This is a genomic window from Mycolicibacterium sichuanense, from assembly GCF_033741125.1.
Classification (GTDB): Bacteria; Actinomycetota; Actinomycetes; order Mycobacteriales; family Mycobacteriaceae; genus Mycobacterium.
Window position 1 is genome coordinate 1 of record NZ_JAWQPU010000001.1, and the last position, 115,343, is coordinate 115,343.

Below are 115,343 nucleotides of genomic sequence, written 5' to 3' on the forward strand. Positions count from 1 at the left end.
GCGGCGCGCACGCCGGTGCCCGAGAGCAGGTCATCGGGCAGGGAGTAGCCGAAGAAGCCTTCGAACATGGCCAGGATCAGCAGCAGCGAGCCGATGACCCAGTTGGCTTCGCGGGGGCGGCGGAAGGCGCCGGTGAAGAAGATGCGGGCCAGGTGGACCATGATCGAGGCGGCGAACAGCAGGGCGGCCCAGTGGTGGACCTGGCGGACGAACAGTCCGCCGCGGACTTCGAAGGAGATGTCCAGGGCGGTTTCGTAGGCCCGTGACATTTGCACGCCGTTGAGGGGTTGGTAGACCCCGTGGTAGACGACTTCGGACATCGAGGGGTCGAAGAACAGGGTCAAGTAGACCCCGGTCAGCAGCAGGACCACGAAGCTGTAGAGGGCGATCTCACCCAGCAGGAACGACCAATGCGTCGGGAACACCTTGTTGAGCTGACGACGCACCGCCGCCGAGGGGTGATACCGCGAATCGATCGCATCACCCTGATGGGCAGCTAGGTCGGCCAATCGTGGACTCATGATGACGGACTCATCGTGCATGGGCTCCTTCGCGCGCGAGCGGGGGCTATCACCAGCATGCGCTGAAAAGGGCCCTACTCTGCGCTGCCGAGCAATCGTCATGGCTCGGTAATGACTATTACGGATGCGACCGACGCAGGATGGACACCGTGAGTCGCGATGACCTCTGAGGACGCGGAAGTCCTGGTGATCGGTGCCGGGCTGGCGGCCGCCGCGTCGCCGAGGCCGTCATGGCGTCCTAGGTGCACCATGGAGCCGTGACGCCCCCACTCGACGAACTGCTGGACGGTTTGCACGTCGTTGCCCTGCCCATGCGAGTTCGCTTCCGCGGCATCGACGTTCGCGAGGTCGCGCTGATCGAGGGGCCCGCGGGTTGGGGCGAGTTCGGGGCCTTCACCGAGTACGGGCCCGACGAGGCCGCCCACTGGCTGGCGTCGGCCGTCGAGGCGGCCTACCTCGCACCACCGCCGCCGCTGCGGCAGTGGATTCCCATCAACGCCACGGTTCCCGCGGTCCCGGCGGAGCGGGTGCCCGAGGTGCTCGCCCGCTTCCCCGGCGCGGGCACGGCCAAGGTCAAGGTGGCCGAGCCGGGGCAGTCCCTGGCCGACGACCTCGCCAGGGTCGACGCGGTGCGCGAGCACGTGGCCCGGGTCCGCGTCGACGCCAACGGCGGCTGGACCATCGCCGAGGCGGTGGCGGCCTGTGCGGCGCTGACCGCCGGTGGACCGCTGGAGTACGTCGAGCAGCCGTGTGCGACCGTCGCCGAACTCGCGGAGCTGAGGCGCCTGGTCGCGGTGCCGGTCGCGGCCGACGAGAGCATCCGCAAGGCCGACGATCCGCTGCTCGTGGTCCGGTCCAACGCGGCCGACGTGGCGGTCGTCAAGGTCGCACCGCTGGGCGGGGTGGCGCGGCTGTTGGGCATCGCCGACCAGATCGACGTGCCGATCGTGGTGTCCAGTGCGCTTGACTCGGCGGTGGGCATGGCGCGGGGGCTGCTGGCCGCGGCCTGCCTGCCCCAGTTGCCGTACGCGTGCGGGCTCGGCACGGGAGGGCTGTTCGTCGATGACGTCGTCGAACCCGTCGCGCCGGTCGACGGCCGGTTGCCGGTCGGTCCCGTCGGCCCGGACCCTGGCCGGCTGGCCGCCCTGGCCGCCGCACCGGATCGGCGGCAGTGGTGGATCGACCGGGTCAGGGCCTGCCATCCGTTGATCGGGTAGCCGAGCGGCGCCGAAGAGCCCATGGCCTAATCCGTGGGATGCATGGCGTAGACGTCAGACGGGTCGTCGCCAACACTGTGGGAGTGAAGCGCTGCGTGGTCGTCGTCGGGTTCGACGGGGTGCAGGCCCTCGACCTGGTGGGGCCCTTCGACGTGTTCACCGGAGCCACCGTGGCGCTCGCCGCGGCCGGGCGTGCCGACGATGGCTACGACGTGTCGGTGGCCTCCGTCGGCGGCCGACCCATCAGCACCGGAACGGGTCTGGACCTGGTCGCCGAGCCGCTGCCCGATCCGGACGGCCCGTACGACACCGTGGTCCTGCCCGGCGGTTTCGGCAGCACGGCGGCCCGCGACGATGCGGTCCTGATCGACTGGATCCGGGACGTGGCGCCGCATGCGCGGCGGGTGGTGAGCGTCTGCAGCGGCGCGGTGCTCGCCGCCGAGGCGGGCCTGCTCGACGGGTGCGCCGCCACCACGCACTGGGCGTTCGCCGCACGATTGGCCGCCGAGTACCCGGCCGTCGCCGTCGACCCCGAACCCATCTTCGTGCGCAGCTCGGAGAAGGTGTGGACGGCAGCGGGGGTGACCTCGGGCATCGATCTGGCACTCTCGCTCGTCGAGGACGACTACGGCACCGACGTCGCGCAGACCGTCGCCCGCTACCTGGTGCTCTACCTGCGCCGGCCGGGCGGGCAGACGCAGTTCGCCGCACCGGTGTGGATGCCGCGGGCCAAGCGTGCCCCGATCCGGGAGGTGCAGGAGACCATCGAAGCCGAACCTGCAGGCGCGCATGGCATCTCGGAGCTCGCCCGCCGCGCGTCGATGAGCCCGCGCCACTTCACCAGGGTGTTCACCGACGAGGTCGGTGAGTCGCCGGGCGCCTACGTGGAGCGGGTGCGCACCGAAGCCGCGCGCCGCCAGCTCACCGAGACCGACGACACCGTCACGGTGATCGCCGGCCGGTGTGGCTTCGGTACCGCAGAAACCATGCGGCGCAACTTCGTTCGACGCCTGGGCGTCTCGCCCGATCAGTACCGCAAGACCTTCGGCTAGAGGAGTGGACATGCAGATCGCCATCGTGCTGTACCCCGGCTTCACCGCCCTGGACTTCATCGGGCCGTACGAGGTGTTGCGCTGGTTGCCCGACGCGGAGGTGAGGTTCCTCTGGCATCAGCCGGGACCCATCGTCGCGGACTCGGCCGTTCTGGTCGTCGGCGCGACGCACTCGTTCGACGAAACTCCTTCGCCCGACGTCATCCTCGTGCCGGGCGGGTTCACGACGATGGAACACGCCCGCGACGAGAAGGTGCTCGAGTGGGTGCGCCGGGCCCACCGCACCGCGACGTGGACGGCGTCGGTGTGCTCGGGCTCGGTGATCCTGGCCGCCGCCGGACTGCTGGCGGGCAAGCGGGCGACGTCGCACTGGGCCGCGGTGCCGATGTTGAAGGCGTTCGGGGTGGAGCCGGTGGGCGACGAACGGATCGTCCATCAAGGTGATCTCGTGACCTGCGCGGGGGTGTCGGCGGGCATCGACCTCGGGCTGTGGCTGGCGGCCCGCATCGGCGGGGAGGACCGGGCGAAGGCCATCCAGCTGTCGATGGAGTACGACCCGCAGCCGCCGTTCGACTCCGGCCACCTGTCGAAGGCGTCGGCGACCACCAAGGCCGCGGCCGTCGCCCTGATGGGCCGGGATCTGATGAAACCCGTCCAGCTGAAGGCGACCACGTTGCTGCTGTGGGATCAGGCCATCCGCGCCGCCCGCGGACGCAGACGCGCGGCCTCGGCCCGCCCGTAGCGCGTCATCGCCGGCCCGGTCGGGGAGTCGCGCCTGACGCCCACCGTGCCAAGTAGGGTCGACCAAGTGAATTTGGCGTACGACGACCGCGGCTCTGGTGAGCCCGTCCTGTTCATTGCCGGCCGCGGCGGAGCGGGCCGGACGTGGCACCTGCATCAGGTTCCGGCGTTTCAGCGGGCCGGCTACCGCGTCATCACGTTCGACAACCGTGGCGTGGGTGCCACCGAGAACGCCCAGGGCTTCACCACCGAGCAGGTGGTGTTCGACACCGCCCGGCTGATCGAGAAGCTCGACGCCGGGCCGGTGCGCGTGGTGTCGGTGTCGATGGGGTCGTTCATTGCCCAGGAGCTGATGCTGGCCAGGCCGGATCTGGTCTCCGCTGCGGTGCTGATGGCGACCAGGGGCCGTGAGGACCGCACTCGGGAATTCTTCAACGCCGCCGAGTACGAGTTCTTGCAGATGGGCATCGAGTTGCCGCCGAAGTACGACGCGAAGGCGCGGCTGCTCGAGAGCTTCTCGCCCAAGACGCTGAACGACGAGAACGCGGTCCGCGACTGGATCGACATGTTCACCATGTGGCCGAGCAAACCCACCCCGGGGTTCCGTAGCCAGCTGCGGATCCGGCCGGAGGGCAACCGATTGCCGGCTTACCAGAACATTACGGCGCCCGTCCTGGTGATCGGTTTCGCCGATGACGTCGTGCTGCCGCCGCACCTGGGCCGAGAGGTCGCCGACGCCCTCCCCAACGGTCGCTACCTGCAGATACCCGACGCGGGCCACCTCGGTTTCATCGAGCGCCCCGACGTCGTGAACGCCGCGATCCTCGAATTCTTCGGCGCGGGGGTATGACAGGCTGTACGGGTGAACCCGTCGACGATCCAAGCGCGCGTCGTCGTCGATGAACTGATCCGCGGCGGCGTCCGCGACGTCGTGCTGTGCCCCGGTTCGCGCAATGCGCCGCTGGCGTTCGCCCTGCACGACGCGGATCGGGCCGGCCGGCTGCGGCTGCACGTCCGCATCGACGAACGCACCGCCGGTTACCTCGCGATCGGCCTGGCATTCGACTCGGACACCGGTGCTGGGTCGCCCGTCTGCGTCGCCATGACCTCCGGCACCGCGGTGGCCAATCTCGGGCCCGCGGTCGTCGAGGCCAACTACGCGCGCGTCCCGCTCGTCGTACTCAGCGCCAACCGGCCCTATGACCTGCTCGGCACGGGTGCCAACCAGACCATGGAGCAACTGGGGTACTTCGGCACCCAGGTCCGGGCCACCATCAGCCTCGGGCTCGCCGAAGGCGCCCCGGAGAAGATGGACGCGCTCAACGCGCAGTGGCGCTCGGCGACGTGCCGGGTGCTGGTGGCGGCCACCGGGGCCCGCAGCGCCAACGCAGGACCGGTGCAGTTCGACATCCCGCTGCGCGAACCGTTGATCCCGGACGCCGACGAGTCGGGGCCCTACGCCCCTGAGGGCAGGCCCGGCGGGCGGCCGTGGACCTACACGCCGCCGGTGACGTTCGACGAGCCGCTGGAGATCGACGTCACGCCGGACACGGTGGTGATCGCCGGGCACGGTGCCGGCGCGCACCCCAACCTGGCCGGTCTGCCCACGGTCGCCGAGCCGACCGCGCCCGCCGCGGCGAACCCCCTGCATCCGCTGGCGCTGCCGTCGCTGCACCCCAAGCAGGTCATCATGCTGGGTCGGCCGACGCTGCATCGCCCGGTCTCGCGCCTGCTTGCCGACCCATCGCTTCCGGTCTTCGCGCTCACCACCGGCCCGCGCTGGCCCGACGTGTCCGGCAACTCGCAGGCCACCGGTACCCGGGCGCTCACCACGGGCACGCCCGACGCGGGTTGGCTGCGCCGCTGCGCGGCGGCCAATGCCCGCGCCGTGCAGACGGTCCGCGAGCAGCTGCGGATCCACCCGCTGACCACCGGCCTGCACGTCGCGGCCGCCGTCGCCGATGCGCTGCGGCCGGGCGATCAGCTGGTGCTCGGTGCCTCCAACCCGGTCCGCGACGCCGCGCTGGTCGGGCTCGACGCCAAGGGCATCCGGGTGCGTTCCAATCGCGGCGTGGCGGGTATCGACGGGACGGTGTCGACGGCCATCGGGGCGGCGTTGGCGCACGAGCGTTCCGGTAATGATGGCGTGCCGCGCACGGTCGCGCTGATTGGTGATCTGACCTTCGTCCACGACAGCTCGGGTCTGTTGATCGGGCCCACCGAGCCGGTGCCCAAGAGCCTGTCCATCGTGGTGTCCAACGACAACGGCGGCGGCATCTTCGAATTGCTCGAGCAGGGCGATCCCCGATTCACCGACGTCTCCTCACGCGTGTTCGGCACCCCGCACGACGTCGACGTCGGCGCGCTGTGCCGCGCCTACCACGTCGACTGTCGCCAAGTGGAGCTCGACGATCTCGGCGACGCGCTCGGCGAATCCTTCGAGGGCATGCGCGTTCTGGAGGTGAAGGCCGACCGCTCGTCGCTGAGGGCGCTGCACGCATCGATCAGGGCGGCCTTGTGAGGACCCCGTGAAGGCGGTGCCAGCCGCGGCGCTGCACCGGTTGAAGGCGTTGTGGCAGAGCCTGATTCCGCATCTGTATGGCGAGCCCGGGGAGACGCGCCCGCAGCGCATCATCCGGCGGGTGCGCATCGGCGTGGTGATCGCCGCCTGCCTGGTGACGCTGCAGTCGGTCCTGCTGGTACTCGGCGCCTGGCGTGACGACCAGCAGATCGAAGCCGACATGGGCGTGGCGGCCGCGGAGGTGCTCGACGCCGGACCCCGTCGCTCGACCATCGAGTTCGTGACTCCCGACCGCGTCACCTACCGACCGGAGCTGGGTGTGCTGTACCCGTCGGAGCTCGACACCGGCATGCGGATCTACGTCGAATATGACAGGGCCAATCCGGATTTGGTGCGGGTGCAGCATCGCAACGCGTCATTGTCGATCATCCCCGCCGCGTCGATCGCGGTGCTGGGCTGGCTGGCTGCCGCCGCGATCCTCGGCGGGTTGGCGCTACTGCAGCGCCGGCTGGATCGTCAGGACGCCATCACCTTGGCCAGCCAGTCGTTGTCGTAGACGTCGAGTTTCTGGCCCGTGTTGAGGTCGAGCACCGTTGGCGTTCCGGTCTCCAATGGGTCCACCTCGTAGAGGTATTCGAAGTTCGACGACTCCATGTCCGCCAGATCCTTGGCGGTCTTGGCGTTGGCGCCCGTCTCGATCGCCTTGACCTGGAAGTCGGGAACGTGGGCTTGGCGGGCCAGGTCGGCGAGTTCGCCGTCCGACGGTCCGGGGCCGCCGCGTTCCTGATGCGCCCACAGCAGTTCGACGAAGTGCTGGAACTGGCGCGCGGTGGTGACACTCGTGTTGGGCGCCAGCCCGCCCGGCGTCGCGGCGACGAACATCGCGTTGGCGACCCGTGCCGAATGCCCGTTGGTGGCGGGGCCGTCCAGGAACGTCATCGGCCGGTAGGTGATCGCCAGCTGCCCGGTGCCCAGGTAGTAGGCGAACTGGTCGCCGAAGTCCTTCTGCAGGTCCGCGCAATGACTGCACTGAGGTTCGGTGAAGAGCTCGAGCTGGATCGGCGCGTCGGCCAGGCCGGCCCGGATGCCAAACTCGTCGTCGGTGATCGCGACGAGCGGGGGAGCGAGGTCACCGCGTGGCGTGCCGGCGAGGTTGCGGCTGCACCCGACCAGTGCGACGAGCAACGCCAGCGCGACGGCGATGCGGACAGGCGTGCTGCGCATTCTCGGCCCCGATCGTGGTGTTCCGACCAAGACCCCAGTATGCCGGGAACGTCGCGTCCGCGGTTGCGAGGCTTTGCGTGTCGTACTCCCTGACGCAACCTCTTGGACAGACGGCGGTGCCACGCTTCGGTGGTGCGCGTTGCGATCGTCGCAGAGTCCTTCCTGCCGAATGTCAACGGAGTCACCAACTCGGTGCTTCGGGTGATCGAGCATCTCCGTCGCACGGGTCACGAGGTCCTGGTGGTCGCACCGGACACGCCCCGCGGGGAGGCGCCCGCCGAGCGCGTGCACGACGGGGTCCGCGTGCACCGGGTGCCGTCGAAGATGTTCCCCAAGGTCACCTCGTTGCCGCTGGGTGTGCCGCGGCCGCGGATGGTCGGCGTGCTGCGCGGTTTCGACCCGGACATCGTGCACCTGGCATCGCCCGCACTGCTCGGCTACGGCGGTCTGCTGGCCGCCCGCCACATCGGGGTGCCGACGGTCGCGGTGTTCCAGACCGACGTGGCGGGGTTCGCGCAGAGCTACGGCGTCGGCGTGATGTCACGGGCGGCGTGGGCATGGACGCGGCATCTGCACGGCAAGGCCGACCGCACCCTGGCCCCGTCGACGTCGGCGATGGAAGACCTGATGGCACACCGGATTCCGCGAGTGCACCAGTGGGGCCGCGGCGTCGACGTGACGGGTTACGTCCCGTCTGCGCGTGATCAGGCGCTGCGCGAGCGCTGGTCTCCGGAGGGCCGGCCCGTGGTGGGCTTCGTCGGCAGGCTGGCCCCCGAGAAGCACGTCGAACGGCTGGCCGTCCTGGCGCGCCGCCGCGATCTGCAGGTGGTCGTCGTCGGTGACGGCGTGGACCGCCAGAAGCTAGAGCGGTTGATGCCGTCGGCGGTCTTCACCGGCGCGCTGTACGGGCCGGAATTGGCGACAGCGTACGCCAGCCTGGACGTATTCGTGCACACCGGTGAGCACGAGACGTTCTGCCAGACCGTGCAGGAGGCCAAGGCCTCGGGTGTTCCGGTGATCGCCCCGAACGCCGGCGGCCCGAGGGACCTGATCGCGCCGATGCAGACCGGAATGTTGTTGGACGTCAACGACTTCGAAGCCAAGCTGCCGGGGGCCGTCGATCACTTGCTTACGGAACGAACGCGCTATTCGCTGGCCGCCAGGCGCAGTGTTCTCAACCGCACCTGGCCGGCCGTCTGCGAGCAGCTGCTCGGCCACTACGACGCCGTGCTGGGCCGCCGCGGCGTCAAGGCCGCCTGACGCGCTCAGCCCTGGGCGAGTACGGCGACGGGCTGCCATTCCTCCCACGTCTTGAGCCGACTCTCGTAGTCCGCCTTGGCAATCTGCAGCGGGGCCTCCCCGAAGAACACTCGCAGCGGTGGGGTTTCGGCATCCACCACCTTCAGGATCGCCGCGGCCGAGGCCTTCGGATCGCCCTGCTTGGAGACCCGCTGTTCGCGGACCCGCTGTGCCTCGGCGTGCGCCTCCGCGTAGGCGGGAAGTTCGTCGGCCTTCTTCGACGACGAGCCGCCCCAGTCGGTCGAGAAGCCGCCCGGCTCGATCAGCGTGACGTGGATGCCGAATGACGAGACTTCCGTCGCCAGCGCCTGCGAGAAGCCCTCGAGTGCCCACTTCGATGCGTGGTAGATGCCGACGTTCGCGAACGCGCTGATGCCGCCGATCGATGACACCTGAATGATGTGCCCGCTGCGCTGTTCGCGCAGGAACGGCAACGCGGCCTGGGTGATCCACAGTGCGCCGAACACATTGGTCTCGATCTGGTCCCTGGCCTCCTTCTCGGAGAGCTCCTCGACGAAGCCGAACTGGCCGTAACCGGCGTTGTTGACCACGACGTCGAGGCGGCCGAAGTGATCGTGGGCCTGCTCGACCGCGGCGAAGTCGGCCTCGCGGTCGGTGACGTCGAGCTGGATCGGCAACAGCGCGTCGCCGTACTTGGCGGCCAGGTCGTTCAGCGTCGCGGTGTCACGGGCCGTCGCGGCCACCTTGTCGCCGCGCTCCAGCGCCGCGATCGTCCACTCCCGCCCGAACCCGCGCGACGTGCCGGTGATGAACCACACCTTCTGTGCCATGTCAGTCTCCTCGTGGTCGTTGCTGCCCCGTTGCAACACTGACGAGGTTCAGCCATTCCCGGAAGGGACGTGTTCACAGGTAGCTTTGATGACGTGAGCCGTGCGACGTTGGAGAAGAACCCCCGCGAGGTCGCGTCGATGTTCGACGGCGTCGCCCGTCGCTACGACATCACCAACACCGTGCTCTCCCTGGGGCAGGACCGGTACTGGCGGCGCGCGACGCGGGCGGCCCTACGGATCGGCCCCGGCGACGCCGTGCTGGATCTGGCGGCAGGCACCGCGGTGTCCACCGTCGAGCTCGCGCAGTCGGGCGCGTGGTGCGTGGCGGCGGACTTCTCGGTCGGCATGCTGGCCGCTGGCGCAGCCCGCGACGTACCGAAGGTCGCCGGTGACGCGACGCGTCTGCCGTTCGCCGACGAGTCCTTCGACGCGGTGACCATCAGCTTCGGCATTCGCAACGTCGTCGACCATGCGGCGGGGCTGCGGGAGATGGCGCGGGTGACCCGGCCCGGCGGCCGGCTGGTGGTGTGCGAGTTCTCCACGCCGACGAACGGCCTGTTCGGAACGGTCTACAAGGAATACCTGATGAAGGCGCTCCCGTCGGTGGCCCGCGCCGTCTCGAGCAACCCGGACGCCTACGTGTACCTCGCCGAGTCCATCCGCGCCTGGCCCGACCAGGCCGAGCTGGCCCGCCGCATCGCCGATGCGGGCTGGGGCGCGGTGCGGTGGCGCAACCTCACCGGCGGCATCGTCGCGCTGCATGCCGCCACCAAGCCGTAGCGGCTCAGAACCTACTGGGTGATCCGCGCGTCCACGTCGAGGCTCATCCGGTCGGGTTGGGCGCCGGCCCGTGCGCACGCCGTCTGCACCAGCTCGGGCGAGTTGGCCGCGAAGACGGCGTAGAGGACTTCGTCGCTCGGGACGGCGAGCGTCATCAGCAACCGGACGGGAGTGCCCTCGGCGCACATGCCGGCGGTCGCCAGGTCGAGGCGGGCCACCACGGTGTCGATCACCTGCGGCTCCAAGCTCGGCCGGTACCACTCGACCAGGTAGCGGGCGGTGGCCTCGGCGGCGCTCATCATCACGAGGGTATGCGCCGGCCGCCGCTGCCGAATCGGGTGAAACCCTACGATCGACCCGACGCCAGCCTGGCGGCGAGCTGGGCCCGGGACCGAATGCCCAGCTTGCGATAGATCTGGGTGAGATTCGCCTCGACCGTCTTGAGGCTGACGAAGAGGGTCGCCGCCACCTCGCGATTGGTCATGCCGGCCGTGGCCAACTCCGCGATGCGCTGCTCGGTGGCAGTCAGGACGGTCTTCTGCGCCGTGCCCGCATTGGTGCGGTTCAGTTCCTGGCGGGCACGTTCGGCCCACAGCGCCGCGCCCATCCGTTCGAATTCGCGCAGCGCTTCGGTCAGCGTCTCCGCTGCGGCCGGCTTCGCGCGTTGGCGGCGCTGGAGCTGGCCGAGCAAGACCAGGGTGCGCGCGCGTTCGAACGGCATGGGCACCCTGTCGAGTTCGGCCACCGCCGCGGTGACGGCGCTCATCGCGGCGTCGAGGTCACCCCGGGCGGCCCACCACATGGCTCGGCATCGGGCTCCGGTAGCCAGCAGCCAGGCCCGATCGAGGCGTTGGCCGTCGGTCTCCAGCTTCTCGATGAGCGGGTTGGCGGCGTCGGCCTGGCCGACGGTGATCATCGCCTCGACGGCATCGGGGATGTGCTCGAGGCTGCGGATCTCGGAGCCGGGCAGGTACCCGAAGGCGTCGATGAGTGGTTGCAGAGCGGTCAGCGCGTCGGCGTACCGGCCCATCGACACCTCGAGGAAGCCGAGGATCGTCCTGGCTCTGATGGCGAGCTGGGGAGTGTTGCAGTCCTGGGCGATCTGCAGTGCGGCCCCGGCATCACGGCGGGCGTCCTCGTGACGGCCCATGTGTGCCGACACCATCGCCCGGATCGCCACCGCGACGCCCCGAAGGTGTTGGGTGTCGATGTGTTCGGCCCGTTCCACGGCCTCCTCGGCGACGGCCATGGCCGCGGCGAAGTCACCCCGCCACACATCGGCCATCGCCATGTGCGCGGCCACCGTCATGACGTCGCTCTCGGCTCCTCGGTCCAGGCACAGCTGGCGGACCGCAATGGATTCGCGCCGAGCCTCCTCGAGCTGCCCGGTGAACGCGTGAGTGATGGCCCGGACCGCACAGGCGCGAAACTGGATCGGGCAGTCGGCGTCGAGATCCTCGAGCTCCAGGGCGCGCTGCAGGCTCTCCTCGTCGACCCCGTCACCGCGGATGCACTTCGCCAGGACGGCGATGGCCAGGGCCTGGCTGGTCTGCACAAGCAGGGCGAGTGCGCGAGCGCGCGTCAACGCCTCCTCGGCCTGGCGCACCGAGTCGTCCAGTCCGCCCGTGTAGAGATAGGCGAACGACGACAGCAACAGGCCCCACACCGTCGGGGCGTGGTCCCCGTCGCCGTCGCGCACCGCACGGTCGAGCAGCTCGATGGCTTCGGTCAGGCTGTCGTCGTAGATCTGCATGGCACCGAGCACGTTGAGCCCGTTCGCCAGCAGCGGCCCAGGCGGCAACTCCTCGACGGTGGGCTCCAACAGCCGGCGGGCGCGTTCGAAGGCGCCGGCTCGAAAGTGGTGCTCCGCGCACCGGATTCGGCGGGCCGGGGTGTCCCCGCCGAGACCGATCGCCAGGTCCAACAGCTCCGCCGCGGCGGCGGGCGCCCCCCGCGCCCTGGCGGCTTCGGCGGCGGTGTCGAGGGCCAGCAGGGTCGCGGGATCGGCGCTCGAAGACGCGAGCGCGAGGTGGCGGGCCCGCAGCTCCGGTTGCTCCACCACCTCGGCCAGGGTGCGGTGCATCTGCCGGCGCCGAGCGGGCTCGACGAGGCTGTACACGCCGCGCGCCAGCAGCGGGTGGGTGAAGCGGACGCGGTTTCCGGTGATCTGCACGATGCCGTCGGTCTCGGGCGGTTCGAGGAGCTCGACCACCCGTTCGGGCGCGGTCTCGGTGACGCGGGCCAGCAGGTCGACCGTGGTCGTGCCGAGACTCGCGGCGGCGAGCAGGGTCGTCTGGGTGTCCTCGCTGAACTGGTCGAGGCGTGAACGCACCAGGTCGGCCAGCGACCCCGGCAGTGTGACGTCGGCGATGCTCGATTGGCCGTCGATCGCCCGCGCCAGTTCGAGCGCGTAGAAGGGGTTGCCGCCGGAGAGCTCGGCGATCCGCACGATCGTCGGCCGCGAGAACGACCGACCCAGTCTGCTGGCGATCGCCTTGCGCAACCCGCCCAAGCTGAGCGGCGAAACCCGGATCCGTTCGGTCCCGTCGAGCCGGTTCAGCTTGAGCCACTCGGCGCCGGGCCTGCCGTCGTCCTCGGTGCGCTCGGTGACGAGGACGCCGACCCGTCCCTTCAGCCGGCGGGCGGCGAAGGCCACCACGGCCTGGCTCGAGGAGTCCAGCCATTGCACGTCGTCGATCGCGATGATCACCGGCACGTCGGTCGCGAGCCGGTCGACGAGGGTCAGGAAGGCCGACGCGACGACCCGCTCGTCGGTCACCGGGCCCGTCCCGTCACCCTGGAGCAGGACCCTGTCGATCGCCACGCGCTGCAGGTGGGGCAGGGTAGCGGTGACCTCGGCGTCCACCCCGTCGAGCAGGTCGCCGAGCACCGCATAGGTCAGCCCGGACTCGGCCTGGCCGGCGCGCGCCGAGAGCACGCGATAGCCGCGCTCGCGCGCCTGCTCCAGCGCCTCCAGCCACAGGGTGGTCTTGCCGATCCCCGCTTCACCCTCGATGACGAGAGCCGACGGATCGACGGCGGTGGCGTCGATGAACGCCGCCACGGCGCGCGACTCCGGTGATCGGCCCGTCCCCGTCTGCAGCATCCCCGGTCCCCCTACGGCCCCATTTTTGGCCGTCGATGTTCCCCACGTCGTACGCAGGCAAACATGTTTCCCGCGTAACTGCCTGCGCGACGCGACCTCACGTTTGCCAGCGCGCAACGAATACCGCAGTCTAAGGTCAGCCGGGGGGTGTGGGACAGGAAATACCGGGTCTGCCTGCCCGGGACGGGTGCCGAGGCCACCGCGGGCCAGTCAGCGTCAGCCGAAGGGGGTGCGCTCGTCGAGCCGTCGCGACCCCGCCCCGGCGAACCGCCACGCTCTGGCCACCCAGTCGGCGTCCTCGTCGGTGACGAGATTGCCCATCATGCGCACCGCGACCTCCATCAGGAAGTGCGAGCGCATGGCGATGGGACCGACCGCCGGCAGGAAGCGCGGCATGGTCAGGAGCAGCGCCAACCGCCGGGCCACCGAGAATCCCTGGGCGTAGTGCGTGCGCAGCTCGGCGGGCCAGGCCTGGGAGAGGTCCGCGACACCGGCCTCGAGCAATTCGGCCGCCAGTCGCCCCGTCTCGAGCCCGTAGTCGATGCCCTCCCCGTTGAGCGGGTTCACACAGGCCGCGGCATCGCCGATCAACATCCAGTTGGGTCCCGCGACACCGGACACCGCACCGCCCATCGGCAGCAGCGCCGACAATGCGGCCCTTGGTTCGCCGTCGAAGCCCCACTCCTCGCGCCGCTGCGCCGTGTAGTGCGACAGCAGTGGCCGCAGCGCAGTCTCGGCAGGGCGCTTGGCCGTGGCGAGCGCGCCGACTCCGATGTTCACCTCGCCGTTGCCGAGCGGGAAGATCCACCCGTAACCGGGCAGCACCTCACCGGCCGGTGAGCGAAGTTCCAGGTGCGAGCTGATCCACGGTTCCGCAGAACGCGGGCTGGTGAGGTAACCGCGGATCGCCACCCCGTAGACGGTCTCCCGGTGCCACTCGCGGCCAAGGACGCGCCCGAAGGTCGAGCGCGCACCGTCGGCGACGACGAGGTGCTCGCACCGCACGACGGCACCGTCGCCGAGCGTCACCGACGTCACGCGTCCTCGTGAATCCCGGTTTGCATCAACGGCTTTGGACCCCAGGAGCATCTCGGCGCCGGCGTCGACGGCGACGGATCTGATTCGGTCGTCGAGTTCGGTGCGCGGCACCGCGCTACCGGTCGACGGGAAGGATGGACCCGGCCACTCGATCTCGACGTCCGCCCCGAAGCCCGACATCCGCAGTCCGCGGTTGACGACCTTGTCGGCCAGCCACGGTCCCAGGCCCAGCAACCGGAGTTCGGCCACGGCGCGGGGCGTGAGGCCGTCACCGCAGGCCTTGTCCCGCGGGAACTGCTGGCCGTCGATCACCAGTACCTCGCGGCCGCTGCGCGCAGCCCACGCGGCGGCCGCGGAACCGGCTGGCCCGGCTCCGACGACCACCACGTCGGCTTTTCGGCCGTCGCGGGTCGCTACGCTGCTGCCCTCCGTTACGCGGTCCACGATGCCCAGTATGTTGGACCAATGAAGACACCGGCGACCGTGGTCGCGGGCGTGGATTTCGGTGACGCCACCTTCGCGGCGAACGTTCGCGACGCGGTGGCACGCATCGAAGACCTCATGGCCACAGAGTTGGGCAGAGCCGACGAGTTGATGGCCGAGGCGGTCCAGCACCTCTTCCAGGCGGGCGGCAAGCGGTTCCGGCCGTTGTTCACGGTGCTCTCGGCACAGTTGGGGCCCGAGCCCGACGCGTGGCAGGTATCCGTCGCCGGCGCCGTGATCGAGCTGGTGCACCTCGCGACGCTCTATCACGACGACGTGATGGACGAGGCGCAGGTGCGGCGCGGTGCCGACAGTGCCAATGCCCGCTGGGGCAACAACATCGCCATCCTGGCAGGTGACTACCTGTTCGCCACGGCGTCCCGGCTGGTCTCCCAGCTCGGTCCCGACGCGGTGCGCGTCATCGCCGACACGTTCGCACAGCTCGTCACGGGGCAGATGCGCGAGACCCGCGGCGCGGTCGACAACGTCGACTCGGTGGATCACTACCTGAAGGTGGTCTACGAGAAGACGGCCTGCTTGATCGAGGCGTCGGGCACCTTCGGGGCGACCTTTTCCGGCGCGGACGACGAGCAGATCGCCCGGCTCGGCCGCCTCGGCGGCATCGTCGGGATGGCGTTCCAGATCTCCGACGACGTCATCGACATCGACAGCGATCCCGACGAGTCCGGCAAGCTGCCAGGCACCGATCTGCGCGAGGGCGTACACACCCTGCCCGTGCTGTATGCGCTCCGCGAGACCGGGCCGGACGCCGACCGGTTGCGCCAGCTGCTCAAGGGTCCCGTGGAGGACGACGCCGACGTCGCCGAGGCGCTGGCGCTCCTTCGCGCCTCACGCGGCATCGCCGCGGCCAAGGAGACGGTGGCCGGCTACGCCGCGCAGGCCCGCGACGAGCTGGCCAAACTCCCCGATCTGCCGGGCCGGGTCGCGTTGGCCAACCTCGTCGACTACACCGTCAATCGGCACGGCTGAGCGGAACCACGAACGCGGTCCCGCGCGTTGATCCGTAGGACTCCGACGGCACCGGTCGTCGATGGGGTGAAGAGGAGGAGCGCGGTGACCTGGCATCCGCACGCGAACCGATTGAAGACGTTCCTGTTGCTGGTCGTCTTCTCCGCGCTGATCGTGTTCGTGGGCGCGCTGTTCGGCCGGTCCATCATGTACCTGGCTGTGCTGTTCGCGGTCGGCATGAACGTGTGGGTGTACTTCAACAGCGACAAGTTGGCGTTGCGTGCCATGCACGCCCAGCCGGTCAACGAGGTGCAGGCCCCGGCGATGTACCGGATCGTGCGCGAGTTGGCGACCACGGCGCACCAGCCGATGCCGCGCCTGTACATCAGCGACACCGCGGCGCCGAATGCCTTCGCCACGGGGCGCAACCCGCGCAACGCCGCGGTCTGCTGCACCACCGGAATCCTGGACATCCTCGACGAGCGTGAGCTGCGTGCCGTGCTGGGCCACGAACTCTCCCACGTCTACAACCGCGACATCCTGATCTCCTGCGTCGCCGGCGCCATGGCCTCGGTGATCACCGCCCTGGCGAACCTGGCGTTCTTCGCGAGCATGTTTGGCGGCAACCGCGACGGTGGCTCCAATCCCTTTGCCATCCTTCTGGTTTCGCTGCTTGGCCCAATCGCGGCGACCGTCATCAAGCTGGCGGTGTCGCGCTCCCGGGAGTATCAGGCCGACCAGTCCGGTGCCGAGCTGACCGGGGACCCGCTGGCGTTGGCCAGCGCGCTGCGCAAGATCAGCCGCGGCGTCGAGCTGGCACCCTTGCCGCCGGAGACCCAGCTGGCCGACCAGGCCCACCTGATGATCGCCAACCCGTTCCGGGCCGGCGAGAAGATCGGCAAGCTGTTCTCGACGCACCCGCCCATCGAGGATCGCATCGCGCGCCTGGAGATGATGGCGGGACGGGGTCCCGGACAGTACTGAGTTGCGGCGGCATCCTGCGGTACGTGTGCAGGGGAGATGCGCAGCATCTATGGTGAGCCTGTGCTGAGCAGAATTCTGATCGGCCTGGTGGCTGCGGGGGCAGCCGTGATGGGCGTGGCCGGTGTGGCCCACGCTGATCCGGAACCAGCGCCGCCCCCGCCACCGCCCCCACTCAATCTCGGCGCGCTTGCGCCCGCCAAGCCCTCGGACTTCGCCATGCAGGATGGCGCCGTCTACGGCTTCGCCGTGCCCGGCGACATCGCGTGCGTCATCAGCCGCGGGTCGGGCAACTATGGCTGCAGCGGTCCGATTCCCGCCGCGCCCGACGGGGCCAACGTGGTCACCGGCGCCCAGCAGGGCTCACCGGGCTTCAGTAGCTCGGACCGGCCGCTCTACGTCTTCGACAAGCTGCCCAACCGGTTGCTGCCCGGCACCCGCCTGAGCTTCCGCAATGTCACCTGCGGTACCGACGGCACCACCACCCAGTGCACCAACTCGTTCGACGGCGGCGGCTTCGTCATCAGCCCGACGGGCAGCTTCGTCCTCGGCCCGAGCAACCCCCTGCTGCTGAACACGGGCGAGGGCAAGAACCCGTACTTCAACTGATCGGCTAGAAGCCCGACCCGTGCACCTCGTGGCCGGGCTTCTCGGCGGCCAGCCCCCGGTAGGCGTCCTCGACCGTGGAGCCGTGGTTGATCACACCGTCGACCTCCCTGGCGATGGGCATGTTCAGTCCGTACTTCTCGGCGAACTCCATCACCACGCTGGCGGCCTTGACCCCCTCGGCGACCTGGTTCATCGCTGCGATGATCTCTTCGACGGACTTGCCCGAGCCCAGCTGCTCGCCGACGTGCCGGTTGCGGCTGCGCTGGCTGGTGCAGGTGACGATGAGGTCGCCCATGCCGGCCAGCCCGGCGAACGTCTCGCGCTTGCCACCCATGGCCTCGCCGAGCTTGGACATCTCGTTGACCGCGCGCGCCATGACGAGCGCCCGGGTGTTCTCGCCGATGCCCAGCGCGTAGCCCATGCCGACGGCGATGGCGTACACGTTCTTGAGCGCACCGGCCATCTCGACGCCGACCACGTCGTCGGTGGTGTAGGTGCGAAAACGCTTGGTACGGAACAACCCTGCCAGGTTGGCGGCCAGATGCTGATCGGGCATGGCGAGCACCGCCGCGGCGGCATATCCGTCGGCGACCTCGCGGGCGATGTTGGGGCCGGCGAGGATGCCCGCCGGGTGGCCTGGCAGCACCTCGTCGACGATCTCGCTCATCCGATAGTTGGTGCCCTGCTCGAGCCCCTTGACCAAGGACACCACCGGCACCCATGGCCGCAGCTCCTTGGCCAGTTCGGTGAGCACGCCGCGGAACCCGTGCGACGGCACGCCCATCACGATGACGTCGGCGCATTCGGCGGCCTCGACGAAGTCGGTGGTGGCCTTCAGTGAGTGGGCGAGCTCGACCTCGTCGCCGAGATAGCGGCTGTTGCGGTGGTTGTCGTTGATGTCGTCGGCGGTCTCCTGGGAGCGCACCCACTGCAGTGTCGGCCCGCGCCTGGCACAAATCGACGCCACCGTCGTTCCCCAGGAGCCTCCACCGAGGACGACGACGTTCGGTTCGCGTTGCGCTGGTGCCATGGCGATCAGGGTATGGCCGGCGCCGGGCTCTGGAGGCGACTTTGCGAAGGCACGGTTCAGGTTGCCAGAGACGCCGGGATTCCCCGTCGGTCAAGATCAATCAGCACGTCCGTCAATCTCTTTGCTCAAGAGCTTGTCTACCGGGAATTTCGCTAGCTAGGATAGGTCGCTGGGAACGCGTACAGGGGGCTATGCTACGGGGCATCGCACACGCGCCTGCCTCACGTTTAGGAGAATCCGTGAAAACCAAGTTCCTCGCCGCGCTGGTCATCGCCTGCGCCGGCCTCTTTGCCGGCCTGTTCGCGGGCGTGGCGGCTCCCGCGTCGGCGAGCTGTGCCCCCGGGTTCACCTCGATCCCGTGCACCATCGTGACCAACGTGGCCCAGGCGCCGGCGACCACGGTGGGCAGTCTGCAGGCGGCGCCCGGTCAGTTTCTTGGTCAGACCTGCGACCAACCCACAAACGGCAACCCCTCCGCTAACGCCAGCAGCTGCGGTCTGCTGAGCATCACCAACCTGAACGGCACCGGGTGCCCGCCCAACAGTGACGGATCCTCCAGCGAACCGTGTGGCCTGACCGCAGCGCCGGGGCAGCTCGGTAGCGCGATCGTGGCAGCGCCCGGTCAGCTCGCGGGAAGTCTGGCGGCGGCGCCGGCCCAGCTCGCCGGCGGCCTGCTCTCTGCACCCGGGACACTCTTCAACTCTCTGACGCACGGCGGTACCTACACGCCGGATCCCGCCCCGACGGCCCCTTAGGGTTTCGACAGTTTCAGCCTGAGTTCAACACACCGGCGAGCCCGGAGACGTCTGACGTCTCCGGGCTCGCTGCATTCTGGTGCACGGATCCGCGCCGGCGCGGCCGATAATGGCAGGAGCACAACCGAGGGGGCTCCGTGTCGGTGTCGGTGTCGAGGGTGGAGAAGTCTCATCCCGAAACGCTGATGGCTGCTGCCGATCGATTGTCCGCCAACCTGACTCGGCTCGACGGCGCCATTGCCGAGCAGAGGCGGGCACTCGACGAGCTGGGCGCGGCGTGGCAGGGTCGGGCGGCGTCGGCGGCAACGGCCCGGGCCGAGGCCGACCTGCGCCGGCAGGTGGCCCTGCGGGCGCGCCTGCAGGCCATGCAGCAGGCGCTGCAGTCCGGCGGCGCCCAGCTGTCCTCGGCGCGCCAGGCGGTGCTCACGGTGGTGACCGGGCTGCGGGCCGTCGGTTGGCAGGTCGCCGACGACGGGGCCGCGACGCCACCGCCGTGGTTTCCGGCCTCGCTGACGATCATGGCCGTGCCCTTCACCGCGCTCATCCGGCGACTGCTGGAGGCGTTCGAGACCATCGACCAGCACACCGCCGCGGCCGTCCGCGCCGCGACGGGCGCGGTGCCGCCCAGCGGGGCACAGCCCTCGGTCGCCGTGCCCGCATCCGGTACCGACCCCGCCGAGGTCAACGCGTGGTGGACATCGCTGACCCCGCAGCAGCGTCAACGCCTGATCGCCGAACATCCCGCCGCGCTCGGCAACCTCAACGGCATTCCCGCCGGCGTCCGCGATCAGGTGAACCAGGCCGTGATGAACGACGACCTCGACCGCGTCCGCGAGGTGGCGCAGCGCAACGGGGTCTCGGCCGACGACGTCGTGCACGATCCCGCCCGGTTCGGCCTATCGGCGGCCGACGCCACCCGCTATACGAACGCGGTGCAGGCCAAGCGCGGACTGGACCACCAAAGGGGTGGCGCCGCATCCGATCCCAACGTTCGCCCGGTGCTGCTGTGGGCCTATCAGCCGCTGGCCGACGGTGGGCAGGGGCGCGCGGCCATCTCGATCGGCAACCCGGATACCGCGCAGAACACCGCCGTGATCGTGCCAGGGACCGGAAGCAGCCTGCGCGACGGTTGGCTCTCCGACGGCCACGACGACGGCATCCACCTGTACGACCAGTCCAAGCTCGGCAACCCGGGGCAGGGCACCGCGGTCATCTCCTGGATGGGTTACGACGCACCGGACAGCTTCACCGACCCGCGCATCGCCACGCCGTGGCTGGCGCGCTCCGGGGGCGATCTGCTGGCCGCCGACGTCAACGGGCTGGCCGCGACCCACCTCGGGGCGTCGCACACCACGGTGATCGGACATTCCTACGGGTCGACGACGGTGGCGGACGCCTTCGCGGGCAGCGGCATGCGCGCCAACGACGCGGTGCTCATCGGTTCCCCGGGAACCGATCTCGCCAGGAGTGCGGCGGACTTTCACCTCGACGGTGGCAAGGTCTACGTCGGCGCCGCGTCCACCGATCCAGTGTCCTGGTTGGGCACCCCGGGACCCGTCGCGACGAACCTACTGAACCAGGAGCTAGGCAGCCCGCTCGGTCCGCTGGCCGGGCTGGGCACCGATCCGGCCGGTGACGCCTACGGCTCGGTGCGCTTTCATGCCGAGGTCGCCGGTTCCGGCGGGCTGGACGTCGGGGACCACTCCCACTACTACGACAGTGGCAGCGAGTCGCTGCGCGCCATGACCGACATCGCGAGCGGCAACGCCGAGCGCCTCACCGAGAGCGGATCTGTCGCCGAGGGGCGCCACCAACCGCACGTCTCGACGCCGGATCACGTCGACACCCCGTTCGGTCGGGTGCCGATTCCGCACCTCGACACCGACATCCCCGGCTCTCCGGCGATCATTGACCGTGAGGCCGATCGACCAGGGAGCTCTGTCACCACTGACCACTCATATCGCCCGGATGACTAGGCGACCCAGGTGGCGGGCTTGGACCGCCGCCGTCGCGATGACGCTCGCCCTAGGAGGCTGTACGACCATGTCACGCCATGACAGCGGGACCAACGACGTCGACCATCCGGCGGATCCGATGAGCACCCAGCAAGCGCGCGACCAGGTCACCGCGCCGGCCAAGCAGATCGCCCAGCTGGCCAAGCTGCAGGACGCCTACGCGGCGTTCTCGTTCAGCTCGTGCAACGACCAGGGCGACCCGCCGTACAAGGGGGTCGTCCGGCTGAACTTCACACTTCCGCCCGGGCAGAAGGCCGACGACTACTTCGACGGCATCGCCGCGACCATGGTGGCCAACGGCTGGACCGATGGTCCACCGCCGAACTACGTGACCTACGGCCGGGTGATCCATCGGCAGGGCGTCGTCGCCGTGATGGCGCCAGGGCCCGCTGCCGGCTGGGCCAACGTCGAGCTGTCGGGGGAGTGCCGCAACATGGACCGCCACGACGGCGACGGCGGGTTCGACTGGACGAAGTTCCCGCTGGGCTAGACGGTCAAGCCATACCGTCTAGCCCAGCAACTCCGTCATGACGTGCGGCCCACCAGAGCTCGACGTGCGATCCATGGCCCCCTCGTGCGTCCAGCGGCTGAACGATCACGCCATGCTCGGCCCGCCCGACGAGACAGTGGTCCGTTCTTTGCCAAAGAGATACAACAATCAAGCGACGGTGAAGTCGACGGTCTTGGAACACCGCGGTGTGGCGGTCGATCACGACGTCGGTGCCCAGGGTCTGCACGCAGTCGTGATTGACCGCGGTCTCGGCGTCGGTTTCGGTCGCCCGACACTGCGTCGCTCCTGCACGAGCGGCTCCACAGCGGCTCATGGGTCAATGAAGTGGCCCCTCGATCGTGGCGAGTGGACGGCCGGAGCGAGCGTGTCGCACCGCGACGATTTCAGCGAGGATCGACAGAGCTGTTTCGCCGGCACTTCTGCCGCCGAGGTCCAGTCCGATGGGTGAGTGCAGACGAGCCAATTGTGCGGGGGTGGCCCCGGCGTCACGTAGTCGGCGTAGACGGTCGTGATGGGTCTTTCGGCTTCCCATGACACCGATGTAGGCGGCTGAACTCCTCAGTGCGGCCAGTACGGCTGGCACGTCGAACCTGGTGTCGTGGGTGAGAACGCAGACGGCGGTCCGACCATCGATGTGGGTTTGAGCAAGGTACTCCCCTGGCCATTGCCGTACCACCTCGTCGGCGCCCGGGAATCGGTCGGGGGTGGCGAACACCGGCCGAGCGTCGCACACCGTGGTGTGGAAGCCCACTGCTTTGCCGACCGCCGCCAGCGCGGTCGCATGGGAACTGGCACCGACGATGATGAGGCGAGGTGGCGGGTAGAGAACGTGGACGAATACGCACACCTCGGCGGGCAGGGTGTCGCCGCCCTCCCTTGCCATGCGGTGCAACCCGCTGCCCTGGCTCGTCTGCACCGCCGATGTCAGGAGATCGGCGACGCGGGAGTCCAGTGCCGGTTCGCCGAGGGAGCCCACACCTTCTCCGGAGTCGAACCGGGTCATCCGATAGCTGGGCGAGTCGGCGAGGCGGGCCACGTCCGTCGCCCAGGCTGCGGTAGTCGACTGCCCCACGGCGGCGAGGATCCGTCCGAACCCCGGGAAGGACTGTTCGTCGACCGCCTCGACGAACACGGTGACCGTTCCGCCGCACGTCAGCCCTGCTGCCAGGGCGTCGGCATCGGAGTACCCATACTGTTCCAGCCGCGGCGGCGCCCCCTGCAGGATCTCCATCGCTGCCTGATACACCGCACCCTCGACACAGCCACCGGACACACTACCCAGCGCCTCTCCTTTAGGACCGACGACCATCGTGGCCCCGATCGGCAGCGGCGAACTGCCCCGTGACGCGACGACCCGACACAGGGCGAAGCGGTGTCCGCCGCGATACCAGTCCCCCACCTGATCTGCGAACTCCGCGAGGAATGTCATGGCATCGCCAACCGCTTGCCGACGTGGGTACCCGTCAGGGCGAGGTCGTGACGGAGTGCGTCGACGAGGGTACGGCGATAGTCCACGACGAGTTCGTGATGCCTGCCGTTGACAGTCAGCTCGAGGAGCAGTCGGTTGGTCACTGCTGGGCCTCCGTGGGGGTCGGCGCGATGGCGAGCCAGGGTCGCGGCCACCACGTGCGGGTGAATCGGTGTGTCGTTCAATTCGATTCCGGTGAATCGCAGCCCGTCGTCGACGGCGTTGATCACCGCAGCCGGCGCCGATCGGTGGTGCCGGCTCGATCTACGTCTGGGGTGACGTCAGAACCTTTACGCAATAGGTCTTTGGCACTTCCTACAACGAAGAGGTGCTGGTATCGGATGAGCTTCGCTTCTCCGACCCGGCGAAGTTCTCGGCGATGATGCTGCGGGAAGAATTCGTGTGCGGAGAGATACCGTTCAGCATTGAGTGACCTCCGGTGGCGACTCGCCTGGCTGACGCTGAGGTCGTCGGCTGACAACCTCGAGACGAACCCCGGCAGTTACGCGTTGTCGAACTGGGCAAGGGCAAAGGCGCACGAGGAGGCGACATGCTCGCGCATGAGGCGCTCGGCGAGGTCGTGGTCGCGCTTGCTGATGGCGGTAAGGATGCTTTCGTGCTCGACCAGCGCGGTTTGGCTGCGCTCGTCGGGATACTTGTAGTTGGCGCGAAAGCTCACCGTGAACGCGAGCACCTGGCCGACCAGAGTGGCGAGGAAGGGACTGCCGGCGGCATTGCTGACAGCGGTGTGGAACTCGAGATCGGCCATCGCCTGGTCTGCGGCAGATCCGCGCGCGCTCATCCGGCGCAGCCGCGTCTGGGCGTCTTCCATGGCCTCGAGTTGCTCGATCGTCGCGCGTTCGGATGCGAGCCGGGCGGCGTGGGACTCCAAAAGCCCACGGAGCGTGTAGATCTCCGCGAGGTCGTCATTGGTGATCGTGCGCACCGACGCGCCCCTGTTCGGGACCACCTCGACGAGTCCTTCGCTCTGCAGGATGATCAGCGCTTCGCGAACGGGCGTCCGGCTCACCTGCAGCCGTTCTGCGAGGTGCCGCTCCGGCAACGTCGTCCCAGGGGGAAGTTCACCGGTGAAGATTTCCGAGCGCAGAATGCGGGCGATGCCCTCACTCGTGCGTTGGGAAAGCGAGATGGTCTCGGGACCAACGCCGTCCATCTGTCTCCCTGTCTCCTTGCACTCGAATCTGTGCGCATCCTATCTATCTCGGTCCCGCGCGGGCGAGTGGTCCTGGTACGGTGTGGGCGGCCCCGTTGGCGGAGCTCGCCCACACCGTTCCCGTCAGGCCGCGACTAGCGTTGCACGGCAACGGTTTCAGTGGCTAGGCCAGCAGTCTCGGACATGTCCCAAACCTCGTCGTCGGCATAGTTCGAGCCACCCCACCGGTACGCGTCGAGCCCGCCGAGCTCGGCCTCCTCAGAGATTCTGATACCGCCGAAACGCTCGAAGAACAGGCACATGGCCAGCGCGGGGATCCCGACGACTGCGACCGTGGCGAGGACGCCAAGCAGCTGCCAGAGCGGGTTGATCTCGGCTACACCGACGGCATACTTGCCTTCCAGGCCGATGTAACCGCCTGTTCGGGTGCCCCATTGGATGAAGCCGACCGCGACCGCACCCACGATGCCAGGGCCCAGCGCCAGAGGGACTACCTTGGGGTCGTCGATGCCGAGGCGACGGACCACCATCGCGGTACCGAGAGCGACGAGCGGGCCACAGCCGCCCAGAATTACACTCGCCCACGCGGTGCCCACATCGAGCAGTGTGCCGCAGATGACGACGCCGGCAATCGGCCCGAGCAAGGCCCAGTTCGCTTCGCGACGGCGGTAGGCGATGAGTAGACCGACCACACCGCCGCCTAGGAGCGCGGCGAAGAGATTGACGATGACCACGCCGATACCGCTCTGGGTGAAGGAAATTCCGAAGAAGCCCACGTCCGGAACGATGTAGCCACTTCCGATGGTCACGAACGGGAGGGCGAACACGATGAGTAGCGTGCCGACGGCAACGAACGCCGCGTTGTGGGCCGCGGGGCGCGCACCCGAGGGATGGCGGGTGAAGGCACCCAGGCGAGGACCGACGCGCCAGGCCAGGACAAGGGCGAACGTGCCGGCAGTGATGTAGAGCGGAAAGACGCCGTCGAAGTCGTGGGTACCGCGAAGGGTCAGGGGAGACAGCGAGCCCCAGCAGAGGTAGCCAACTGCGGGTGACAGCACGGCGCCGATCACGAACGACATCACATAAAAGGGAAGAGGCTTGATGCGCTCGACCACACCGGTGTGGATCAGTCCGACAGTGGCCATCGTGAAGGTGACGAAGAAGATGAGAAAGATCTGGAGGACGTCGGCCTCAGGCAGCAGTTGCGGCGAAATATACCGGGAAGCCGTGTTCGTGAAGGTGCCTCCAATCCACCAGTCCTTAACTGCCTGCCACAGCGGGGACGGTACGCCGAAGGCCGAGTCGAATTGCCACTGCCAGATCGGATAGCCGATGAGCAGCGTCCCGAGACCGCCGACCATCGCGCCGCCGAGCTTCTGGACGACGGTATCGAGGACGTTGCGCTTGCGGACCATGCCGATGTCGATGAACACCAGGCCCGCCAGCACGAGCACCACCGCCACGGCGCCGAGCGTGTAGATGAATGCGGACATGATCCAATTCGTTGACGCCTGTTCGGCGAACTGCTCCATCTGAGCTCCTGATCTACAGCGCCGAAGGCGCGTGGGATAGGCCGGCGACAGCTGTCACTCGGTATCGATGGACCGTGCTCACGGCCACGAAGCGTGAACGTACACGTGTATGCCATTTAGCGGAACAGTGTTGGCGAACTCGAAACATCTGGGCGAAATGCGTAACACGGAGTTCACGATCACCCAGCATTTTCCCAGTTAGTGGCCAAATTCGAGAAAGTTTAGGCTTCCTGTTGCGTATTCACCGGAGCCGTGACATACATGTATGCCATGGCATACCACCCCGATTCGGAGCCCGCAGTGACCGAGGTTTACAACCGAGCGGGATTCGGGGGCCGGGTCGAGCGAGGTGCCCGTCCGGCCGTCGTCGTCGTCGACCTGACGAACGGCTTCACCGACTCGAGCCTGCCCACCGGAGCGGACCTCGATGACGTCGTGACCCAGACGCGCCGCCTCGTCGAGACGGCGCGAGAGGCGGCCATTCCGGTGGTCTTCACCACCATCGCCTTCGACCAGGCCCGGCTGGTCACCTCCGCCTGGCTGCGCAAGGCGACGGGCATGAGGGCGCTGGTCGAAGGGTCCTCACTGGTGGCAGTGGACGCAAGACTGCAGAAGCGCGCCGACGAGGTGCTCGTGACCAAGCACGGAGCTTCGGCCTTCTTCGGCACCGATCTCTCCGCGATCCTGACATCCCAGGGCGTCGATACAGTGGTCATCACCGGCGCAACCACGAGCGGCTGCGTGCGGGCCACCGCCGTCGACGCGGTGCAGTCCGGATTCACCGTGCTGGTTCCCCGCGAGTGCGTCGGCGACCGCGCCCGCGGGCCCCATGAAGCCAACCTGTTCGACATTGATGAGAAATATGGCGATGTCATCAGCGTCGACGACGCCGTCGACTACCTCCACAGCTGTCCCAAGCGCAGCGGATCCGACGCGAATGTCTGAATCATCCGAAATCCCAACTCACTCGACGGAGTCGTCATGACAGCCATCAGCCCTGACCCGATCACGACCGTCTCGTCGGATGAGCCCGCAGCGGCGGTGCCCGGTGTCCGGTTCGCGAGCCCGTTCGCGGTGGCGACGCCCGAAGGCGCAGAGGGTTGGGAGTCGATGTACCCCTACTACTCGGTGCTGAGCGAAGCGCGACGGCCCGACGAGGAGAGCCGGTTCTGGTTCTTCGACGGGATGCACAATCCCGAGCCGATGTACCCGTTCGACACCATCGCCACGGAGAACTGGTGGGTGGCCGTGAGTCAGATGTCGACCCGGGTCTGGCCCATCCCGTTGGCCGGCGGGATCGACCATCGGATCATCAACGGCTATCTGTACATCAGCCCGACGGCGGTCACCGACCCGCAGGAGGTCGCGGCGCGCGCCGAACACTTCGCCGCCCGCGCGGGCCACTACTTCGAGAACTGGGACGAGATGTATGCGGCGTGGGAGACCAAGGCCCGCGACTGCATCGCCCGGCTCTCGGCCATCACCTTTGAGCCCTTGCCCGAAATCGAGCCCCTGGAACGGGTTTTGGAAGGTCGCGGCCTCTATTCGACGTACGACATCCTGACCAGTTACAGCTCGTTGATCCACAGCTTCTTCGAGATCGGGTCCTATCACTTCGAGATGCTCAACCTGGGATACGGCGCCTACCTGACGTTCCGGGAGTTCTGCCAGGCCGCCTTCCCAGGGATCAGCGACCAGACCATCGCCTCGATGGTGTCCGGCATCGACATCATGCTCTTCCGGCCCGACGACGAGTTGCGCACCCTTGCCGCGCTCGCGGTGCAGCTCGGCGTCGACGACGCTCTGCTGGCCGAGGGCGACCCCGACACCATCCTGGCCGGTCTGGCGAGCGCACCAGGCGGTGCGAAATGGCTCGAAGCCTTTGAGGCGGCGAAGGATCCGTGGTTCTGGTTCTCGACCGGCGCCGGCTATCAACACAGCGACCGCGCCTGGATCGACGACCTCCGGCTGCCCTTCCAGGCCCTGCGCGGTTACGTCACCGCGCTGCGGGCGGGGGAGGACATCCGCAGGCCCCTGGAGAGGATCCTCGCCGAGCGTACACGTGTCACCGCGGAGTACCGCTCGTACCTACCCACCGATGCCGACCGGGAATCCTTCGACGGGTTGGTCGGGCTCGCCCGCAAGGTCTTCCCGTTCGTGGAGAACCACAACTTCTTCGTCGAGCACTGGCACCACTCGATGTTCTGGGACAAGGTCCGCGAGCTGGGTCGGGTCTTCGTGGCGCACGACTTCTTCGATGACGAGGAAGACATCTTCTATCTGCACCGCAACGAGGTGTACTCGGCCCTGTACGACCTCAACATCGGCTGGGCGACCGGGATCGAGTCGCGTGGAGTCACCTACTGGCGCCCCGAAATCGCCCGGCGGCGGCGAATCCGGGATGTGCTGAAGCAGAGCCCGCCGTTGCCGGCACTGGGCGTACCTCCTGAGTTCCTCACCGAGCCGCTCACGGTCATGCTCTGGGGCATCACCCCCGAGGCCATCGCGGACTGGCTGGGGAGCGCGGACTCCGACGAGTCGGTACTGCGCGGGGTCGCGGCGTCCACCGGCAAAGCGGTGGGCCGGGCCCGCGTCATCCTCGATCCCGAACAGCTCCACGACGTCGAGGACGGCGAGGTCCTCATCTGTCGGATCACCGCGCCCAGTTGGGCTCCGGTCTTCTCGAGGCTCGCCGCCGCGGTTTCCGACGTCGGCGGGATCATGGCGCACACCGCCATCGTCTGCCGGGAGTACGGTCTGCCCTCGGTGGTGGGCACGGGCTTTGCCACCACCACCATCCGCACGGGTCAGCGCGTCGAGGTCGACGGCGACCGGGGCACCGTGCGGATCCTCGACGACGAGCTGGAGCTGACGGTATGACCGACCTCATTCTGTGGATCGACACCCCGGGAACCGCGGGCGATCCCCGCCTCGGCGGGAAATTCGGCAGCCTGGCCGAGATGACCGAAGCGGGCTTTCAGGTGCCGCCCGGCTTCGGTATCACCACAGACGGGTACCGGCACTTCCTCGCCGGATCGGGTCTCGTCGAGCAGGCCCGCCGCACTCGGGAGAACGCCGTGGCGGCTGACCTGGCCACGGTGGAACGCCTGGCCGCCGAGATGGCGGAGGCCATCTCCACGGCGCCGCTGCCGGAAGACTTGGAGGCCGCCATCAGGACCGCCTACGCCGAACTCTCGACGCGGGTGGGCGACGGCGACGTGCCGGTGGCGGTGCGGTCCAGTGGCGAATCCGAGGATCTCGGTGGTGCCAGTTTCGCCGGCCAGTACGACACCTTCCTCTGGGTGCACGGCATCGACGACGTCCTGACCCACGTACGCCGTTGCTGGGCAGGCATGTTCGGCTCCGCCGTGCTGACCTACCGGCCGACGCAGACCGCCGACCTGACCGACTACGGCATCTGCGTCGGCATCCAGCAGATGGTCGCGTCCCGGTCGGCCGGGGTGATGTTCACACTCGACCCGGTCACCGGCGATCGCTCCAAGGTGGTCATCGAAGGCTGCTGGGGGCTGGGGGAGGGCGTCGTCAGCGGTGCGATCACCCCGAGTCGATACGTGATCGACAAGGTCACCTTCGAACAGGTGTCGGCCGAGGTGGCGGTTCAGGAGCAGATGTTTGCCCTCGACCCGACCACCTCGCTCACCGGTCTGATGGACGTCCTTGCCCACCGCCGCGGCGAGCCGTGCCTGTCCGCCGAGGAGATCAGGAGCCTGGTCGAACTGGCCAAGCGGATCGAGCAGCACCGTGGCGCACCGCAGGACATCGAGTGGGCCATCGCGGAGAACGGCGATGTCCGGGTTCTGCAGGTACGTCCTGAGACGGTATGGAGCAACCGCGTCACCGAACAGCTGGTCGCCGCGCCCGCGACGGCGATCAGTCAGGTGTTGGCCCGCTTCGCCGGCGTCGGTGTCACCCGGAGCTCGGGAGCGCCCGGCGCGTGAAACCATCCCGTTTCAGCTATCACCGCCCGGCCAGCGTGGCCGAGGCCATCGCGACCCTGCACGCCCACGATGGTTCGGCCCGGGTCCTCGCCGGTGGGCAGAGCCTGGCGCCGATGCTCAACATGCGGCTGTGGCGTCCGGAGGCACTCGTCGACATCAACGACATCGTCGACCTCGACGAGATCGAAATCGACGGGGAGAGAACCGCTCTGGGGGCGCTGGTTCGCTACAGCACCGTCGAGCGGTCTGCGTTGCTGGCGCAGCGGCTGCCGCTGCTGGTCGAGATGGTGGGCCACATCGGTGACCGTCAGGTCCGCAACCGGGGCACGGTCGGCGGCGCGCTGGTGCACGCCGACCCGACCGGCGAGGTCCTGCTGGCGTGTCTGGTGCTCGACGCGACGGTCGTCGTCCAGAGCCTGACGGGTGAGCGGCGCATCCGGGCCACCGAGCTGTACGACGGCGCCTACTCCACCATCCTGAACGGTGACGAGATGCTGACCGCCGTCGAATTCGACGCATCGCCAGCTCACCATGCCTTCGGCGAAATATGCCGCAAGCACCATGATTTCGCGATCGTCAGTGTGGCGGCGTGCGGTGACGTGGCCTCCGACGGCACCTGGTCCGATGTCCGCGTTGGCCTCGGCGGGGTCGCCGACACCGCATTGCGACTCACCCCGGCAGAAACGTTGCTGACCGGCAGCCGGCTCGATGATGCGGACATCGCGGCCGCCGCCCGGTCAGCGCTCGACGTCATCGACCCTCCCGAGGACATCCGGGCCAGCACGGCCTACCGGCGCCATCTCACCCCAATCCAGATCACGCGAGTCCTGCGCGACTTACGCCGCCGGGCCGCCAACCCCACCACCGACATGACGAGAGCGGGAGCGCTGTGAAACTGCACGAGGAATTCGAAGTTGCCCAGCAGGTCGCCGAGGTGTGGGCGTTCCTGGACCGCCCCGAAGCGGTGGCGGGGTGTATGCCCGGTGTCGAACAGCTCAGTGTGCTGACCCCGGATGACATCGACGTCCGGATCAGCCAGAGCATCGGCCCCATGAGCGCGACCTTCGCTGCCAGCGTGCGGATCACGGACCGTGAGCGCGAGCGCCGGATGGCCTTCACGGCCGTCGGCAAGAGCGTCAGGGGGGCGGCCGGAAACGTCCGTGCCGAGGTGGTCGTCGGGCTGCGCCCCGGCACCACCGGCACCGTCGTCGACGTCGAGGGTGACGTGGCGCTGGCCGGCGCACTCGGCAGTGTGGGCCAGAAGGTGGTCGCCAAACAGGCCGGCAAGGTCACTGCCCAGTTCGCCCGCAACCTGGAGGCTGCCCTCGGCGGGGAGGCCACGGGTGACGCCGACTCACCGCGGCAGGCGACCCCGCGTCCGGCGGCGCTGCCCCCGGTCGGCGCCCCGGGGCCGAGCGGAGGCGGAGTCGTCTCCGGTGCCTGGGTCAAGGCCCTGGTGGCGCTGAACGCGTTGCAGGTCATCGTGGCGATGGTGACCTTGGTCCGGGGCCGGGTCAGCCGATGAGCGCACTGGACGTGAACCCCGAATTCAATTGGCTCCCTGGCGAAGTACCGTTCGGTACCGAGGTGGAGCAGGCGGCGACCGGCTGGATCGCGCCGTACGGCCAGGTGGTGCACCTGCTGCGCACGCGTGACTGGCTGGTTCACCTCACCCCGGATGCGACGCTGGAAGCCCGGGTGGCGGCCATGACCCACGACATCGAGCGGATGTTCCCTGGCGGCCCCACCCTGGACCACGCCCACATGCGCTGGGACGACCCCGCCTACCTCTATCCGCACCAACTTCGCTCCGCGGAGTTCGTGGGGAACTGGCTGACCACCGAAGGGCACGCCGGTGACGTCGACGTCGCGGAGGTGCGCCGCCTCATCGGGCTGCACGAGGTCGGAGGCCTCGGGCTCGCCGACGACGTGCAGGCCGCGGACTCGCTGTCCTTCCTGGAGACCCTGGCCGGTCTTGCCGCCGATTGGGTGCGGAGCGGAACGTGTTCCAGGGACACCGCGATCGCCAAGCTCAGCTACAGCGTCGACCGGATCCGGCTGGAGCGGGCTCTGGAGCCGGCCCGAGCGCTGCTGCCGTGGGCCATCGACCAGATCCCGACCGGAAGCACCGAGGTGTCGTCATGATCGAACCGCCGGTGTCAGGCCGTCGAACAGCCGTGCTGGCCAACGGAATTCGTCATGAAGTCCTGCTCTACAACGAGGATGCCGCAGCGGACCTGTATCTGGTGCCCGGAATCACCAGCCCCGCCGTCACGGCCGACTTCATCGCCGTGGAGCTGGCCGCCGCGGGCTACCGGGTGGCGGTGCCCGACGTCCGGGGTCGCGGTGGCAGCGACACCCCCGGTGCCGGTGGTTACACCCTGGCCGACTATGCCGCCGACGCCGAGGGGGTGATCGCGGCGCTGGGCCTGAATCAGCCTGCGCTCGTCGGCCATTCGATGGGAGCGCGGATCGTCGGGGCGCTGAGCCTGCGGTGTCCCGACTTCGCCCCCGTCGTTCTCGTGGACCCACCGCTGTCCGGCCCGGGCCGCGATCCGTACCCGACCTCCCGCGAGCAGTTCCTCGCGCAGCTTCGCGAGGCGCAGCGTGGTACCGACGCCGAGGCCGTTCGCCGGTTCTACCCGCACTGGCCCGAGCGGGAACTTCAGATCCGCGCGGAGCATCTGGCCAGTTGCGACGAGACCGCCGTGGTGCAGACCCACGAAGGCTTCGAAACCGAGGACTTCCACGAGATCTTCGTCGAGCTCGGTGCGCCGACACTGCTGGTGCGGGGCGCCGAGAGTCCGGTGGTCCCGCAGGCCGCCGCCCGTGAACTCGCCGCGCTGCGGCCCGATATCGCGATCCAGGACGTCGCCACCGCAGGACACATGGTGCCGTGGGACAACCTGCCGGGCTTCCTCGAAGCCGTACTACCTTTCCTGACCCCAGCACCCCGCGCCTGAAATCCCTTCCCCTGCAACCGAGGAACTCGTCATGGACCAGAACCTGTTCAACCAGATCTGCCTGCAGCAGCTCACGCTCTCGGCCGTCAACGAAAGTGAGACGGTGGCCGTCCTGTCCCGGGGCCACGACCGCGCGGAGTACGCCGACGCCTTCCTCTGGGCGGCACAGCAACTCGGTGCGGCCACCTACCACATGCGGCTACCCTCACCGGCGTCCGCCAGTGGGGCGTGGGCCGTGGGCGACTCAGGCCTGGGCACCAACCCCTTGGCCGTCGAAGCGCTGAAGGCTGCCGACATGGTCGTCGACCTCACCTTCCTGCTCTTCAGCAAGGAACAGTTCGCCATTCAGGACGCTGGCACGCGGATTCTCACCGCTGTCGAGCCTGCGCCGCTGCTGGCGCGTCTCATGCCGACAGTGGAACTGCGCGAACGCGTCGAGGTGGGCGCGGAACTGCTGGCGAAGGCGCAGACCATGCGAATCACCAGCCCGCACGGCACTGACGTCACCTATCAACTCGGCCTGTATCCCACCCTGAGTGAGTACGGCTACACCGACACCCCGGGTCGCTGGGACCACTGGCCGGCGGCGTTCGTGTTCACCGGCGGCACCGACGAAGGGGTGGACGGGACGATCATGCTCTCGCCCGGGGACGTCCTGCTTCCGTTCAACACCTACGTGCAGACCCCGGTGACCCTGACCGTCGAGGCCGGCTTCATCCGCGACATCCGCGGCGGGCTGGACGCCGACCTGCTCAAGTCCTACATCGAATCCTTCGACGACCCGCGGGGTTACGGCATGTCCCACGTGGGCTGGGGTCTCGACGAGCGGGCCCACTGGCACGGTCTCACCCAGTTCGGCGGTGGCATGGGCATGGAGCTGCGGTCGTTCTACGGCAACGTGATGTTCTCGATCGGTCCGAACAACGAACTCGGCGGACCCAACGACACCCCGTGCCACTTCGACATCCCGATGCGGGGCTGCAGCCTCTACCTCGACGACGAGCTCATCGTGGACGCCGGAGAACTGACCGTGCCCGAGATGCGACCCGCGGGACGCCGGTGACCACTGTGGGCAACGCGCCGGAGCAGATGATCCGGATATCGACGGTCGTCAACGGCGACGAGCGCAGCGACGACGTCCCGGTCCGGATGCACGTCGCCGACTTCTTGCGGCAACACCTCGGCCTGACCGGCACCCACGTCGGGTGCGAGCAGGGGGTGTGCGGAATGTGCACGGTGATCGTCGACGGTGAAGCGGTGAAGGGCTGCCTGATGCTGGCCTGCCAGCTCGACGGCCGGTCGGTCCAGACCGTCGAGGGTCTGGCCGAGGGCGACGAACTCGACGATCTGCAGGAGGCGTTCGGGGCCCACCACGCCCTGCAGTGTGGGTTCTGCACCCCCGGCTTCCTCATGACCGCGACCGCGCTGGCCTATCAGGGCGGTTGCCCCGACCGCGAGACCATCACCGAAGAGATATCCGGAGTGCTGTGCCGCTGCACGGGTTACGCCCCCATCGTGGCGGCCATCGAGGACTACTTCGCACACCGGAAGGACGGAGCAGCAGAATGACCGCCGTCGAGGAGCGCCGTACCGACACCGATCGGGACGACACGCCCCGTGGCCGGGTGTTCGGAACGTCGGTGCGGCGCAAGGAGGATCCACGCCTGCTGCGTGGCGACGGCCAGTTCACCGACGACGTCGAGCCTGCGCGGACGGTGTACATGGCGGTGGCGCGGTGTCCGTATCCGCACGCCCGCATCGGCGCCATCGATACCTCCGCCGCCCTGCAACTCGCGGGTGTGCTGCAGATCCTGACCGCGGACGACATCCGCGAGAGCACCGGTCCACTGACGGTGCTCCGGCCGGTTCCCGGCGCGCCTGCACTGCCGTACCGCGCACTCGCCGACGGCGTCGCCACCCACGAGGGCCAGCCCGTCGTCAGCATCGTCGCGACCAGCCGCCACATCGCCGAGGACGCGCTCGAGCTGATCGACATCGACTACCAGCCGCTGCCGCACGTCGTGGATTCGGTTTGCGCACTGGAGCCGTCGGCTCCGGTGCTGCACCCGGGGCAGCTCGAGACCAACGTGCTGGCCACCCAGGTCGACCGACGCGGTGAGCCGGAGCAGCGGATGGCGGAGGCGGCCCATGTCGTCAGTGGGCGATTCCGGATCAACCGGGTGACCCCGCTGCCGATGGAGCCACGCGCGGTGCTGGCGCAGTGGCGACCCGGTGCGCGGATGCTCACGGTGCACTGCTCCACCCAGGTGCCACACCTGATCCGCAAGCAGCTGGCCGAAACCCTGCATCTCGACGAGAGTGAGATCCGCACGGTCGCCAGCGACGTCGGAGGTGGCTTCGGGCAGAAGCTCGGAGTGTTCCCCGAAGACGTCCTGGCCTGTGTGCACGCCATGACGCTGCGGCGTCCGGTGAAGTGGACCGAGGATCGCGGCGAACACTTCCGCGGGTCCACCCATGCTCGGGAAGCCGTGCATGACTACAGCATCGGGGCGGACGCGTCCGGCCGGATCGTCGCGATGATCAACCGGTACCTGACCGACCTCGGCGGCTGGAACTCACCTTTCGGCTCGGCGCAGTTGTCGAGTGTGGTCTTCAACGGGCCGTACGACGTCTACGACGGCATGGTGGAACGCCGGGTGGTGCTCACCAACAAGACACCCGTCGGCGCCTATCGGGGCTACGGCCAACCCGAGGTGAACTTCGCCTACGAACGGCTGATGGACCGCCTTGCTCGAGTCGTCGGTGTCGACCCGGTGGAGTTGCGGGCTCAGAACATGGTGACCTCGGCCCAGATGCCATGGCAGAACCCCACCGGCGCGGTCTACGACAGTGGCGACTACGAGCGCTGCCTGAGAATGGCGGCCGAGGCGGTCGGATGGAGCACTCACGCTGCGCTGCCGAGGGATCCGCGCCCTGACGGCCGGATCGTCGGAATCGGGTTCTCCTCTTTCGTCGAGCGCACCGGCTATGCCAGCGCGCGGTTCCTGGCCAAGCGCGGCTCGCAGTTCGGCGCCCACGAGAGCGTCACCCTGCGGGCGAACCGCTCGGGCGGGGTTGATGTCTACACCGGTGTGTCGACGATGGGTCAGAGCAGCGAGACCGCCTTCGCCCAGGTCGTCGCCGAAGTCACCGGAATCGCCTACGAACGGATTCGCGTTCACTCGGGTGACACCGCATCGTCGCCCCTGAACACCGGTGCCTTCGCCTCGCGCACCATGATCGCCGCCAGCGGCGCACTGCGGGACGCCGGAGAGGAACTCGCGGCCAAGACCCGTCGGCTCGCCGCCTTCGTCCTCGGCGGTGCCTTCGACGAGGTCCGCATCGACGGGCGGGTGGCGCGCCTTGAAAACGGCACGGCGCAGGTCGAACTCGCCGACGTGTTCACACGGGCGATCACCGGTCAGGGCATACCGGAGGGTGAGGACCCCGGGCTGGAAGCGACCGCGCACTTCGAACCACTCGATGCCGCGTATTCCTTCGGCACCGCAGCGGCCGTCGTCGCCGTCGACCCGGAGACCGGGGAGTTCGACGTCGAGCGGTTCGTCATGGTCCACGACAGCGGGACGGTCGTGAACCCGGTGGTGGTCGAAGGCCAGGTACGGGGCGCGCTGATGCAGGGCTTCGGCGCCGCGCTGGGTGAAGAGCTGCGGTATGACCAGGAGACCGGTCAGCTGATCAACGGCTCGATGCTGGACTACTTCGTTCCTACCGCGGCCGACGCCACGCCGATCGAGCTGCTGCACACCGAGGTTCCCTCTCCGGTGACACCGTTCGGTATCCGGGGAGTCGGTGAAGTGGGGACCATCCCGCCTGGCGCCGCCATCGCCAACGCGGTGTGTGATGCCCTCGCGGAATGGGACGTCGACCTGACCGCCTTGCCCATCACGCCAGAGTCGATCTGGCGTGCCCTCGAGGCCGCACGGGCCTCTTCTTCTAACACTGCGGAAAAGGACTCTTGATGACCGCCACTTCGTCACGCATCGGGCTCATAGTGCCGAGCTCCAACACCACCATGGAAACCGAACTGCCCGAACTGTTCCGTCGTCAGAGCGCGGCCACCGGGCACGCCTACACGTTTCACTCGGCCCGGGCGTCGATGCGCAACGTCAACACCGAGGAATTGCTCGCCATGGTGGGTAAGGCCGGTGATTGCGCACGCGCCTTGTCCGACGCCGACGTCGACGTGATCGCCTACGCCTGCCTGGTGGCCGTGATGGCGCAGGGCCCGGGAGCCCACCGCGAATCCGAGGACGTCATCGCCAAAGCCGCTGCCGACAACGGACATCCGGCGACCGTGGTCAGCAGCGCGGGCGCTCTGGTCCGCAGCCTGACCGCGCTGAACGCCGAGCGCGTCGCCATCGTCACGCCCTACGTACCGGCGTTGACCAAGCTGGTCACCGACTACCTCGAAGGCGAGGGGATCTCGGTACTCGACGCCGTCGCCCTCGGTGTTGACGACAACCTGGCGGTGGGCCGCCTGGATCCGGCCAACCTGCCCGCGTTGGCCCGGAACCTCAGTCGCGAGGGTGCGGATGCCATCGTCTTGTCGGCCTGCGTCCAGATGCCATCGCTTGCGTCCGTTCAACTCGTGGAGGACGAGCTTGGGCTCCCCGTGATCTCGGCGGCCACCGCCACGGCGTACGAGACCCTTCTCGCGCTGGGACACGCCCCCGCCGTCGTCGGCGCGGGATCTCTTCTCGCCTAAGTCGGCACGAAGCGGTTAGTCAAAGCGGGAAGGCACGTAAGGACGAGTTCACCCGCACCAATATCCAGCGCGGTCCAGTTGGGGAGGATGGCACCCGCGAATCGAGAGGCTCCCGCAATGCTTCGCTTCGGCGTTGCCCACGCAACCCGAGGATGCGCTTCGCCATGCGCCGACGGGTCCTATGAGGGCTGTGACGCGGGCGTGAGCGCGATACCGGCCTGCCCCAGCGCGAGGCCGTGGTGACCGACACCTGGAAGCGTGCGGCAGCTCCGCGCAGCGGCCAGCCGTCCTCTACGACGCAACGCGCCAATCGCAGACGACCAGTCTCGGACAGGGGCATTACGGTGGTCCACCAGGACCTCCGAGGTGAGTTGGTGCGTTCCTAGACAGCTCGCACTTCACTCGGAGGTCTTCGTCGTGTCCACCACACGACGCCGTTTCCAACGTCCGCGGTCAGGTACAGCTAGCGGTAGTTGACGAACTGCACCGCGAAGTCGAGGTCGGCGCCCCGCAGCAGCGCCTGCACGGCCTGCAGGTCATCGCGTTTCTTGGAGCTGACGCGGATCTCGTCACCCTGGATCTGCGCCTTGACGCCCTTGGGGCCCTCGTCACGGATCAGCTTGGTGACCTTCTTGGCGTCCTCGCTGCTGATGCCCTGCTTGATGCTGCCGATCACCTTGTAGGTCTTGCCCGACGGCTGCGGGTCACCGGCGTCGAAGGCCTTCATGGAGATGTCGCGTCGAATCAACTTCTCCTTGAACACGTCGACGGCGGCCTTGACGCGTTCCTCCGTGGAGGAGACCAGGATGATGCCCTCCTCGCCCTGCCACTCGATGGTGGTGTCGGTGCCGCGGAAGTCGAAACGGGTGGCCAGCTCCTTGGCGGCCTGGTTCAAAGCGTTGTCGACCTCCTGGCGATCGACCTTGCTGACGACGTCGAAGCTGGAATCCGCCATGGACTCGCTCCCTCCCTTTGTCGATGCGTTTTCGTCTTGAGCCCATCCTCGTTGTACCCTGCTACTCGCACCAAACCCGGGTCGGGTTTGGGGCGAGCACCAGGCAGGTTGCCCGAGCGGCCAATGGGAGCGGACTGTAAATCCGTCGGCTAACGCCTACACAGGTTCGAATCCTGTACCTGCCACACAGCTCAGCCCCCCTTTCGAGGGGGGCTGTTTTGTTCGAACGCCTGCGGATTGTCACGGATTGTCACAAGTCGCGCCTAACTCTGCGTCCGCCAGCCAGCTTCTTCTTGGTGAGGACGACGTCGAGCAAGCCGCCATCGCGGCTTTGGGTTCCACGCTCACGGCCAGGTGCGTCGTATGCCGCTGTCGGAAACGGCGAAGCAAGCGGCCCCGCTCGACCGAGCCTTGATGTGAATCTGCCGTTGAGCGGCGTGAAACCGCCGGATCATCTCGGAGATCTTGAGCTGCTGGTTATCCAGATAGAACATGGGGGCGTCGAACTCGACGAGTGGTCGACGCTCAGCGTCGGTGCTGCGTATGCGGCCGTCCTTATGGAGCGGGAACCACCCACGATCAAGACCAAATCGCATCCACACTTCGTCGGCGGTGTCCTGGGCGTCATCGGGGAAGTGATCGACGACGAGGTGGATCAGCCACCCAAGCTCGATGAGCCCGGCCGCAACGCGCTTGCCGAGACTCCGGTCGAGGAAGAACTCAGGCGGCTCGTTTGAGTCCAACGCGACAGATCTCTTCAGCCTCTGGGACTGTCAACCCGTACTCGTCCGCGACGACGGACAGTGACTCACCGGCGGCCCAAAGATCGAGGACCGCGCGGATCGGCACCTTGTTGCGCTCGACGACGGGGTCCCCCCACGCGAATCTCGGGTCGACGATGACTTGCGCATCATTACCGAAGCCGGGAAGCTCGAGCCGCGCCGCGTAATCGCTCCCGTCCGCCCACGTGATGTACCGAAGGTAGTCGCCGACGATCTCACGGATGAGGACTTGGTGATCGCCGACACGGGCGAATTCGTCATCAGCGTGATGGATGAAGATGTCGATGCCGTCGGTGGCAATGCGCTTGCTCGCCAGGGCAAAGTCGGTGCCAAACGTGTCCCGGACGTCCGCGACTGTGTCTGCTATCTGACGTTTGGTAAATCCCAACTCGTTCCTCAGGGCTCGCAAGACAAACGCCTCCACGAGAGCGGCGAACGGCACCGACGCAGCACCTCTGCGCGCGGGCGGGACATGGTGAACCAAGGGTGCCCCGCCGCGAGACCCAACGCTGAGCCAGTGATAGACGGTCGAGCGGGGGATATCGAGGAAAACGGACACGTCGCGCGGTGTGAAGAGGGGGTCATCGAAAATGTCCACCGTCATCGCGGTCACCACCTTCCCGCATCGCGCTCGTCGCTCCCCCAGACAGAAGTATGCATCACGGGTCTCACAACCGGTTTGGACTGCGGTTGATTCAGTCGCAGCCCGAATCGTGGCCGACGACTCGCGAGAAGCTCTGCGCCGCTGCCGAGAGAGCCTCGGGCTGGGAATGCACGTATGTCTGCATCGTGAATGCCTTCGAGGAGTGACCTAGCCAGGCTGAGATGACGGCAATGGGTACGTCCCGGAGGTGCATCAGTGTGCCGCACGTGTGGCGGGCATCGTGATAGCGGATGTGGCGGACGCCGGCGGCCTTGAGCATCCGCGCCCATCGCGACGTAAGCGCATGCGGGCTGAGCGCCCTGCCGCACTCGTTGACAACGACGAAACCGCTGGGTTCGTACTCCTCACCCAGCATGAGCCTGTCGGCCGCCTGGATTGCACGGGCTGAGCGCAGGGTCGCCGCCAAGTGGTCGGGTATCGGCAACGTTCGGCGCCCGGCCCGTGACTTCGGTGTGTCCTCGACGAGGTGCTTGCCGAATCTCAATCGCGTAGACGCTATCTGCAGCGTCCGGTTCTCGAGATCGATGTCACTCCAACGCAAGCCAGCGACCTCGCCCCGCCGAAGTCCCGTAAGTGCGAGCTGCCATGCGATCGCGTACCGGTCCCCGTCGACGTGCTTGAGAACCGTCTGGAGCTCCGCGGGTGTGAATGTCTCCGCCGGCTTCGCGTCGGCGGGGATTCGGTCGACGAGCTCCGCGACGTTCCGCACCGCGTGGCCCTGGCGCATCTGGTCTTTCAAGACCGCGGTGAGGAGTCCGAGCATGTAGTTGATCGACCGCGGGGACCAAGGCTTCCGGGTCTTGCCTGTGGGCGAGGACAGTCCGCCAGCGCGCAGCTTGGTCACCAAGTCGTCGAGGTGACGCTTGGTCAACTTCTGCACCTGAATCTCGCCGACTTCGGCCATTGCGGCGGCGAGGTTCACCCTGTGTCCGTGCAACGTCGATGGCTTGAGTCCGTGCTTAGCCGCCAGCCAGTCCTCGCACGCTTCAGCGAGGGTGACCTTCGTGGGATGGACGTAGGTGCCGCGACTCACTTCGCCGCGGACGGCGTCCAGCGCCGCTCGGGCTTCTTTCTCTGTGGTGTAGCGCTTCCGGAACTGTTTGCGTTTGCCATCGGCCTCGCCGACGTCAACAGTGAGCTGGTAGCGAATGGCAGGCCTTCCGCCATCGCGTTGGGCGAGCTCCACCCGCTTGATCTGCGGGGGGAGTTGTCGACGTTCGGCCATCACAAGCTTCTACTGGTTGATGCGCGACGCGGTCACGATGCCGCGTCCTCGGTGTGTGCGGTGATGAAACGATCGATCTCTGCCGATGCCACTCTGCGGGACGTTCCGATTTGGACCCAGGCGAGCTGGCCCGCGTCGAACAGTCGATAGACGGAGGATCGGGAGATCCTTAACGCGTCAGCAGCTTCAACGACCGTGAGAAGCCGGCTCGTAATGACGTGCCTGGCGTCAGGGGAGTCGGGTCCAGCCATGGGTACCTCGAAGGGGGTGTGTCATGCGATCACCTCGGGTCTAGTGGTGTCCCACCACTGTAATTCCGTCGTCTGACGCGCACTGCACAATCTTCGCGAGACGCTCCAATAGTAACGCTTGCCGTTAGTATTGGCAAGCGTTACTATCTGATGGTGATCCGCTCGTTCCGGGGCAAGGACGCGGAGGCGATATGGCATCGGCGCTACGTCAAGAGGCTCAGCCCGGATCTCGCCAAGCTCACCTACAACAAACTGACTCTCATCAACGCTGCTGAAACCATCAACGATCTTCGCGTGCCTCCGGGCAATCGCCTGGAGAAATTATCCGGTAACCGCGCCGGTCAGTACAGCGTGCGCGTGAACGACCAGTGGCGCCTCTGCTTTACGTGGAGCGTCAGTGGCGCCTGCAATGTCGAACTCGTTGACTATCACTAGAAAGGAACGCGCATGGCCGACTTCGCTCCCACTCACCCCGGTGAGATTCTGATGACGGAGTTCCTCGAGCCGATGGGCATCACGCAGTACCGGATCGCGAAGGCGATCGACGTGCCCGCTCGTCGCATCAACGAGATCGTTCACGGCAAGCGGGCAATTACTGCCGATACGGCTCTACGGCTGTCTCGAGCGCTCGGCCTGACCGACATGTTCTTCGTCAACATGCAGGCGCATTACGACGCGGAGGTCGCCCGAGAGAAGCTGTCGACCGCGCTCGGCGCGATCGAACGCATCGCCTGAGCATTCGCCCAATCGCCAATCGCCAATCGGCAACGGCGTCGATGGCGCACGCTCTTCGGCATCACCTAGCTCCAACTCATCTCGCACGCCTCCCTCCGTCCCCACTTGCCCCACCGATGTCCTCCCTACTTCATCTAAAACATCTGTCCCACAACCACTCTCCGTACTTCTTCCGCCATCGACTCCAAGCTAGAAACTGCAGTGGCACATTTGCACAAGGTGCGATACTGGTGGTGGTTGCGTTTTGGGGCGTGGCCGAAAGTGACGGCGGGGCAGTCGTTCTGACTTTGGGGTTTGATACCTGAGGTTGGTGGCTGCGGTGTTGACGATCTCGAAGTTGAAGCGGTGGTCGATCACCTACTATCTCGACACCGCCGCATCGGCGCAGCGCGCCACCGCTGACTTTCAGCGGGCCGGGGGTGGGTTGGGGGAGTACTACTCCGAGCGCGACACCCGAACACCGACATGGTTGTGCGCGGGTGACACTCGTTCTGCTGCCGGGTTGGTGGGGCTTTCGGACACCCAGCGCGCGGGGGGTGGGGCTGAGGCCGGGGTGGTGGCGCGCTGGCTCGACGACGGGGTCGCCCCGAGCGGTGCCCGAGGCCGGGCTCTGGGAGCGCAGGGGGTGCACGGTTATGACCTGACGTTCGCCGCGCCGAAGAGTGTGTCGGTGATTCGAGCGCTGAAGGCCGATGACGTCGTGGCGAAGGGGATCGCCTACGCGCACACCACTGCGCTCGCTGAAGCGATGGAGTACTTGGCCACCCACGCCGGCTACACCCGGATGCACAACCCGGTGACCGAACAGAAGGACTTGGTGCAGTTGCCCGGGTTGGTGGCGGTGGCCTATCAGCACGAGACGAGCCGCTGCGGGGACCCGCACCTGCACACCCACGTCATCGTTCCCAACCGGCAAGCCCGCGCCGACGGCGCCCTGGTGTCGATCGACGGGACGTCGCTCTATCACGAAGCCAAGGCCGCCGGGGTGATCTACCAGGCCACTCTGCGTCGGGAGCTGCACAGGTCGTTGGGGTTCGAGTGGGAACCGGTGGACCCGCACACCGGGATGGCCGAGGTCGCCGGGATTGACCGCGCGTCGATCGCCGCGTGGTCGCGGCGCTCGTCTCAGTTGCGGGAATGGGCGGCGCGGCATCTGCGCGTGCAGGACGCGCCGCTGAGCGCGGCGCAGCTCGCCGCCGCGCAGAAGGCCACCCGACCGACCAAGCCCGAAGAGCTCGCGTGGCCAGAACTGCTGGCGCAGTGGCAGGCCGATGCGCGGGGGGTGCGCCTGGACCGCGCCTCCTTCGAGCAGGCGCGCGCACAGCGCCGCGCCGCCGCGCGCGCTCCTCTGGATCGCGCGCGCTTGGCCGACGCCGCGGAACGGATCGGCAAGGCGGCGTTCACCCGGGCCGATCTGGTGGAGATCGTCGGCGCGCAACTCCCGGTGGACGGGGACCGGTCGCCGCGGGAGGCGGTGGAGGCCGCGGTCGACGAGCTCGGCATGCGCCTCACCGCACCCAGGCAACGCCATCAACGGGAGGGCTACGAGCGGTTCACCCTGGCCCGGATCCTGGCCGAGGAAGTCGCGGTGCTGGACCTGGCCGACGCCCGGGACGACCGCACACAGCTGTGGGTGAAGGAGGAAGACACCCGCGGTCTGTCGGCGGATCAGAAGGCCGCGGTGCAGGCCATTGGTCGGTCACCATGGTTGGTGCAGCCGTTGTCCGCGCCGGCGGGCGCGGGCAAGACCACCTCGCTGCGCGCGCTGCGCGCCGCCGCGCACCACCGCCACGACGCCCACGTCTTAGTACTCGCCCCGACCGGGCGGGCCGTCGACGTCGCCGTCCGCGAAGGCGCCGGCGACGAAGGGTTCACCATCGCCAAGGCCCTACAGGATCTTCGCAACGGCGCCCTGACGTTCGACCGCGGAACGTTGGTGGTGGTGGACGAAGCTGGAATGGTGGGCACCGAGGATCTATGCCGGCTCCTCACCGCCACCACATCTGCGGGGGTGAAGACGGTTCTGGTCGGTGATCCCCATCAGTTGGCGCCGGTGAAGGCCCGCGGTGGGATTTTCGCCCAGCTGTGTACGGATCTGCCCTGGACCCGACACCTCTCGGAGGTATGGCGGATGACTGATCCGGAGGAGCGGACTGCTTCGCTGGCGTTGCGGGATGGTGAGCCGGCGGCGGTCCGCACGGCCGTCGATTGGTACCGAAACCACGATCGGCTGCGGTGCGGGGATCAGATCGCCATGGCCACCGATGCCCTGGACGGATACCGGAAGGATGTCGCGGTCGGCAAGGACGCGCTGCTGCTCTGCGACACTACCGAGATGGCCGACGCCCTGAACCGCCGCATCCACGACGACACCATCCCCAACGACGCGCCCACGGTCACCGCGGTGCGTGGGCAGCGCATCGCCGTCGGTGATCTGATCCTGTCCCGGCGCAACGATCCCACCGTCGACGTCCGACGCGCCGATGACCACGGCGCGGCGGCGGACCCGGTGCGCAACGGTGACCGCTGGTGCGTCGCAGCTGTCGATCCCCGTACGAATCGGGTTACGGCCGAACGACTGTCCGACCGTGCCTACGCCGCATTTCACGCCGACTACGTGACCGAGCATGTCAGCCACGGTTACGCCGTCACGGTGCATTCCGCGCAAGGCGTCACCGCCGACACCACCCACGCCGTCCTGGGGGAGAACACCACACGATCGATGCTCTACGTGGCCATGACCCGCGCCCGCGACGCCAACACTGCATATCTCTACGAACGCACGATCGAACAGGAGTATGGATCCACGCCCGCGGACGGCCCGCACGTCCTGCACCGCGGCACCAGCGCTCAGGCCAGCCTTTTGGCGCGCTCCATCATCGAGGCCCATGACGACGTGCCCGTCACCGCGCACCAGGTAGCCGCCGCCACCCCGCGGCATCTTCTGCCGGACATGGTCGCAGGCCTGCTCGACCGACAGAGCGCGAAGTTGAGGGACCGCAACATCGTCCACACGCGATGGCAAGACGTCGTCGACGGATGGGACGAGACGATGGCACGAGCGCACGAAAGCGAACGGTTCCGCGCCAGTGACCGAAGCCGAAACCACAGCCGGGACAGCGGGATCGAACTCTGAGGGACAACCTGTTCCACCAAGCGGCCAATGGCGTGTTCAGCTAGCAGCAACACACTCTGCGGCGGTTGCTACAGGGAGACCGCGCAGACAGTCACTTGATAGTCGTATTTTACAACCGGAGCACCCCCGGTGATGGATAACAGTCGTTATCCATCAGTCCCGTAAGCACGCCCGGGAGCCCGCCCCGGATTGCTGGGCGCATTCGGATTCAGCTTCCGATCGGTATTGCGCAAACCGTTCCTCGACACTTCGACCGTAATAGATTGTGGGACTCCTCGCCATCTCTTCCGGCGCGGAGGCTACGGCCAACGCGGGCAAGGCGTGCCCCGCACTGCCGTCTCGCGTCAACGCAACAGGACGGTCCGCATGTCCATGCCGAAAGTTGGCGTCTGCAAGCGGGCATGGTTTGAGACGCAATTCGACGAACCAGGACCTTCCGTAGAGCACAGCCGAGAGTCTTTGCGGCACATGCAGATGCGTACGCGGCACAGTGCTGAGGTGGCGAGCGCTGATGACTTGATCGGAACCAGGACTTGGTTCGACGGCCGAGCCGAAAATTCTACCTTTGGCGGCATCTGATCACTTCGAAGACGCTGGGGTCGACGAGGGTGGAGGTGTCGCCGAGTTCGCGGCCTTCGGCGACGTCTCGGAGCAGGCGTCGCATGATCTTGCCGCTGCGGGTCTTGGGTAGTTCGGGCACGACGTGGATCTCGCGTGGGCGGGCGATGGGGGAGATCTCGGTCGCAACCTGCTTGCGCAGTTCGTCGACCATGTCCTCCTCGCCACCCTTCGCCGAGGCCTTGAGGATGACGAACGCGCAGATGGCTTGGCCGGTCTGCTCGTCGGTGGCGCCGACGACGGCGGCTTCGGCGACCCCGGAGTGCCCGACGAGTGCGGACTCGACTTCGGCGGTGGAGATGCGGTGGCCGGAGATGTTCATGACGTCGTCGATGCGGCCGAGAACCCAGATCTCGCCGTCGGTGCCGTAGCGGGCGCCGTCGCCGGCGAAGTACCAGCCCTGTTCGGCGAAGCGGGACCAGTAGGTCTCCTGGAAGCGCTCGGGGTCGCCCCAGATGCCGCGCAGCATCGAGGGCCACGGCTTGTCGAGCACCAGGTAACCGCTGGCCTGCTCGCCGTGGTCGGTGCCGGGCTCGAGCCGGTTGCCGTCGTCGTCGACGATGATCGCCGAGATGCCGGGCAGCGGGGTCATGGCCGACCCGGGTTTGGTGTCGGTGACGCCGGGCAGCGGGGAGATCATGATCGAACCGGTCTCGGTCTGCCACCAGGTGTCGACGACGGGGGTCTGGTCGGCGCCGAAGACGGTGCGGTACCAGCGCCACGCCTCGGGGTTGATGGGCTCGCCGACCGAACCCAGCAGACGCAGGCTCGACAGATCGTGGTCGGCGGCGTTTTGGCGGCCCAGCTTCATGAACGTTCGCACCAGCGTGGGGGCGGTGTAGTAGATCGTCACGCCGTACTTCTCGATGATCTCGAAGTGACGGTGCTCGGTGGGCGAGGTGGGAGTGCCCTCGTAGACGACTTGGGTGACGCCGTTGGAGAGCGGGCCGTAGACGATGTAGGTGTGCCCGGTGACCCAGCCGATGTCGGCGGTGCACCAGTACACGTCGGTCTCGGGTTTGACGTCGAAGACGTTGACATGGGTGTAGCTGCTTTGCGTGAGGTAGCCGCCGGTGGTGTGCATGATGCCCTTGGGCTTGCCGGTGGTGCCCGAGGTGTAGAGCAGGAACAGCGGGTGCTCGGAGTCGAAGGCCTCGGGCTCGTGGTGCGTCGACGCGGCGTCGACGACGTCGTGCCACCACAGGTCGCGGCCCTCGGTCCAGCCGACGTCGATCCCGGTGCGCTTGACGACGAGCACGTGTTCGACGGAATCGGACGCCTCGACGGCTTCGTCGACGGCCTCCTTCAACGACGCGGCCTTGCCGCGGCGGTACTGCCCGTCGGTGGTGATGACGAGCTTGGCCTCGGCGTCCTCGACGCGGGCCTTCAGGGCGCTGGCGGAGAAGCCGGCGAACACCACCGAGTGCATGGCGCCCAACCGGGCGCACGCGAGCATCGCCACGATCGCCTCGGGGACCATCGGCATGTAGATGGCGACGCGGTCACCGGCGACCAGGCCGAGGTCGGTCAGCGCGTTCGCGGCCTTGGACACCTCGTCCTTGAGTTGGGCGTAGGTGATGGTGCGGTGGTCGTCGACGGGTTCGCCGACCCAGTGGATGGCGACCCGGTCGCCGTTGCCGGCCTCGACGTGGCGGTCCACGCAGTTGTAGGCCACGTTGAGCGCGCCGTCGGCGAACCACTTGGCGACCGGGGCCTGCGACCAGTCCAGTACCTCGGTGAACGGCGTCTTCCAGGACAGCCGTTGGGCCTGCGCGGCCCAGAACGCGAGGCGGTCGGCGTCGGCCTCGTCGTAGAGCGCGGCGGTCGCGTTGGCCTGTTCGGCGAATTCGTCCGACGGCGGATAGGAGGTAACAGATGCGGTTGACGGCGAAGTCATTGGTGAATCTCCTTGGGCTGCGGGGTTCGGAGCGCATTAAGCGTGGGCTCGAGTCGTGGCTGCTCATCCGGTGTGAGCGCGGCAACGATCATGTAAATCGTCAACAATCTACGATATTACGGCTCTCAGCCGCCGAAAATCCAAGGCGCGAACCACGATCTGCGTCGAGCGGAGCAGTGATTTCGCCGCGATGCGCCCGTGGCGAAGATTGGTGACCAATTAACCAACAAAGTCGATCTGGGTTACAGTACGGCGCAAATCGCCTCGCTGCCACAGGAGCATCGCACCGCGAAGGAGGTCAGCTCATGGACCGGGTCGCCAGCGACTACTCACCTGTTCGGAACGGTTTGCCCAGCAGGTCGACTACCGGAGAGCAGGTCGCTGAACTGATTCGGCAGGCCATCATCACTGGTGCGATCGGACGCAGCACGCCGCTGCGTGAAGAGGCCATCGCGGCGCAGTTCGAAGTATCCCGCCGGACCGTGCGCGACGCGTTGCGCATCTTGGAGGGTTTCGGCCTCGTTCGACATCAGCGTCATAAGGGTACCCAGGTGGCCGATTTCGCCGCGGCCGACATTCGCGATCTCTACAACACGCGGCTCGTGCTGGAAACCGCTGCGGCACAACGGTGGTGCACCGCGGACCCGGCGGCCCCCGACGATGCGCTCGCTGAACGGTTGGGCGAGGCCTTCGATAGGCTGCGCGCCGCCACCGAACAACTCGACGCGGTACAGGTGGTGGAAGCTGATCTCGGATTCCATGCCGCCGTGATCGGATTGATGGCTAGTCCTCGCGCCGACCGGTTCTTCGGGTCCATCGCTCAAGAAATGGCGTTCGCCATCGCCATCCTCGAGGCCACGCAGCGTGAGACGCAAACCCGACCCGCTCAGGCGCTGGCCGAACATGAAGCAATCCGCCACGCGTTGATGGACCGCGACCACGATCGTGCTCGAGAACTCATCACCACCCACGTTGAGACCAACCGTGAACGGCTAGTTGCCATCGTGCGCGCGCAAGACGTGGACGCCGGGGGCGACTAACATCCCGATCCGCGATGCGTTGCCGCCCCGGCGCGGGGCGGGGCGCCATGGTCACGGGATCAGGCGGGCCAGGCCCTCCTCGATGGCGCGTACCGCAGCGCCCGTGCGCGACCGTTCGGCGAGTTTGTGCAAGATCTTCTCGACGTGAGCCGTGGTGGTGCGCACCGATATCCCATAGCGCGAGGCGATCTGTTGATTCGACAGGCCGTGGGCCACCCCGGTGAGGATGTCGACTTCGCGACTGGTCAAGCCGTATGGAATTTGCGTCTCAGCGGCGGCGACCAACGCGACGACGCCTGGTCCCCACAGGGGTTCGTCGATGCGGTCCATGCGCACGCGCAGCCAGGACGCGGCCGTGGGCCATAGTCCGACCACTGACTCACGACCGCTGTCGAGGAATCGGGCCGTGGCGGAGATGAACTCCGGCTCGTCGCAAACCACGGGTGCGGGGCACTGTCCCCAGGCATGACTTCGGCCGCTGGCGTCCATGTAGGCGACCGACGACGTGTCCGCCGTCAGTCGGGGCCGCGCCGGAGTGCACAACCGACCGATGCTGGGGGCGATGGTCTTGAGCAGAAGCGAATGCCTCCGGTCGAAAGTTCCCCGCGTGCCCGACGACATGTGGATCATGCCCACGTAGTCCCCGCTCTGACCAAACAGACACGTCGTCAGGCCGTCCCGAAATCCGGCGGGATCGAGGACGTCTTGGTAGAACTCGGTCGTGCAGTAGTCGTAGGGCAGGTCCGCGAAGCGCAGCGGCTGCTTGCTGGCAAGCATCTCGTGGTGCGGATCGGTGTCGGTGTAGGGCTCGCTCAGACCGAGAAGTGTCGGTGGTGCGTACTCGAAGTTGCTCACGAGCACATGGCGACCGGCGACGGGGTTCCACCCGAGGATCGCCGCCGCGTCGGCGTGCACGATGCTTCCCAGCCGTTCGAGGATGTACGCGCCGGCCGGACCGCGTTCCTCGCTGCCGGCGTTGTAGGCGCAGTCCGCAACCAGATCTACGTCCGGCCCGGTCAGGTGGACGTCGTTTTCCGTGTCGTAGCAAAGGGGCACTCGACGACCTCTAATCTTGGATGAGGTTGTGAAGAGGCTGAACCCGCAAAGAAGGGGCGGCGCAGTCAGCCGCCACCGATTCTAGCGCCGTCGTCGTCGACTGCGCCTCGAATTCAGGTGTTCGGCCAGCACTTCGAAGTCTGGGAAAGTGCTGGACAAACGTGGTGATGGTAACCCCATTGTGCGACAGCACGGCCGACCCTGCAACAGATCCGACGGATGTCCCGAAACCGTCGATCCCCCCGGCAATCGCGACATCGGTTCGATGCCATACCTGCGGGCGTCGCCGAGTCCGGAAGGATCCGAACCACGTTCGATCCCGTTCGGAAGCCGTGAAGCCGTTGCGATGAATGAGCCCGGCGACGCGGACTGTCCGGGATGTCCGACCCCGGGCCGGGTTCGTGCTGAGGCGGTCATCGCAGGACCCCGACCAGTCGTCGAGACGTAGCCATGCGTTCTGGCGGCCGCGTCCCATCGAGATCCAGTGGGCGGCATGATCTTCCGCAACGACCGTGCCGAGATGACGCCGACGTGCTGGCACTACCTGTGATCTTCCTGGATCGAGTTGCCGCCGTCGACCACGATGCATTGGCCCGTGATGTAGGAGGCCGCCCGGGCCGTCAGCATCAGGATGGAATGCGCCACCTCATCCGCCGTCCCGGATCTGCCGAGCGGGCAGGAAGCACCCGCTGCCAGCTCGTCCTCGGTGGTCGAGTCCGTCAGGATCCACCCAGGCGCCACGGCGTTGCAGGTGATGCCGGCCCCGGCGTAGTCGATGGCGACCGATCGGGTCAGACCCACCAAACCCGCCTTGGCCGCGTGGTAGGCCCCGTCCCCGGGGAAGGCGCACACGGGCCCCGATACCGAGGACACGTTCACCACCCGGCCGTATCCGCGTTCGACCATCGTGGGGAGCACTGCACGGGTCATGGTGAACGCGGTGGTCAGGTTGCACCCAATCGCGTTCGCCCAGTCGTGGTCGGTGAGGTGTGTCAAGGTGGCGGCCGGCACGAGGTTGGTGACCGCGGCCAGCCCGGCGTTGTTCACCAGGACGTCGATGCGGCCGGTGCGTTCCAGCGCGAGCGCGGCCACCCGATCCGCATGAGCGGGGTCGGTGAGGTCGCCGGCAATGCCGACGGCGCGGATGCCGGCCGCCTGTAACTCGTTTACCCGCTGCTGCACGCGGTCCGTGGTCGAGGTCAAGATCACCGTGAGGCCGGTCAGGCCGAGGAGGCGCGCGGTCGCAAACCCGATACCCGCAGCCGATCCGGTGCCGGTGACGATGGCGGTCCCCAGGTGATGATGGGCAGATTCGGCGTGGGACATGGTCCCCTCTCCGGGTGGTGAACGACCTCGGACGGACGGTCGGAGCGTAATCACGGGCGCGATGATCGGTCAATTGGTGATCAAAATCGGGATACAGATGTGAACGCCCGGCCGTTCGGCGGGCGTTCCCTATGGCGCGCGCGACCTCCGACTTATATGGTGTGCCGATCAACACTTGTTTAATTGGTGACCAATGTTGCAACAATCGAGGGGTTGACCGATGGGCGCAGTCGTCTTCCGAAACGGAACCGTGTGGAGAGGCAATGGCCGTCCGGACACGGATCGGCTCCTGGTCGTCGACGGTCGCATAGCGCCGTGGGACGAGGATGTGAGCCCAGACCTCTCCGTCGACCTGAACGGCGGACTCTTGGCGCCCGCCTTCGGCGACGGCCACGCACACCCCATTCTCGCGGGCCTCGAACAGCAGGGACCGGCAATTCGGGACGCTCGCGACGTGTCCGAGATCGTCGAACGGATACAGGCGTGGGCACAGGACCACCCCCACGACGAGTGGATCGTGGCTGCAAGCTACGACGCCACCCTCACCCCGTCTGGGTTGTTCGACGCTCGCTGGCTCGACGCCGTAGTGCCCGATCGCCCGGTGATGCTGCGGGCGTGGGATTACCACTCGGTGTGGTGCAACACGCGGGCGCTCGAGCTCGCCGGCATCGACGAGGACACCCCGCAGCCCGAGGTCGGCGAGATCCCGCGGCGGGAGGACGGCCAACCGCTGGGCACCCTTCTGGAGTGGGGCGCGGTGGACCTTGCGCTACGGGTCGCTCCGGCGCCCAGTCTCGATCAAGGGGTCGAAGCGTTGGAGTACGCCACGCGACACCTCGCCACCCGCGGCATCGCCTGGCTCCAGGACGCGTGGGTGGATCCGGACGACATCGAGACATGGTTGGCGGCCGCCCAGCGGGGCGTGCTCCGATGCCGCGCCGATCTGGCACTGCGGGCGGACCCGCTGCGGTGGGCAGAACAGCGCTACCAGCTGACCGGGCAACGCGATCGCATCCGTGCTGCACCCCATCTCACGTGCAACACCATCAAGTTCTTCGTCGACGGAATCATCGAGAACCACACCGCGCACCTGCTTCACGACTATGCCGATGCGTGCACCCGTGGCATGAAGGTGTGGCAGCACGATGAGCTCCTGGCCGCCGCGGCGTTCGTCGACGAGCTCGGCTTCGAATTGCACATTCACGCCATCGGCGACGCCGGAGCCCGCTCGGCCCTCGACGCCGTGGAGCACATCCAAGCCGTCAACGGTCCTCGAGACCGGCGCCCGGTCATCGCCCACGCCCAACTCGTCGACGACGACGACCTGCCAAGGTTCGCCCAGCTCGGTGTCATCGCGTGCTTCCAGCCATTGTGGGCCACCACGGATGACGTCATGCAGCAACTGACGCTCCCGCGGTTGGGGCCAGAGCGAGGCCACCGGCAGTACCGCATCGGCTCGGTCTTGAGGTCCGGCGCACCGATGAGCTTCGGCAGTGACTGGCCAGTCACCAGTGCAGACGTCCTACCGGCTCTGCAGACGGCCGTCACCCGGGCACGCCAAGACGGCACCCCACACGGGGGTTGGATGCCGGAGGAACGCATAGACATCGTCAACGCACTCGACATCGTCACCCGCGGCGTCGCCTATCAAGCCGGCGCGGAGACCAGCCGCGGCGTGTTGGACGACGGCTTCGAGGCGGACCTGGTGTGGCTGTCGGCCGACCCGCGGCAGTCACCCATAGGCGACCTGACGTCGATATCGGTTCTCGGCACCTGGGTCGCAGGAATACCTACCTATCAATCGAATTCGACGTCCAGCGCCCTGCAGGCGCAGATGGAGCGTACTCATGTCTGAGACATCACCCACCTCGTCCGCCCCTACACTGCGGCGGGTCATGGGCGTGCCCGGCCTGGTCATCTTCGGATTGGCCTACACGGCGCCGCTGGCCGTGTTCACGACCTACGGGGTCGTGAACGAGTCGACCTCAGGCCATGTGGCAACCGCGTACCTGATCACGCTGTTGGCGGTGCTCTTCACGGCGGGCAGCTACGCGGTCCTGGTCAGGGCCTACCCGGTCGCCGGTGGCGCGTACACCTACTCCCGGCGGGCCTTCGGCGGAAACGTCGGCTTCGTCACCGGCTGGGCACTGCTGCTGGACTACCTCTTGCTACCGCTGACGAACTACCTCCTCATCGGCATCTATCTGCACGCCGAGTACCCGGCGGTACCCATCTGGCTGTACTCACTCTTGGGCATCGCCGTGGTCACGGTTCTTAGCGTCGTGGGAATCACCGTGGTGCGCAACGCAAACCTCGTCATGGTGGGGCTTCAGATGCTGTTCGCGGTGGTGTTCGCGATCCTTGCGGTCAAGCACATCGTCGAGAACCCGGGCGTCTCGCTCCTGCAGCCCATCTACGACCAAGGTGTCGCTGCGGCGACGTTGTTCACCGGAGCCGCGACGCTGGCGTTGAGTTTCCTTGGCTTCGACGCCATCTCGACGATGTCCGAAGAAGCGCGGGACCCACGCCGCACGGTGCCACGAGCAATCATGCTGACCGTCGCCATCGCCGGGCTCATCTTCATCGCGGTGTCCTATCTGGCGACACTGGTGCAGCGCGATCCGTCTGCGATCGTGGATCCAGACTCCGCGGCAATCGAGATCATGGGCATGACCGCCGGGCAGTGGCTTCAGACGTTCTTCCTCTTCAGTTACATGGCCGCGTGTGTGGCCTCGGCTCTGGCCTCTCAAGTAAGCGTGACGAGAATCCTGTATGCGATGGGCCGGGATGGCGTCTTGCCGCGCAAATTGTTCGGTCGTCTCAGCCGCAGGTTCCAGACCCCGGTCGGCGCGATCGCGTTCGTCGGAGTCATCTCGTTGATCGCGTTGGTAGCCGATTTGGGGACCATGGCCTCGATCGTGAGTTTCGGTGCGCTGGCTGCATTCTCGGTCGTGAACCTGGCGGTCATCAAACTCTTCCTCGTCGACGCCACCGAACGCACTCCGTGGCATCTGTTCCGGTACGGGATCGCGCCCGCGATCGGGTTCCTGCTCACCTTCTACCTGTGGTTCAGCCTGTCGCGTCTGGGCTTCATCGTCGGACTCGTCTGGATCGTCGTGGGCGTCCTGTACCTCGCCGGCATCACCCGAGGCTTCCGCAAGGCCCCACCAGAGATACAGTTCGACGCCGAGCACGCGCCACTGACACCCCACGACGATGCCAGGGTCGTAACACCGTGAGCGACAGAACGATTGGCTACGACTTCTTCGAACGGCCGGAGATCGCCGCCTTGCGCATCAGCGACGCGGAGGCGGAGAATCTCGGGGGGCAACACTTCGGCCACCCGGTGATCGCCGAGTCGCTCGGCAGCCAGCAGGACCAGAACTTCATGCTCACGACCGTCGACGGGCGGCGCGTCGGGGTTCTCAAGATCGCGAACCCGGTGTTCTCCGAAGCCGAGGTGAAGGCACAAGATCAGGCCGCCCAACTCGTGCAGGCTGCCGAACCCCGGTTGCGACTGGCCACCGCGGTCCCCGGCGTCGACGGGCGGACGCACAGAACCTTCCGGCACGCGGACGGAACGTCGCTCATTGCGCGTGTTCTCCGCTACCTGCCCGGTACCACCGTCGAGGCCGACACGTATCTGGGAGCCGACGTCGCCCGGCAGATGGGTGATGTGTGTGGGCGCGTCAGCAGAGCACTGCGCTCGTTCGACCATCCCGGGCTCGACCGCACGCTGGCCTGGGATCCACAACACGTTCCGGCTGTCACGGAGAAACTCATCTCCTATCAGGACGACGAGGGTCGCCGTGACCAGCTCCTTCACGTCGTAGCCCAGGCGTGGAAGATCCTGGGACGGCTCGCCGGGGAACTCCCGCGTCAAGCCGTCCACCTAGACTTGACCAACTCCAACCTGATAGCCGAGCCCGATGACGCCCGGCGCTATGACGGCATCCTCGACTTCGGCGACCTGTGCCGAACCTGGGCGGTCGCCGAACTCGCTTGTACGGCAACGTCGGTCCTTCACCATCCTGGTGCGGACGCACTGTCGGCGCTCCCGACGGTGACGGGCTTCGACGCGGTGCGGCCGTTGTCGGCCGCCGAGGCCCAGGCCGTCTGGCCGTTGGTAGTGATCCGCGCGGCAATCCTGGTCCTCAACGGCACGATGCAGGTCAGCATCGAGCCGGACAACGAGTATGCCGTCACCGGGCTGCTCGACGAGTGGCGGATGTTCGACGCGGCGGTGGCGGTGCCCATGGAGGTGATGTCCACCCTGATTTGCGACGCGCTATCGCTGCCGCGACCCGGTGAGGTGACGCTCCCGGACGACTACGTTTCGCTCGTCGCCGGGCAGCCCGCGGTGCTGGACCTCTCGACGACCGCGCCGGTGTGGGACCGCGGTGCCTGGTTGCACGCGGATGCCGTCGATAGGGCGCTGGGCGCCGCGCGTGCGACGGGGGCGAGAGTCGCGATGAGTGCGTACGCGCAACCTCGCCTCGACCAGGCTGCACCACTTCGGGATACCGAACCCGCCACGTTGCCGACCTTTTGCGACGCATGGTTCTTCGAGGCAACCGCGTTGCGCGCACCGTGGGCTGGTGTCACGCGAAGGACCGATCAGGGCTTTACCCTGTCCGCCGCAGACGTCGACGTCGTCCTCGACGTCACACTCGACGTCGACGCCGACGCGCTGCCGGGCATGCACCTGGGCGAGGTGGCGGCAGGCGCGCCGTTGACGACCGTGGGGGCTGACCATCGGATTCGCGTTCAGGTCCGGCGGGCGGATGGGCCGCCGGTGCCTGCGTTCGTCGCCCCACGGTACGGCCCAGGCTGGCTGGCCCTGACCGCCGATCCCGCGGCGCTGCTCGGCGCCCCCGACGGCGACACACCCGAATCGAGTGCTGCACTACTCGAACGCCGCAGCCGGTACCTGGCTGACGTTCAGGAGCACTACTACGTCACCCCGCCCCGGTTCGAGCGGGGCTGGCGGCACCACTTGCTGTCCACCGACGGCAGATCGTATTTGGACATGGTCAACAACGTTGCATTGCTTGGCCATTCGCATCCTCGATTGTCAGATGCGGTTGCCCGCCAGTACGAACTGCTCAACACGAACTCGCGGTTCAACTACTCGGCCATCGCTGAGTTCACCGCGAAGATCGCCGCTCGGCTGCCACCGTCGCTCGACCAGATCTTCCTGGTCAACTCGGGCTCGGAGGCAAGTGACCTCGCGATGCGGCTGGCGCTGGGCACCACCGGACGGCAACACCTCGTCTCGATGGGGGAGGCCTACCACGGCTGGACCTACCTCACCGACGCGGTCTCCACGTCGACGGCGGACAACCCCAACGCCCTGACGACTCGTCCCAGGTGGGTCCACACCGTGGAATCCGCCAACTCCTATCGCGGGCGATACCGTGGGGCGCAGGCGCACCAGTACGCGCGGGATGCCGTTGCCGACATCGGGCGACTAGCCGCCGACGGTGTAGACCTCGCAGGGTTCATCGCCGAACCCGTCTACGGGAATGCCGGCGGAATGGCGCTCCCCGACGGGTACCTGAAGCAGGTCTACGCCGCGATTCGCGACGTTGGGGGACTGGCGATCGCCGACGAGGTTCAGGTTGGTTACGGCCGTCTGGGACAGTGGTTCTGGGGTTTCGAGCAGCAGGGCGTCGTGCCCGACGTCGTCTCGGTGGCGAAGGCGGTGGGCAACGGGTATCCGCTTGGGATCGTGGCGACCACGAAGGTCATCGCCGAGGCCTATCGATCCCAGGGCTACTTCTTCTCCTCGGCCGGTGGCAGCCCCGCGTCGTGCGTGGTCGGGAGCACGGTCCTGGACGTCCTCGAGGACGAGGATCTGCAGGGCAACGCCCGTCGTGTCGGCGGGCACCTCAGGGGGCGTCTGCTGGAACTCGCGGAACGGCATTCGATCATCGGCACGGTCCATGGGCACGGTCTGTATCTCGGCGTCGAGTTGGTGCGGGACCGAGACACTCTTGAGCCTGCTACCGAGGAGACACTGGCGATCTGCGAAAGGATGTTGGACAAGGGCGTGGTCATCCAGCCCACGGGCGATCGGATGTGCGTGCTGAAGGTGAAGCCGCCACTGTGCTTGGACCAGACGGGGGCGGACTACTTCGTGGACGCGCTCGACAGCGTCTTGACCGAAGGCTGGTAGACGACCCGCCCGCGGGACGAACCAGTCGGCCCACCGGGGTGCTTGACCGGGACCGGTGGGTCAACTGGCGGCTGGCCGAGCGCGTCCTACCAGCCGCGTTCGGCGAGCCGGTGCGGCTGCGCGATCTCCTCGACGTTGATGCCGACCATGGCCTCACCCAGCCCGCGCGACACCTTGGCCAGCACGTCGGGGTCGTCGTAGAAGGTGGTGGCCTTCACGATCGCCGCGCCCCGCTCCTCGGGGTTGCCCGACTTGAAGATCCCCGACCCCACGAAGACACCCTCGGCGCCGAGTTGCATCATCATCGCCGCATCGGCCGGGGTGGCGATGCCGCCGGCGGTGAACAGCGTCACCGGCAGCTTGCCGGCCCGCGCCACCTCGGCCACCAGATCGTAGGGCGCCTGCAATTCCTTTGCCGCGACGAAAAGCTCGTCCTCCGACAGCGAGGTCAACCGACGGATCTCACCGCCGATCTTGCGCATGTGAGTCGTCGCGTTGGACACGTCACCGGTGCCCGCCTCACCCTTGGAGCGGATCATCGCCGCGCCCTCGCTGATGCGCCGCAGCGCCTCGCCGAGATTGGTGGCACCGCACACGAACGGCACGGTGAACTTCCACTTGTCGATGTGGTTGGCGTAGTCGGCCGGGGTGAGCACCTCGGACTCGTCGACGTAGTCCACTCCGAGGCTCTGCAGGATCTGCGCCTCGACGAAGTGCCCGATGCGGGCCTTGGCCATGACCGGGATGGTCACCGCCTCGATGATGCCCTCGATCATGTCGGGGTCACTCATCCGCGACACCCCGCCCTGGGCGCGGATGTCGGCGGGCACCCGCTCGAGGGCCATCACGGCCACGGCCCCGGCCGCCTCGGCGATGCGCGCCTGCTCGGGGGTGACCACGTCCATGATGACGCCACCCTTGAGCATCTCGGCCATGCCGCGCTTGACCCGGGCGGTGGCCACCGACGTCGTCGTGTTCAACGTCTGTCGCACAGCCGCGTCAGCAGCTGCGCGTTCGCTTCGACGGTTGTGGTCGCCGGACCGGGACGTCACCCGTGGACCAAGACATCGGCGAGCCTGTCCATGGCCAGACCGGGACTCGAGAAGGTCGGCGTGCGCAGACCCTCGCCGGCGACGCTGGCCGCGGCACGGGCCATCGATGCCTGCGCGAGCACGATGGCGTCGACTGACGTCGCGAGATCGTGAAGCGCTTCGGCGATGATCGCGTCGTGGCGGGCGGTATCGCCCGAGGCATTGGCGGCGAACGCGTCGGCGAGCAGCCGGACGTCGAGGTCGACTTCCACCGAGGCGTGCTCAGCGCGGCGGCGGACCAGGTCCACGGTGGGCGACAGGGTGGACTTTGCGGTTGCCAGCACGGCGATCCGGGGCGTTCGTTCGGTCCCGGCGGCCGTTTTCGCGGTTGCGATCGCCGCATCCACCATGGGCATGTCCACGCGCAGTACGGGGACGTCCACCAGCTGGGCTGCGAGTTCGACCGCGGGCCCAATGGATGAGCAGGTGGCCATCACCGCCACGGCGCCGCTGTCGGCCGCCGAGACGACGTGGTCGACCACGCGGCGCGAGATCGCGGCCGTCAGAGCGCCGTGGGCAAGCGCGTCGGCGAGCAACGACTCGTCGACGATGTTGGACACCTTGACATCGGCGGGCAGTTTTGCCCCGAGTTCACCGAATACCGGGAGTAGTCCGCTGACGGTGTGAAGCAGCACTACCCGACGGGTCATGACGAATCTCTTTCTCGAAGGCGGGCCAGCAGCTGTTCGCGGGACTGGCAGATGTGGTCGTCGAGACGCGACACGGCGAGTTCGACATCGCCGGCCTCGATGGCCTCGATGATCGGACGATGAGTGTCGGGCTCTGCGGAGGTGTCCGAGTCGAGGACTTTGGTCAGGATGATCACCCGCCGAGTCTCCATTTGAATCGACTTGAGGTGGTCCAGCAGGAGATCCTCGCGGCACGTGGATGCGATCACGTAGTGCAATTCGATGTCGGCGTCGACCACCGCGAACAGGTCACCGCGCCCGTAGGCATCGTCGAGCTTGGAGAAAGCGGCTTGGATGGTCCCCATGGGGGCCTCGTCGATGTAGCCGGCGGTCATCGCGGTGCGCAGCGCGTAGCATTCCAGCAGTGCGCGGAGATTGAACACTTCGCGGACCCGCTTCTCGCCGATGCTCTGGACGAAGGCACCGCGGTGTGGGTGGATCTCCACCAGACCCCGATCGCGCAGGGCGCGCAACGCTTCCCGCACCGTGCCCCGGGCGGTGTTGAGCTCTGCGGCGAGGGTGACCTCGGGCAGTGGTGAACCCGGCGGATACGTCCCGCGGATCACGGCCTCGGCGATGTGGTCGATGACGGCATGGGTGAGCGTCTTGGGCCGCGTGAGTCCACGCGGCCTCGCACGCGAGTCGTCGGGGTCGGCTTGGACCTCATCAGGGCCCAACGAAGTCGGACTCATGTGAAACCACCTCCAGGCTTTCGTGGATGGTGTCGGCGACCTTCGCCAATTCCTCGTCGGTGATGGTGAATGCCGGCGACACCTGCAGTGCGACGTCTCCGAGGTTACGGGTGATAACGCCGCGCTTGCGCGCTTCGCGAACCAGTTTGGTCAGGACGGCGGGATTCGCCTCCTTGATCCTCGGGTCGATGTTGACGGCACCGAGCAGTCCCACGCCGGCGCGCACTTCGTCGACCAACGGGTGATCGGCCAGCGGGGCCAGATGCGATGCCATCACCGATTCGTATTCGGCCACTCGGTCGACCAGACTCTCCTTTTCGAGGATGTCGAGGTTGGCGTTGCCCACCGCGGTGGCCATCGCGTGTCCGGAATACGTGTAGCCGTGCCGGAACATTGCAGTCGAGCCGTCCTTCCAGAACACCTCTGACACGCGGGGCGCGATGGCGACCGCGCCGAGCGGTGCGTAACCGGACGTCAGGCCCTTGGCCATGGTGATCATATCGGGCTGAATTCCGTAGCGGCCGGAGGAGAACCAGTCGCCACCGCGTCCGAAGGCGGACACCACTTCGTCGATGACGAGCAGCACGTCGTTCTCGCGGCAGATCTTCTCGATCTCGGGCAGGTAACCCTGCGGCGGATGCAGAACACCGCCGGCGCCGATGATCGGCTCGCAGAAGAATGCCGCTACGTTCTCGGCGCCCAGCTCGGTGATCTTGGTGCGCAGCGCCTCGGCATCGTTCCACGGCACCTGTGCCACGGTTTCGACCATCGGTGCCAGACCCGCCAGATTGGCGGGTAGGCCGGCGAGTGAGGTGCCGTATGCGTTCATGCCGTGATAGGCCCGCGTGCGGCTGATGATGATCTTCTTGTTGGGTTGTTCGACGACCGACCAGTACAGGCGGGCCAGCTTCGCTGCCGTGTCGACTGCCTCCGAGCCGCCGCCGGCGGAGAAGAAGATCTTGCCGTCAGGAAAGGGAAGGTAGTCGGCGATGCGAGAGGCGAAGAGTTCGGTGTTCGGGGTGGTGAACACGTCGAAGGTTTGGAACGCTGCGAGATCGATCGCTTGCTGGCGAGCGACGTCGGCGATCTCGGTACGGCCCAGTCCGACGTTGCAGTACCACAGTCCGGCAAGGGAATCGAGATAACTATTGCCTTCGGCGTCCCACACCGTGCGGCCGTCGCCCCGGACGATCGTCACGGTGTCGTTCTTCACCGCGCTCATCTGAGCGAATGGGTGCCAGTAGCTGGTCTCGGTCATGATCGTTCTCCTATTGCTGCAGACATGATTGTTTCTTCGTTGAATTCCGGCCGCGTCAGTTCAGCGGTGATCCGACCGTGAGAAAGCACGAGCATTCGGTCCGCCATGCCGATGACCTCGGAGATGTCCGAGGACACCAGCAGAATGCTGCGCCCGTCGTGGGCGAGTTCGTTCATGGTTTCGTAAATGCGTGCCCGTGCGCCCACATCGACGCCGAGTGTGGGTTCGTGCATGATCAGGATCTGCGGGTCGGTGGCCAGCCACCGACCGGCGATGACCTTCTGCTGATTGCCACCGCTGAGTTCCGCGATCTTTTGGTCGACCGAGGAAACGCTGATCTGCATCCCCTTGCGGTGCTGGGCCGTCAACGCGAAGTCTTCGCGGGTACGAATCACTCCGAAGCGTGACAGTGACGGCAGTGCCGCAATCGACATGTTGGCTGCGACCGACATGTGCGGAAGGATCGCCCGGTTCTTGCGGTCGTCGGGAATGTAGGCGATCCCGTGCCGGATCGCGTCTGCCGGACAGTCGATCTCGACAGGCTCACCATCGCGGTGAAACGTCGCCGACGTGGCGCTCGAGCTCACCCCGAACAAGCTGCGTGCCACCTCGGTGGTGCCGGACCCGACTACGCCGTACACACCGAGGACCTCGCCGGCGCGCAAGTCGAAGTCGACGCCGTCGACGAGATGACGTTTGCGCGGTAGGGAATTCGGGACACGCAAATCTCGAACCGCGAGCAACACCTTGCCGGTCTCCGCGACGCGCTTGGGGTACAAGTTTTCGACATCGCGGCCGATCATGGCCTTGATGATCGACGCCGAGTCCAGATCGCCGGCAACGACACCGTTTTCAACGATTCGACCATCGCGCATCACGGTGATCTTGTCGGCGATCCTGGCGATCTCCTTGAGTCGATGTGAGATGTAGATGATCAGCACGCCGTGATCACGAAAATCCCTGATCCGTTCGAAGAGCACGTCGATCTCGGCTTCGGTCAGGGCGGCGGTCGGTTCGTCGAGCACGACTACCCGCGCGCCTTGGCTCATCGCCCTGGCGATACTCACCAACTGCTTCTGCGCCGCTGTCAGACCACGCATCGGTTGGGTGGGGTCGATGTCCAACTTGAAGGTCTTCAACCATCGCACGGCTTCGGCGAGCATCGACTTTTGGTCGAGCAAGCCAAATCTCACCTTCTCGCGATTCAGGAGGAGATTCTCGGCCACGCTCATCTCGGGCACTACCTGAAGTTCTTGCGGCACCAGGAAGATGCCACGCGACTCGGCGTCTCCGACCGACTCGAAGGACACCGTCTGGCCGTCGATCGCGATCGTGCCGCTGGCGCTCGACGTGGGGTAGAACCCGCCCAGCAGCTTGATCAACGTCGACTTGCCTGCACCGTTCTCGCCAAGCAGGGCATGCACTTCGGATGCACCGAACCAGGCCGTGACGTCCTTGAGCGCTCGGGTGCCGCCAAAGGTCTTGCTCACACCCGAGACAGTCACCAAGGGGGCGTTCCTGCGCTGCGCCGAATCTCGGACGTCGTTCCCCATGTCAGCTATCATGCCTCTCCTTTGTTTGACTGTCAATTGTCGAACAATAATGAAAGCTGCGACCGTCATGGGGAGCGGTCGACCAGAGAAACGGGCCGGTCACCGAGCAGAAGCAAGATCCGTGCCGTCTCTTCGAGTTCCTCGGCCGCGTCAACGGCATCGGCCAGCGTCCTGCCGGCGAGCACCGAGCCGTGGTTGGCCAGGAGCACCGAATGCGCCGAGCTCATAGCGCGTCCCACCTCGTCGCCGAGGGCGGGGTCACCAGGAGGCAGGTACCGGACAAGGGGTACTCGCCCCACCCGCATCACGTGGTAGGCGGTCAGTGGGGGCAAGCAATCGGCGGTGTTCAGTCCGGCCAGGCAGGACACCGCGGCCGCGTGCGAGCTGTGCAGGTGGACGACCGCCCCTGAGTCGGGCCTCGCGCGGTAGGTTTCGACATGGATCGGCCATTCCTTGGACGGTCGGGATCCCGCCAGATGCTGTCCGTTCAGATCGAGTACCGCAAGCTCGTCGGAGACCAAGTTCCCCAGCGAGGTGCCGGTCGGTGTGATGAGGATCCGTGGTCCGACCCGCACGCTGATGTTGCCTGTCCGTCCTGCCGTGAGTCGGCGATCGAACAGCGACGCACCCTGGCGGACGATCTCGGTCCGCTCGGCTGTCATCGCGCCCGTCATGACGAGGCCGTCTCGACGAGGAAGTCGGCGCTGCCGAAGTTGCCGGACTTGAGCAACAGGGTGATCGGGTCGCCGCAGATGGTCGTACACCAGGGCACGCCGGGCGCGGCCTCCTCGCCGACGAGAACCTGCTGCACTCCGAGTTCGGTCACCACCGCTCCCGAGGTCTCGCCGCCCGCGACGACGATGCGACGCGCCCCGCGCTCGACCGCGCTCGCTGCAACCCGGGCGAGCACCTTCTCCAAGATCTGCGGTGTGTCCGCCCCCATGGCGAGCGCGCCCCGCTGCCGCTGCTCGACGTCGGCAGAGGTGTAGATGAGCCGCGGCTGGCTCTGGTCCTGTGCCTCGTCCCACGCCACTGCGGTCGCGACGAGGACATCGGGGTCGGAGATCTCGCCGGGATCGAGTCGCAACGCGGGCATCGCGAGCTGCGCCCGCCGTACCTGCTCCAGGGTCGCCTCGGAACAGCTTCCGGCGAGGACGAGGGTCCCACCCGAGGCGGCGGGCGCACCGACGCCGCCGTGTGTGTGGCGCTCTGACGGCCGCGCCGATGCCATGGTGTGCCCCAGTGCCTCGATCAGGCCGGCGCCACCGCTCAGGAGGCCTTCATCGTGACCGACGGCGATCGTGTGGAGATCGGCCTCGGCGGTGGCGTCCGCGACGACATGCCGAACACCCTGTTCGACAAGACTCTTGACGTGGTCTGTCGCAGCCTCGCGACCGGCACGTATCGCGTTGAGCGGCAGCAACCCCACCGTGGATTGGGTCTGCAGCGACAGCCAGCGCACCAAATTCGCATCGGTCATCGGCGTCAGCGGATGGTTGCGCAGCGGTGATTCGCTGAGCAACCTGTCTCCGACGAACAGGTACCCGAGATAGGTGGTGCGCCGATGGAGCGGTGTTGCCGGGCAGACGATCGTGTAGGGAGCGTCGATCAGCGTTAGGAGGAGGTCCAGTACCGGGCCGATGTTTCCCTGCGGCGTGGAGTCGAAGGTCGAGCAGTACTTGTAGTAGTACCGGGTGATTCCGTGTCTGCGCAGCCAGCCAACCGTCTGCTCGACGTATGCGCATGCGTCGGCGGGATCGATGCTGCGAAACTTGATTCCGACCACCACTGCGTCGCAGTCCTGCAAGGTGCTGGCGGGATCTGGGATACCGAAGAGCATCACGACGCAAAGTCCACTGCGGCGCAGTGCGGCTGCGGCGTCGGTGCCGCCGGTGTAGTCATCGGCGATGACGGCGATGCGTGTCACGCGGTTTCCTCTCGACTCTTCTGCTGGTCGGTCATGTCTGCCGGTCGGTCATGCCGCTCCGCTGGCCGTGGTGAGCTCATCTGGTTCGATCATGTGACCGACTGCCGTGCAAGCTCTTTCGTGCTCGAGAAGTCGGATTCGGGCTTGGGTTCGGGTGACGGCACGAAACTGGATCCGCTGCCCGGCGCCGGCCTGGCCGAGCAGCCACATCGACGCGGCGGTCACGACGTAGGGAGTGATGAAACCACCCTGGCTGGGACCGTCGACCGGCAGCACGATCGGAGACGTTCCGGCCAGATTCACCCCACCGAGCGGATACCCGGTGTTGACGACGTTCGAGGGGTCGCTGCCATTGTCCGGGGGTTTCGTCGTGGCCTTGGCTGAGAAGCTGAGTTCGGGGCCGATCAGACGGCAGCCAGTCCGATCACTCTGGGCGGCCACCGTCCAGCTCGACCCGAGGAAGGTGCGGTGTCCCGCGCTGTCCAGCCAATCGCCATGGGGGCCCGGCGCGACGTCGATGTGGAGGGTTCCCGTGAAGTCGGGGATGGCGTTGGGCAGGAGCATTCGTGGACGGACTGCCGAGACGGATCCGATCGGAATCTGCATCCCTGCGGTCAGAGCGGCGCCGCCGACGCCGCCGATGCCGGCTCGCGCGAAGGTCGATCTGCTGCCGAGCACGGGTTTGGTCAGGATGCCGCCCGCGACGGCCAGATAATTGCGCACGCCCCTGCTCGCTGTGCCGATTCGGATCCGCTGTCCGGCACTAACTTCGACGGTTTGCCACACCGGAAGTCGGCTTCCGTCGATGGTGGCCTCGGTTTCCGCTCCGGTGACGGCGATGGTCGCGGGGGCTTCGAACAGGAGAGTGGGTCCGATGAGCTGGATCTCTAGACCGGCGGCCGAGGATGGATTGTCCAGTAGGGCATTTGCGATGCGGAACGACCGGTCGTCGTACGGTCCGGACGGCGGAATGCCTGCCGCACGTCGGCCGCGCCGCCCAGGATAGTCCTGAACGGTGGTTTCCATTCCGGCATCAATCACACGAATCATGCGGCGGCTCCGTACTGCCGGTGATAGCGGCGAAGGTCGAACGTCTCCTCTTCGACGACGACGTGCTCGTAGTCCCCGTTGCTGACCTCGGCCTCGATATCGGTGAACTCGTCGACGTCGATCCTGCGGAACCGGACCCGGTCGCCGGGGCGAAACAACACCACCGACCCGTCGAACCCGGCCTGATGGGTGCGGTTTAGCCCGTAGATCGGCGTCGGGGTGCGACCTATGAGGTGGTAACCACCGGGTGTCTCGAGTGGATAGATCGACGTGAACCCCCCACCAACGCCGACACCGCCGGGAACGGTCCAGATGCGTGGCGGATCGTACTTGGGCACGAACAGACGGCACTCGGGGTCGAGCGGGAACATGTCGGGCAGGCCGGGCCAGAAACCGACGCCGGCAACCCAGTGCTCGGTCGAGCTGTGCCGCTGGTAGACCTGGTCGCAGTCGGACATGCCGTTGGCCCGCGCGACGTAGGTCGGATTGTGTTCGATAGGCGCGACTTTGGCCCGGTAATCGTCCACGCAGGCCGCCGTCCACGGGTCGCCGTAACACACCGGGATCTCGATCAGCCTGGACACGTGCGAGAGCGCGGCATCGTCACCAATCGCGGGTATCAGTGCCCGACATTCGCGCTCGATTGCCTCCGCGTCGGCCGTCAACGGGTCGAATCCGAGAAGCACCGAGGCGAACATCGGCACGATGTCGACCATGCCGGGTAGTGCGGCGTCCTCCAGTAGGCCGGCCAAACGCAGGGTGCGCAGACTCATCTGCAGCCCGCCGCACCGTCCCAGCTCGATCAGGATGTGCTGCTCTCCGCATGGCAGTACCCGGATTGCCTCTGCCTCGCCGGCTGACGCGCTCACTAGTTGGACCCCACGGAGGAAGACCACGGCTGGTGTCCATCGTGGGTGAGGATCGACCACAGCCGAGCCGCCACCTCTGGGGCGTTGGGACCATCGCTGTGCATGCACACGACATCGGTCTGGAACGAGAGTCTCGTCACGCCGTCACTTGCCATTGTCGACCCAGTGGACACCACGTCGCGCACCCGTTGCGACATCTGTTCGATGTCAACGGGTCCCGGGGACCGAGTGATGATCAGCCGACCGTCCGGGCCGTAGTCACGGTCTGCGGTGAACTCTGGGACCGGGTTGAGCCCGCGCTCCTGAGCAATCGCAAATGTCGGCGTACCCGCCATTGCGATCCATGGAAGGCCAGGGTCGATGACCTCGATCGCGTCGGCAAAGGCGTGGGCAAGATCAGGTTCCCAAGTCATCGAATAGAGCACACCGTGCGCCTTGACGTGTGACAGCGACGTCCCGGCCGCTCGAAGGATCGCTTGGAGTGCGCCGATCTGGTAGACGACCATGTCGGTGAGTTCGGTCGGGGAGACGTCCATCCGCCTCCGTCCGAAACCCTGCAAGTCGGGCAGCGACGGGTGGGCACCGCACAACACGTCGTGTGCCAAGGCGCTCTCGGCGGCGCGGCGCATCGTCGAGGGATCGCCTCCGTGGTACCCGCACGCGATGTTGGCCGTCGAGAGGAATGGCATTACCTCGTCGTCGAATCCGACACGCAGCCGCCCGTAGGATTCGCCGAGATCGCAGTTGATACCGCGGCGTAAGACCGGTCGGGTCACCGCCTCATGCATTGGCCCGCCGACCACGGATGTCGATGTAGACGGCCACCAGGAGCACGACTCCGGTCACGATCATCTGGTAGGAGGAGTCGATGTTCATCAGCCCCATACCGTTGATGAGCGTTTCCAGCAGAAGTGCGCCGAACACGGCACCGGTGGCGGTTCCTATGCCGCCGAAGAGACTGGTGCCGCCGATGACGGCGGCACCGATCACCGACAACTCCAGTCCGACTCCAGCGTTGGGGCTGCCGACACCGGTGCGCGACAACATCATCAGACCGGCGATGCCGTACAGCGCGCCCATGAACACGAACACGATGAAGGTCAGCTTGCGTGCGTTGATGCCGGCATAACGCGCGGCCTCGGCGTTGCCGCCGATCGCGAAGAGCGAACGACCGAACCGGGTCCGCGACAGTATGAAGGTCACCAGAACCAGGACCACCACCATGATGGCTGAGGGCAACGGGGCGCCTCGGTAGGACATCATGACCAGGGTCGCAGCCGTAGCGGCTATCAATGTCAGTGCGGCCGGGATCAGGACGATCGACGTCAGTGACGCCTCGATGCCAGCTGATCGGCGGGCGCGGAAGTCGCGATACTTCACCCAGATGAACGCCGCCAGCAGGGCGACTGTGAGGGGAACGAAGACGCTCGCGGACAAGAACGTCTGGGAGATGAACGCCGTCGAGTTGCCTGCCGAGACCGTCGACCCGTCAGTCAGGGCCAGCGCCAGGCCACGCAACCCCAGCAGGGAGCCCAGCGTGACGATGAAGGACGGCACACCGAGCACGGCAACCCAAAAGCCCTGCCAAACACCGATCAACATGCCGATGCCGATCGTTGCCAGGATGAGCATCGGGGTGGACAACGCCAGCCCGAAGCCGTTGGTCGAGTCGACGAGTAGGGCGGAGAAGACCGCGCAGAAGCCGACCGACGACCCGACCGAGAGGTCGATGTGTCCGGCCACCATGATCATCACCACGCCCGCCGCCAGCAATGCGGTGATGGCCACCTGAACGGTCAGGGTGGTGAGGTTACGGGGCGTCAGGAACAGACCGTCGGTGAGAACCTGAAAGGCCAGCCACATCACAATGAGCACGCCGATCAGACTCAGCGCGCGGAACTGGCTCACCGGTACGCCGAGCCTGGCGAATCGGGTCCGCCAACCGTCGCCGCTATCGGAAGGCGGAACCGTCGGTGCGGGCCCGTCGGACGGGTGAGACCGGCTGGTGGTCGTAGATGTCATTTCGAACGTCCTCGGGTCGGGGTCGATGCGGGTAGATGTCGTCGGTTCACAACCCAACGGCGGCAGGCGTTGTCCACCATGGGTTTTCGTTCACGAACTGCGCGACTGAGATCGAATCGGGCAGCGAGCCGTCCTTGGACACGTTCTTCAACGGAGTCTTGAAGAACGGAATGCGCTCGCCGCTGCCGTTGTCGTAGGTGTCGCCGTCCCAGCTCTTGCCCTCAAGCGCATTGTGCAGCAGCGTGGCCGAGTTCTTGCCCATCTGGTCGAACGCCGTCCACGCGCTGACGTGCGCGTCTCCTGAGAGGATGAGCTTGAGCATCTCCGGCTCGCAGTCCTCGCCGGAAACGATGACGCGGCCGGCGAGTCCCTGCGTGCGGATGGCCTGCACGATGCCGTACGTCATGCAGTCGCAGTAGGAGAGCACGCCGGCAAGCTGGTTGCGGGTCAGGGTCAGTGCCTGTTCCACCTGCTTCTGTGCGAGTTCGCCGGACCAGGCTCGATTCCACTGATCCGACACCACTTTGATCGCGCCGCTGTCGATGCGCGGCCGGAGGACCTTCATCCCACCTTCGGCCTTCAGCTGCGCCATGTCGGTGCCCTCTTCACCCTTGGCGATGACGTAGTTTCCTTCGGGCGCCACCGCGACCATGGCGTTGCCGAGCATGACCCCCAGTGCCACGCCGTCGCGCGCCGAAACCCCAGCGAGCTTGACGTCGGGAACGACGTAGTTGTGGGCGACCACGGGAACACCCGCAGTATTGGCCATCTGGACCGAAGCCTTCGCCGCGTCGACGTTCACCGGTGCGAGCACCAGTCCCTCGACACCCTGATTGAGCGCATTCTCGACTTGCTTGAGTTGCAGGTCGACATCATTGTTCGAGGACTGGATCGGCATGGGACTCATCCCCAGGCTTTCGGCCTGTTTGATGAAGAACGGGCCATCGGCCGCCTTCCAGCGCACCGCGTCATAGGTAGGGACGATCATGGCCACCTTGTAGCCACCTCCGCCACCTCCTTGCGCACAGGCGGCAAGAGCCGGACCGGCGACAGCGGCGGCGGTGGCACCGGCGGCCAGGCCGAGCGCGCGGCGCCGGCTCATCACGAACCTGTCGTCGACGCGTCCCGAGGCGCCGCCGAGAAGACCGAATCGTCTGTGAGAGCTCATAGTTCATCCCTTTCATGAGGTCGGTAGTTGGTGAAGGGTGGTTCCCGATCGTCGAGCGAGCAGCGGATGAGCGTTGCTGCGGATGGGGCGCGCCCGCGGACGCACCGGAACTGGCTGACGAGGGGCCCACGCTGCCAGGCGGTCGCCCAGCGCGTCTGATGCCAGAACCCATGGTCGATGGGCTCTTCGTAGAACTCGCCGGGCAGCACGAACAGGTCGTTGCCAACCCCCCGGACGCGTGTATGGGGGACCTTCGCCAACTGCATCTCCTCGGTCAGCGGGACGAACCAGGCTCGCTGCGTCAAGCGGAAGGATCGCTCGCCGTCGGGTGACCGAAAGACGAACTCCACTCCTCCGCCACCCTTGAAAGCTGACGCCGCGGTGAGGGCGTACCCCGTCGGCAGGAAGTCGGGCAGGTGCGGTTGCAACCCCGCGGGACCGGCCAGCGCTCCGGCCGCCTGGTACTCGGCGGTCGAAGTCCGCCGAACGCCGCGGCCCACGAGCCTGCAACGGACAGAGACCGCCACCGCGGACCAGGCTGCGGTGCGAACCCACGCCGGCAGTCGGGTGGTGCCGAATTTCGCCGACAGCGCGTACATGTCGGCACCGTCACGACGGCTGGGGCCCATCGCCTACCCTTCAAATGTGAGACCAGAGTCGTTCGTCAACTGATTGTCGGTCAATCTGACAATCAGCTTAGGTCGCTCGGAAGGTGTGAGTCAACACACACAGCGCGGCGTTGCGGAGAAATTCGCCTCGGCGCGAGCCGCCGACCCGACGTGTGGCAGTCGATCGGGGTGGAGGTCCCGCTGAGCGGTCGTGGCGGACCATCGAGCGAGCGTCATTGCCGACTGCCGTGACGGAGAATGTCTGACGGCAGCGAGCGCACCGACGACGGCGAGACGGCCGGCTCAAGTCGCCGACCAGACGGTGGAGATCGGCTCGGCGACGATGGCGTGCACCGACCGCCAGGATTCGGGGGGTCCGAGGTCGGCGGCCGTCGGTGTCGGGGCGCTCCGCTCAGGAGCGCCGGGCATCGGTAAAAGTACCTATGTCGGCGCGTCCACGCGCTGGCTACCTTCAGTTCACCATAGTTCTGTGACGACACAGCCGCCGGCCGCGGAACAGGTGCCTATGGCTGCACTTGCCCGGCCGGGTTCCGAACTGCGAATAGCGCGGAATCCCGTCACTCACGGAAGGAACGAATCATGAGTTCGAACGACGACAGCGGGACTTCGGCCAACGCCGAACTCGAGAAACTCGGGTACGACCCCGAGCTGAAGCGAGCGATGAGCTTGGCCGACGTGGTCATCTTCGGCCTTATCTACATGGTGCCGATCGCGCCGATCGCCGTGTTCGGCATCGTGTACAACTTCTCCGCGGGCGCGGTCGGCCTGGTGTACCTCGTGGCCGCGATTGCCATGGTGTTCAGCGCGGTGAGCTACCGGGAAATGGCCAAGACCTTCCCCATCGCGGGTTCGGTCTACTCCTACGTTCGATACGGCATCAACCAGTTCGTCGGATTCCTGTCCGGCTGGGCAATTCTGCTGGACTACCTCCTGATGCCGGCCTTGCTGTCAGTCTTCGCGGCATCCGCCATGGTGTCGCTGGTGCCGAGCATGCCAGCCTGGATCTGGATCATCGTCTTCGTCGTCGTCACCGCCGCCATCAACCTGCGCGGCATCACGTTCACCGCGTCGATGAACAAGATCTTCCTCGTCATCCAGCTCGTCGTCCTAGCCATCTTCTGCGTATGGGCGCTGGTGGCCGTGGCGCAGGGCAAGGGCCACTTCTCCTTCGATCCGATCTTCAGCTCCAACACGTTCACCTGGTCGGTCGTCTTCGGTGCCATTCCGATCGCCGCACTGAGCTTCTGCGGCTTCGACGGCATCTCCACGCTCAACGAGGAAGCCAAAGGCGGCGGCCCGACCGTCGCACGGGCCACCATGATCGTGCTCTGGATCTGCACCGCACTGTTCGTGCTCCAGGTCTACCTCGCCGCGATCTTCGTCCCCAACGGCACAGTCTTCGCCGACGGCGATGACACCAACAACGCCTTCTACAACATCACCGGTCAGGTCATGGCGAACTGGTTCCAGATCGTCGTCACCCTGACGACGGCGCTGATCGCGCTGTTCGCCAACATCGTTGCCTCCAACGGCATCTCGTCGCGCCTCGTGTTCAGCATGGCCCGCGACCGTCAGCTGCCGAAATTTCTGGCGAAGGTGAACTCGAAGACCCAGGTCCCGGCCAACGCGATGATCTTCATCATGGTGGTGTCTCTGGCCGTGGGAATCTTCGGGATCGAGAACCCGGCGCTGCTCACCAGCTTGGTCACCTTTGGCGCCCTGACCGCGTACATCATGCTCCACGTCAGCGTTCTGGTGCACTTCGGGGTAAAGATGAAGAGCCGAAAGATATTCGCCCACTACGTTTCTCCCATCCTCGGTGCCGCCGTGCTGATCTACGCTCTGTGGAGCGGCAGCTTCAACGCCAAGCTCGTCGGGCTGATCTGGTTGGGCATCGGCGTTCTGATCGCCGTGTACTTCCGCGCGACCGGCCGGTCGCTGGCGCAATCGGACATCGACGGCGCATCGGACACCCCCCACACAGCGGCTGACCAGTCGCACGGCACCCCAGTCGTCGCCGCCGAGAAGGAGCGCTGAGATGACCACCACGACCCGACGCAAGGCAACCGATCGCACTGCGGAACTGGCTCGACTTCACGCCCGGCGGACCCTGGAGCGGGTCACCGCCGAACACGACGACGTCGTCGCCGCCGAATTGGACGCCAACCCGTTCGGACCCCACACCGATCGCACCGCTCGGGTGCTCCGGTACCTGCGCAGTCTGCCCATCGCTGGCAAGGAAGTTCTGTTCGCGCCAGGCGATGACGCGTGGGCGATCGGGAAGATCGTCATCGGTGCACCAGGAAACATGATCGTCGAAGACGACGTCTTCGACGACTACACAGCGGCCGCGCGCACCGTATTGCGCCGTCGTCTAGCCCGTTTCGTCGATACCGCTGAATAGGCAGGTTGAACCATGAAGCACGACCCCACCACGATCTTCGGCTACACCGATCGCTTCTCTGCCCGCCCAGGCGAGACGCTGTCGTTCCACGTCAGCAGCGACGAGCCGACTCGGTATGACGCCTCGCTGGTCCGGCTGAGTCACGGTTACACCGGGTCCGCCGGCCCCGGGTTCGTCGAGTACGACGTGCCGGGCGCAAGTTTCGCGGGCAGCTACGCGGGTGAACACCACGTCTGCCAGCCAGGGTCGTTCGTCGAGATCGACGACCCCAAGTCGGTCCTCGCCGACCCAGCCGACGTGGCGATCAGCGTGTACGTCTACGCGACGCTCCCGTTGTCCGACCGCGCCGACAACATCGGCGCATACCACGTCACGCAGAACTCCATGAGTCTGACCAACAAGCGTCAAACGATCTGTGGCACATGGGATGAGGACACCGCAACCGGTTACGCGCTCGTGCTGGACGACGGCGTGCCCACCGTGCTGTGGGGCCAGGACGGGCAGCCGCGGACTCTCTCCACCGCGAGCGTCCTGCAGGCAAACCACTGGTACCGACTCGATCTGCACTTCGGGGGCGGCGCGGGCGAAGTCCAGCTGACGCAGACGCCCATCGCCAACTGCATGAACCAATTCTCCGATCAAGCCTCGCCCATCGACGTCGACGAGGCGACTGCTGCATTGGGTGAAGGCACCCCCGCCCGAAGTGCTCATCCATTCCGGATCGCAGCACTCGCCCGCCGCGACGGCGACCGGTGGCTCGCCGTCGCACCGTTCAACGGCAAGATCGGCGCCCTCACCGTCACCCGGGGCGGGGACCCCATCGACGGCTCCGGTGCCGAACTCCTCGCACGTTGGCACTTCGGTCGCTCGTCGTCCGAGGACGGCCTCTTGCTGTGGGATGTCGTCGACCTCTCGGACAACAACCTGCATGGTCGGTGCTTCAACGCGCCGATACGCGCCGTCACCGGGCCGTTCTACGCGGGGCTGTCGGAGGACTTTCGCCACGCACCCGATGATTTCGACGCGATCCACTTCCACGACGACGACATCGCCGACGCCGAATGGCCCGTCGCGTTCACTTTCGCGGTCCCCGACGACCTCCCCAGTGGCGTGTACGCCGCCCGCCTAATGGCGCACGACAAAGCGCACTACGTCCCGTTCATCGTGGGGCCCGGCAGCCGGAAGAAGGAGGTGGCACTGCTGCTTCCGACCGCCACCTATCTTGCCTACGCCAACGACCGGACCGCATTCGAAGCCGACGGCGCCGAGGTCATCGTGTCGCACACCCCGATCCTCAACCAGAATGACGTCGATCTACAGAACCACCCCGAATTCGGACGGTGCTGCTACGAGATCCACAACGACGGCAGTGGTGTCGTATTCAGCAGCGTCCGCAAGCCGATCATCACACTCCAGCCCAAGCACCGGGCGTGGTACGGGGCAAACGGCGTCTGGGGCCTGCCGGCAGATCTGTGCATCGTGCACTGGCTTGACTCACTCGACTGCGAGTTCGACGTCATCACCGACGAAGACCTGGACGCAGGCGGCTACGAGCTGCTGGCCGACTACAAAGTAGTGATCACCGGCGCACATCCTGAGTACGTCACCCGCGGCGAACTCGACGCGCTCGACCTGTTCACCGCACGTGGCGGTCGGTTGATGTACCTGGGCGGCAACGGGTTCTTCGCGACCGCATCGTTCGTGCCGGATCAGCCGTACGTGCTGGAACTCCGCCGATCCGCCGGGGGCACCCGACCCCACCAGTCGAATTACGGCGAACGACGGCACGCCACTTCGGGGGAGATGGCGGGACTGTGGCGGCACAAGGGCAAGGCTCCTCAACGCTTGACCGGCGTCGGCTTCGCCGCGCAAGGATTCGACCGCTCGACCCACTACGAGCGGCTCGAAGACAGCCGTGATCCCCTCGCTGCGTTCGTATTCGAGGGAATCGGTGACGATGAGATCATCGGTGACTTCGGCATCATGGGCGGGGGAGCGGCGGGGGCCGAAATCGATTGTTACGATCCGGCCCTAGGCTCTCCGCCGGGCACCCTGGTCCTCGCGACCTCCGGGCCGTTGACCGACGCCTTCCTGGTCGTCATCGAGGAAGTGTACGAAAATCTGCCCGGACAGGGCGGTACTGAACACCCCTACGTCCGGTCCGACATGGTCCTCGGGGCACTCGAGGGCGGAGGCGGCTTCTTCTCCGTCGGGTCGATCGCGTGGACGGCTGCCCTGTCGCACAACGGATACGACAACAACGTGGCGAGAATCACCGGCAACGTCCTGAAACGCTTCGTGGCCAAGGAACCCCTGGATCAGATCGCCGACTGAGCGAAGTTGGACACGGGCTCTCCCCTGGCCGTGCCGGGCACCGGCGGTACTGACGGTCGATGCCGAGCAGTGGGCACCGGCGGATCGACATCGGTGAACCCATCCCGTCGCCCGCCAGTCTCCACCTGCCCCGCCAGCCCCCTGTCGTCCGTGCCCTCGACTCGGATCGCTCCTCGTCGGGAGTCACGAAATCCACTGCACGTCAACGAAACAACACTATGAGGAGACAGCCATGAGCAGCTACACCGTGATCGATCCGAGGTCCGGCGAGCAGCTGACGTCCTACCCGGTCGACACCGACGCCGAGATCGACGCGAAACTCGACGCCGCCCACGGCGCCTACAAGACGTGGGCTCGCCAGACGATCGAGGAGCGGGTGGCGCTCCTGCAACGCCTCGCCCAACTCCACGAAGAGCGTCAGGACGCACTCGCCGAGATCATCCAGAAGGAGATGGGGAAATCTCGCGAGGACGCGCTCGGCGAGATCGGCGTGTGCATCTCGATCTATCGTTACTACGCCGAGAACGCCGCCGCATTCCTGGCCGACGAGACGATCGACGTCACCAGCGGGCCGGGTACCGCGGTCGTCCAAAGGCGTCCCGTCGGAGTACTTCTCGGCATCATGCCGTGGAACTTCCCCTACTACCAGGTGGCGCGGTTCGCCGGACCGAACCTCGCGCTGGGCAACACGATCCTGCTCAAACCGGCCCCGCAGTGTCCGGAATCCGGTCTCGCCCTGCAGGGCTTGTTCGACGACGCGGGGTTCCCGGCGGGAACGTACAACAACGTGTTCGCGACCAACGAGCAGGTCGAGCGGATCATCGGAGATCCCCGCGTGCAAGGCGTCTCGGTCACGGGTTCCGAGCGAGCGGGGGCGGCCGTCGCAGAGATCGCCGGCCGCAACCTGAAGAAGGTCGTCCTCGAACTCGGTGGATCGGATCCGTTCATCGTCCTCGGCGTCAGCGACATGGATGAGGCCGTCGACGCAGCCTTCGAGGCGCGCATGGAGAACACCGGTCAGTCCTGCAACGCCGGCAAGCGCGTCATCGTCCTCGACGAGTTGTACGACGACTTCGTCGCGCGATACACCGCGAAGATGTTGGCGCGACCCGCGTCCCCGGTGTCCTCGCTGGTCGCCGCGGAGCGGCTGAGCGACCAGGTGGGCCGTGCCGTGGCCTCCGGAGCTACGTTGCAGACCAGCGGCGAACGCGACGGGGCCTGGTTCCCCCCGGGGGTGCTCACCGGCGTCCAACCTGGCGGTGACGTGTTCTACGAGGAGTTCTTCGGCCCGGTGGCGATGGTCTTCCGCGTTCAGGACGAGGACGAGGCGATCAGGATCGCCAACGACACCCCGTTCGGACTCGGCTCCTACCTCTTCACCACCGATGCCGAGCAGGCCCACCGGGTTGCTGAGCAACTCGAGGCGGGAATGGTCTACATCAACGGCTTCGGCGGCGAAGGTGCGGAGCTGCCGTTCGGTGGGATCAAGCGTTCAGGCTTCGGGCGTGAACTCGGGCGTCATGGGATCGACGAGTTCGCGAACAAGAAGCTGATCCGCACCCTGCGCCAACCCTAGCCATCCGGGGGCAGCGCGCCGCTCTCCCTGAGAGGCGCGCTGCCCCATGGGCAGATCAATGCACACTGGCCGGGATCCCCGAAGGGATGGCGCATGACCACGACTGAGTCCACGGCCGGGAACAAGGCCGAGACCGGCGTCTCGGCGGGGATGCCTAACGCATTCGATCCGGCCAGCGCCGCGAACCTGAAGCCTGCGCTGCGTTCGCTGGTGGAACGTCGACGCAATGTCATCGCTCCGAGCAACCGCCTGTTCTACAGCACCCCGGTCGACGTGGTGCGAGCCGCAGGCGTCCATCTGTTTGACGCTGAGGGCAACGAGTACCTCGACGCCTACAACAACGTTCCCGCCGTCGGCCACTGTAATCCCCATGTGGTGGAGGCCATTTCGCGGCAAGCGGGAATCCTCAACACCAACACGCGGTATCTCACGCCCACGCTCGTCGACTACAGCGAGCGGCTCTTGGCGACTCACGACCCGGCCATCGACCAGGTGCTCTACACGTGTTCAGGCAGCGAGGCCAACGATCTCGCCATCCGGATGGCACGGTATGAGACCGGCGGTGACGCCGTCATCGTGACGTCCAACGCCTATCACGGTCTTACGGCGTCCATTGCCGAGATGTCACCGACACTGGGCCGGAACGTTCCCCTCGGGACGAAGACGGTGACCATCGACGCACCGGACTACGCCACCGACGAGGACGCCGACACCGTTGGCGCCAAGATGGCCTCGCGTGTGAAAGAGGCCATCGCCCACCTCGAGCGGCATGGAATGCGGCTTGCGGCACTGCTCGTCGACACCGTGTTCTCCAGCGATGGGCTGATCACCGGTCCAGCCGGATTCCTGGACCCGGTCGTCGACGTGGTTCACGCAGCTGGCGGATTCTTCATCGCGGACGAGGTGCAGGCGGGCTTCGGTCGCACCGGCGAAGCGATGTGGGGCTACCAGCGTCACGGCATCACTCCCGACCTCGTCACCATGGGCAAGCCGATGGCCAACGGACTGCCCCTGGCCGCCGTGGCGACGCAGCGCAAGCATGCCGCCCGATTTGGCCGCGACATCCGTTACTTCAACACATCCGCGGGCAATTCGGTGTGCATCAGTGCCGCCAACGCCATGCTGGACGTCTTCGAGAACGACGACATCCTCGAGAACGTTCGCGCAGTGGGACGGCGGATGTTCGACGGGCTCACCGAACTGACGCGGCAGCACGCATGCGCAACGACCGCGCGCGGAGCCGGACTGTTCGTGGCGGTGGACTTGGTCGACCCCGTGACGGGTGCCCCCGCGCCTCAGTTGGCCGCGTTCGTGGTGAACGGCTTGCGTGAGCGGCGCATCCTGGTGAGCAACACCGGACCCTTCGAGAACGTGCTGAAGATTCGGCCGCCATTGGTCTTCTCGCCGCAGAACGCGCAACATTTTCTGCAGGAGCTGGATGCGGTACTCACCGAAACGACGTCCTGACCTTTGTCGCGTCGATCATGCGGGCGCGTAGCGGGTCGGCTCGTCGCCAATTCGCCGCCGAATCGGGTGCTACCGTTTTGGCATCGCGAAAGAGGACACAAGACGGGGTTGTCGATGACACTGAGTTTCGTGGCGTGAGTGACGCCCCGTTGGTTCGCCTCAAGAGGGAGGGGACTGTCGACCAGATTGCCGATCAGCTGCGAGAAGGCATCCGCATCGGGTCATTCCGCCCGGGTGAGCCACTTCGCGAGGCCACGCTGGCCGACCAACTGGGCGTCAGCCGGGGGCCAGTGCGTGAAGCACTTCGCCAGCTGGTTCAGCAGGGCATCGCGGTCAACAACTTCAATCGGGGCGTCGTGGTCAAGGAACTCTCCGACGACGACGTGCGGGATGTCTTCGTGGCCCGGGGCGCCATCGAGAAGGAGTGTGCCGCGAACCTCTGGCGATCGAGGGACGCCGCGGTCTTCGGCAGCCTCGAGCGAATCGTGCAGGAGATGAAGTTGGCAGCCAAGCGACACTGCTCGTGGGCGGAGTTGGTAGACCTCGACATCAGCTTCCACCAGACCTTGGTGGACAGCCACTTCAGTCCGCGTCTCGCGGGGATGTACGGCACGCTGCTCATCGAGTCGAGGATGGCGATCGCCGCACTCGACTCCGCGTACCCCAAGCGGGTCGAATTGGCCCATGAGCACCAGGTTTTGATTCGAGCCCTCCGCGGCAAGGATCTCCTTGCGCTCTATGACGAGATCGACGCGCACCTCGACAACACCGCACGAATTCAGAACGCCGCACGGTCTGCCCGCCTACTGGAGCGCACCGGCGAATGACCACGGTGCGCTAGAGCCAGCCGTGCGCCTCATCAGGCACTCGGCTGATTGGCCATCCATGCTTTAGGCGTCGACGAGGTTCGACAACTGCGCGGCACTCCATTCGACGTTGCGCGATAGGTATTCGGCGTTTTCCGGCATCGCTGCGCTGAGATGGAGGGCCATCAGAAGCCGCTGAGCGACCCGCATGGCCACCATACCGCGGATCAATTCGGACTCGGCGTCGGTCATCGCGCACTCCTCGCGGTATCCGTCGATCATGTGCCGGGGGCGCTCCCACGCGTCGCCGTCCGCGGCCACCTGAGACGCGAGCCCGCTCGCCAAATCGGCGGCGCGCCAGGAACGCATCACATCACCCCAGTCCAATACCCCCTGGACGAAGGTGTCCGCGCCGGGGTCGACGAGGATGTTGTCGAGACTGAAGTCACCGTGCACCACCTGTTTGGGGAGCTCGGCTGCCGCGGACTGGAAGACGGATTCGAACCAGTCGAAGACCCAACGCACGGCCGGGGTGTCGGAAAGCCGGCGCATGGCGGCGAGTTCACCGAAGTTCTGTAGGTCGAACATCAAGTGACGGTCTGCTGCCTCGTGGTCGAAGTCGTTGAGGGCGTTCGCCATTCGCGCCAGCACCCGGCCGCATTGGCGAAGTTGTCCAGGCGAGGGCTCAACGGACCTCAAGGTTCGACCGGGCAGGAAGGTCGTCACCCGCATGATCCTGCGGCGGCCGTCGCGCATTTCGACGCTGGGTAGTCGTTGCCCGTCGACGGCGCACAGGATCCGCTCCAGGGGCAGCCGGGGATCCTGACGACCGACGTGAAGTAGGGCCGCGACCTGTAAGTCGACGATGCGCGGATGGTCGCCGGGATGGGCTACCTTGACCACGTAGCCGTCGCCAAGGGGCGTAGCCACGCGGTACGTGTCGTCGCGTTCCGTTGGCAATCGTATTGGGGTGCCCACGATTTCGACCCCGTATACCTCGTTGAGCAGTGGCCGTATCTGCTCTGCGTCCAGCCGCTCGAACGATTCCGTGAACGAGGTCATCGGTCCAGGTTACCGTCCTGTAAATCGTCAACAATTGACAGGACGGTCTGCGACGAAGTGGGTTGCTGCTTCAGTCGGCCGTTCGCCGCGAGCGGTGGAGCGATCCCCACCCACTATTGGTGACCAATTGACCAATAACATGGTTACCCGATATGGTGGGTGAGGAGCGGCACCGCGGTGAAGCTTCTGCACTGCCCGTGAAGTCGATTCGAAACGACGCCACCGAACTGGGGTTTCATGTCCAAAGCGTCTACCGACCAGGTCGATTCGAACGTCGCCGTTGCCACCGCCGCGGCTGAATTGCTGGGGTGTGGCATCGAGCGGGTGAGCCAGCTTGGTGGTGAGTTGAACCGCACCTATCGCCTAATCGCCGAGGACGGCCGGCGTTTCATCGCGAAGACGGTTCCCGACGACGACGTGGAACGCGCACAGGTGCGTTGGCAGCACGACTTGCTCGACCGATGCGAACCGTCTTCGGATCTGCCCACGCCCCGCGTGATGCGAGATCCATCGGGGTCCGACACCGCTCCTCTGTCGCTAGGCGCCGATCCGTGGTTGGTGTCCTGCTATTCCTGGCTTCCCGGACGAATCGTGGGTGAGATTCCCAGTCATACAGCCGATCTCCTCGCGGCATGGGGTCGAGCTGCGGGTCGCATCGTCGTCGCCTTGGAGGGGATGACCCCCCGGCCGGAGCTCAGAACTACCCATGAATGGGACCTCTTGGCTGCACCTCGGGCCATTGCGACGCATTTCGACGCCGTCGCAGATGACGAGGGTCGCCGTAGCGTCGAAACCGTGTTGCAGTGGTTCGACGACATCGTCGCACCACGAATCGCGGACCTGCCACGTTCGGTCATCCACCAGGATCTGAACGACCACAACGTCCTTGCCGAGGTCGATTCATCCGGCGCCCAAGAGCTCACCGGAGTCATCGACTTCACCGACGCACTGTTCTCGGCCAGGGTCAGCGAGGTCGCAATCGCCGGGGGCTACGCCATGCTCAGGAAGTCAGATCCCGTGGCGGCGCTCGCAACCGTGGTCAACGGATTCGGCGAGGTGGTCGAACTGACCGAACTCGAACTGTCGGTGCTCTACCCGATGGCTGCGCTCCGCCTTGCGCTCAACGGAGTGACGTGGGCGTCGAGGAATGCAGCCCTCCAAGGCGGCTACGGATGGAAGCGATCCCAGTACACCTGGGCGACTTTGGCACAGCTGGTCGCGCTCCATCCGCGGGAGGTCCTAGACACGCTGCAAGGCCATCGGGGGCGCGCAAGGCTGACCAATCACCGGGATGACCGACTGGCCTGATGTGGCCGCCCCAAGGACGATGTCCACCAAGTAGGCAGGAGACGTGATGACCCGAGGCTTAGTCGGATCGGACGCGGGACCGGTAACCATGGCCAACGGATTCGATCGTGAGCGGCTCGACGAGCTTCCCTCGGCACTGCGGCAGAAGGTGCAGCGCCGCGAGCGGGTGCTCGGACCCGGATATCGGCTCTTCTACGACGTCCCAGTCGAAGTCGTCCGGGGGCAAGGGACCTACCTGTATGACTCAGCCGGCAACGAATTCCTAGACGCGTACAACAACGTGCCGTGCGTCGGGCACTCCCATCCGCGAGTGGTCGACGCCGTTCACCGGCAGATGCAGTTGGTGAATACCAACACCCGCTACGTCCAGGACATGGTCGTGGACTACGCCGAGGACCTCCTCGGTACCTTTCCCGACGACCTCGGCAACGTCACCTTCACCAGTACCGGTTCGGAGGCCAACGACCTCGCGCTACGGGTGGCGCGACGGGTGACGGGCAGTGAGGGGGTCATCGTCACGGCAAACGCCTACCACGGTCTGACGGCCGCGGTCGCCGCATGCTCGCCCTCACTGGGTGAGAATTCTCCGCTCGGCCCTCACGTGCGGACGATCTCGGCCCCGGACCCGCGGTTGGCGGCTGGTGACCTGTCGGCTCATCTGGCGACCGAGGTGCGACATGCGATCGCGGATCTACGCCGGCACGGATTCGGTCTCAGCGCGCTGATGGCAGACAGCATCTTCTCCTCCGACGGCGTGTTCGCAGACCCCCCGGGCTTCCTGGCCGCTGCCGTGGAGGAGGTGCACGCCGCTGGCGGGCTGTGGATCGCCGACGAGGTACAACCAGGATTCGGACGCACCGGCACCACGTGGTGGGGATTCCAGCGACACGGAATCACACCAGATATCGTGACCATTGGAAAGCCGATGGGTAACGGGCTGCCGATCGCGGCCGGGGTGTTCCGCCCGCACCTGCTCACCGAGTTCGGCCGAGACATCCGGTACTTCAACACATTTGGTGGCAACTCGGTGTCCATCGCCGCAGCGCACGAGGTGCTACGCGTGATACGCGACGAAGAGCTGATCGCCAACGCCGGGAGAGTGGGTGCGGCGCTTCGCGACGGCATAGCCCAGATCACCGGCAACGAACCACGTTTCACCGACGTGCGAGGCGCTGGCCTCTTCATCGGCGTGGAGGTCGGCTCGACCGAGCACCCCGGCCGACCGGATCCGCGGGCGGCGGCATCGATAGTCAACCGTCTGCGCGACCGTCGCGTGCTCATCTCCGCTTCCGGCTACCACGGAAACGTTCTGAAGATCCGCCCGCCGATGGCGTTCCGCGCCGCGGATGCCGACCGGCTGCTCACCGAGCTAGAGTCGGTGGTGAGGAGCGAACTCGATCCGGGCTAGTTCGAGCCAGCGCCGTGTGGCGGTCGATGCCGTTCACCACCACCATCTCGAGCGTGCCGTCGGACGTGCACGCCTCGGTTACCGCCGTGACTCGCAGTTCGACCGGAGCGCCGGGGGACGGCTGCGGCGGTCGGACGCCGTGACGGTGTCGGTCCACACCCGCGGCGGGTCTGGGCGGCACTCGCGGTGCCATCGCCGGAAGGACGGTCCCGAGCACCTCCGTTGCGCGGCAACATCGTGCATCTCAGCCACCAGAATCTGGTGGACGATGTGGTCGGTCGTCATTGGCATGGGTGCCAAGCCTGCGGCGGATCGCCTAGTCCAACGATGTCGCTGCGACGACCGTGAACGTCATCAAGCGGCTCGCCCTGGACGGTCCTCTGGATGACATCGGATCAGACAGCGGCGGGTCGGCAGCGACGGAGATTCGCCGCTGCTCACCCTCGTCCATCAGCGAGCAGTTGTGCGAACGCCGCTCGGCAGGCGGTCACGGAGGGACGTCGCTCGGCGCCGGAGCGGCAAACGAACGAGATGCCGCGCAAGTGGTGAAAGTCCGCGAGAGCAGCCGAAGCCACGTCCACACCAGCGCCGCGTACGAGTAGGTCAGGCAGAAAGGCTGCAGCCACACCTGCCTGAACCATCCGGAGGTGGAACAAGAGATCGGGCGACTCAAACGCCACATCCGGCTCGAAGCCGTTCTGACGGCAGATATTTCGAGTCCAGGCGTTCGCCTCCGTGCCGCTTGGCTCAAGCACCCAGCGGGCACGCTTCAACTGTTCGAGACGTAACGCGCTCGAATTGGCAGGCGGATACACCCGAATGGGATCCTCCAGCAGCGTTTCGGCGTGCAGGTCCGGAGGAGTCGTACGCGAAGTGCCGGGGTAAGTGTCGACGAACAGGACGTCGGTCCGGCGTGACGACAGCAGCCGCAGACCGGGTTCAGGCTCGACTTGCCGGTACCGAACATCGAGCTGCGGGTGGAGTTCATGCAAGCGGGAGATTAAACGGGGAACCAGCAGGCGGCTGACGGTGGTGAATGCGGCCAGTCGCAGCACACCGCGAACGTTGGTGTCACTGGACGCCAGGTCGCTTTCCGCGCGTTCGAGTATGGCCACGATGTCCTCGGCGTGACGTGCCAGCTCCTCGCCGGCATTGGTGAGCCGGACGCCCCGGCCGACCTTCTCCAAGAGTGGTACGCCGGCCTGAGCCTCCAAGGCACTCAGCTGCTGCGATACCGCGGAATGCGAATAGGACAGCGCCTGCGCTGCCGCAGTGATACTCCCGCGCAACTGCACCTCGCGAAGTAAGACCAGCTTGCGTACATCCAACATCAGCCGACGCCCGCGCCAGGACTCTGAGACATGTAAGAAATACTGACAGGTATATGTTCAAAAGCGTCGCTTTTCATGAATGGTTTGCCGCAGTACGTTGTGTCTACCACCGAAGGTTGCGTGCCAGTCGGTCGCGCACGACGAGATGAGCGCGGTGACCACCGTCAAGGACGGGCCGTAGTTGCAGGAGGGCTCCGCCGGTGGCCGGACTTCAGCGATTCCATTTCGAAAGGTACTGCCGTGTCGGTAAATTCAGACATTCTCGATGGACCAGCATTGTGGTCCGCCCAAGCGCATCTTCCGTCTGTGCTCGGCCGACAACTGGTGATCGAACGCGGTGAGGGGTGCTACGTCTACACCGCGGATGGGCAACGGTTGTTCGACGGTACTGCCGGTTTGTGGCACGCCAATGTCGGTCACAGTCATCCCGACCTTGCCGCCGCCGCGCTTACTCAGATGCTGAAGCTCGAGACCTACCACATCTTCGGCCGGTTCGTGAACGACCAAGCCTTGGCGCTCGCGAACCGACTCGCCACCATGTCACCGATTGACAACCCGAAGGTGATCCTGAATTCAGGTGGTTCGGACGCGATCGATGTCGCGTGCAAGCTCGCGCGCCGACACTGGCAGCGCGAGGGGCGCACCAGCAAGACCACGATCATCAGCCGTGAGTTCGCCTACCACGGTCTGCATGCGTACGGAACCAGCATCGCCGGCCTGGAGTTCAACCGCGACGGTTATGGCACCGACTCTCTCGTGCCGGAGACACGTCGGGTGCCCGTGCACGACGTTGATGCCCTCAAGGGCGTGATCGCGGACGTAGGCGCTGAGAACATCGCGGCCATCGTGACCGAGCCCATTCAGGGCACCGGCGGTGTCAACCCTCCTCAAGTGGGCTATCTGGAAACGCTCCAACAGCTGTGTCGAGAAAACGACATCCTCTTCGTCTTGGATGAGGTCATCACCGGATTCGGCAGAACCGGCTCGATGTTCGCCGCGGATAGGTTCGGATTGAGCCCCGACCTCATCACCTTCGCCAAGGGTGTCACCTCGGGTTACGCGCCACTCGGCGGCGTGCTCGTGTCCCCAAGGGTCTGGGAGCCCTTCTACGTCGACGACGGCGCTACGCCGATTTTCCGGCACGGAGCCACCTACGCGGGTCACGCCACCGCCTGCGCAGTGGCCATGGCCAATCTTGACGTGCTGGAGCGCGACGGCCTGGTAGAGCGGGCCGGCGAGCTCGAACAGCTGTTGCGCGAACAGCTCGACCAGCTGTTCGCCGACCGCCCCAGCGTGGCTGACATTCGTGTGGCCGGGTTCCTGGGGGGTGTCACCTTGCGGGGGGACCTGTCCGCGGAAGTCGTTGCGGACAAGTTGATCGACATCGGGTTCATCTCACGCCCCCTGCGCGGCAACACGCTGCAACTAAGCCCTCCCTTCATCACGACCGACGAGGAACTGACTCAGTACGTCGGCGCCATCTCTCACGTTCTGATTGAGGAGGAGTCCAAGTGAGAACCGAACCGACGGCGAAGACCAGCGTGCGAATCGCCGACCCACAGCGGGCTGCCGCGGCCGATGCCGTGGTAGCTGCCTTGAGCTTGGCCAAAGGCGCGCGCAATGCCGACGTCTTCAACCCTGCCACAGGCGATTTGGTGGCAGCCGTACCCGATATGGACGTCGACGGCGCGCTTCGCGCGGTGGCGGAAGCGGACGAAGCCGGCCGCGAGTGGGCCGCACGCACTCCGCGGGAGCGTGCCGATGTCCTGCGCCGCTGGTACGACCTGCTGATCGAGCACGCCGACGAGCTCGCCTTGCTCATCACCCGGGAGATGGGCAAGCCGCTCGCTGAATCCCGCACAGAAGTGACCTACGGCAGCGACTTCGTCCGTTGGTACGCCGAGGAAGCCGTGCGCCCGGGAGGCAATGTTCGGGACCTACCGACGGGCGGTGGTACGTTGCTGACTCGCCGCGCTCCTGTCGGGCTCTCAGTCATGATCACACCGTGGAACTTTCCGCTCGCCATGGCGACACGAAAGATTGCACCGGCTTTGGCGGCGGGGTGCCCCGTGGTCATCAAACCTGCGATGCTGACGCCGCTGGCCACCTTATTCGCTGTCGACCTTGCGCGACGAGCCGGGGTTCCCGACGAACTCGTTCGGGTCGTCACGACCGATGACGCGCCTGCGTTCAGCGAAGCGGTCCTCACCGACGCCCGGGTGCGGAAGGTGTCCTTCACCGGCTCCACCGGTGTCGGCAAGGTGCTGCTACGGCTCGCCGCGGACAACGTCTTGCGTTCCTCCATGGAACTCGGCGGCAACGCGCCGCTGATCGTGTTCGACGACGCCGATCTCGAGCGCGCCGTCAATGGGGCTTTCGCGGCGAAGATGCGCAATGGGGGTCAGTCGTGCATCGCCGCGAACCGCATCTTCGTCCAGGAAGGTATCGCAGACGCATTCGTCGAGGGGCTGGCCGAGAAGCTGGCGGCCGCACGCGTCGGCGATGGCCTCGCCGACGACGTCGACCTTGGCCCGCTGATCGACGACCGTGCGGTGGCAAGCATGCAGAAGCTCGTCGACGACGCCGTCGGCAACGGCGCGACCGTGCGCACCGGCGGAAAGGCTATCGCAGGCAGAGGCTACTTCTTCGAAGCGACCCTTCTCGATCAGGTGCCGGTCATCGCTGAGGTCGCCAACACCGAGATCTTCGGTCCCATCGCGGCAGTCCAGCGCTTCACGACTCAAGCCGAAGCCATCGCCCGCGCCAACGACACTGTCTATGGCCTCGCCGGCTACGTCTTCACGGAGAATCTGGATCGCGCGCTCAACGTCGCCGATGCGCTGCACACCGGATTGGTGGGGATCAACCAAGGTGTGCCCTCCAGTGCAGCTGCACCGTTCGGCGGGATGAAACACAGCGGTATGGGCCGGGAGGGGAGCGCCGAGGGGCTCGAGGAATACCAGGAGACTCGCTTCTACAACGTCGCCCGTCGCGCAACCGAGTGAACACGTGCTGCAAAGTGCGGGATTGAGGCCAGGCACGACACGCATCGGTGACAGTCCGTCGACGCGGTGCCGTTGGTTTCGGGTCGTGGCGGGGCGCTAACCGCGTGTCGAACAAGCGTCCCAACATGGCGTCGTTGACGACCGGCTTCGCGCAGGCACCGATCAGCATCGCCGTGGACATCCCCAAGGAGCGTCGGAGGGCGTGTGATTGCGCTGCCTGCGGCTTGGTGGGGTCGGGCGGGTGACGAACCAAGTGAGGGCGCGGCTTGGCCAGCCTCTGGGAGTTTGGATCAGCTGATGGTGGTGGTAAGAGCCGCCGCAGTCCGAAGCCCGGGAAACGCGTGGGGTTGAAGAACTGTGCGCGCATGTGCCCGGCGGGCGGTAGCCGTTCAGGTCGGATCGTGTGTTGGTTCCGCCCCGCGCAGCAATTGCTGACGTCGGTGCGCTGCATCGAGGCGGGGTCCGTCGCTCGTCTGGTGAGACTGCCGCGCTGCACGTCGTCAGCGATCAGGTCGGCCGCGTCGACTCCCGGTGGCGCATGCCCCGGACACGAGACGGACGATGATTGGGTCTGAATAGCGCGTCGTTGACGGCTTGAATTCAGGGCGGGTTGATGTCACCGCGATCGACTTCTCGGTCCCACGCCGTGAGGACCGGTTCACGCCGTTGGCCAGGAACTGAACTGGCAGCAGCTCAGCGTCGACCGGGTCGGTGACGGCTGCAGCGAGGAGGTCGGCGTACGTGTGGCCTCGGGGCGTGGCGTAGAACTGGGCGATGATGCCCGTGCGGTCGTCTAGGCCTCCCTCGGTGCTGCCGGTGTGCGGAGCGGTGACCGTGTTGGTCATCTGCCGGGCGAACTCTTCCACCGCAGCTGCTAGCCGATTCGGCCATGGCTGTACATCGTGGTGTAGCTCGCCCCCCATTCGGGCACTCACGGCGTCGGTGATCGCCGCGGCCAACCCGCTTTTCGTCAGGAGGCCGACCGCAGCGTCGAGCAAGCTTCGTGTGCGCGCCGTGAGCGCGTTGGACGAGCGGTGGTCGCACGTGCGGTGAGCTGGTGACTGGAACCCCGTGGACGCCGCGACGAGGCGTATGGCGTCCAAATCTGCTGCGATGGGGCGAGTTTGGATTCGATCGCGCGAACCGCGTCCGCCCGAGCGGTAGCCGCAGCCGAGCGTCCGAGCGTCGGAGCGTTCTCCACGATCGCTGCGGCGGCCGTGACCGGGTCGCCTTGCTGCGTGCGGTCGCGCACGACGGCGCCGTCGCGGGTGCGCCCGGCGGTAGCGACGTACTCCTCGATGATGTGGTGCGCCAGGTTCAGGGATCGGCCATCGAGGAAGTCGGCGCCAAACACTCCGGGGTCCACTGGCGGCACTCCGATGTCGAGTGGCGACACCTCGGTGAGACCCTCGACGGCGAATTTCGACGCGCTCTAGATGGCCCACCCCGCGCCCGGCTGGGTGAAGCCTCCCACGACCGGCCCGCTCGTCGCGACAACCCGTTCGATCATCCCGTTGCGCTCCAAACGGCCGCAGGGCGCAGCTGCTCGCAGTCGCTCATCCCCGTCCCGCGTAGAAAATGCTCAGGAGGGCACTCAGCGTCAGAATCCGTTCCGCCACAGCGAGGTTCGCGCGGATTACGTCGCAAGACTTTGCGGCCCTCATCCGGGAAGTTGATGACGATCACAGTCGGCGAGGGTGACGTCTTCGAAACGGTCCTCACCGACGCCGACGTTCGAGAACTGCTCGGCTAGTACGTCATCCGGTCTCGGCGCCGGGCCCCTCGGTGTCGAGGCAAGAGGGGCCCGGGGGTATGTCGCCGAAGCGGGTCAGCGGTCTAGATGAGGTCGAGTTCGTCGGCGACGGTGGTCACCTGCTTGATGGGTCCGGTGAACCACTTCTTCACCGACACGTGCCAGTAGATGAACAGCAGGATCAGCACGCCGCCGACGAGCAGCGGGGTGTAGTTGACGAATTTCCACTCGAAGCTCGGGTCCCACGGCATGCCGCCCATCGACGTCGGGAACATGGCGATGATCGAGGTGACGACGATCTCGACGAGTGCGACCGGTGCCATCCACTTGTGATGCCCACGCAGATTCCACCTGCCGATGGGGAACGAGTCGCCCGCCTTCCAGCGGTAGTAGATCGGCACCGCGAAGCACAGATACAGACCGACGACGCCGATGGAGGCCACGGCGAAGAACGCGACCGGGACGGGGGCGCCGTTGATGTCGACCTGAACCAGCGCCGGCAGCGTGATGATCGCCGCGATCACCGCCGTGACGATCACGCCGTTGGCAGGGATCTTGTTCTTGCTCACCTTGGACCACAGCTGATGTCCGGGCACCGCGCGGTCGCGGCTGAAGGCGAACAACATTCGCGAACAACTGGTCTGGACGGCAGTGAGGCAGAACAACTGGCCGGCCGTCGAAATCAGCAACACCACGCCCACCCACGGCGAGCTCATCGCCTGGCTGAAGATCACCGCGACCGCACCGCCACCCGCGGAGACGGCGTCGGAGTCGTTGACGGCGAACAGGAAGGTGAGCAACAGGATCCAGCCACCGATGGCCGAGTAGAAGATGGCTCGCCAAATGCCCTTGGCCGCACCGTCGGCCGCACTCTTGGTCTCCTCGGAGATGTGGGCGGACGCGTCGTAGCCGGTGACCGTGTACTGGGTGAGGATCGCCGAGATCGGCAGCACGAAGAGCAGCCACCCGACACCGGAGGTGGCGCCGCCGAACATGCCGGTGTTGTTGATGGTCTTGGCGAACACGTCGGACAGGCTCGCGTGCTGCTCGGGGATCACGATCAGGATCGCGATGACGATGGCTGCGCCGGCGACGTGCCACCACACCGAGACGTTGTTGATGACCGCGAGCAGGTGCGAGGAGAAGATGTTGATGGTCGCCGACAATGCCAAGATCACCAGGAACATGACGAAGACCCTTGTCAGGCTGTAGCCAGCCAGCCACGTCTCGCTGAACGTGCCGAGGGTGAGGTCGAGGAACGTCGCCGCGCCGTAGGCCGTGGACGCAAGGATGGCGATCAGGCCGATGAGATTGAGCCAGCCGGTGTAGAAGCCGGCCTTGGCACCGCCGAGCTTTGCTGCCCACCAGTAGATGCCGCCGGACGTCGGGAACGCCGAGACCAGTTCGGACATGCACATTCCGATGATCAGGATGAACACCGAGACGATGGGCCAGCCCCAGGCGATGGCGGCCGGGCCGCCGTTGTTCCAGCCGAGGCCGAATGAAGTGAAGCAACCCGCCAGGATCGAGATGATCGAGAACGAGATGGCGAAGTTGCTGAAGCTGGACCACGAGCGGTTGAGCTCTTGGGTGTAGCCGAGTGACGCGAGGTGCTTCTCGTCGTCAGACAGTTCTTCGTGACCCTCTGGCACGGTGATTCTCCTTCTTGGGGAGCGCCCAAGGAGGCGCCCACTGGTGGGGAGCATAGACTATTGGCGGACTTCCGATTGTCTAACAATCAACATTGGCGTAGTGTCCGTCGCATGGACGGCGGGATCGGCAACCAACTGACGGGCCCGCTCCAGGAGCTGAACCCTTCACGCGGACGAATGCTATGGATGCAGAGCACCTCACTCACCAGCGTCTACGGGTGCTGCTCGGCGGCGACGGTGCGCCGGCAAGCGGAAGTCACCGCAGCTCGCCGACGAGCCACATCGCCCACACAACGGCCCCGCCATCGCCACGAATGCCGCTTTCCGAGTTAGAGCTCATCTGACGGATTTCCGCCTCGATGTCTCCAGGGGAATTTGGAGCCCTAGGCGCGCACCGGACGAACCACGTCGGTGGCTCAAGGGTGGCGACGAGCGGCCAATGAAGTGTTCACGTGCGGTACCACGCCACGCCGTCCGTCCCGCGCCAGCCAGGAGGCCTTCAGTATGAAAAACGTTCGGGCCGATCTGCACGACGACCCGGCACGCCTACGAGTAGCCACCGCTGGTGTCTTCGTATCCTTCGGCATCGTTCTCGGCACGTGGGCGGCATACATCCCAGTGGTCAAGAACGTCATCGGCGCAACGTCGTCGACCATGGGCATCATTCTGCTCGTCGTCGGCGTCGGAGCACTCATCGGAATGCAATTCAGCGGTCGCGCAGTCGACAGGTACGGAAGTGGATGCGTCGCAGCGGTCGGTGGCGCCGCCATTCCGCTCGCACTCGTACCGCCACTCGTCCTCTCGACACCGCAGACCGTCGCCGCATCTGCGCTGTTCTTGGGTATCGCAGTCGGCATCAGCGAAGTGGGCATGAACGCATCTGCAGTTGCCGTCGAGCGCGACTATGGCCGTCCGATCATGGCGTCCTTCCACGGAATGTTCTCGATCGGCACTGTCGTCGGCGCCTTATGCGGTGGAGTAGCCCTCGCCTCAGGGATGAACATGCACGTCACGGCCGTGGCGATCGCGGTCCTGACACTGCTCTTAAGCAGTGCTGCCGCGCCGACGTTGCTTCGATCAACCCCCCGCGGCGGGGTGATTGCCGAGTCGACCGCCGACACCACCGACGGTCCGAAGCACAACCAACGATGGCAACTCGCTGCACTGAGCACGCTATCCTTCCTGCTCCTCCTGGTTGAAGGGTCGATGACCGACTGGAGTAGCTTGCACACCCAACAACATCTCGGCGCCTCGCCGGACTACGGGGCCCTGACCCTTGCCTGCTTCGTGACGGCCATGACCATAGGACGGTTCAGCACTGACCGCGTGGCGTCGCGCATCGGGCCAGTAGCGGTGCTGCGCTGGGGCTGCCTGTCGTCTGTGGCAGGCCTGCTGATCGTCACCCAGGTGAGCTCCTTGCCGATCACCTTCATGGGTTGGATTCTGGTGGGGATCAGCCTATCCGGCGGCCTCCCACAGGTGTTGACGGCCACAGGCAACGTCCCCGGCACATCTGCCAGGGCGCTGTCGCACGTCGTCGGCATCGGCTACCTGGCCATCGTTGCAGGCCCCGCAACCATGGGCTGGTTGGCTGACCTGTGCAGCCTCAACGGTGCCTTCGCGTTACCGATCGCGGCGATGACGATCTGCGCCCTTGCGGCAAGGGCGGTGGCAGGAAGCGAAAGCAGCCCACGACTGCCCGCTCCAGCCGTGTAAGCGTAGAGCCGCCAACCCGCCCATCCCGTCTGAAGGAATGCTCAATATGTCCAACACTCACCGCATCGCCGTCATCCCCGGCGACGGCATCGGCACCGAAGTCGTGCCCGAAGGTCTGCGCGTCCTCGACGCGGCTGCAGCGGCGTTCGACTTCGAGGTCGACTTCGAGCACTTCGACCACTCCAGCGCCCAGTACTACGTCAAGCATGGAAAGATGCTGCCCGACAACTGGTTCGATGAGCTCAAGAGCTTCGACGCCATCTACTTCGGTGCCGTCGGGTGGCCCGAGGTGGTGCCCGATCACGTCTCGTTGTGGGGCAGCCTGCTGCAGTTCCGGCGGGCGTTCGACCAGTACGTCAACCTGAGGCCGGTGCGGTTGATGCCGGGAGTGCGGAGTCCGCTGGCCGGCCGCGAACCTGGAGACGTCGACTTCTACGTCGTGCGGGAGAACACCGAAGGCGAGTACTCCAGCGTCGGGGGGAAGATGTTCGAGGGCACCGACCGCGAGATCGTCATGCAGGAGACGGTCATGACGCGCGTCGGCGTCGACCGAATCCTCCAGTACGCGTTCGACCTCGCGCAGAGCCGACCCAAGCGGCACCTCACCTCGGCCACGAAGAGCAACGGCATATCCATCTCCATGCCGTACTGGGACGAGCGGGTGCAGGCGATGTCCGCCAACTATCCCGACGTCGACGTGGACAAGTACCACATCGACATCCTGACAGCGAACTTCGTCATGCATCCCGACTGGTTCGACGTCGTCGTCGCGTCGAATCTGTTCGGCGACATCCTGTCTGATCTCGGACCGGCGTGCACTGGCACCATCGGCATCGCACCAAGTGCCAACATCAACCCCGAGCGACGCTTCCCGAGTTTGTTCGAACCCGTGCACGGTTCCGCCCCCGATATCGCCGGCCGAGGCATAGCCAACCCCGTCGGCCAAATCTGGTGCGCCTCCATGATGTTGGCACACCTTGGCGAAAAACACGCTGCCGCAGCAGTACTCGCGGCGATCGAAACGGTGCTGGCTAAGGGCGGGGACACCCTCACCCCGGACATGGGTGGATCGGCTGGCACCGACACCCTTGGCAAGGCCGTCGCCGACGCCGTGGCGGCCTCATGAGTGGCCCCAGCACGTCGCGGGGTGGATCGGGGCGAGCTCGCCTCGACGCTGCCGCTCCTCCTGCCGTGGCAGCTCCAGACACGCACGATCGTCGCGCGGCTCAGCGGCCCGGTGAGTGGAATCGCCGTGCACGTGGTCGCGCGGGCGCGGGTGCCTGCGCCGGCGACCAGGTCGTTTCCAACGACATTGACATGCCAGCGAACCAGTACGACGACACGTGGATCGTCATCCCCGCCTTCACCGAGGCGAGCGTCATCGCCGACGTCGTCTCCGACGTCCGCACCGTCTTCGACCACGTGGTGTGCGTCGACGACGGCAGCCGCGACGACACCGCCGAACGCGCTTGGCGCGCAGGTGCCCACGTCGTCCGCCACCCCGTGAACCTCGGCCAGGGCGCGGCCATCCAGACCGGCGTCGAGTACGCCCGCGCGCAACCGGGTGCCCGGGTGTTCGCCACCTTCGACGCCGACGGCCAGCATCGCGTCAAGGACGTCATCCGGATGATCGACCGGCTCGTCCGCGAGGACCTCGACATCGTCGTCGGCACCCGGTTCGCGGGATCGGTGCCCAAGACCATGCCGACGCTCAAACGGCTAGCGCTGCCGGTGATCGCCAAACTCAGCCGAACCAGTCGAAAGCTGAAGCTGACCGATGCCCACAACGGCCTGCGGGTGTTCAGCCGGACGGTCGCCGACGCGCTGAACCTGACCATGAACGGCATGGCGCATGCCAGCGAGATCGTCGTGCTAGTCATCGAAAACGATTGGCGCATCGCCGAAGAACCCATCGAGATCCTCTACACCGACTACTCGATGTCCAAGGGCCAGCCACTGGTCAACGGCGTCAACATCATCTTCGACGGTCTGCTACGAGAGAGGATGCGCCGGTGAGGTGGCTTCAGGTTCTGCTGATCGGCGCGATCGTCGTCCTGCTCGTGTACCTGCTGAGCTCACGGCGCAGTGCGCGGTCGCGGGCGTGGGTCAAGATGGCTACGTCGTGTTCGTGCTCGCGGCGGTCTCCGCGATCGTGCGACCGAACGACACGACCCTTGTCGCCAACTGGCTGGGTGTCGACCGCGGAGCCGACCTGCTGGAGTACGCGCTCGTCATCGCGTTCTTGTTCACCGCGATCAGCACCTACATGCGATTCAAGGATCTCGAGCTGAAACACGCGCAGATGGTTCGCGCGGTCGCCCTCGAAGGTGCCCGGGTACTCGATCCCCACTAGCGATTTGCGGCGTCTGACCTGCGGTGAGCGCGTCTAGCACGCCACAAATCACGGGGGTGGTGGCAAATTGCGGAAGAAGTCCACGGTGCGCGTGAGGCCGTCGGCGAACCGCACTTGCGGCACTCAGCCCCGCGCACTCTCGGTGAACCGTCTCGGGTTTTATGCACCCTCGGGATGCTGTGAGCCGGCCAGCGTTCTACGTGTGGGTGGGCGACACACACGGAACGTGAGCCGCCAAAGATTCGGAGGAACATGCCGGAGCTTTGGTGGGATCCACTTGCAGGGCTCGTTAGACGACGCGGGGGAGGGCTATGACCGATTGTCATAGCCCTCCCCGTCACCTGCTTGGTGTGTTGATCGACAACCTTGACTACTTCAGTGGCTCGGAGTCCCGGAACCGTCGCAGCACGTTCTCCGTCAATCTGGCGACATTGTTTTCGTACTTGTTGTGCGAAAGGGCCGCAGACCAAGCAATCGACCCCACGGCGAAGAAGCCACCCCCTCCTCGAAGAGCGCCGTAGACGATGTCTGACCGCACGGATGGATGCTCGCTGCCGCCGATCCCCGCAACCATTTCGAATATCTCCTCGACGACCAATTGATAGGCATCGGTGAATCCTCCCGAGGTGGCCAGCAGGAGCGTGTCAGGGGGAGATCCCAAAGCCGGGTTGTAGAAGTCGACTTCGCATCCGGCGGCGCCGCCGCCGGCAATGCCGAAATCGCCGATCCGCTCAGATTCGCCGATGCCCTCGAAGACGAACTCAGCGCGCGGATCGAAGCTGTCCTCCAACCGCTCGTAGTAGGTCGAATGGTCGAAACCTTGCGAAGACATGCCTACTCCGACCAATCGGTCGGGAGCCTTGCCCTTATCCCGCCATAGCCCCGCTGCTTCTCCGGAATTCGCGTGATGTTGTTCGGCGAAGGGTGTCTGGTGCGGTCGGGTGCCGCCGGACGCACGACGCACCTCAACGACGTGCGAGCTCTCGGGGTCGAAGGATGCGGTGGCGAAGAATCCGTTGCCTCCCAGGTACATCAGTCGACCGCCGCCGGCCGTGAAGGCCTCCAGCGCGTCCAGCTCCTTGCGACTGACGTATTCGGGATGGCTGCCGGTGATTACCACGCTGTACTGGTCGAGCAACTCGGAGCCTTCGCGGTCGAGCACTTCGTCAGTGATGGCATCGAACTCGCAACCGATCGTTTCCAACCAGTGGACGAGGAAGAGGTCTGACGCGAGCGTCCACGGTGCGTCGATGGAAAACGGGTAGCAGTAGCGCGGCTGCATCGTGACGATCGGCCGGCGACTGCTGGACAGCACAACGCCGTATCCGTCGTTGTGGGCCTCGTATAAGGAGCGGCCAAACTCCGGGGTTTCTTGCAGCGAAAGGTCTTCAATGTGCACAACCGGAGTGTGGCCGAGCAGGTTCTCCATCGCGTCCGCTTGGAAGGAGACACTGTCGTTCGCGTAGGCGAGGTAGGTTCCGGTCGGGAACAATACCGCTACGTCGCGCCGACGAGACGGGTTCGGGCCTACGAAGAAGGGGACGTGGTGGTCCACGCCATCGACGGTGAGTCGGAATGCGTAGACGCCACTGTCCATCGTCTCGGGCACACTGAAGATCAGCGCAGCTGGCCAGTCGGCGTCGGTGATGTCGTCGTCATGAAACATGATGGCGTCGTACTCGTCCGGCGACTGCCTGAAATCGCGAACGATGCCGTTGTGCCCAGGACCGGTGACAGCACGCACGGGGCTGTTCACACATGTGCCGTGAAGCTCGTTGACGGACTCGTCAACAACGTGGGTCAGCAGTAGACCATCGGGCCTGTCACTGCGGCCAAAGTGCCAACGCGCAACCTGCTCATGGCCTTCGGAGGTAGCGCGATCTACCGAAAGCGCTCCGATCTTGCCGTTGAAACTCGCGGTCGCGACCCATCGACCCTCGGCAGGCGCCGCCAGAGCGCCGATCCGGAACGCCGAGCTGCTTGGTGAGAAGCTTGCATCCGTATGTGCGCGTACGGACTCCGGTACGGCGCCGGAGGCCGCGGCGACGTGCAGATCTGTAGGGGTCTTGAGGGGAGTGCACTCGAAGGAAATCTCCCCGGCCTGCGTGGGCACTTGCAAGACCAGCTGATACCAGTGGTGATTCCGGAGCTGTCGGTTCATCGCGACGGTCTGAAGAGCCCCGCCTGCGGCGTAGGTAAAGGTTGGCCGACCGTCGTCCAGGCTAAGCGCCCATCCTCGCAAATTCTCGGTATCTAGGTTGCCCATGATCGCCTGCGAAGCTTCCGTCAGCGTATTCGACGCATTGCTGATGTTGTAGGCACCCACCGAGCTCTCTTGGTCGCCTCCTCGCAACGTGGGGTAGACGGCAACAGAGATCTCCAGGCCCAGTGGACTGGCCAGAAGTTCACCACGTTCAGGGATCTCGACGAAGGAACCCGGAACGCATCGGTAATGGGTGCCGGGGTACTGCCCGTCGATGTCGCTCGGCACCAACGTCTCGATAAAGCCTGGGCCCTTCGAGCCTTCCCACCCGTGGTGCAGGCGAACCACGGCGACATCGTAGACATCGCTGTCACGGCAGCTGACGTGCAGGGACAGGGACTCTCCCACGCGTGCCGAGAAGCGATCCGTGTAGCCGTAGATCTTCTGCTGAAGGCTGCTCTTACCGTTCATCGTCCCTCATTTTCGGTCTTGGATGAAGACGTCTTGCGCGCGTGGACACGTTCCAGAAAGTCCCGACGGCGTGCATGGAACACTGCTCTCGCCGCGTCGTCCACGGAGTCGTATCTGGCGTCCTCGATTGCGAAGTTCCCGGGTGCGCCAAGCGTTACTCGGCCGATCGCCCAGGGGCCATCGGGACCGTACGAGAAGATTAGGTGCTTGCCGACGACCGCATCATTGCGCAGGAAGCGCAGCACTCGATTGGTGACGTCGTCGACGATGTCGGAGGGTCGCTCGTCGTGATGCTGGACGACCTGGTCAGTGAGCTCGGCGAAAATACGCTGTTCGTAGCGCCGTTCGAAGACCCGCCGAATCTCAGCGAGTCTGTCCGTCGATGTTCGACTCATGTGAGCCTTTCTGTCTTGTCGTGGGCGGTTCAGACCGATTTACGTGCACATGTGGTTGGCGGCGAGACTTTCGGTGGCCTTCTGGTAGAGGGTGCGCCATGAACGCAACGTCTTGTCAGACAGGCTCGTTCAGTCGCCTGTGCGACCGATCATCGAAGGCAGTGCGTGATTACGCACTATTCAGGCAACCATTGGCAATGAAGCGTCTGTCGATACACGGACGTTTTGCAAGGATTCCGGCGTGATGACGCAACCGCGGGAGACCACTCGCATCCGGTCGCCGATGGCACCGGTTGCATTCACGACGACTGCCGTGGAGATGCAGGTGATCCCATCCCTCACTGCGTGGGCTCCACGCTGGGAACCAAGTGGACGTCCTTGGCGCACCACTGAACTTGGAGCGCATCTCCAGGTGCGGGAACCAGTGCCGTGTCACCGGCCACCAGTGCGGTCATTTGGGTGCGCCCGTTGTCCACGTCGAACGTCAAGCTCGAACCGGTCCCCAAATACGCTGCCTGCTTGGCGATTCCGTCGACCGCGAGCCATCCATTCGGTACTGGCGTGCCGACTGGCCGCACGTGTAAGGCCTCTGGCCGGAGCACAGCCCGGCAGCGGCTACTGGGAACCGGCAACCTGGTGTCGACCTCGAACTCGGCTCCGATGTCGAGGCGCACTGTGGTGATGCTGCCGGTCTGCTTCACAACGGCGGCGTCCAGTTGGTTCGCGACCCCGACGAAACTTGCGACGAAGGAGGATTCAGGCCGCGCGTACACATCCTGTGGCGTCCCGATCTGCTCGAAGTGACCGTCGCGCATAACTGCGATTCGGTCAGACATCGTCAATGCCTCTTCTTGGTCATGCGTCACGTAGACGAACGTGATCCCCACGTCGCGCTGAATGCTCCGCAGCTCCAATTGCAGTGCCTTTCGCATCTTTAGATCGAGTGCGCCGAGCGGTTCGTCGAGCAACAACACCTTGGGCAAATTGACCAGCGCTCGTGCCAGTGCCACGCGCTGCTGCTGGCCGCCGGACAGTTGGCCAGGTTTGCGCGACATGTGTGATGTCAAGCCCACCCTCTCGAGCTCCGTACCCGCCTGCTTGCGAGCTTCGCGAGGCTTAATACCTTTCCGTCGGAGACCATAGGCAACGTTGTCGAGCACACTGAGGTGGGGGAACAACGCGTAGTGCTGGAACACCGTGTTCGTGGGACGACGCTCGGGAGGCACACCAACGACGTTGTTCCCGCCAATGAGAATCTTTCCTGCAGAGGGGGATTCGAAGCCGGCCACCATCCGCAGTGTCGTGGTTTTGCCACATCCCGAGGGGCCAAGCAAGGTGAAGAACTCGCCGCCGTCGATGGTGAGGTCGAGATTCTGCACAACGACGTCATCTCCGTAGCGCATCTGAATGCCGCGAAGTTGCACCTGGCTAGCGTGTGGTTGCGACTCGATCATTTCTCTGACAACTCCGGGCTAATTTTATTTTCGGCGATTCGTCGGCCGGTTTCGGCCACGACGAGGATTACTAGTGATGCGCCCAGGGCTGCCACGGCGACAGCCATCACTTCCGGCAACTGCTGAGGAAACCTGAGCTGGCTGAAAAGGTAGACGGGAAAGGTTGGCCGTTCCCCGACGACGAAGGACGCTACGGCGTATTCGTCGAACGAAACAGTGAAGGCAACCAGCAGCGCGGAGAATGTCGCGGGTGCCATGAGAGGCGCGGTGACTTTCCAGAAGGTGATGAACTCGCTGGCCCCCAAATCGCGCGAGGCCTCGTGCAGTGCGGCCGGGATCTGTGCCAAACGCGGTTGCAGGATGAGCACGACGAATGGCAACGTCAGGACAACGTGCCCGAGGATCACCGTGGCCAGAGAGCGTTCCACTCCGAGAAGTCGTAGCAGCATCAGCAGCGAGACGCCCAGCACTACATACGGCATGACCAGAGGACTCATGAATAGCGTTGCCAAAGCGCCCTTTCCGCGACTTCCTCCCCACCGTTGGAGACCGAGCACCGCGCTAAGTCCAATGACGACACTGAATACTGCGGTCCACGTGGCGGTGATGACGCTGGCCCAGATTGAGTCCAGAAGCGGCCCATTGGAAAACGCGTCCGCGTACCACCGGGTCGTGGCGTCTGTCAGCGGAAGGGCAGGCACAGCATTGTCGTTGAAGCTGAACACCACCAAAACCGCGATCGGGGCGTACAAGAGGAACACCACGACCCAGAACCAGGACCACAAGGTTCTGCGGCCGCCGCGGCTGCAGGTGACGTCACTCATCGCACCATCCCAACCGAAGCGCCGCCTGAGCGGAGCGAACGGACGAACAACATGGTCGTCAAGGCGACCGCGACAAAGAGGGCTATTGCTAGAACAGACCCTGTCTGCCAGTCGAACCCGGCGCCGAACGCATCGGCAACCGAGTTGCCGTACAGGAATCCGCCCGTCCCGCCCACCAGCGTGGGGGTGACGTACTCGCCGATGACGGGGATGAAGGCGAAGGCGAACCCTGCCACTACGCCGGGGAGCGTCAGCGGCAGCGTGATCGTCCGAAACGTGACCAGTCGCCGCGCCCCCAGATCGGCTGCAGCCTCGAATAGGCGTTGGTCGAGCGAGGTAAGCGAAACGAAGATCGGTAGGACTACGAATGGCAGCCAAACATAGATCAATACGACTGTGACCGCCGTCGTACTGTAGATGAACTGGATGGGCCGACCGTCCGCGTTTATCCCGGTATAGGCCAGAAATGAGTTGAGGACTCCGTTTTCGCTCAGGACGACCTTCCACGCCAGCACTCGAAGGAGGAAGCTGGTCCAAAAGGGCACCATCACCACCAGCAGTAGCGTGAAGCGCCGCCGCCCCGCCAGCATCGCAAGTGCATAGGCGACTGGGTAGGCAAGCAAAACGGCAACTACCCCGACGATCAACGCCGTGCGTATCGACTTCCACAGCAACGGGAAGTAGATGGAGCTGTTGAAGAAGGCGCTCCATCCTTCGACGTTGAAGGTGGGGTCGTCCGGAAAGACGCGGATCAGACCGACGCTGTAGAGGGCCAGAAGGATGATTGGAGTGACAAAGAGCAGGATTAGCCAACTCGCGGGGGTAATTAGGAGACCGGCGCGGACCGCGGCGTCTTTCCGGTGGTTGATCACGACGCCTTGACTTCATCCCAGGCCCGGCCGTATTCCGTGCGCTTGGGGCAGTGCCCCATGAAGAAGGCCGCCGGCGGGCTGAAGGGACCCGGCTTGTCCAACCCGAGCTGCGACCGCACGTCAGGCCTCATCGTGCCGTAGTTCACCTTGCGATTTGGGGAGACCATTCCGAGAACATCAAGCTCGTATTGGCCGGAAGGGGCGCTAAGCCATGCGCTTGCAAAGTCGTGGGCGTGGCGCGGATTGCTCGAGCCCGAGGTCAGCATGAATCCGTCGCTCCACGCGAGCCTGCCTTCCTTGGGCTGCATGTATGTGACGTTGGCACCAGCGGCCGCGAGCGCGGTGTACACATACGAATTCCCTGCAGCGACGGCGATGTTGCCCTGCTGTAGATCGGTCTGAACGTCTGTCGGCGACGAGGTGATGTTGCGGACAAGCTTCTTCTTTTCGATCAAGAATTTCTTTGCTTCATCGAGTTCAGCCGCGCTCATGTTTAACGGGTCCGATACACGCTGGTAAATGCCGGTAATCGTCATCATGTCAACGGGGCCGTCGTACCAAGTTATCTGGCCCTTGTAACGATCGTCGAAGATCAGGCTCCACGAATTCTCTGTGGGTTCGACGCGGTCGTTGCGATAAAGCGGTGCGTTGAAGCCGAAGTCGGTAGGGATAGAGACCTGTGCGCCGTCAATCTGGCCGTACTTCAGAAGCTCCGGATCGAGTTGCGAGAAGTTCGCGATCGCGGAAGTGTCCCACGGCTGCACCAACTTTGCGTTTTCGAAATCGAGTGCATAACCCACCGAGGCCTGCACGATATCGGTCCTGAGGCCTGACTGGACCTTCGCAAATGCCTGTGCATCGGAGTCGAGGAACTGGAACGTCGGCGTCTTGCCCGGGTACGCCGCGGCATATTCACCCCATAGCTCTGGTGCCTCGAAGCCACGATAGGTGTATACGCCGAGGTTACCTGGCTCGTCGGCCGCAGAACCCATCGGAGACGGCGTGGAGTTTGATGTGCTCGAACCACAAGCAGTCAGGACTGGGCCCCCGACGGCCAACAATCCAGCTGTTAGTACACTTTCCCGGAGAAAGTCCTTGCGGCTGAAGGCGTGTTGACGTGACATGTGCGTAGCCCCAATCTGTGCAGAAAATAGTTGAACATCGAGTAGCGGTCTCATCCGCGTATGCGGGTACGAAATTCTCTGTCTCGCTTCGGCTTCGAAGCGGATCCCAAGTCAGACAGCAGAACTCTGGCTGCCCTCTGACTCAACTGCACTTGTAGCGAGTGCTTTGACCGTCGTGCGCGCGGCGTTGGAGCGATTAGCGTTGGCGAGGAGCGCGCAACTCCCTGTGCCAGTTCTGCCTGGGTGACCTCAACGTCCCCTTCCTCTCGCCAGGGGAGTACTCCGAGACCCGGTTCGGCACGTGCCGCATCCGACCGCGCGTTCCAGGGCCGGGTGGTTTCGGGAACGCACGGTCAATTGCCCGATGAACAGTGGCCCTTCTGTGTCGGCGACCACAGTCACACAGTGAAAGTAGCCGATGGGGATGGTTCTCGCAACAGATTGATGGACAATCGGTTGACGAACGATTGTCTACGACGCGCACAAAATGCTCACTGGAGTCGCCGCGCTTCCGCTTGGTGGGCGGGAACGCGGGGTCATCACGCGTAGCTTTGGGAGATTCACTTCAATCGTCGCGGGCGTTCACCACTGCGGATGGAGTGCCAGTGAAGGTCGCTGGGATTCATGCCCAGTCTGGAGCTTGCGTCGGGTGGAGCTCGGATTCCGTTGGCCGTGACGCCGCTGCAGTTGAGGGTCCGCGGCCGCGCGGGCGGCGCCTGGCTAGACCGCAATCATTGACCAGTCCCGTAGTCGAACACATTTCGGTAGCAGTGATACGGGGCGAACACCCGCCGAGGACACCCTTGCCCGAGCAGACGCTCGCCGCCGAGTTCGACATCTCACGGGGTACAGCCCGAGGAGCGCTTCGAGCATCATGTGACCGTGGCTTAGGCGAGATTCACCCGCATCGGGGCGCCGTCGTGCAGAGCAACGGACAACAACGAGTCAGCGAGGTCTTCAGTCTCCGGGCGTTACTGGAGTGCTACGCCCTGCGGAACGCGCTCACGGGCGATCTCGCGTGGACGGCTTCGATCTCGGCGACGTCGTCGACGTGCAGTCGCTGCTACTGGACCTCACCCCGTATTCATCACTGCAGCAATCAGATAAGGATTCTTAAATATGTCCATCGCCACCACCGTCGGACACATGCTCGCCGGCCTCATCGCCGCCATCATTTTCCTCGGCGTGCTGTTCCTGGTCGCGCCGCGCGCGGCGGCCGCCGGTTACGCCGTGCGTGCCTACCTGAGTGTCAAAGGTCGTCCATGACATCGCCTCGGGACTGTTCGTGATCATCCCGATGATCGCCGGGGCCAATGTCATCGTGTTGCCAGGGTGCTGGGAGGTCGAACGGGGACGGCTCTCGAAGACCTTGTCCTCCGGGGACCACTGCCAAGGGCTACGACCTTGCGTTGCTTTGGCCCGTGTCATGTCCGAAACTGAGCGCTGCGAAACGAGACTCGGGGAATCTACGGTCCGCGGTTCGTAGCGGGTGGGTCGGCTCCGAGCCTGGAAAGCGTTCCAGAGGGCGCTTGGACGCTCGGCTCAGTTGTCACGAGGTTGTCACAGCACGCACGAAACGCACCGCTATGGGAGGGCATGTTCTGACATCGTTGCAGCAGGTCGGCGACACCCAGGAGACTGCGGGACACCCGCGGACCAGGCGTTCTACGGACTGTAAATCCGTCGGCTAACGCCTACGCAGGTTCGAATCCTGCACCTGCCACACCTGTCAGGCCCCCTCATCGAGGGGGCCTGACTGCGTTGCGGCCGACGTTGCGTCAATGTTGGGACGCGAATGCGGTCACACTGAGGGAGGCAAACGTTGTCCCCAGTGACGACGGACGGGGGACTCTGAGCCGTGCAGTTCGTCGCGATCACGACGGTCAAGCCGAGCGTTGCCGTCCATCCGCCGGCAGATTACGCACTGCATCTCCAAGAGGAGGCCGCCCAGACACACCGTGCGCTCGCCGATGGGGTCTATCTGCACGCGTGGCAGAAGCACGACCTCACCGGTGCGGTGATCATCCTGGAGGCGGCCTCCCTCGCTGCTGCCACCGCGGTGGTCGAGCAGCACCCGTTCGTCAAGGCGCGGTACGCCGACCTTGACGTCGTCGCGATCGACCCGTTCCCGCCCCCGCTGGGCTGACGGCGTCGCCGTTCGCCGGAGATCGGCTCGGCCCCCGGTCAAACCCATTCGGCGTGTGAGAGACATCATTCGACCGCGCCGTTCTCCTTCCGGCGTGGTCGCCGACTACACCCTTGCCAGATGCGGCAGCGAGCCGCATCGCCTACACGAAGGGAAACATCATGACCAGCTCTACCACGAACCACGTCCCGTCGGCCCGCAAGAGCGGCATCGGATCCAAGCTCGCACTCGTCATCGCTGCCCTGCTGGCACTCGCGCTGGTGATCTTCGTGCTGCAGAACACCATTCACACCAAGATCAACTTCATCGCGTGGAACTTCGATCTGGCACAGGGTGTCTCGCTGCTTGGGGCGGCGGTCGTCGGTGCGGTCATCGCGCTGATCGTCAGCGCCGCGATCCGGCTGCGCCGCGCAATCCGCTGACGCGGCCGCCGCGCGGCTCTTGCCGGTCGCGACCCGTCTGGAAGCACCGACCAGAGGTCCGGTCAGGCCGGGAGCTGGTACCGGATCAGGCGTGAGCTGTTGGTGACCACGGCCACCGACGAGGCGTTGTGCAGGATGGCGGCCAGCACCGGGGATAATGCCCCGCCGGCCCCGACCATCAGGCCGAGCGCATTGACGGCGATCGACATGGCGTAGTTCTGCCGAATCACGTCGACGGTGTGGCCTCCCAGGTCGCGGATGTCGAGCAGCCGGTTGAGGTCGTCGCCGGCGAGGGCGACGTCGGCGGTCTCGACGGCGACGTCGGTTCCGGCCAGACCCATGGCGATGCCGATGTCCGCCGCTGCCAGTGCGGGCGCGTCGTTGACGCCGTCACCCACCATCGCCACCCGGTGTCCTTCGGCCTGCAACGTCCGTACGGCGGCCAGCTTGTCCTCGGGCATCACCTGGGCGCGCCATTCGTCGATGTCCAGTTCACTGGCGACGGCGGCCGCGGTGTCGGCATGATCTCCGGTGAGCATGACGATGCGGCGCACGCCGACTGCCCGCAGCTTCCCGAGCACGGCGCGAGCCTCGGCCCGCACTTCGTCCCGGAGGCTGATCAGACCCACCAGCGTGCCGTCCACCGCCAGCAGCAGCGGCGTCTCGGCTTCGCGTCGAAGGCGCGAAACCCATTGCATCGCATCGCTCGTCACATGCACGCCCTCACCGGCCAGTAGCGACGGACTGCCAAGCAGCAGGGTGCGTCCGTCGGCGCGGGTACGCATGCCCAGGCCGACTAGGACCTCGCACTCCTCATGCGGCGGAATGGTGATGCGGCGCTCCTCGGTGGAGCGGATGACGGCCTCGGCCAGCGGATGCCGGGAGTGGATCTCCGCGCTCGCGGCGTACGCCAGTACCCGTTCCGGCTGCCAATCCGCGTGAAAGGCAACGATGTTGGTGACGACGGGCCGTCCCACGGTCAACGTCCCGGTCTTGTCGAACACGATGGCGTCCACGCGGCCGGCCTGCTCGAGGTGTGATCCGCCCTTGATGAGGATGCCTCGGCGGGCCCCGTTGCCGATGGCGGCGCTGATGGCCGTTGGCGTGGCGAGCCCGACCGCGCACGGACAGGCCACCAGCAGCATCGTCATGGCGCGGCGAACGTCGCGCGTCACGATCAGCGTCAGCGCCGACAGCAGGAACGACGCCGGGACGAACCGGCGGGAGAAGTCGTCGCCGATGGTCTGGATGGGGGCCCGATCATGCTGGGCCTCCTCGACTCTGGTGATGATGCGCCCGATCGTGGTATCCGCCCCGACGGCGGTGGCGCGCACCACCAGTCGGCCCCGCATGATGACCGACCCGGCGTGCACGCGCTGACCGACGCCGATGGTGACCGGCAGGGTCTCTCCCGTGATGGCGGACTGGTCGACGATTCCGTCTCCGACGACGACGACGCCGTCGACGGGAATCCCGACGTGATCGTGGACGACCACCTCGTCGCCGAGCTGCAGCGTCTCCACGCCGACCTGCACCTCGGTGCCGTCGGCAACTCGGATCCACGCGGTGTCGACGTTGCCGCGCAGCAAGTCCGAGATCGCGCGCCGGGTCCGCCTCAAGGTCAGGTCCTGTAGATACTCCCCGATGTTCAGCAGCCACAACACCGTAAGGGCCACGACGTTCTCGCGCAGCACCAGGCTGGCGACCGTGGCCGCCGAGACCAGCGCATCGGTGCCAAGCGAGCGGCCACCCCGCAGGCTGCGCAGCGCGCCGCGCAGGAACGGATACCCGGTGAAGATGGTGGCGCCGGTGGCCACTGCGCGACTCGTCGGACTGAGCAGGGGCGGACGAGCAAAGACGTAGCGGCGAATACCCAACAGTGTCAGGGCAATTCCCCCGACCGCCATCCGCAGGACGTCTCCGCTGGCGACGTCCGCCGACCGCGGCGCTCGGGCGGGCAGCAGCTCGGCCGCGGTGTCCCGGGCGGTGTCGATCGCCTGCAGGAGGACGTCGCGGTCACACCGCACCGGTGAGTACCAGACCACGACCGACGCGGTCCGCGGGTAGGCGTGCACCGCCCGCACACCGGGTACGGCCGCGACGGATTCCTCGATGGCGACCGCCCGCGTCACGTTCGCCGCGAGCCAGGGCACCCGAAACCGCAGGCGCCCAGCTGCATCGGAGACGACGGCCAGTGGGGGAGTCGGGGTCACGGGACCGCTAGTGGTCGTGGTCGTGGTCGGCGGAGGCGACACCGGGCGGCGTCGCCTCCTCACCGAGGCGTTCGCGCGCCTCGGCCACCACGTCGGCGACCTTGAGGCGGGCCGACTCCGCACCCTGTTCGGCCTTCCGGACGCCCCGCAAGCCCCATTCAGTCGTCGTCACCGCGGCCTCGTGCAGTGGTGCCTTGGCGACGGCCCGGCGAAACAGGTCGTATGCAGCTGCCCCGACTGCGCCGGTGACCACCGTGGCGGCGGCCTTGGCCAGGAGTCCCTCGAGAGCCATGATCTACTGTCCTTTCGTCGAATTCGAAGAGCAAACTTGGTTCAACACGCTGATCTTCGTCGCACGCAATCTGCGCCGCGCGTCGAGAGCGGGCCGCAGCCGGTGGCCCGCCAACCGGGCCAGCACGTAGAAGGCAAAGCTGATCGCGCAGATGAACACACTCGCCTTCACCTCGGTGTGGGCCAGGCTGAGTAGGAGTCCACCGTCGGCGGAGATGAGGGCGAAGGCGATCGAGATGGCGATGACGACGGGAGTCCGCGCACTGAGCTTGGTCGCCGCTGCGGCCGGGGTGATGGCCAGACTCAGTACCAGCAGGGTACCGACGATCTGTGCGGCCTCGGTCACCGTGAGGGCGAGGACGTAGACGAAGACCAGACCGACCAGGCGCGTGGGAACGCCTCGAGCAGCGGCCATCTCGGGATCGACGGAGGCGAACAGCAGCGGTCGGTACGACACCGCCATCACCAGCAGCACGCCACCTGCGATCACGGTGAGCAGAACGATCTGACCGGGACTGACCCCGAAGATCTGTCCGAAGAGGATGTTCGTCGCTGCGGTCGCGAAGCCCTTGTACAGCGACAGCAGGTACACCCCGATGCCCAATCCGAACGCCAGGATCACCCCGATGGCCGAATTGCGTTCGCGTTCGCGGTTGCCCAGCAGCCCGAACGCGGTGGCAACCACTAGTGAGCCCACCAAGGCGCCGAGAACCGGATCGTCCGCTGCAGCGAGGCCCGCCGCAGCTCCGGTGAAGGCGAGTTCCGCGGACCCGTGCACGGCAAAGGCGAGATCGCGCATGATGACGATCGGACCAATCAGCCCGGCGGTCACCGCGACGAGCGTCGCCGCGATCAGGGCGTTGCGGACGAAGGTCTCCGACAGGTAGTCCGCAAGCGTCATGCCGAGCGATCTTCGCGGTCGCCGAGGTGGTGGTAGCCCCCGGACCCGACTTCGGCGTGCGCGGCATCGGGAGCGCCGACGATGACGACGCGCCCACCGACTCGAAATACCTCGACGTCGGTTTGATACAGCTTCGACAGCGTGCTGCTGGTCAACACCTCGTCCGGGGTGCCGATCATCCAGCGTTGACCGACCAGATAGAGGACGCGATCGACGAAGGGCAGCAGGGGATTGATCTCGTGGGTGACGAAGAGCACCGAGACGTCCGACGCGCGACGCTGGCGGTCGATCAGTTCGACCACCTCGCGCTGGTGCTTGAGATCCAGCGAGAGCAGGGCCTCGTCGCACAGCAGAAGCCGTGGGTCGCCCAGCAGTGCCTGAGCGACCCGCAGCCGTTGCTGCTCGCCGCCGGAGAGGCGGCCCACCGGAGTGTGCGCGAAGGCGGTGGCGCCGACGGCGGCCACGGCGGCGTCGACGCGCTGGCGTCGGCGTGCGTTGGGCCAACCGAATCCCCAGCGATGCCCGTCGAGTCCCAGTCGGACGAGGTCGACGCCCTGGATGGGGAGGTCGCGATCGAAGCCCTTCTGCTGCGGCACGTACCCGATGCGGTCGCTCCCGCGACGCGGGGGAGCTCCGCAGATCTCGACCGACCCGGACGTCAGTTTCGTCAGGCCCAGCAGCACCTTCACCAGAGAGGTCTTGCCACTGCCGTTGGGGCCAAGCACGGCCACGAACTCGCCAGGGGTGACGTCGAGATCGACGTCCTGCCAGAGCTTCCTGGCCGAGTAGGACAACCCCGCGCCGCGCAGCGCCACCGTTGGCACGGTGTCGGTTCGAGGGGGGTGGTCAGCCACCGAGCGCCTTGGTGATCTCATCGATCTGGCGCAGCTGCCAGGCTTGGAAGTCCTTGTCCGAGGGCGGGAGCGTCTCGGTGACACCCACGACCGGAACTCCGCTCTTCTGGGCCAGTTGCTTGACGGCGTCGGTCGCCGGGCTGGTCACCTGTCCGTTGTAGAGCAGGACCTTGATCGCCTTGTTCGTCAGGGCAGCGTCCATCGCCAGGTTGTCCGCCGGGCTCGGGTCGTTGCCGTCTTCGATGGACTGGGCGAACGACGCCGGCGTGGCCAGCTTGAGCCCCGCAGCGTCGACCAGGTAACCGGGAACACGCTCGGTGTAGCCGACTGGGGCGCCGGCGTACTTGGTCCTGATGTTGGCTATGGCGTCGTCGATCGGAGTGAGGCTCTGGTCGAACGTCTTGGCGTTGGCAGTGAAGGTGGCGGCACCGGCGGGATCGATCGCGGCGAGCTGCTGGGCGATCGCATCGGCGACGTCCGGGATCTTGGCGATGTCGTACCACACGTGCGGGTTGGCCTCCGACCCACTGATCTGCATGACGTCGGCTGCGTTCAGCACCTTGCGTTCGGGGTTGGGCGAGGCCGAGAGCAACTTGTCCATGAAGTCGTCATAGCCCAGTCCATTCACCACGACCAGCTGTGACTTCGACAGTGCAGCAGCGGTCTTCGCGTTCGCCTCGTACTCGTGAGGATCGGCGTTCGGGTCGGCCATGATCGATTCCACGTTCACCCGGTCCCCGCCGACCTGCTTGACGATGTCACCCCAGACGTTGGTGCTCGCCACGACGTCGATCGGCGCCGCCGCTTCCGAACTCGTCGTGCTGGGCGCCGGTGAGCTGGTGGATGACGTACTGCATCCCGCGGTCATCGCGACGGTCGCGGCGACGACTGCGGTGGCGCAGGCGAGGAACCGGGCTCGGCTGCCGATGGTCACGTGTGTCCTCCTCGATGACGTTCCAAAGCATAATGGGAACCATTGTCGATAACCGTAGAGCATCGTGGTGCGGTTCGCATAGGGCGGGTGGTGGCACGGCGTCCGCGCTGTGGGCGATCGAGCCGTCGACGGGGTGGATGCCGGCCCGTCGGATCGGCATGACCGCACCGACCGTTGGCGGCCTGGAACGTCTGAGGATGAATCGCATTGTTAGGCAATGCATTCAGCAAACTTGCAGGTTCACGTTCTTCAGTTTGAGTTCAGGTAGATCCGTCAACATCATCGGCAGCAATCACTACTCCGGTGCTTGCGTCCCCCGCCGCTGCGTGCGCGCCGTTCCGAGAGAAGCCCCATGACCTTGGTGACGCTGGACGTCGTGCTCGTCCTTCCCGACTCCCTGCGCAGCCTGGCCGTCCACTGCAGCAATCACCTGGCCGATGCGATGGCCGACCATGGAGGCGCTTGCTTCCGGCTCGGCGATGCCTTCCCCGGGCAGGCCGATGGACCATGCGAACCGCATGTCTCGCTGTTCATGCTGGCGGTCGAGGACGCGGAGGTCGACGAGGTTGCCGCCGCAGTGGCCGGGGTGGCCGCGACGGCACCCGCGGTGTCCGCCGAGGCGGCGGAGTATCGCCACAACCGACAGGGAGCACCGGAGGTGTTCTTCGCCCGCTCGGATGCCTTCCGTGCCGTCCAGCGTGCCGTCGTCACCGTCGTGGAACCGCTGCGCCGTGGGCGGTTGCGCAAATTTGGACCCGGTGGCGAGCCGCTCGATCGGATCGTCAGCGACCCCAATCCCGAGGAACCGGCCCGCGTGCGCCAGCTCCGGCAGTACGGGTTCGACGACGTGTCCGACGCCGTCGACGATCGCTTCGACCCGCACGTCACACTTACCTGGCCGAGAGACGAGCATCACCGCGTCGACCTGAGCGTGCTACCTCCGGTGCGCGAATTCAGCGGAGTACTCGGCGATTTGGCCCTCTACGGCATGAGCCCCAACGGCACCTGTACCGCGCATCACGGATCGTGGGCACTGACCGGAGCCGGTCGATGACCACCGCGGACGGCCCCGAGCTGAAGCGGTCGCTGTTGGCCCTGGATGGGGTCAACTTCTTCCTCGCCGACGTGCAGGCAGGTCTCGGCCCGTTCCTCGGCGTGTACCTGATCAACAAGGAGACCTGGAATCCCGCCAACATCGGCCTGATCCTGACGCTCGGCGGTGCCGTCGGACTGCTGCTCAACGCTCCGGCGGGAGCGCTCATCGACGCCACCCGACACAAGCGCGCTCTGCTCGCCGCCGCGGCGGCACTGACCTCGTTCGGCACCTTCATCGTCACCCTCAAGCCGACGTTCGCGATCGTCACTGCCGCCCAATTGATCACGGGCGTCGCCGGGGTCGTCCTCGGCCCCGTCATCGCAGCGATCGCCCTCGGCATGGTCGGTCCGAAGAGGTACGCGTCGCAGACCGGCCGCATGCAGGCCTTCAACCACGCGGGCAACGTGATGGGCTCGGCGGTCGCCGGGCTGGCCGGCTACCTGATCAGCTTGAAGATGGGTTTCTGGCTGGCGAGCCTCTTCGGCATCTTCGTCGTCCTGGCCACCTTGCTCATCAAGTCGAATCTGATCGACGACGATCTCGCCCGTGGTCTGAAACCCAAGGACGACGACGGTGGTGACGGGGACAAGCCCTCGGGCCTTCGGATGCTGCTGCGCAACCGGCCGCTGCTGCTGCTGGCCGCCGTCGTCGGGCTGTGGCAGCTCGCCAACGGGGCGATGCTGCCGATCACCGGGCAGAAGCTGGCCGTCGGCAACACCGGTGACGGTGCGCTGTATCAGGCCGCCCTTATCATCGTCGCCCAGGTGGTGATGATCCCGATGGCGCTGCTGGTGTCCAAACGCGGTGACAGCTGGGGTCGCAAGCCGCTGATGGTCGCGGCCTTCCTCGTCCTTCCGATCCGCGGCATCCTCTTCGTCCTGGCCTCCAATCCGGGAGAGGTCATCGCCGTGCAGGCGCTCGACGGCATCGGCGCCGGACTGCAGGGCGCGCTGTTCGCCATCATGGTCGCCGACTTGACGCGCGGCAGTGGACGTTTCAACGTGGCGTTCGGCGCCGCCACGATGGTGCAGGGGATCGGTGGAACCCTCAGCCCGGCCCTGGCCGGCGCCATCGACCAGGCTGCCGGATACACCACTGCGATGCTGGCCCTGACCGGCATCGCGGTCGTCGCGTTGGCGCTGCTGGTGTTCACCGTGCCCGAGACGCGCGCGTCCCAGGACGATCCACCCGACGTCACCGATGCGAGGAGGGCCCCGAACCTCACCGCCTGACGGTCGGACCGGCCGAGTGCGTGGATCGGATGAGTCCTAGCTGCTGGAGTAGGGGAGCAGCGCCATCTCGCGCGCATTCTTGATCGCCGTTGCGACCTCGCGTTGCTGTTGGACGGTCAGCCCTGTGACGCGCCGGGAGCGGATCTTGCCTCGATCCGAGATGAAAGTGCGCAAGAGGTTGACGTCCTTGTAATCGACGGTCGCGTCCCTCAAGGGATTTCGCTTCTTGCGCGGCGGGTCCAGTGCAAGCGTGCGGCGGTGCTGCGAACTCCTGCGTACTGCCATGGTCGTCACCAACTCGCCTTGCTGACGCCGGGAAGCTCACCGCGGTGCGCCATTTCGCGCACCCGCACCCTCGACAGTCCAAACTTGCGGAGATGGCCCCGGGGGCGGCCGTCGACGGCGTCGCGTCGGCGCAGCCGCACGGGGCTGGCGTCGCGGGGCAGTCGCTGCAAGGCCGCCTGTGCGGCGGCGCGCTCGGCGGGGGTGCTGGATGGGCGCCGGATGGTCTCCTTCAGTTCGGCGCGGCGTTCGGCGTAGCGCGCCACGATCGTGGCCCGCTGTTCGGTCTTGGCGATCTTGGACTTCTTGGCCACGGTCTCAGCGCTCCTCGCGAAAGTCGACGTGCCTGCGGATGATTGGGTCGTACTTCTTGAGGACGAGGCGGTCGGGGTCGTTGCGACGGTTCTTGCGGGTGACGTAGGTGTGACCCGTGCCGGCGGTGGACCGGAGTTTGACGACGGGACGGACGTCGGTGGCGCGCGCCATCAGACCTTCTCCCCGCGGGCACGCAGTCCGGCGACGACCGCGTCGATGCCGTCACGATCGATGACCTTGATGCCCTTGGTGCTGACCCGCAGGGTGACCCGCCGGCCCAGCGACGGCACGAAGTACGTCTTGGTCTGGATGTTGGGGTTCCACCGGCGTGGGCTGCGCCGATGTGAGTGAGACACGGAGTTGCCGAATCCGGGCTTGCGGCTGGTGACCTGGCAATGCGCTGACATGGCACCGCTCCTTCCTGAGTGTTAATGACAATGATTGTCGACAAGCGACACCGGCAACGGTACCGTAGGCCCGCCAATAATGAAAACGATTGTCGATAACGCGGAGCCATCCGAGTCGGCCCCGCGATGAAGGAAGCACCGATGAAGCGCGGTATCCATCCCGACTACCACCCCGTCGTCTTCCAGGACGCGAACACCGGGAAGGCGTTCCTGACCCGGTCGACCGTCACGAGTTCGCGGACCATCGAGTGGCAGACCTCCGAGGGCGTCGTGACGTACCCGCTGGTCGTCGTCGACGTGTCCTCGGACTCGCACCCGTTCTGGACCGGCACCCGTCGACTAGTCGACGCTGCCGGTCAGGTCGAGAAGTTTCGTCGCCGCTACGGTGGAGTCCGGCGGTGAATTGGACTCGCAAGGAACGACTTCCAGTAACGGTGCTGTCGGGCTTTCTTGGCGCCGGAAAGACCACGCTGCTCAATCACATCCTCGCCAATCGCGAGGGGCGCAAGATCGCCGTGATCGTCAACGACATGAGCGAGGTGAACATCGACGCCGCACTCATCGCTGGACAGGGCCATCTGGACCGGACCGAGGAGAAGCTGGTCGAGCTCTCACTGGCGCGGCTATTCGGATCCGCTTCCCCGCTGGGACGCCGTACACGCGCATTAGGACGATCGGCCTGCTGAGGCGGTGGCGGCAGCCATCCGTCGCTACGCCAACGGGGTGTCCAGGATCGCGTCGAATACCGCCTCCAGTAGCTGCAGCAGCTGCCCGGCCGCGGCGGGCCGGTTGAGGGCGCGAACGCCGACGACTCGGCGCATCAGCAATACGCCGCTGATCACCGACAGCAGGACGTCGCTGCGCAAGTGGCGCCCCGGTTCGGGGAGCTGGCCGGCCAGCCGTGTGCCGACATGGCGTTCGATCGCGTCACGGACGATCTCGCACGCCCGCGGATTCGACGCCGACCGCAGCATGATCAGGAAGGGCGACAGCTCGTCGGCGTCTTGGGCTGATCGGGCGACCAGGGCCGCGGCGGCGTCCTTGGCGATGTCATTCGGATGGTCGGTGATGAGTTCTGGTGGGGCGAAAGAGCTTTCCACGACCTCGGCGAACAGCTGCTCCTTGGAGCCGAAGTACCTGTTCACCAGCATGGCGGTGACCCCGGCGTCGCCGGCGATCTCGCGGACGCCGACGCCGTCGTAACCCGCGCGGGCAAAGTTGTGGATGGCGGAGTTCAGGATGGCCGCACGGGTGGCGGCGGCATCGCGCGTGCGGGCGGCGGCGGGCATGCCCACACGCTAGGGAATCAATCGGGCCAAGTCTACGTCTGTATATACGGGACTTGTCTACGGTTGTAGACAAGAGGACTCACTGACCTCGTGGAACCTCGGTCCAACGACCCAACTCGACCAATCAAGGAGTATTCGTGACCACGCCATCCCGCGTCTTCCTCATTTCCGGTGCTTCGCGCGGTCTCGGCCGGGCCATCACCGAGACCGCGCTCGCCGCCGGGCACGAGGTCGTGGCGGGCGTCCGATCGGTCGCGGCGCTGGACGATCTCACCGCCGCCCATCCCGACCGCCTCGCCGTCGTCGAACTCGACGTCACCAACGACGCACACGTTCACGCCGCGGTTCGTGCTGCCGTCGATCGGTTCGGCCGACTCGACGTGCTGGTCAACAACGCCGGTTACGCCAACATGGGGGCGATCGAGGACGTCGACTTCGACGACTTCCGTACCCAGGTCGACACCAACTTCCTCGGCGTCGTCCGCCTCACCCGCGCCGCGCTGCCGGTCATGCGCGAGCAGCGTGGCGGCCACATCGTGCAGATCTCCTCGGTCGGCGGGCGGGTGGTCCGCGCGGGCCTGTCGGCCTATCAGTCGGCCAAGTGGGCGGTGACCGGGTTCTCCAGCGTGCTCGCTCGGGAGGTGGAACCGCTCGGGATCAAGGTGACGGTGCTGGAACCCGGTGGCATGCGCACCGATTGGGCGGGCTCGTCGATGCGCGTGGATCCCATCCGGGAGGAGTACCAGGGCACCGTGGGAGCGGCTGCCGCGATGAGCAAGCCCGAGAACCTTGGTGCCAGTGACCCCGTCAAGGTGGCCGCCCTGCTGCTCGACGTCGTCGCCATGGCCGAACCGCCAGTGCGGCTGCTAATCGGGCCCGACGCCTACCGCTATGGCACGGCCGCCGGGCGCGATCTGCTCGCCGCCGACGAGCGGTGGGAGGCACTGAGCCTCTCCACCGCCGCCGACGACGCCACCGACGGGCAGCTGGATCCGCTCGAATCGTCGTCCCGCTAGGACCGGGCAGGCGGCACCAGGATCGTCTTGCCGGGCAACCGGCCGGCGTCGGCGTCGGCGTGCACCGCGGCCACGTCCGACAGCGGGCGGCGCTGGGCGACGTCGATGTGCAGTCGGCCGGTGTCGACGCGGTCGACGAGCGCGGCTAGCT

Annotated in this window: 104 protein-coding genes, 2 tRNA genes and 5 pseudogenes (1 of these 111 running past the window's edge); 57 read left to right on the plus strand and 54 right to left on the minus strand. The window is 66.2% G+C overall.

Going from position 1 to position 115,343, the window contains the following annotated elements:
• Window positions 1-521 (minus strand): cytochrome b (locus tag SBI80_RS00005; RefSeq protein ID WP_318973621.1); only part of this gene is annotated, 521 nt, incomplete at its 3' end.
• A gap of 257 nt (window positions 522-778) precedes the next feature.
• On the opposite strand from SBI80_RS00005, the gene SBI80_RS00010 reads away from it, so the two are divergent.
• The 6 genes from SBI80_RS00010 to SBI80_RS00035 all read left to right on the plus strand — a co-directional run bounded on the left by SBI80_RS00010 (window position 779) and on the right by SBI80_RS00035 (window position 6,608).
• On the plus strand, window positions 779-1,738 hold the full coding sequence (locus SBI80_RS00010; protein ID WP_318972150.1) for an o-succinylbenzoate synthase: 960 nt from the start codon (window positions 779-781) through the stop codon (window positions 1,736-1,738).
• Between the two features lie 38 nt (window positions 1,739-1,776).
• Window positions 1,777-2,790: a GlxA family transcriptional regulator gene (locus SBI80_RS00015; protein WP_413232603.1), complete on the plus strand. Its 1,014-nt coding sequence runs from the start codon at window positions 1,777-1,779 to the stop codon at window positions 2,788-2,790.
• 10 nt (window positions 2,791-2,800) lie between these two features.
• Window positions 2,801-3,532 (plus strand): DJ-1/PfpI family protein, encoded by a 732-nt coding sequence (locus SBI80_RS00020; RefSeq protein ID WP_318972154.1) that lies wholly within the window; start codon window positions 2,801-2,803, stop codon window positions 3,530-3,532.
• A 66-nt stretch (window positions 3,533-3,598) separates the two neighbouring features.
• Window positions 3,599-4,381, plus strand: coding sequence for an alpha/beta fold hydrolase (locus SBI80_RS00025; protein ID WP_318972156.1), 783 nt, complete (start codon window positions 3,599-3,601; stop codon window positions 4,379-4,381).
• Window positions 4,382-4,393: 12 nt separating this feature from the next.
• Window positions 4,394-6,052 carry a 2-succinyl-5-enolpyruvyl-6-hydroxy-3-cyclohexene-1-carboxylic-acid synthase gene (gene menD / locus SBI80_RS00030; protein ID WP_318972158.1) on the plus strand — a complete coding sequence of 553 codons (1,659 nt, stop codon included), beginning with the start codon at window positions 4,394-4,396 and terminating at the stop codon, window positions 6,050-6,052.
• Window positions 6,053-6,059: 7 nt separating this feature from the next.
• Window positions 6,060-6,608 carry a DUF3592 domain-containing protein gene (locus tag SBI80_RS00035; protein ID WP_318972160.1) on the plus strand — a complete coding sequence of 183 codons (549 nt, stop codon included), beginning with the start codon at window positions 6,060-6,062 and terminating at the stop codon, window positions 6,606-6,608.
• Here the strand turns inward: SBI80_RS00035 and SBI80_RS00040 are convergent.
• A complete protein-coding gene (locus tag SBI80_RS00040) occupies window positions 6,569-7,276 on the minus strand; it encodes a DsbA family protein (RefSeq protein WP_318972162.1) in 708 nt (235 codons plus the stop codon). The genes SBI80_RS00035 and SBI80_RS00040 overlap by 40 nt on opposite strands.
• A gap of 132 nt (window positions 7,277-7,408) precedes the next feature.
• On the opposite strand from SBI80_RS00040, the gene SBI80_RS00045 reads away from it, so the two are divergent.
• Window positions 7,409-8,536, plus strand: coding sequence for a glycosyltransferase family 4 protein (locus SBI80_RS00045; protein ID WP_318972165.1), 1,128 nt, complete (start codon window positions 7,409-7,411; stop codon window positions 8,534-8,536).
• A gap of 5 nt (window positions 8,537-8,541) precedes the next feature.
• Here SBI80_RS00045 and SBI80_RS00050 read toward each other — a convergent pair whose 3' ends face one another.
• The gene (locus SBI80_RS00050; protein WP_318972167.1) at window positions 8,542-9,366 is read right to left on the minus strand and encodes an SDR family oxidoreductase; all 825 of its coding nucleotides are present in this window, start codon (window positions 9,364-9,366) and stop codon (window positions 8,542-8,544) included.
• Window positions 9,367-9,459: 93 nt separating this feature from the next.
• Between SBI80_RS00050 and SBI80_RS00055 the strand changes: the two genes are divergently transcribed.
• Complete coding sequence (locus SBI80_RS00055) at window positions 9,460-10,146, plus strand: demethylmenaquinone methyltransferase (protein WP_318972169.1); 687 nt, start codon at window positions 9,460-9,462, stop codon at window positions 10,144-10,146.
• An 11-nt stretch (window positions 10,147-10,157) separates the two neighbouring features.
• Here SBI80_RS00055 and SBI80_RS00060 read toward each other — a convergent pair whose 3' ends face one another.
• The 3 genes from SBI80_RS00060 to menJ all read right to left on the minus strand — a co-directional run bounded on the left by SBI80_RS00060 (window position 10,158) and on the right by menJ (window position 14,677).
• On the minus strand, window positions 10,158-10,445 hold the full coding sequence (locus SBI80_RS00060; protein WP_318972171.1) for a hypothetical protein: 288 nt from the start codon (window positions 10,443-10,445) through the stop codon (window positions 10,158-10,160).
• 47 nt (window positions 10,446-10,492) lie between these two features.
• Entirely contained in the window at window positions 10,493-13,252 is a 2,760-nt protein-coding gene (locus tag SBI80_RS00065; protein WP_318972173.1) for a helix-turn-helix transcriptional regulator, read from the minus strand.
• 216 nt (window positions 13,253-13,468) lie between these two features.
• Window positions 13,469-14,677, minus strand: coding sequence for a menaquinone reductase MenJ (gene menJ / locus SBI80_RS00070; protein WP_489685597.1), 1,209 nt, complete (start codon window positions 14,675-14,677; stop codon window positions 13,469-13,471).
• Between the two features lie 78 nt (window positions 14,678-14,755).
• On the opposite strand from menJ, the gene grcC1 reads away from it, so the two are divergent.
• The 3 genes from grcC1 to SBI80_RS00085 all read left to right on the plus strand — a co-directional run bounded on the left by grcC1 (window position 14,756) and on the right by SBI80_RS00085 (window position 17,332).
• Window positions 14,756-15,763 (plus strand): nonaprenyl/(2E,6E)-farnesyl/geranylgeranyl diphosphat synthase, encoded by a 1,008-nt coding sequence (gene grcC1, locus SBI80_RS00075; protein WP_318972177.1) that lies wholly within the window; start codon window positions 14,756-14,758, stop codon window positions 15,761-15,763.
• An 84-nt stretch (window positions 15,764-15,847) separates the two neighbouring features.
• A complete protein-coding gene (htpX, locus tag SBI80_RS00080; RefSeq protein WP_318972178.1) occupies window positions 15,848-16,726 on the plus strand; it encodes a zinc metalloprotease HtpX in 879 nt (292 codons plus the stop codon).
• 60 nt (window positions 16,727-16,786) lie between these two features.
• A complete protein-coding gene (locus SBI80_RS00085) occupies window positions 16,787-17,332 on the plus strand; it encodes a hypothetical protein (protein WP_318972180.1) in 546 nt (181 codons plus the stop codon).
• A gap of 4 nt (window positions 17,333-17,336) precedes the next feature.
• On the opposite strand, the gene SBI80_RS00090 is transcribed toward SBI80_RS00085, so the two are convergent.
• Window positions 17,337-18,362, minus strand: a complete 1,026-nt coding sequence (locus SBI80_RS00090; protein WP_318972181.1) for an NAD(P)H-dependent glycerol-3-phosphate dehydrogenase — start codon at window positions 18,360-18,362, stop codon at window positions 17,337-17,339.
• A gap of 239 nt (window positions 18,363-18,601) precedes the next feature.
• Here SBI80_RS00090 and SBI80_RS00095 point away from each other — a divergent pair, with 239 nt between their 5' ends.
• The 3 genes from SBI80_RS00095 to SBI80_RS00105 all read left to right on the plus strand — a co-directional run bounded on the left by SBI80_RS00095 (window position 18,602) and on the right by SBI80_RS00105 (window position 21,622).
• The gene (locus tag SBI80_RS00095) at window positions 18,602-19,117 is read left to right on the plus strand and encodes a hypothetical protein (protein WP_318972183.1); all 516 of its coding nucleotides are present in this window, start codon (window positions 18,602-18,604) and stop codon (window positions 19,115-19,117) included.
• 185 nt (window positions 19,118-19,302) lie between these two features.
• A complete protein-coding gene (locus tag SBI80_RS00100; protein ID WP_413232643.1) occupies window positions 19,303-21,093 on the plus strand; it encodes an alpha/beta hydrolase in 1,791 nt (596 codons plus the stop codon).
• Window positions 21,094-21,160: 67 nt separating this feature from the next.
• Window positions 21,161-21,622 (plus strand): lipoprotein LppJ family protein, encoded by a 462-nt coding sequence (locus SBI80_RS00105; RefSeq protein WP_318972187.1) that lies wholly within the window; start codon window positions 21,161-21,163, stop codon window positions 21,620-21,622.
• Window positions 21,623-21,959: 337 nt separating this feature from the next.
• On the opposite strand, the gene SBI80_RS00110 is transcribed toward SBI80_RS00105, so the two are convergent.
• From SBI80_RS00110 to SBI80_RS00125, 4 genes are all read right to left on the minus strand, one after another.
• Window positions 21,960-23,072 carry an XdhC family protein gene (locus SBI80_RS00110; RefSeq protein ID WP_318972188.1) on the minus strand — a complete coding sequence of 371 codons (1,113 nt, stop codon included), beginning with the start codon at window positions 23,070-23,072 and terminating at the stop codon, window positions 21,960-21,962.
• Entirely contained in the window at window positions 23,069-23,215 is a 147-nt protein-coding gene (locus SBI80_RS00115; protein ID WP_318972190.1) for a (2Fe-2S)-binding protein, read from the minus strand. Before SBI80_RS00115 ends, SBI80_RS00110 begins: the two co-directional genes overlap by 4 nt.
• Before the next feature lie 398 nt (window positions 23,216-23,613).
• Window positions 23,614-24,285, minus strand: coding sequence for a GntR family transcriptional regulator (locus SBI80_RS00120; protein ID WP_318972192.1), 672 nt, complete (start codon window positions 24,283-24,285; stop codon window positions 23,614-23,616).
• 134 nt (window positions 24,286-24,419) lie between these two features.
• A complete protein-coding gene (locus SBI80_RS00125) occupies window positions 24,420-25,817 on the minus strand; it encodes an ammonium transporter family protein (RefSeq protein ID WP_318972194.1) in 1,398 nt (465 codons plus the stop codon).
• 300 nt (window positions 25,818-26,117) lie between these two features.
• Here SBI80_RS00125 and SBI80_RS00130 point away from each other — a divergent pair, with 300 nt between their 5' ends.
• The 11 genes from SBI80_RS00130 to SBI80_RS00180 are packed head-to-tail and all read left to right on the plus strand — an operon-like array spanning window position 26,118 to window position 37,465.
• Window positions 26,118-26,762 carry an isochorismatase family protein gene (locus SBI80_RS00130; RefSeq protein ID WP_318972196.1) on the plus strand — a complete coding sequence of 215 codons (645 nt, stop codon included), beginning with the start codon at window positions 26,118-26,120 and terminating at the stop codon, window positions 26,760-26,762.
• A 36-nt stretch (window positions 26,763-26,798) separates the two neighbouring features.
• Window positions 26,799-28,697, plus strand: coding sequence for a PEP-utilizing enzyme (locus tag SBI80_RS00135; protein ID WP_318972198.1), 1,899 nt, complete (start codon window positions 26,799-26,801; stop codon window positions 28,695-28,697).
• Window positions 28,694-29,776 (plus strand): PEP/pyruvate-binding domain-containing protein, encoded by a 1,083-nt coding sequence (locus SBI80_RS00140; protein ID WP_318972200.1) that lies wholly within the window; start codon window positions 28,694-28,696, stop codon window positions 29,774-29,776. Before SBI80_RS00135 ends, SBI80_RS00140 begins: the two co-directional genes overlap by 4 nt.
• Window positions 29,773-30,669 (plus strand): FAD binding domain-containing protein, encoded by an 897-nt coding sequence (locus SBI80_RS00145; protein WP_318972201.1) that lies wholly within the window; start codon window positions 29,773-29,775, stop codon window positions 30,667-30,669. The genes SBI80_RS00140 and SBI80_RS00145 overlap by 4 nt, the downstream gene beginning before the upstream one ends.
• Complete coding sequence (locus SBI80_RS00150; protein ID WP_318972203.1) at window positions 30,666-31,301, plus strand: SRPBCC family protein; 636 nt, start codon at window positions 30,666-30,668, stop codon at window positions 31,299-31,301. Before SBI80_RS00145 ends, SBI80_RS00150 begins: the two co-directional genes overlap by 4 nt.
• A complete protein-coding gene (locus SBI80_RS00155) occupies window positions 31,298-31,921 on the plus strand; it encodes a hypothetical protein (RefSeq protein WP_318972204.1) in 624 nt (207 codons plus the stop codon). Before SBI80_RS00150 ends, SBI80_RS00155 begins: the two co-directional genes overlap by 4 nt.
• Window positions 31,918-32,739, plus strand: a complete 822-nt coding sequence (locus SBI80_RS00160; protein WP_318972206.1) for an alpha/beta fold hydrolase — start codon at window positions 31,918-31,920, stop codon at window positions 32,737-32,739. The genes SBI80_RS00155 and SBI80_RS00160 overlap by 4 nt, the downstream gene beginning before the upstream one ends.
• A 31-nt stretch (window positions 32,740-32,770) precedes the next feature.
• Window positions 32,771-33,802, plus strand: coding sequence for a 2,5-dihydroxypyridine 5,6-dioxygenase NicX family protein (locus SBI80_RS00165; protein ID WP_318972208.1), 1,032 nt, complete (start codon window positions 32,771-32,773; stop codon window positions 33,800-33,802).
• Window positions 33,799-34,308: a (2Fe-2S)-binding protein gene (locus SBI80_RS00170; protein ID WP_318972209.1), complete on the plus strand. Its 510-nt coding sequence runs from the start codon at window positions 33,799-33,801 to the stop codon at window positions 34,306-34,308. The genes SBI80_RS00165 and SBI80_RS00170 overlap by 4 nt, the downstream gene beginning before the upstream one ends.
• Window positions 34,305-36,719: a xanthine dehydrogenase family protein molybdopterin-binding subunit gene (locus SBI80_RS00175; protein WP_318972211.1), complete on the plus strand. Its 2,415-nt coding sequence runs from the start codon at window positions 34,305-34,307 to the stop codon at window positions 36,717-36,719. The genes SBI80_RS00170 and SBI80_RS00175 overlap by 4 nt, the downstream gene beginning before the upstream one ends.
• Window positions 36,719-37,465: a maleate cis-trans isomerase family protein gene (locus tag SBI80_RS00180; protein ID WP_318972213.1), complete on the plus strand. Its 747-nt coding sequence runs from the start codon at window positions 36,719-36,721 to the stop codon at window positions 37,463-37,465. The genes SBI80_RS00175 and SBI80_RS00180 overlap by 1 nt, the downstream gene beginning before the upstream one ends.
• 127 nt (window positions 37,466-37,592) lie before the next feature.
• On the opposite strand, the pseudogene SBI80_RS00185 reads toward SBI80_RS00180, so the two are convergent.
• Window positions 37,593-37,805 (minus strand): annotated as a pseudogene (locus SBI80_RS00185) (IS481 family transposase); the annotation flags it as partial.
• 123 nt (window positions 37,806-37,928) lie between these two features.
• Window positions 37,929-38,420, minus strand: coding sequence for a YajQ family cyclic di-GMP-binding protein (locus SBI80_RS00190; RefSeq protein ID WP_318972214.1), 492 nt, complete (start codon window positions 38,418-38,420; stop codon window positions 37,929-37,931).
• A gap of 102 nt (window positions 38,421-38,522) precedes the next feature.
• On the opposite strand from SBI80_RS00190, the gene SBI80_RS00195 reads away from it, so the two are divergent.
• Window positions 38,523-38,605: transfer RNA gene (locus SBI80_RS00195), tRNA-Tyr, on the plus strand.
• Between the two features lie 159 nt (window positions 38,606-38,764).
• Here the strand turns inward: SBI80_RS00195 and SBI80_RS00200 are convergent.
• The 4 genes from SBI80_RS00200 to SBI80_RS00215 form a co-directional block, all read right to left on the minus strand.
• Complete coding sequence (locus SBI80_RS00200) at window positions 38,765-39,163, minus strand: PIN-like domain-containing protein (RefSeq protein ID WP_318972217.1); 399 nt, start codon at window positions 39,161-39,163, stop codon at window positions 38,765-38,767.
• Entirely contained in the window at window positions 39,141-39,806 is a 666-nt protein-coding gene (locus tag SBI80_RS00205; RefSeq protein ID WP_318972219.1) for a DUF433 domain-containing protein, read from the minus strand. The genes SBI80_RS00200 and SBI80_RS00205 overlap by 23 nt, the downstream gene beginning before the upstream one ends.
• A gap of 91 nt (window positions 39,807-39,897) precedes the next feature.
• Window positions 39,898-41,091 carry a site-specific integrase gene (locus tag SBI80_RS00210; RefSeq protein ID WP_318972221.1) on the minus strand — a complete coding sequence of 398 codons (1,194 nt, stop codon included), beginning with the start codon at window positions 41,089-41,091 and terminating at the stop codon, window positions 39,898-39,900.
• A gap of 32 nt (window positions 41,092-41,123) precedes the next feature.
• Entirely contained in the window at window positions 41,124-41,342 is a 219-nt protein-coding gene (locus tag SBI80_RS00215) for a helix-turn-helix domain-containing protein (protein ID WP_318972223.1), read from the minus strand.
• A 153-nt stretch (window positions 41,343-41,495) separates the two neighbouring features.
• Between SBI80_RS00215 and SBI80_RS00220 the strand changes: the two genes are divergently transcribed.
• The 3 genes from SBI80_RS00220 to mobF all read left to right on the plus strand — a co-directional run bounded on the left by SBI80_RS00220 (window position 41,496) and on the right by mobF (window position 45,213).
• Window positions 41,496-41,777 carry a type II toxin-antitoxin system RelE/ParE family toxin gene (locus SBI80_RS00220; protein WP_318972225.1) on the plus strand — a complete coding sequence of 94 codons (282 nt, stop codon included), beginning with the start codon at window positions 41,496-41,498 and terminating at the stop codon, window positions 41,775-41,777.
• A 12-nt stretch (window positions 41,778-41,789) separates the two neighbouring features.
• Entirely contained in the window at window positions 41,790-42,077 is a 288-nt protein-coding gene (locus SBI80_RS00225) for a HigA family addiction module antitoxin (RefSeq protein ID WP_318972226.1), read from the plus strand.
• A 319-nt stretch (window positions 42,078-42,396) separates the two neighbouring features.
• Entirely contained in the window at window positions 42,397-45,213 is a 2,817-nt protein-coding gene (gene mobF / locus SBI80_RS00230; protein WP_318972228.1) for a MobF family relaxase, read from the plus strand.
• A 559-nt stretch (window positions 45,214-45,772) separates the two neighbouring features.
• Here mobF and acs read toward each other — a convergent pair.
• Entirely contained in the window at window positions 45,773-47,728 is a 1,956-nt protein-coding gene (gene acs / locus SBI80_RS00235) for an acetate--CoA ligase (protein ID WP_318972231.1), read from the minus strand.
• Window positions 47,729-48,033: 305 nt separating this feature from the next.
• On the opposite strand from acs, the gene SBI80_RS00240 reads away from it, so the two are divergent.
• A complete protein-coding gene (locus SBI80_RS00240) occupies window positions 48,034-48,768 on the plus strand; it encodes a GntR family transcriptional regulator (protein ID WP_318972233.1) in 735 nt (244 codons plus the stop codon).
• A 51-nt stretch (window positions 48,769-48,819) separates the two neighbouring features.
• Here SBI80_RS00240 and SBI80_RS00245 read toward each other — a convergent pair whose 3' ends face one another.
• Together SBI80_RS00245 and SBI80_RS00250 are read right to left on the minus strand one after the other, a co-directional pair.
• Window positions 48,820-49,824 (minus strand): response regulator transcription factor, encoded by a 1,005-nt coding sequence (locus tag SBI80_RS00245; RefSeq protein WP_318972234.1) that lies wholly within the window; start codon window positions 49,822-49,824, stop codon window positions 48,820-48,822.
• A 540-nt stretch (window positions 49,825-50,364) separates the two neighbouring features.
• On the minus strand, window positions 50,365-51,150 hold the full coding sequence (locus SBI80_RS00250) for an SDR family NAD(P)-dependent oxidoreductase (RefSeq protein WP_318972236.1): 786 nt from the start codon (window positions 51,148-51,150) through the stop codon (window positions 50,365-50,367).
• Between the two features lie 220 nt (window positions 51,151-51,370).
• Between SBI80_RS00250 and SBI80_RS00255 the strand changes: the two genes are divergently transcribed.
• The 3 genes from SBI80_RS00255 to SBI80_RS00265 are packed head-to-tail and all read left to right on the plus strand — an operon-like array spanning window position 51,371 to window position 57,328.
• A complete protein-coding gene (locus SBI80_RS00255; RefSeq protein ID WP_413232604.1) occupies window positions 51,371-53,005 on the plus strand; it encodes an amidohydrolase in 1,635 nt (544 codons plus the stop codon).
• Window positions 52,998-54,389, plus strand: a complete 1,392-nt coding sequence (locus tag SBI80_RS00260; protein WP_318972240.1) for an APC family permease — start codon at window positions 52,998-53,000, stop codon at window positions 54,387-54,389. The genes SBI80_RS00255 and SBI80_RS00260 overlap by 8 nt, the downstream gene beginning before the upstream one ends.
• Window positions 54,386-57,328 carry an aminotransferase gene (locus SBI80_RS00265; RefSeq protein ID WP_318972242.1) on the plus strand — a complete coding sequence of 981 codons (2,943 nt, stop codon included), beginning with the start codon at window positions 54,386-54,388 and terminating at the stop codon, window positions 57,326-57,328. Before SBI80_RS00260 ends, SBI80_RS00265 begins: the two co-directional genes overlap by 4 nt.
• An 86-nt stretch (window positions 57,329-57,414) precedes the next feature.
• Here the strand turns inward: SBI80_RS00265 and pdxS are convergent, their stop codons facing one another.
• The 13 genes from pdxS to SBI80_RS00330 form a co-directional block, all read right to left on the minus strand.
• The gene (pdxS, locus tag SBI80_RS00270; RefSeq protein WP_318972245.1) at window positions 57,415-58,320 is read right to left on the minus strand and encodes a pyridoxal 5'-phosphate synthase lyase subunit PdxS; all 906 of its coding nucleotides are present in this window, start codon (window positions 58,318-58,320) and stop codon (window positions 57,415-57,417) included.
• A gap of 56 nt (window positions 58,321-58,376) precedes the next feature.
• Window positions 58,377-59,069 carry an aspartate/glutamate racemase family protein gene (locus SBI80_RS00275; RefSeq protein ID WP_318972247.1) on the minus strand — a complete coding sequence of 231 codons (693 nt, stop codon included), beginning with the start codon at window positions 59,067-59,069 and terminating at the stop codon, window positions 58,377-58,379.
• Window positions 59,066-59,800 (minus strand): GntR family transcriptional regulator, encoded by a 735-nt coding sequence (locus tag SBI80_RS00280; protein ID WP_318972249.1) that lies wholly within the window; start codon window positions 59,798-59,800, stop codon window positions 59,066-59,068. The genes SBI80_RS00275 and SBI80_RS00280 overlap by 4 nt, the downstream gene beginning before the upstream one ends.
• The gene (locus tag SBI80_RS00285) at window positions 59,775-61,058 is read right to left on the minus strand and encodes an aminotransferase family protein (RefSeq protein WP_318972251.1); all 1,284 of its coding nucleotides are present in this window, start codon (window positions 61,056-61,058) and stop codon (window positions 59,775-59,777) included. The genes SBI80_RS00280 and SBI80_RS00285 overlap by 26 nt, the downstream gene beginning before the upstream one ends.
• On the minus strand, window positions 61,055-62,680 hold the full coding sequence (locus SBI80_RS00290; protein WP_318972253.1) for a sugar ABC transporter ATP-binding protein: 1,626 nt from the start codon (window positions 62,678-62,680) through the stop codon (window positions 61,055-61,057). Before SBI80_RS00290 ends, SBI80_RS00285 begins: the two co-directional genes overlap by 4 nt.
• Window positions 62,677-63,273 (minus strand): class II aldolase/adducin family protein, encoded by a 597-nt coding sequence (locus tag SBI80_RS00295; protein WP_318972255.1) that lies wholly within the window; start codon window positions 63,271-63,273, stop codon window positions 62,677-62,679. The genes SBI80_RS00290 and SBI80_RS00295 overlap by 4 nt, the downstream gene beginning before the upstream one ends.
• An 8-nt stretch (window positions 63,274-63,281) precedes the next feature.
• Window positions 63,282-64,538, minus strand: coding sequence for a 3-oxo-tetronate kinase (gene otnK / locus SBI80_RS00300; RefSeq protein ID WP_318972257.1), 1,257 nt, complete (start codon window positions 64,536-64,538; stop codon window positions 63,282-63,284).
• Window positions 64,539-64,586: 48 nt separating this feature from the next.
• Entirely contained in the window at window positions 64,587-65,564 is a 978-nt protein-coding gene (locus SBI80_RS00305; protein ID WP_318972259.1) for a 5-oxoprolinase subunit C family protein, read from the minus strand.
• A gap of 20 nt (window positions 65,565-65,584) precedes the next feature.
• Entirely contained in the window at window positions 65,585-66,457 is an 873-nt protein-coding gene (locus SBI80_RS00310; RefSeq protein ID WP_318972261.1) for a 5-oxoprolinase subunit B family protein, read from the minus strand.
• Window positions 66,457-67,245, minus strand: coding sequence for a 5-oxoprolinase subunit PxpA (locus tag SBI80_RS00315; RefSeq protein ID WP_318972263.1), 789 nt, complete (start codon window positions 67,243-67,245; stop codon window positions 66,457-66,459). Before SBI80_RS00315 ends, SBI80_RS00310 begins: the two co-directional genes overlap by 1 nt.
• Window positions 67,238-68,365: a sugar ABC transporter permease gene (locus SBI80_RS00320; protein WP_318972265.1), complete on the minus strand. Its 1,128-nt coding sequence runs from the start codon at window positions 68,363-68,365 to the stop codon at window positions 67,238-67,240. The genes SBI80_RS00315 and SBI80_RS00320 overlap by 8 nt, the downstream gene beginning before the upstream one ends.
• Window positions 68,366-68,525: 160 nt before the next feature.
• The gene (locus SBI80_RS00325) at window positions 68,526-69,581 is read right to left on the minus strand and encodes a substrate-binding domain-containing protein (protein WP_318972267.1); all 1,056 of its coding nucleotides are present in this window, start codon (window positions 69,579-69,581) and stop codon (window positions 68,526-68,528) included.
• Window positions 69,582-69,643: 62 nt separating this feature from the next.
• The gene (locus tag SBI80_RS00330; RefSeq protein WP_318972268.1) at window positions 69,644-70,276 is read right to left on the minus strand and encodes a hypothetical protein; all 633 of its coding nucleotides are present in this window, start codon (window positions 70,274-70,276) and stop codon (window positions 69,644-69,646) included.
• Window positions 70,277-70,855: 579 nt separating this feature from the next.
• Here SBI80_RS00330 and SBI80_RS00335 point away from each other — a divergent pair.
• The 6 genes from SBI80_RS00335 to SBI80_RS00360 all read left to right on the plus strand — a co-directional run bounded on the left by SBI80_RS00335 (window position 70,856) and on the right by SBI80_RS00360 (window position 78,884).
• Window positions 70,856-72,313, plus strand: coding sequence for an APC family permease (locus tag SBI80_RS00335; RefSeq protein ID WP_318972270.1), 1,458 nt, complete (start codon window positions 70,856-70,858; stop codon window positions 72,311-72,313).
• Between the two features lies 1 nt (window position 72,314).
• The gene (locus SBI80_RS00340) at window positions 72,315-72,680 is read left to right on the plus strand and encodes a N,N-dimethylformamidase alpha subunit family protein (protein WP_318972272.1); all 366 of its coding nucleotides are present in this window, start codon (window positions 72,315-72,317) and stop codon (window positions 72,678-72,680) included.
• A gap of 12 nt (window positions 72,681-72,692) precedes the next feature.
• On the plus strand, window positions 72,693-75,014 hold the full coding sequence (locus tag SBI80_RS00345) for a N,N-dimethylformamidase beta subunit family domain-containing protein (protein WP_318972274.1): 2,322 nt from the start codon (window positions 72,693-72,695) through the stop codon (window positions 75,012-75,014).
• A gap of 232 nt (window positions 75,015-75,246) precedes the next feature.
• Entirely contained in the window at window positions 75,247-76,590 is a 1,344-nt protein-coding gene (locus SBI80_RS00350; protein WP_318972276.1) for an NAD-dependent succinate-semialdehyde dehydrogenase, read from the plus strand.
• 150 nt (window positions 76,591-76,740) lie between these two features.
• Complete coding sequence (locus SBI80_RS00355) at window positions 76,741-78,057, plus strand: aspartate aminotransferase family protein (protein WP_318973622.1); 1,317 nt, start codon at window positions 76,741-76,743, stop codon at window positions 78,055-78,057.
• 134 nt (window positions 78,058-78,191) lie between these two features.
• Entirely contained in the window at window positions 78,192-78,884 is a 693-nt protein-coding gene (locus SBI80_RS00360; protein WP_318972278.1) for a GntR family transcriptional regulator, read from the plus strand.
• Window positions 78,885-78,947: 63 nt separating this feature from the next.
• On the opposite strand, the gene SBI80_RS00365 is transcribed toward SBI80_RS00360, so the two are convergent.
• Window positions 78,948-79,925: a phosphotransferase gene (locus SBI80_RS00365; protein ID WP_318972280.1), complete on the minus strand. Its 978-nt coding sequence runs from the start codon at window positions 79,923-79,925 to the stop codon at window positions 78,948-78,950.
• Window positions 79,926-80,162: 237 nt separating this feature from the next.
• On the opposite strand from SBI80_RS00365, the gene SBI80_RS00370 reads away from it, so the two are divergent.
• Both SBI80_RS00370 and SBI80_RS00375 read left to right on the plus strand, forming a co-directional pair.
• On the plus strand, window positions 80,163-81,233 hold the full coding sequence (locus tag SBI80_RS00370; protein WP_318972281.1) for a phosphotransferase: 1,071 nt from the start codon (window positions 80,163-80,165) through the stop codon (window positions 81,231-81,233).
• A gap of 88 nt (window positions 81,234-81,321) precedes the next feature.
• A complete protein-coding gene (locus tag SBI80_RS00375) occupies window positions 81,322-82,641 on the plus strand; it encodes an aspartate aminotransferase family protein (protein WP_413232644.1) in 1,320 nt (439 codons plus the stop codon).
• A 437-nt stretch (window positions 82,642-83,078) separates the two neighbouring features.
• Here the strand turns inward: SBI80_RS00375 and SBI80_RS00380 are convergent, their stop codons facing one another.
• Complete coding sequence (locus tag SBI80_RS00380; protein ID WP_318972285.1) at window positions 83,079-83,972, minus strand: LysR family transcriptional regulator; 894 nt, start codon at window positions 83,970-83,972, stop codon at window positions 83,079-83,081.
• 240 nt (window positions 83,973-84,212) lie between these two features.
• Between SBI80_RS00380 and SBI80_RS00385 the strand changes: the two genes are divergently transcribed.
• Window positions 84,213-85,487, plus strand: coding sequence for an aminotransferase family protein (locus SBI80_RS00385; protein ID WP_318972287.1), 1,275 nt, complete (start codon window positions 84,213-84,215; stop codon window positions 85,485-85,487).
• Window positions 85,484-86,977 carry an NAD-dependent succinate-semialdehyde dehydrogenase gene (locus tag SBI80_RS00390; RefSeq protein ID WP_318972289.1) on the plus strand — a complete coding sequence of 498 codons (1,494 nt, stop codon included), beginning with the start codon at window positions 85,484-85,486 and terminating at the stop codon, window positions 86,975-86,977. The genes SBI80_RS00385 and SBI80_RS00390 overlap by 4 nt, the downstream gene beginning before the upstream one ends.
• Window positions 86,978-87,477: 500 nt before the next feature.
• Here the strand turns inward: SBI80_RS00390 and SBI80_RS00395 are convergent, their stop codons facing one another.
• A complete protein-coding gene (locus SBI80_RS00395; protein WP_318972291.1) occupies window positions 87,478-87,843 on the minus strand; it encodes a hypothetical protein in 366 nt (121 codons plus the stop codon).
• A 970-nt stretch (window positions 87,844-88,813) separates the two neighbouring features.
• Window positions 88,814-90,382 carry an amino acid permease gene (locus SBI80_RS00400; protein WP_318972292.1) on the minus strand — a complete coding sequence of 523 codons (1,569 nt, stop codon included), beginning with the start codon at window positions 90,380-90,382 and terminating at the stop codon, window positions 88,814-88,816.
• 504 nt (window positions 90,383-90,886) lie between these two features.
• On the opposite strand from SBI80_RS00400, the gene SBI80_RS00405 reads away from it, so the two are divergent.
• The 4 genes and pseudogenes from SBI80_RS00405 to SBI80_RS00425 all read left to right on the plus strand — a co-directional run bounded on the left by SBI80_RS00405 (window position 90,887) and on the right by SBI80_RS00425 (window position 94,451).
• Entirely contained in the window at window positions 90,887-92,098 is a 1,212-nt protein-coding gene (locus SBI80_RS00405; protein WP_318972293.1) for an MFS transporter, read from the plus strand.
• Window positions 92,099-92,144: 46 nt separating this feature from the next.
• Entirely contained in the window at window positions 92,145-93,224 is a 1,080-nt protein-coding gene (locus tag SBI80_RS00410; protein ID WP_318972295.1) for a tartrate dehydrogenase, read from the plus strand.
• A gap of 191 nt (window positions 93,225-93,415) precedes the next feature.
• Window positions 93,416-94,114, plus strand: coding sequence for a polyprenyl-phospho-N-acetylgalactosaminyl synthase PpgS (locus tag SBI80_RS00420; RefSeq protein ID WP_318972296.1), 699 nt, complete (start codon window positions 93,416-93,418; stop codon window positions 94,112-94,114).
• Window positions 94,111-94,451, plus strand: a pseudogene (locus SBI80_RS00425) (DUF2304 family protein). Before SBI80_RS00420 ends, SBI80_RS00425 begins: the two are co-directional and overlap by 4 nt.
• A 370-nt stretch (window positions 94,452-94,821) precedes the next feature.
• Here the strand turns inward: SBI80_RS00425 and SBI80_RS00430 are convergent.
• From SBI80_RS00430 to SBI80_RS00455, 6 genes are all read right to left on the minus strand, one after another.
• The gene (locus SBI80_RS00430) at window positions 94,822-97,125 is read right to left on the minus strand and encodes a N,N-dimethylformamidase beta subunit family domain-containing protein (RefSeq protein WP_318972297.1); all 2,304 of its coding nucleotides are present in this window, start codon (window positions 97,123-97,125) and stop codon (window positions 94,822-94,824) included.
• A complete protein-coding gene (locus SBI80_RS28285; RefSeq protein ID WP_489685596.1) occupies window positions 97,122-97,520 on the minus strand; it encodes a N,N-dimethylformamidase alpha subunit family protein in 399 nt (132 codons plus the stop codon). Before SBI80_RS28285 ends, SBI80_RS00430 begins: the two co-directional genes overlap by 4 nt.
• A 338-nt stretch (window positions 97,521-97,858) precedes the next feature.
• Window positions 97,859-98,944, minus strand: coding sequence for an ABC transporter ATP-binding protein (locus tag SBI80_RS00440; RefSeq protein ID WP_413232605.1), 1,086 nt, complete (start codon window positions 98,942-98,944; stop codon window positions 97,859-97,861).
• A 26-nt stretch (window positions 98,945-98,970) separates the two neighbouring features.
• On the minus strand, window positions 98,971-99,798 hold the full coding sequence (locus SBI80_RS00445; RefSeq protein WP_318972302.1) for an ABC transporter permease: 828 nt from the start codon (window positions 99,796-99,798) through the stop codon (window positions 98,971-98,973).
• Complete coding sequence (locus tag SBI80_RS00450) at window positions 99,795-100,670, minus strand: ABC transporter permease (RefSeq protein WP_318972303.1); 876 nt, start codon at window positions 100,668-100,670, stop codon at window positions 99,795-99,797. Before SBI80_RS00450 ends, SBI80_RS00445 begins: the two co-directional genes overlap by 4 nt.
• Window positions 100,667-101,662, minus strand: a complete 996-nt coding sequence (locus SBI80_RS00455; RefSeq protein WP_318972304.1) for an ABC transporter substrate-binding protein — start codon at window positions 101,660-101,662, stop codon at window positions 100,667-100,669. Before SBI80_RS00455 ends, SBI80_RS00450 begins: the two co-directional genes overlap by 4 nt.
• A gap of 737 nt (window positions 101,663-102,399) precedes the next feature.
• Between SBI80_RS00455 and SBI80_RS00460 the strand changes: the two are divergent.
• From SBI80_RS00460 to SBI80_RS00480, 5 genes and pseudogenes are all read left to right on the plus strand, one after another.
• A pseudogene (locus SBI80_RS00460) lies at window positions 102,400-102,705 on the plus strand (GntR family transcriptional regulator); the annotation flags it as partial.
• A 208-nt stretch (window positions 102,706-102,913) separates the two neighbouring features.
• Window positions 102,914-103,106, plus strand: a pseudogene (locus SBI80_RS00465) (DUF4267 domain-containing protein); the annotation flags it as partial.
• A gap of 330 nt (window positions 103,107-103,436) precedes the next feature.
• Window positions 103,437-103,517: transfer RNA gene (locus SBI80_RS00470), tRNA-Tyr, on the plus strand.
• A gap of 135 nt (window positions 103,518-103,652) precedes the next feature.
• On the plus strand, window positions 103,653-103,940 hold the full coding sequence (locus SBI80_RS00475; RefSeq protein WP_318972306.1) for a YciI family protein: 288 nt from the start codon (window positions 103,653-103,655) through the stop codon (window positions 103,938-103,940).
• A gap of 161 nt (window positions 103,941-104,101) precedes the next feature.
• Entirely contained in the window at window positions 104,102-104,362 is a 261-nt protein-coding gene (locus SBI80_RS00480; RefSeq protein WP_318972308.1) for a lipopolysaccharide assembly protein LapA domain-containing protein, read from the plus strand.
• 62 nt (window positions 104,363-104,424) lie between these two features.
• Here the strand turns inward: SBI80_RS00480 and SBI80_RS00485 are convergent, their stop codons facing one another.
• Genes SBI80_RS00485 through SBI80_RS00505 form a run of 5 tightly spaced genes read right to left on the minus strand, consistent with a single transcriptional unit; the run spans window position 104,425 to window position 109,555 of the window.
• Window positions 104,425-106,575, minus strand: a complete 2,151-nt coding sequence (locus SBI80_RS00485) for a heavy metal translocating P-type ATPase (protein ID WP_318972309.1) — start codon at window positions 106,573-106,575, stop codon at window positions 104,425-104,427.
• Between the two features lie 7 nt (window positions 106,576-106,582).
• Window positions 106,583-106,867: a DUF1490 family protein gene (locus SBI80_RS00490; protein WP_318972310.1), complete on the minus strand. Its 285-nt coding sequence runs from the start codon at window positions 106,865-106,867 to the stop codon at window positions 106,583-106,585.
• Between the two features lie 3 nt (window positions 106,868-106,870).
• A complete protein-coding gene (locus tag SBI80_RS00495; RefSeq protein WP_318972312.1) occupies window positions 106,871-107,767 on the minus strand; it encodes a metal ABC transporter permease in 897 nt (298 codons plus the stop codon).
• Window positions 107,764-108,642, minus strand: a complete 879-nt coding sequence (locus tag SBI80_RS00500) for a metal ABC transporter ATP-binding protein (protein ID WP_413232606.1) — start codon at window positions 108,640-108,642, stop codon at window positions 107,764-107,766. Before SBI80_RS00500 ends, SBI80_RS00495 begins: the two co-directional genes overlap by 4 nt.
• Entirely contained in the window at window positions 108,614-109,555 is a 942-nt protein-coding gene (locus tag SBI80_RS00505; protein WP_318972316.1) for a metal ABC transporter solute-binding protein, Zn/Mn family, read from the minus strand. Before SBI80_RS00505 ends, SBI80_RS00500 begins: the two co-directional genes overlap by 29 nt.
• Window positions 109,556-109,907: 352 nt before the next feature.
• On the opposite strand from SBI80_RS00505, the gene SBI80_RS00510 reads away from it, so the two are divergent.
• Entirely contained in the window at window positions 109,908-110,609 is a 702-nt protein-coding gene (locus tag SBI80_RS00510) for a hypothetical protein (protein ID WP_318972317.1), read from the plus strand.
• Window positions 110,606-111,883: an MFS transporter gene (locus tag SBI80_RS00515; protein WP_318972318.1), complete on the plus strand. Its 1,278-nt coding sequence runs from the start codon at window positions 110,606-110,608 to the stop codon at window positions 111,881-111,883. The genes SBI80_RS00510 and SBI80_RS00515 overlap by 4 nt, the downstream gene beginning before the upstream one ends.
• A gap of 36 nt (window positions 111,884-111,919) precedes the next feature.
• On the opposite strand, the gene rpsR is transcribed toward SBI80_RS00515, so the two are convergent.
• Genes rpsR through rpmB form a run of 4 tightly spaced genes read right to left on the minus strand, consistent with a single transcriptional unit; the run spans window position 111,920 to window position 112,887 of the window.
• A complete protein-coding gene (gene rpsR / locus SBI80_RS00520) occupies window positions 111,920-112,168 on the minus strand; it encodes a 30S ribosomal protein S18 (RefSeq protein WP_318973623.1) in 249 nt (82 codons plus the stop codon).
• A gap of 5 nt (window positions 112,169-112,173) precedes the next feature.
• Window positions 112,174-112,479 carry a 30S ribosomal protein S14 gene (gene rpsN / locus SBI80_RS00525; protein WP_318972321.1) on the minus strand — a complete coding sequence of 102 codons (306 nt, stop codon included), beginning with the start codon at window positions 112,477-112,479 and terminating at the stop codon, window positions 112,174-112,176.
• 4 nt (window positions 112,480-112,483) lie between these two features.
• Window positions 112,484-112,651 carry a 50S ribosomal protein L33 gene (gene rpmG, locus SBI80_RS00530; protein WP_318972322.1) on the minus strand — a complete coding sequence of 56 codons (168 nt, stop codon included), beginning with the start codon at window positions 112,649-112,651 and terminating at the stop codon, window positions 112,484-112,486.
• Entirely contained in the window at window positions 112,651-112,887 is a 237-nt protein-coding gene (rpmB, locus tag SBI80_RS00535; RefSeq protein ID WP_318972323.1) for a 50S ribosomal protein L28, read from the minus strand. Before rpmB ends, rpmG begins: the two co-directional genes overlap by 1 nt.
• A gap of 141 nt (window positions 112,888-113,028) precedes the next feature.
• Between rpmB and SBI80_RS00540 the strand changes: the two genes are divergently transcribed.
• Together SBI80_RS00540 and SBI80_RS00545 are read left to right on the plus strand one after the other, a co-directional pair.
• Window positions 113,029-113,289, plus strand: a complete 261-nt coding sequence (locus tag SBI80_RS00540; RefSeq protein WP_318972324.1) for a type B 50S ribosomal protein L31 — start codon at window positions 113,029-113,031, stop codon at window positions 113,287-113,289.
• Window positions 113,286-113,501, plus strand: a pseudogene (locus SBI80_RS00545) (GTP-binding protein); the annotation flags it as partial. The gene SBI80_RS00540 and the pseudogene SBI80_RS00545, both read left to right, overlap by 4 nt.
• Before the next feature lie 96 nt (window positions 113,502-113,597).
• Here the strand turns inward: SBI80_RS00545 and SBI80_RS00550 are convergent.
• Complete coding sequence (locus SBI80_RS00550) at window positions 113,598-114,176, minus strand: TetR/AcrR family transcriptional regulator (protein WP_318972325.1); 579 nt, start codon at window positions 114,174-114,176, stop codon at window positions 113,598-113,600.
• A 137-nt stretch (window positions 114,177-114,313) separates the two neighbouring features.
• Between SBI80_RS00550 and SBI80_RS00555 the strand changes: the two genes are divergently transcribed.
• Window positions 114,314-115,192: an SDR family NAD(P)-dependent oxidoreductase gene (locus SBI80_RS00555; RefSeq protein WP_318972326.1), complete on the plus strand. Its 879-nt coding sequence runs from the start codon at window positions 114,314-114,316 to the stop codon at window positions 115,190-115,192.
• On the opposite strand, the gene SBI80_RS00560 is transcribed toward SBI80_RS00555, so the two are convergent.
• On the minus strand, window positions 115,189-115,343 hold the 3' portion of the coding sequence (locus tag SBI80_RS00560; RefSeq protein ID WP_318972327.1) for an NADP-dependent oxidoreductase. The gene runs 793 nt beyond the window's last position; the window shows 155 of its 948 coding nt (coding positions 794-948); its start codon lies beyond the right edge, outside the window; it ends in the stop codon at window positions 115,189-115,191. The genes SBI80_RS00555 and SBI80_RS00560 overlap by 4 nt on opposite strands.

What these genes read in the sequence shown, in the direction of transcription:
- SBI80_RS00015 (WP_413232603.1), top strand. Translation starts at nt 1,777, where the DNA reads ATGCATGGCGTAGACGTCAGACGGGTCGTCGCCAACACTGTGGGAGTG.
- SBI80_RS00020 (WP_318972154.1), top strand. Translation starts at nt 2,801, where the DNA reads ATGCAGATCGCCATCGTGCTGTACCCCGGCTTCACCGCCCTGGACTTC.
- SBI80_RS00040 (WP_318972162.1), bottom strand. Translation starts at nt 7,276, where the DNA reads ATGCGCAGCACGCCTGTCCGCATCGCCGTCGCGCTGGCGTTGCTCGTC.
- SBI80_RS00050 (WP_318972167.1), bottom strand. Translation starts at nt 9,366, where the DNA reads ATGGCACAGAAGGTGTGGTTCATCACCGGCACGTCGCGCGGGTTCGGG.
- SBI80_RS00060 (WP_318972171.1), bottom strand. Translation starts at nt 10,445, where the DNA reads ATGAGCGCCGCCGAGGCCACCGCCCGCTACCTGGTCGAGTGGTACCGG.
- SBI80_RS00065 (WP_318972173.1), bottom strand. Translation starts at nt 13,252, where the DNA reads ATGCTGCAGACGGGGACGGGCCGATCACCGGAGTCGCGCGCCGTGGCG.
- grcC1 (WP_318972177.1), top strand. Translation starts at nt 14,756, where the DNA reads ATGAAGACACCGGCGACCGTGGTCGCGGGCGTGGATTTCGGTGACGCC.
- SBI80_RS00090 (WP_318972181.1), bottom strand. Translation starts at nt 18,362, where the DNA reads ATGGCACCAGCGCAACGCGAACCGAACGTCGTCGTCCTCGGTGGAGGC.
- SBI80_RS00100 (WP_413232643.1), top strand. Translation starts at nt 19,303, where the DNA reads ATGGCTGCTGCCGATCGATTGTCCGCCAACCTGACTCGGCTCGACGGC.
- SBI80_RS00105 (WP_318972187.1), top strand. Translation starts at nt 21,161, where the DNA reads ATGTCACGCCATGACAGCGGGACCAACGACGTCGACCATCCGGCGGAT.
- SBI80_RS00110 (WP_318972188.1), bottom strand. Translation starts at nt 23,072, where the DNA reads ATGACATTCCTCGCGGAGTTCGCAGATCAGGTGGGGGACTGGTATCGC.
- SBI80_RS00120 (WP_318972192.1), bottom strand. Translation starts at nt 24,285, where the DNA reads ATGGACGGCGTTGGTCCCGAGACCATCTCGCTTTCCCAACGCACGAGT.
- SBI80_RS00125 (WP_318972194.1), bottom strand. Translation starts at nt 25,817, where the DNA reads ATGGAGCAGTTCGCCGAACAGGCGTCAACGAATTGGATCATGTCCGCA.
- SBI80_RS00135 (WP_318972198.1), top strand. Translation starts at nt 26,799, where the DNA reads ATGACAGCCATCAGCCCTGACCCGATCACGACCGTCTCGTCGGATGAG.
- SBI80_RS00140 (WP_318972200.1), top strand. Translation starts at nt 28,694, where the DNA reads ATGACCGACCTCATTCTGTGGATCGACACCCCGGGAACCGCGGGCGAT.
- SBI80_RS00155 (WP_318972204.1), top strand. Translation starts at nt 31,298, where the DNA reads ATGAGCGCACTGGACGTGAACCCCGAATTCAATTGGCTCCCTGGCGAA.
- SBI80_RS00160 (WP_318972206.1), top strand. Translation starts at nt 31,918, where the DNA reads ATGATCGAACCGCCGGTGTCAGGCCGTCGAACAGCCGTGCTGGCCAAC.
- SBI80_RS00165 (WP_318972208.1), top strand. Translation starts at nt 32,771, where the DNA reads ATGGACCAGAACCTGTTCAACCAGATCTGCCTGCAGCAGCTCACGCTC.
- SBI80_RS00175 (WP_318972211.1), top strand. Translation starts at nt 34,305, where the DNA reads ATGACCGCCGTCGAGGAGCGCCGTACCGACACCGATCGGGACGACACG.
- SBI80_RS00180 (WP_318972213.1), top strand. Translation starts at nt 36,719, where the DNA reads ATGACCGCCACTTCGTCACGCATCGGGCTCATAGTGCCGAGCTCCAAC.
- SBI80_RS00190 (WP_318972214.1), bottom strand. Translation starts at nt 38,420, where the DNA reads ATGGCGGATTCCAGCTTCGACGTCGTCAGCAAGGTCGATCGCCAGGAG.
- SBI80_RS00205 (WP_318972219.1), bottom strand. Translation starts at nt 39,806, where the DNA reads ATGACGGTGGACATTTTCGATGACCCCCTCTTCACACCGCGCGACGTG.
- SBI80_RS00210 (WP_318972221.1), bottom strand. Translation starts at nt 41,091, where the DNA reads ATGGCCGAACGTCGACAACTCCCCCCGCAGATCAAGCGGGTGGAGCTC.
- SBI80_RS00215 (WP_318972223.1), bottom strand. Translation starts at nt 41,342, where the DNA reads ATGGCTGGACCCGACTCCCCTGACGCCAGGCACGTCATTACGAGCCGG.
- SBI80_RS00225 (WP_318972226.1), top strand. Translation starts at nt 41,790, where the DNA reads ATGGCCGACTTCGCTCCCACTCACCCCGGTGAGATTCTGATGACGGAG.
- acs (WP_318972231.1), bottom strand. Translation starts at nt 47,728, where the DNA reads ATGACTTCGCCGTCAACCGCATCTGTTACCTCCTATCCGCCGTCGGAC.
- SBI80_RS00240 (WP_318972233.1), top strand. Translation starts at nt 48,034, where the DNA reads ATGGACCGGGTCGCCAGCGACTACTCACCTGTTCGGAACGGTTTGCCC.
- SBI80_RS00250 (WP_318972236.1), bottom strand. Translation starts at nt 51,150, where the DNA reads ATGTCCCACGCCGAATCTGCCCATCATCACCTGGGGACCGCCATCGTC.
- SBI80_RS00255 (WP_413232604.1), top strand. Translation starts at nt 51,371, where the DNA reads ATGGGCGCAGTCGTCTTCCGAAACGGAACCGTGTGGAGAGGCAATGGC.
- SBI80_RS00260 (WP_318972240.1), top strand. Translation starts at nt 52,998, where the DNA reads ATGTCTGAGACATCACCCACCTCGTCCGCCCCTACACTGCGGCGGGTC.
- SBI80_RS00275 (WP_318972247.1), bottom strand. Translation starts at nt 59,069, where the DNA reads ATGACCCGTCGGGTAGTGCTGCTTCACACCGTCAGCGGACTACTCCCG.
- SBI80_RS00280 (WP_318972249.1), bottom strand. Translation starts at nt 59,800, where the DNA reads ATGAGTCCGACTTCGTTGGGCCCTGATGAGGTCCAAGCCGACCCCGAC.
- SBI80_RS00285 (WP_318972251.1), bottom strand. Translation starts at nt 61,058, where the DNA reads ATGACCGAGACCAGCTACTGGCACCCATTCGCTCAGATGAGCGCGGTG.
- SBI80_RS00290 (WP_318972253.1), bottom strand. Translation starts at nt 62,680, where the DNA reads ATGACGGTCGCAGCTTTCATTATTGTTCGACAATTGACAGTCAAACAA.
- SBI80_RS00295 (WP_318972255.1), bottom strand. Translation starts at nt 63,273, where the DNA reads ATGACAGCCGAGCGGACCGAGATCGTCCGCCAGGGTGCGTCGCTGTTC.
- SBI80_RS00305 (WP_318972259.1), bottom strand. Translation starts at nt 65,564, where the DNA reads ATGGAAACCACCGTTCAGGACTATCCTGGGCGGCGCGGCCGACGTGCG.
- SBI80_RS00315 (WP_318972263.1), bottom strand. Translation starts at nt 67,245, where the DNA reads ATGCATGAGGCGGTGACCCGACCGGTCTTACGCCGCGGTATCAACTGC.
- SBI80_RS00325 (WP_318972267.1), bottom strand. Translation starts at nt 69,581, where the DNA reads ATGAGCCGGCGCCGCGCGCTCGGCCTGGCCGCCGGTGCCACCGCCGCC.
- SBI80_RS00330 (WP_318972268.1), bottom strand. Translation starts at nt 70,276, where the DNA reads ATGGGCCCCAGCCGTCGTGACGGTGCCGACATGTACGCGCTGTCGGCG.
- SBI80_RS00335 (WP_318972270.1), top strand. Translation starts at nt 70,856, where the DNA reads ATGAGTTCGAACGACGACAGCGGGACTTCGGCCAACGCCGAACTCGAG.
- SBI80_RS00340 (WP_318972272.1), top strand. Translation starts at nt 72,315, where the DNA reads ATGACCACCACGACCCGACGCAAGGCAACCGATCGCACTGCGGAACTG.
- SBI80_RS00345 (WP_318972274.1), top strand. Translation starts at nt 72,693, where the DNA reads ATGAAGCACGACCCCACCACGATCTTCGGCTACACCGATCGCTTCTCT.
- SBI80_RS00350 (WP_318972276.1), top strand. Translation starts at nt 75,247, where the DNA reads ATGAGCAGCTACACCGTGATCGATCCGAGGTCCGGCGAGCAGCTGACG.
- SBI80_RS00355 (WP_318973622.1), top strand. Translation starts at nt 76,741, where the DNA reads ATGCCTAACGCATTCGATCCGGCCAGCGCCGCGAACCTGAAGCCTGCG.
- SBI80_RS00365 (WP_318972280.1), bottom strand. Translation starts at nt 79,925, where the DNA reads ATGACCTCGTTCACGGAATCGTTCGAGCGGCTGGACGCAGAGCAGATA.
- SBI80_RS00370 (WP_318972281.1), top strand. Translation starts at nt 80,163, where the DNA reads ATGTCCAAAGCGTCTACCGACCAGGTCGATTCGAACGTCGCCGTTGCC.
- SBI80_RS00375 (WP_413232644.1), top strand. Translation starts at nt 81,322, where the DNA reads ATGGCCAACGGATTCGATCGTGAGCGGCTCGACGAGCTTCCCTCGGCA.
- SBI80_RS00380 (WP_318972285.1), bottom strand. Translation starts at nt 83,972, where the DNA reads ATGTTGGATGTACGCAAGCTGGTCTTACTTCGCGAGGTGCAGTTGCGC.
- SBI80_RS00405 (WP_318972293.1), top strand. Translation starts at nt 90,887, where the DNA reads ATGAAAAACGTTCGGGCCGATCTGCACGACGACCCGGCACGCCTACGA.
- SBI80_RS00410 (WP_318972295.1), top strand. Translation starts at nt 92,145, where the DNA reads ATGTCCAACACTCACCGCATCGCCGTCATCCCCGGCGACGGCATCGGC.
- SBI80_RS00420 (WP_318972296.1), top strand. Translation starts at nt 93,416, where the DNA reads ATGCCAGCGAACCAGTACGACGACACGTGGATCGTCATCCCCGCCTTC.
- SBI80_RS00430 (WP_318972297.1), bottom strand. Translation starts at nt 97,125, where the DNA reads ATGAACGGTAAGAGCAGCCTTCAGCAGAAGATCTACGGCTACACGGAT.
- SBI80_RS28285 (WP_489685596.1), bottom strand. Translation starts at nt 97,520, where the DNA reads ATGAGTCGAACATCGACGGACAGACTCGCTGAGATTCGGCGGGTCTTC.
- SBI80_RS00445 (WP_318972302.1), bottom strand. Translation starts at nt 99,798, where the DNA reads ATGAGTGACGTCACCTGCAGCCGCGGCGGCCGCAGAACCTTGTGGTCC.
- SBI80_RS00455 (WP_318972304.1), bottom strand. Translation starts at nt 101,662, where the DNA reads ATGGGTTCTGCGGCCGACGAGCCAGGTAACCTCGGCGTATACACCTAT.
- SBI80_RS00480 (WP_318972308.1), top strand. Translation starts at nt 104,102, where the DNA reads ATGACCAGCTCTACCACGAACCACGTCCCGTCGGCCCGCAAGAGCGGC.
- SBI80_RS00490 (WP_318972310.1), bottom strand. Translation starts at nt 106,867, where the DNA reads ATGGCTCTCGAGGGACTCCTGGCCAAGGCCGCCGCCACGGTGGTCACC.
- SBI80_RS00495 (WP_318972312.1), bottom strand. Translation starts at nt 107,767, where the DNA reads ATGACGCTTGCGGACTACCTGTCGGAGACCTTCGTCCGCAACGCCCTG.
- SBI80_RS00500 (WP_413232606.1), bottom strand. Translation starts at nt 108,642, where the DNA reads ATGAGATCACCAAGGCGCTCGGTGGCTGACCACCCCCCTCGAACCGAC.
- SBI80_RS00510 (WP_318972317.1), top strand. Translation starts at nt 109,908, where the DNA reads ATGACCTTGGTGACGCTGGACGTCGTGCTCGTCCTTCCCGACTCCCTG.
- SBI80_RS00515 (WP_318972318.1), top strand. Translation starts at nt 110,606, where the DNA reads ATGACCACCGCGGACGGCCCCGAGCTGAAGCGGTCGCTGTTGGCCCTG.
- rpsR (WP_318973623.1), bottom strand. Translation starts at nt 112,168, where the DNA reads ATGGCAGTACGCAGGAGTTCGCAGCACCGCCGCACGCTTGCACTGGAC.
- rpmG (WP_318972322.1), bottom strand. Translation starts at nt 112,651, where the DNA reads ATGGCGCGCGCCACCGACGTCCGTCCCGTCGTCAAACTCCGGTCCACC.
- rpmB (WP_318972323.1), bottom strand. Translation starts at nt 112,887, where the DNA reads ATGTCAGCGCATTGCCAGGTCACCAGCCGCAAGCCCGGATTCGGCAAC.
- SBI80_RS00540 (WP_318972324.1), top strand. Translation starts at nt 113,029, where the DNA reads ATGAAGCGCGGTATCCATCCCGACTACCACCCCGTCGTCTTCCAGGAC.
- SBI80_RS00550 (WP_318972325.1), bottom strand. Translation starts at nt 114,176, where the DNA reads ATGCCCGCCGCCGCCCGCACGCGCGATGCCGCCGCCACCCGTGCGGCC.